Origin of the sequence: Thioalkalivibrio nitratireducens DSM 14787 (genome assembly GCF_000321415.2) — a bacterium.
Lineage (GTDB): Bacteria > Pseudomonadota > Gammaproteobacteria > Ectothiorhodospirales > Ectothiorhodospiraceae > Thioalkalivibrio > Thioalkalivibrio nitratireducens.
Genome location: NC_019902.2, coordinates 2728767 through 2839607, shown reverse-complemented (window position 1 = coordinate 2839607; position 110841 = coordinate 2728767). Strand labels below are relative to the sequence as shown.

The 110841-nt window shown below is 67.2% G+C and carries 109 protein-coding genes, 1 tRNA gene, 1 other RNA gene and 1 pseudogene (2 of these 112 running past the window's edge); 58 read left to right on the top strand and 54 right to left on the bottom strand.

Annotated elements, in window-relative coordinates:
- On the top strand, positions 1-1273 hold the 3' end of the coding sequence (locus TVNIR_RS13015) for an ATP-binding protein (RefSeq protein WP_015259502.1). It extends 1718 nt beyond the left edge of the window; the window shows 1273 of its 2991 coding nt (coding positions 1719-2991); the start codon falls outside the window, past its left edge; the stop codon is at positions 1271-1273.
- On the top strand, positions 1270-2655 hold the full coding sequence (locus TVNIR_RS13010; protein WP_015259501.1) for a sigma-54-dependent transcriptional regulator: 1386 nt from the start codon (positions 1270-1272) through the stop codon (positions 2653-2655). The genes TVNIR_RS13015 and TVNIR_RS13010 overlap by 4 nt, the downstream gene beginning before the upstream one ends.
- 49 nt (positions 2656-2704) lie before the next feature.
- Here TVNIR_RS13010 and TVNIR_RS13005 read toward each other — a convergent pair whose 3' ends face one another.
- From TVNIR_RS13005 to TVNIR_RS12995, 3 genes are read right to left on the bottom strand one after another with little or no spacing between them, the layout of a single operon-like run.
- Positions 2705-3208, bottom strand: coding sequence for a c-type cytochrome (locus tag TVNIR_RS13005; RefSeq protein WP_015259500.1), 504 nt, complete (start codon positions 3206-3208; stop codon positions 2705-2707).
- 10 nt (positions 3209-3218) lie between these two features.
- Entirely contained in the window at positions 3219-4508 is a 1290-nt protein-coding gene (locus TVNIR_RS13000) for an NAD(P)/FAD-dependent oxidoreductase (protein ID WP_015259499.1), read from the bottom strand.
- Between the two features lie 16 nt (positions 4509-4524).
- Positions 4525-4833, bottom strand: coding sequence for a c-type cytochrome (locus TVNIR_RS12995; RefSeq protein ID WP_015259498.1), 309 nt, complete (start codon positions 4831-4833; stop codon positions 4525-4527).
- A gap of 446 nt (positions 4834-5279) precedes the next feature.
- Between TVNIR_RS12995 and TVNIR_RS12990 the strand changes: the two genes are divergently transcribed.
- The 6 genes from TVNIR_RS12990 (at position 5280) to TVNIR_RS12965 (ending at position 11039) form a co-directional block, all read left to right on the top strand.
- The gene (locus TVNIR_RS12990) at positions 5280-7349 is read left to right on the top strand and encodes a TonB-dependent receptor (RefSeq protein WP_015259497.1); all 2070 of its coding nucleotides are present in this window, start codon (positions 5280-5282) and stop codon (positions 7347-7349) included.
- A gap of 11 nt (positions 7350-7360) precedes the next feature.
- Positions 7361-8608, top strand: a complete 1248-nt coding sequence (locus tag TVNIR_RS12985) for a sialidase family protein (protein ID WP_015259496.1) — start codon at positions 7361-7363, stop codon at positions 8606-8608.
- Complete coding sequence (locus tag TVNIR_RS12980) at positions 8605-9147, top strand: TlpA family protein disulfide reductase (RefSeq protein WP_043739740.1); 543 nt, start codon at positions 8605-8607, stop codon at positions 9145-9147. Before TVNIR_RS12985 ends, TVNIR_RS12980 begins: the two co-directional genes overlap by 4 nt.
- A gap of 449 nt (positions 9148-9596) precedes the next feature.
- Positions 9597-9881, top strand: a complete 285-nt coding sequence (locus TVNIR_RS20775; protein WP_015259494.1) for an energy transducer TonB — start codon at positions 9597-9599, stop codon at positions 9879-9881.
- A gap of 79 nt (positions 9882-9960) precedes the next feature.
- Positions 9961-10635 carry a MotA/TolQ/ExbB proton channel family protein gene (locus tag TVNIR_RS12970; RefSeq protein WP_015259493.1) on the top strand — a complete coding sequence of 225 codons (675 nt, stop codon included), beginning with the start codon at positions 9961-9963 and terminating at the stop codon, positions 10633-10635.
- Positions 10635-11039, top strand: coding sequence for an ExbD/TolR family protein (locus TVNIR_RS12965; RefSeq protein WP_015259492.1), 405 nt, complete (start codon positions 10635-10637; stop codon positions 11037-11039). The genes TVNIR_RS12970 and TVNIR_RS12965 overlap by 1 nt, the downstream gene beginning before the upstream one ends.
- An 83-nt stretch (positions 11040-11122) precedes the next feature.
- Here TVNIR_RS12965 and TVNIR_RS12960 read toward each other — a convergent pair whose 3' ends face one another.
- From TVNIR_RS12960 to TVNIR_RS12950, 3 genes are all read right to left on the bottom strand, one after another.
- On the bottom strand, positions 11123-12391 hold the full coding sequence (locus TVNIR_RS12960; protein ID WP_015259491.1) for a hypothetical protein: 1269 nt from the start codon (positions 12389-12391) through the stop codon (positions 11123-11125).
- Positions 12388-13680, bottom strand: a complete 1293-nt coding sequence (locus tag TVNIR_RS12955; RefSeq protein WP_157092279.1) for a methanobactin export MATE transporter MbnM — start codon at positions 13678-13680, stop codon at positions 12388-12390. Before TVNIR_RS12955 ends, TVNIR_RS12960 begins: the two co-directional genes overlap by 4 nt.
- Before the next feature lie 92 nt (positions 13681-13772).
- Positions 13773-14708, bottom strand: a complete 936-nt coding sequence (locus tag TVNIR_RS12950; RefSeq protein ID WP_015259489.1) for an MbnP family copper-binding protein — start codon at positions 14706-14708, stop codon at positions 13773-13775.
- A gap of 486 nt (positions 14709-15194) precedes the next feature.
- Here TVNIR_RS12950 and TVNIR_RS12945 point away from each other — a divergent pair, with 486 nt between their 5' ends.
- From TVNIR_RS12945 to TVNIR_RS12935, 3 genes are all read left to right on the top strand, one after another.
- Positions 15195-15905, top strand: a complete 711-nt coding sequence (locus TVNIR_RS12945) for a protein-L-isoaspartate(D-aspartate) O-methyltransferase (RefSeq protein ID WP_015259488.1) — start codon at positions 15195-15197, stop codon at positions 15903-15905.
- A 31-nt stretch (positions 15906-15936) separates the two neighbouring features.
- Positions 15937-18336 carry a spermidine synthase family protein gene (locus tag TVNIR_RS12940; RefSeq protein WP_083499460.1) on the top strand — a complete coding sequence of 800 codons (2400 nt, stop codon included), beginning with the start codon at positions 15937-15939 and terminating at the stop codon, positions 18334-18336.
- A gap of 247 nt (positions 18337-18583) precedes the next feature.
- On the top strand, positions 18584-19201 hold the full coding sequence (locus tag TVNIR_RS12935) for a class I SAM-dependent methyltransferase (RefSeq protein WP_211263201.1): 618 nt from the start codon (positions 18584-18586) through the stop codon (positions 19199-19201).
- A gap of 135 nt (positions 19202-19336) precedes the next feature.
- On the opposite strand, the gene fusA is transcribed toward TVNIR_RS12935, so the two are convergent.
- The 3 genes from fusA to TVNIR_RS12920 form a co-directional block, all read right to left on the bottom strand.
- Positions 19337-21433, bottom strand: a complete 2097-nt coding sequence (gene fusA, locus TVNIR_RS12930; protein ID WP_015259485.1) for an elongation factor G — start codon at positions 21431-21433, stop codon at positions 19337-19339.
- A gap of 256 nt (positions 21434-21689) precedes the next feature.
- Positions 21690-22397, bottom strand: coding sequence for a hypothetical protein (locus TVNIR_RS12925; RefSeq protein WP_015259483.1), 708 nt, complete (start codon positions 22395-22397; stop codon positions 21690-21692).
- 255 nt (positions 22398-22652) lie between these two features.
- Positions 22653-23072, bottom strand: coding sequence for a secondary thiamine-phosphate synthase enzyme YjbQ (locus TVNIR_RS12920; RefSeq protein ID WP_015259481.1), 420 nt, complete (start codon positions 23070-23072; stop codon positions 22653-22655).
- Between the two features lie 282 nt (positions 23073-23354).
- Between TVNIR_RS12920 and TVNIR_RS12915 the strand changes: the two genes are divergently transcribed.
- Positions 23355-25265, top strand: coding sequence for a SurA N-terminal domain-containing protein (locus tag TVNIR_RS12915; RefSeq protein WP_015259480.1), 1911 nt, complete (start codon positions 23355-23357; stop codon positions 25263-25265).
- A 57-nt stretch (positions 25266-25322) separates the two neighbouring features.
- Here the strand turns inward: TVNIR_RS12915 and TVNIR_RS12910 are convergent, their stop codons facing one another.
- The gene (locus TVNIR_RS12910) at positions 25323-26120 is read right to left on the bottom strand and encodes an enoyl-ACP reductase FabI (protein ID WP_015259478.1); all 798 of its coding nucleotides are present in this window, start codon (positions 26118-26120) and stop codon (positions 25323-25325) included.
- Positions 26121-26336: 216 nt separating this feature from the next.
- On the opposite strand from TVNIR_RS12910, the gene TVNIR_RS12905 reads away from it, so the two are divergent.
- Positions 26337-26561 carry a hypothetical protein gene (locus TVNIR_RS12905; RefSeq protein ID WP_015259477.1) on the top strand — a complete coding sequence of 75 codons (225 nt, stop codon included), beginning with the start codon at positions 26337-26339 and terminating at the stop codon, positions 26559-26561.
- Between the two features lie 39 nt (positions 26562-26600).
- Here TVNIR_RS12905 and TVNIR_RS12900 read toward each other — a convergent pair whose 3' ends face one another.
- Both TVNIR_RS12900 and TVNIR_RS12895 read right to left on the bottom strand, forming a co-directional pair.
- Positions 26601-26882 carry an anti-virulence regulator CigR family protein gene (locus tag TVNIR_RS12900; RefSeq protein WP_015259476.1) on the bottom strand — a complete coding sequence of 94 codons (282 nt, stop codon included), beginning with the start codon at positions 26880-26882 and terminating at the stop codon, positions 26601-26603.
- Positions 26883-27159: 277 nt separating this feature from the next.
- Entirely contained in the window at positions 27160-28737 is a 1578-nt protein-coding gene (locus tag TVNIR_RS12895; RefSeq protein WP_015259474.1) for a LysM peptidoglycan-binding domain-containing protein, read from the bottom strand.
- Between TVNIR_RS12895 and TVNIR_RS12890 the strand changes: the two genes are divergently transcribed.
- The 4 genes from TVNIR_RS12890 to TVNIR_RS12875 all read left to right on the top strand — a co-directional run bounded on the left by TVNIR_RS12890 (position 28736) and on the right by TVNIR_RS12875 (position 32749).
- The gene (locus TVNIR_RS12890) at positions 28736-29458 is read left to right on the top strand and encodes a methyltransferase domain-containing protein (protein WP_015259475.1); all 723 of its coding nucleotides are present in this window, start codon (positions 28736-28738) and stop codon (positions 29456-29458) included. The genes TVNIR_RS12895 and TVNIR_RS12890 overlap by 2 nt on opposite strands.
- Positions 29449-29916 carry a ribonuclease HI gene (rnhA, locus tag TVNIR_RS12885; protein ID WP_015259473.1) on the top strand — a complete coding sequence of 156 codons (468 nt, stop codon included), beginning with the start codon at positions 29449-29451 and terminating at the stop codon, positions 29914-29916. The genes TVNIR_RS12890 and rnhA overlap by 10 nt, the downstream gene beginning before the upstream one ends.
- Positions 29917-29955: 39 nt before the next feature.
- A complete protein-coding gene (dnaQ, locus tag TVNIR_RS12880; RefSeq protein WP_015259472.1) occupies positions 29956-30666 on the top strand; it encodes a DNA polymerase III subunit epsilon in 711 nt (236 codons plus the stop codon).
- A gap of 286 nt (positions 30667-30952) precedes the next feature.
- A complete protein-coding gene (locus tag TVNIR_RS12875; RefSeq protein WP_015259471.1) occupies positions 30953-32749 on the top strand; it encodes a single-stranded-DNA-specific exonuclease RecJ in 1797 nt (598 codons plus the stop codon).
- A 203-nt stretch (positions 32750-32952) separates the two neighbouring features.
- Here TVNIR_RS12875 and TVNIR_RS12870 read toward each other — a convergent pair whose 3' ends face one another.
- From TVNIR_RS12870 to TVNIR_RS12860, 3 genes are all read right to left on the bottom strand, one after another.
- On the bottom strand, positions 32953-33942 hold the full coding sequence (locus TVNIR_RS12870) for a sulfur oxygenase reductase family protein (protein ID WP_015259470.1): 990 nt from the start codon (positions 33940-33942) through the stop codon (positions 32953-32955).
- Positions 33943-34327: 385 nt separating this feature from the next.
- Positions 34328-34987 carry a peroxiredoxin gene (locus tag TVNIR_RS12865; RefSeq protein ID WP_015259469.1) on the bottom strand — a complete coding sequence of 220 codons (660 nt, stop codon included), beginning with the start codon at positions 34985-34987 and terminating at the stop codon, positions 34328-34330.
- A 370-nt stretch (positions 34988-35357) separates the two neighbouring features.
- On the bottom strand, positions 35358-35558 hold the full coding sequence (locus TVNIR_RS12860) for an Alvin_2107 family globule sulfur oxidation protein (protein WP_015259468.1): 201 nt from the start codon (positions 35556-35558) through the stop codon (positions 35358-35360).
- A 296-nt stretch (positions 35559-35854) separates the two neighbouring features.
- On the opposite strand from TVNIR_RS12860, the gene TVNIR_RS12855 reads away from it, so the two are divergent.
- The 4 genes from TVNIR_RS12855 to TVNIR_RS12840 are packed head-to-tail and all read left to right on the top strand — an operon-like array spanning position 35855 to position 38450.
- On the top strand, positions 35855-36316 hold the full coding sequence (locus TVNIR_RS12855) for a tetratricopeptide repeat protein (protein ID WP_043739732.1): 462 nt from the start codon (positions 35855-35857) through the stop codon (positions 36314-36316).
- Positions 36317-36354: 38 nt separating this feature from the next.
- Positions 36355-36627, top strand: a complete 273-nt coding sequence (gene grxC, locus TVNIR_RS12850; protein ID WP_043740648.1) for a glutaredoxin 3 — start codon at positions 36355-36357, stop codon at positions 36625-36627.
- A gap of 15 nt (positions 36628-36642) precedes the next feature.
- The gene (gene cysG, locus TVNIR_RS12845; protein WP_015259465.1) at positions 36643-38112 is read left to right on the top strand and encodes a siroheme synthase CysG; all 1470 of its coding nucleotides are present in this window, start codon (positions 36643-36645) and stop codon (positions 38110-38112) included.
- Positions 38109-38450, top strand: coding sequence for a S24 family peptidase (locus TVNIR_RS12840; protein ID WP_015259464.1), 342 nt, complete (start codon positions 38109-38111; stop codon positions 38448-38450). Before cysG ends, TVNIR_RS12840 begins: the two co-directional genes overlap by 4 nt.
- Before the next feature lie 253 nt (positions 38451-38703).
- Here the strand turns inward: TVNIR_RS12840 and TVNIR_RS12835 are convergent, their stop codons facing one another.
- The 8 genes from TVNIR_RS12835 to TVNIR_RS12800 all read right to left on the bottom strand — a co-directional run bounded on the left by TVNIR_RS12835 (position 38704) and on the right by TVNIR_RS12800 (position 47362).
- Positions 38704-39363, bottom strand: coding sequence for a response regulator (locus TVNIR_RS12835; RefSeq protein WP_015259463.1), 660 nt, complete (start codon positions 39361-39363; stop codon positions 38704-38706).
- Positions 39360-41003 carry an ATP-binding protein gene (locus tag TVNIR_RS12830; RefSeq protein WP_083499459.1) on the bottom strand — a complete coding sequence of 548 codons (1644 nt, stop codon included), beginning with the start codon at positions 41001-41003 and terminating at the stop codon, positions 39360-39362. Before TVNIR_RS12830 ends, TVNIR_RS12835 begins: the two co-directional genes overlap by 4 nt.
- A 422-nt stretch (positions 41004-41425) precedes the next feature.
- Positions 41426-42625 carry a tryptophan synthase subunit beta gene (trpB, locus tag TVNIR_RS12825; RefSeq protein ID WP_211263199.1) on the bottom strand — a complete coding sequence of 400 codons (1200 nt, stop codon included), beginning with the start codon at positions 42623-42625 and terminating at the stop codon, positions 41426-41428.
- Between the two features lie 157 nt (positions 42626-42782).
- On the bottom strand, positions 42783-43274 hold the full coding sequence (locus TVNIR_RS12820) for a DUF7931 domain-containing protein (protein WP_015259460.1): 492 nt from the start codon (positions 43272-43274) through the stop codon (positions 42783-42785).
- Positions 43275-43297: 23 nt separating this feature from the next.
- Positions 43298-43747, bottom strand: a complete 450-nt coding sequence (locus TVNIR_RS12815; RefSeq protein WP_015259459.1) for a GNAT family N-acetyltransferase — start codon at positions 43745-43747, stop codon at positions 43298-43300.
- 290 nt (positions 43748-44037) lie between these two features.
- Positions 44038-45267: an SAM-dependent methyltransferase gene (locus tag TVNIR_RS12810; RefSeq protein ID WP_015259458.1), complete on the bottom strand. Its 1230-nt coding sequence runs from the start codon at positions 45265-45267 to the stop codon at positions 44038-44040.
- Complete coding sequence (locus tag TVNIR_RS12805; RefSeq protein WP_015259457.1) at positions 45267-46031, bottom strand: DUF1365 domain-containing protein; 765 nt, start codon at positions 46029-46031, stop codon at positions 45267-45269. Before TVNIR_RS12805 ends, TVNIR_RS12810 begins: the two co-directional genes overlap by 1 nt.
- Positions 46031-47362 (bottom strand): NAD(P)/FAD-dependent oxidoreductase, encoded by a 1332-nt coding sequence (locus TVNIR_RS12800; RefSeq protein ID WP_015259456.1) that lies wholly within the window; start codon positions 47360-47362, stop codon positions 46031-46033. Before TVNIR_RS12800 ends, TVNIR_RS12805 begins: the two co-directional genes overlap by 1 nt.
- Positions 47363-47444: 82 nt before the next feature.
- Between TVNIR_RS12800 and TVNIR_RS20770 the strand changes: the two genes are divergently transcribed.
- Both TVNIR_RS20770 and TVNIR_RS12795 read left to right on the top strand, forming a co-directional pair.
- Positions 47445-47678: a hypothetical protein gene (locus TVNIR_RS20770; protein WP_015259455.1), complete on the top strand. Its 234-nt coding sequence runs from the start codon at positions 47445-47447 to the stop codon at positions 47676-47678.
- Positions 47675-48283 carry a DUF3429 domain-containing protein gene (locus tag TVNIR_RS12795; RefSeq protein WP_015259454.1) on the top strand — a complete coding sequence of 203 codons (609 nt, stop codon included), beginning with the start codon at positions 47675-47677 and terminating at the stop codon, positions 48281-48283. Before TVNIR_RS20770 ends, TVNIR_RS12795 begins: the two co-directional genes overlap by 4 nt.
- Before the next feature lie 187 nt (positions 48284-48470).
- On the opposite strand, the pseudogene TVNIR_RS12790 reads toward TVNIR_RS12795, so the two are convergent.
- The 4 genes and pseudogenes from TVNIR_RS12790 to TVNIR_RS12775 form a co-directional block, all read right to left on the bottom strand.
- Positions 48471-49690 (bottom strand): annotated as a pseudogene (locus TVNIR_RS12790) (IS110 family RNA-guided transposase).
- A 740-nt stretch (positions 49691-50430) separates the two neighbouring features.
- Positions 50431-51726 carry a 3-deoxy-D-manno-octulosonic acid transferase gene (locus tag TVNIR_RS12785; protein WP_015259452.1) on the bottom strand — a complete coding sequence of 432 codons (1296 nt, stop codon included), beginning with the start codon at positions 51724-51726 and terminating at the stop codon, positions 50431-50433.
- Positions 51727-51793: 67 nt separating this feature from the next.
- Entirely contained in the window at positions 51794-52354 is a 561-nt protein-coding gene (locus TVNIR_RS12780) for a D-glycero-alpha-D-manno-heptose-1,7-bisphosphate 7-phosphatase (protein ID WP_015259451.1), read from the bottom strand.
- On the bottom strand, positions 52351-52965 hold the full coding sequence (locus TVNIR_RS12775; RefSeq protein WP_015259450.1) for a D-sedoheptulose-7-phosphate isomerase: 615 nt from the start codon (positions 52963-52965) through the stop codon (positions 52351-52353). The genes TVNIR_RS12780 and TVNIR_RS12775 overlap by 4 nt, the downstream gene beginning before the upstream one ends.
- Positions 52966-53140: 175 nt before the next feature.
- Here TVNIR_RS12775 and hldE point away from each other — a divergent pair, with 175 nt between their 5' ends.
- From hldE to TVNIR_RS12755, 4 genes are read left to right on the top strand one after another with little or no spacing between them, the layout of a single operon-like run.
- Positions 53141-54580 carry a bifunctional D-glycero-beta-D-manno-heptose-7-phosphate kinase/D-glycero-beta-D-manno-heptose 1-phosphate adenylyltransferase HldE gene (hldE, locus tag TVNIR_RS12770; protein ID WP_015259449.1) on the top strand — a complete coding sequence of 480 codons (1440 nt, stop codon included), beginning with the start codon at positions 53141-53143 and terminating at the stop codon, positions 54578-54580.
- 59 nt (positions 54581-54639) lie between these two features.
- Positions 54640-55605, top strand: a complete 966-nt coding sequence (rfaD, locus tag TVNIR_RS12765) for an ADP-glyceromanno-heptose 6-epimerase (RefSeq protein ID WP_015259448.1) — start codon at positions 54640-54642, stop codon at positions 55603-55605.
- Between the two features lie 26 nt (positions 55606-55631).
- Entirely contained in the window at positions 55632-56393 is a 762-nt protein-coding gene (locus TVNIR_RS12760) for a 3-deoxy-D-manno-octulosonic acid kinase (protein WP_043739728.1), read from the top strand.
- Positions 56359-57444, top strand: coding sequence for a glycosyltransferase family 9 protein (locus TVNIR_RS12755; protein WP_043739725.1), 1086 nt, complete (start codon positions 56359-56361; stop codon positions 57442-57444). The genes TVNIR_RS12760 and TVNIR_RS12755 overlap by 35 nt, the downstream gene beginning before the upstream one ends.
- A gap of 404 nt (positions 57445-57848) precedes the next feature.
- Here TVNIR_RS12755 and waaF read toward each other — a convergent pair whose 3' ends face one another.
- Positions 57849-58871, bottom strand: a complete 1023-nt coding sequence (gene waaF, locus TVNIR_RS12750; protein WP_043740644.1) for a lipopolysaccharide heptosyltransferase II — start codon at positions 58869-58871, stop codon at positions 57849-57851.
- Between the two features lie 56 nt (positions 58872-58927).
- Complete coding sequence (locus TVNIR_RS12745) at positions 58928-59440, bottom strand: SprT family zinc-dependent metalloprotease (RefSeq protein WP_015259444.1); 513 nt, start codon at positions 59438-59440, stop codon at positions 58928-58930.
- Positions 59441-59561: 121 nt separating this feature from the next.
- On the opposite strand from TVNIR_RS12745, the gene TVNIR_RS12740 reads away from it, so the two are divergent.
- Entirely contained in the window at positions 59562-60005 is a 444-nt protein-coding gene (locus TVNIR_RS12740) for a hypothetical protein (RefSeq protein ID WP_015259443.1), read from the top strand.
- 107 nt (positions 60006-60112) lie between these two features.
- Here the strand turns inward: TVNIR_RS12740 and rnd are convergent, their stop codons facing one another.
- The 4 genes from rnd to TVNIR_RS12720 all read right to left on the bottom strand — a co-directional run bounded on the left by rnd (position 60113) and on the right by TVNIR_RS12720 (position 64306).
- Positions 60113-61261, bottom strand: coding sequence for a ribonuclease D (gene rnd / locus TVNIR_RS12735; protein ID WP_015259442.1), 1149 nt, complete (start codon positions 61259-61261; stop codon positions 60113-60115).
- Positions 61262-61869: 608 nt separating this feature from the next.
- On the bottom strand, positions 61870-62361 hold the full coding sequence (gene mreD / locus TVNIR_RS12730) for a rod shape-determining protein MreD (RefSeq protein WP_015259441.1): 492 nt from the start codon (positions 62359-62361) through the stop codon (positions 61870-61872).
- Positions 62358-63233, bottom strand: coding sequence for a rod shape-determining protein MreC (mreC, locus tag TVNIR_RS12725; protein ID WP_335338134.1), 876 nt, complete (start codon positions 63231-63233; stop codon positions 62358-62360). The genes mreD and mreC overlap by 4 nt, the downstream gene beginning before the upstream one ends.
- A 26-nt stretch (positions 63234-63259) precedes the next feature.
- On the bottom strand, positions 63260-64306 hold the full coding sequence (locus TVNIR_RS12720; protein WP_015259439.1) for a rod shape-determining protein: 1047 nt from the start codon (positions 64304-64306) through the stop codon (positions 63260-63262).
- A gap of 126 nt (positions 64307-64432) precedes the next feature.
- Here TVNIR_RS12720 and gatC point away from each other — a divergent pair, with 126 nt between their 5' ends.
- From gatC to hslO, 4 genes are all read left to right on the top strand, one after another.
- Positions 64433-64720 (top strand): Asp-tRNA(Asn)/Glu-tRNA(Gln) amidotransferase subunit GatC, encoded by a 288-nt coding sequence (gatC, locus tag TVNIR_RS12715; RefSeq protein ID WP_015259438.1) that lies wholly within the window; start codon positions 64433-64435, stop codon positions 64718-64720.
- 162 nt (positions 64721-64882) lie between these two features.
- Complete coding sequence (gene gatA, locus TVNIR_RS12710; RefSeq protein ID WP_015259436.1) at positions 64883-66337, top strand: Asp-tRNA(Asn)/Glu-tRNA(Gln) amidotransferase subunit GatA; 1455 nt, start codon at positions 64883-64885, stop codon at positions 66335-66337.
- 9 nt (positions 66338-66346) lie between these two features.
- Positions 66347-67795 (top strand): Asp-tRNA(Asn)/Glu-tRNA(Gln) amidotransferase subunit GatB, encoded by a 1449-nt coding sequence (gene gatB / locus TVNIR_RS12705; protein WP_335338133.1) that lies wholly within the window; start codon positions 66347-66349, stop codon positions 67793-67795.
- A gap of 135 nt (positions 67796-67930) precedes the next feature.
- The gene (gene hslO / locus TVNIR_RS12700; protein ID WP_015259434.1) at positions 67931-68914 is read left to right on the top strand and encodes an Hsp33 family molecular chaperone HslO; all 984 of its coding nucleotides are present in this window, start codon (positions 67931-67933) and stop codon (positions 68912-68914) included.
- Positions 68915-69048: 134 nt separating this feature from the next.
- Here the strand turns inward: hslO and TVNIR_RS12695 are convergent, their stop codons facing one another.
- The 5 genes from TVNIR_RS12695 to hemA are packed head-to-tail and all read right to left on the bottom strand — an operon-like array spanning position 69049 to position 73520.
- Positions 69049-69804: a HesA/MoeB/ThiF family protein gene (locus TVNIR_RS12695; protein WP_015259433.1), complete on the bottom strand. Its 756-nt coding sequence runs from the start codon at positions 69802-69804 to the stop codon at positions 69049-69051.
- A gap of 39 nt (positions 69805-69843) precedes the next feature.
- Positions 69844-70245: a hypothetical protein gene (locus TVNIR_RS12690; RefSeq protein WP_043739721.1), complete on the bottom strand. Its 402-nt coding sequence runs from the start codon at positions 70243-70245 to the stop codon at positions 69844-69846.
- 2 nt (positions 70246-70247) lie between these two features.
- Positions 70248-71198, bottom strand: a complete 951-nt coding sequence (gene prmC / locus TVNIR_RS12685) for a peptide chain release factor N(5)-glutamine methyltransferase (protein ID WP_043739718.1) — start codon at positions 71196-71198, stop codon at positions 70248-70250.
- Positions 71155-72240, bottom strand: a complete 1086-nt coding sequence (gene prfA, locus TVNIR_RS12680) for a peptide chain release factor 1 (protein ID WP_015259430.1) — start codon at positions 72238-72240, stop codon at positions 71155-71157. Before prfA ends, prmC begins: the two co-directional genes overlap by 44 nt.
- Positions 72237-73520, bottom strand: a complete 1284-nt coding sequence (gene hemA / locus TVNIR_RS12675) for a glutamyl-tRNA reductase (protein WP_015259429.1) — start codon at positions 73518-73520, stop codon at positions 72237-72239. Before hemA ends, prfA begins: the two co-directional genes overlap by 4 nt.
- 152 nt (positions 73521-73672) lie before the next feature.
- Between hemA and TVNIR_RS12670 the strand changes: the two genes are divergently transcribed.
- From TVNIR_RS12670 to grxD, 10 genes are all read left to right on the top strand, one after another.
- Positions 73673-75409, top strand: a complete 1737-nt coding sequence (locus tag TVNIR_RS12670) for a tetratricopeptide repeat protein (RefSeq protein ID WP_015259428.1) — start codon at positions 73673-73675, stop codon at positions 75407-75409.
- 38 nt (positions 75410-75447) lie between these two features.
- On the top strand, positions 75448-76062 hold the full coding sequence (gene lolB / locus TVNIR_RS12665; protein WP_043740640.1) for a lipoprotein insertase outer membrane protein LolB: 615 nt from the start codon (positions 75448-75450) through the stop codon (positions 76060-76062).
- Complete coding sequence (ispE, locus tag TVNIR_RS12660) at positions 76059-76931, top strand: 4-(cytidine 5'-diphospho)-2-C-methyl-D-erythritol kinase (protein ID WP_015259426.1); 873 nt, start codon at positions 76059-76061, stop codon at positions 76929-76931. Before lolB ends, ispE begins: the two co-directional genes overlap by 4 nt.
- A gap of 11 nt (positions 76932-76942) precedes the next feature.
- Positions 76943-77017 (top strand) — tRNA-Gln (locus TVNIR_RS12655).
- A 37-nt stretch (positions 77018-77054) separates the two neighbouring features.
- Positions 77055-77182, top strand: a non-coding RNA gene (locus TVNIR_RS19190) — RtT sRNA.
- Positions 77183-77472: 290 nt separating this feature from the next.
- Complete coding sequence (locus tag TVNIR_RS12650) at positions 77473-78411, top strand: ribose-phosphate diphosphokinase (RefSeq protein ID WP_211263198.1); 939 nt, start codon at positions 77473-77475, stop codon at positions 78409-78411.
- Positions 78412-78517: 106 nt separating this feature from the next.
- Positions 78518-79156, top strand: a complete 639-nt coding sequence (locus TVNIR_RS12645) for a 50S ribosomal protein L25/general stress protein Ctc (RefSeq protein ID WP_015259424.1) — start codon at positions 78518-78520, stop codon at positions 79154-79156.
- A 24-nt stretch (positions 79157-79180) separates the two neighbouring features.
- Positions 79181-79777, top strand: coding sequence for an aminoacyl-tRNA hydrolase (gene pth, locus TVNIR_RS12640; RefSeq protein ID WP_015259423.1), 597 nt, complete (start codon positions 79181-79183; stop codon positions 79775-79777).
- Positions 79774-80865 (top strand): redox-regulated ATPase YchF, encoded by a 1092-nt coding sequence (gene ychF, locus TVNIR_RS12635; protein WP_015259422.1) that lies wholly within the window; start codon positions 79774-79776, stop codon positions 80863-80865. Before pth ends, ychF begins: the two co-directional genes overlap by 4 nt.
- Positions 80866-80985: 120 nt before the next feature.
- Positions 80986-81312, top strand: a complete 327-nt coding sequence (gene grxD / locus TVNIR_RS12630; protein WP_015259421.1) for a Grx4 family monothiol glutaredoxin — start codon at positions 80986-80988, stop codon at positions 81310-81312.
- A 43-nt stretch (positions 81313-81355) separates the two neighbouring features.
- Here the strand turns inward: grxD and rnt are convergent, their stop codons facing one another.
- Complete coding sequence (gene rnt, locus TVNIR_RS12625) at positions 81356-82027, bottom strand: ribonuclease T (protein WP_015259420.1); 672 nt, start codon at positions 82025-82027, stop codon at positions 81356-81358.
- Between the two features lie 350 nt (positions 82028-82377).
- On the opposite strand from rnt, the gene aceE reads away from it, so the two are divergent.
- The 3 genes from aceE to lpdA are packed head-to-tail and all read left to right on the top strand — an operon-like array spanning position 82378 to position 88233.
- Complete coding sequence (gene aceE / locus TVNIR_RS12620) at positions 82378-85041, top strand: pyruvate dehydrogenase (acetyl-transferring), homodimeric type (RefSeq protein WP_015259419.1); 2664 nt, start codon at positions 82378-82380, stop codon at positions 85039-85041.
- A 36-nt stretch (positions 85042-85077) separates the two neighbouring features.
- Positions 85078-86406 (top strand): dihydrolipoyllysine-residue acetyltransferase, encoded by a 1329-nt coding sequence (gene aceF, locus TVNIR_RS12615; RefSeq protein WP_015259417.1) that lies wholly within the window; start codon positions 85078-85080, stop codon positions 86404-86406.
- 27 nt (positions 86407-86433) lie between these two features.
- Positions 86434-88233: a dihydrolipoyl dehydrogenase gene (lpdA, locus tag TVNIR_RS12610; protein WP_015259416.1), complete on the top strand. Its 1800-nt coding sequence runs from the start codon at positions 86434-86436 to the stop codon at positions 88231-88233.
- A gap of 354 nt (positions 88234-88587) precedes the next feature.
- On the opposite strand, the gene TVNIR_RS12605 is transcribed toward lpdA, so the two are convergent.
- Both TVNIR_RS12605 and TVNIR_RS12600 read right to left on the bottom strand, forming a co-directional pair.
- Positions 88588-88893, bottom strand: coding sequence for a helix-turn-helix transcriptional regulator (locus TVNIR_RS12605; RefSeq protein WP_015259415.1), 306 nt, complete (start codon positions 88891-88893; stop codon positions 88588-88590).
- Positions 88856-89614: a hypothetical protein gene (locus tag TVNIR_RS12600; RefSeq protein ID WP_015259414.1), complete on the bottom strand. Its 759-nt coding sequence runs from the start codon at positions 89612-89614 to the stop codon at positions 88856-88858. Before TVNIR_RS12600 ends, TVNIR_RS12605 begins: the two co-directional genes overlap by 38 nt.
- 5 nt (positions 89615-89619) lie before the next feature.
- Here TVNIR_RS12600 and TVNIR_RS12595 point away from each other — a divergent pair, with 5 nt between their 5' ends.
- From TVNIR_RS12595 to TVNIR_RS12535, 13 genes are all read left to right on the top strand, one after another.
- Positions 89620-91818 carry a TonB-dependent receptor domain-containing protein gene (locus TVNIR_RS12595; protein ID WP_157092277.1) on the top strand — a complete coding sequence of 733 codons (2199 nt, stop codon included), beginning with the start codon at positions 89620-89622 and terminating at the stop codon, positions 91816-91818.
- On the top strand, positions 91818-92927 hold the full coding sequence (locus TVNIR_RS12590; RefSeq protein WP_015259412.1) for an ABC transporter substrate-binding protein: 1110 nt from the start codon (positions 91818-91820) through the stop codon (positions 92925-92927). Before TVNIR_RS12595 ends, TVNIR_RS12590 begins: the two co-directional genes overlap by 1 nt.
- Positions 92924-94012: a FecCD family ABC transporter permease gene (locus tag TVNIR_RS12585; RefSeq protein ID WP_015259411.1), complete on the top strand. Its 1089-nt coding sequence runs from the start codon at positions 92924-92926 to the stop codon at positions 94010-94012. The genes TVNIR_RS12590 and TVNIR_RS12585 overlap by 4 nt, the downstream gene beginning before the upstream one ends.
- The gene (locus TVNIR_RS12580) at positions 94009-94806 is read left to right on the top strand and encodes an ABC transporter ATP-binding protein (protein WP_015259410.1); all 798 of its coding nucleotides are present in this window, start codon (positions 94009-94011) and stop codon (positions 94804-94806) included. The genes TVNIR_RS12585 and TVNIR_RS12580 overlap by 4 nt, the downstream gene beginning before the upstream one ends.
- Positions 94806-95132, top strand: a complete 327-nt coding sequence (locus tag TVNIR_RS12575; protein ID WP_015259409.1) for a DUF2218 domain-containing protein — start codon at positions 94806-94808, stop codon at positions 95130-95132. Before TVNIR_RS12580 ends, TVNIR_RS12575 begins: the two co-directional genes overlap by 1 nt.
- 402 nt (positions 95133-95534) lie before the next feature.
- Positions 95535-96761, top strand: a complete 1227-nt coding sequence (locus TVNIR_RS12570) for an argininosuccinate synthase (protein WP_015259408.1) — start codon at positions 95535-95537, stop codon at positions 96759-96761.
- 71 nt (positions 96762-96832) lie between these two features.
- Positions 96833-97627, top strand: a complete 795-nt coding sequence (locus TVNIR_RS12565; protein ID WP_043739711.1) for an MlaA family lipoprotein — start codon at positions 96833-96835, stop codon at positions 97625-97627.
- On the top strand, positions 97624-98148 hold the full coding sequence (locus TVNIR_RS12560) for a hypothetical protein (RefSeq protein ID WP_015259406.1): 525 nt from the start codon (positions 97624-97626) through the stop codon (positions 98146-98148). The genes TVNIR_RS12565 and TVNIR_RS12560 overlap by 4 nt, the downstream gene beginning before the upstream one ends.
- On the top strand, positions 98145-99524 hold the full coding sequence (gene mpl / locus TVNIR_RS12555; protein WP_015259405.1) for a UDP-N-acetylmuramate:L-alanyl-gamma-D-glutamyl-meso-diaminopimelate ligase: 1380 nt from the start codon (positions 98145-98147) through the stop codon (positions 99522-99524). Before TVNIR_RS12560 ends, mpl begins: the two co-directional genes overlap by 4 nt.
- On the top strand, positions 99511-100140 hold the full coding sequence (locus TVNIR_RS12550; RefSeq protein ID WP_015259404.1) for a flavin prenyltransferase UbiX: 630 nt from the start codon (positions 99511-99513) through the stop codon (positions 100138-100140). The genes mpl and TVNIR_RS12550 overlap by 14 nt, the downstream gene beginning before the upstream one ends.
- Positions 100137-100721, top strand: coding sequence for an LON peptidase substrate-binding domain-containing protein (locus TVNIR_RS12545; protein WP_015259403.1), 585 nt, complete (start codon positions 100137-100139; stop codon positions 100719-100721). Before TVNIR_RS12550 ends, TVNIR_RS12545 begins: the two co-directional genes overlap by 4 nt.
- A 52-nt stretch (positions 100722-100773) precedes the next feature.
- Entirely contained in the window at positions 100774-101157 is a 384-nt protein-coding gene (gene trxA, locus TVNIR_RS12540; RefSeq protein WP_015259402.1) for a thioredoxin, read from the top strand.
- A 45-nt stretch (positions 101158-101202) separates the two neighbouring features.
- On the top strand, positions 101203-102138 hold the full coding sequence (locus tag TVNIR_RS12535) for an AEC family transporter (RefSeq protein ID WP_015259401.1): 936 nt from the start codon (positions 101203-101205) through the stop codon (positions 102136-102138).
- Here TVNIR_RS12535 and TVNIR_RS12530 read toward each other — a convergent pair.
- The 13 genes from TVNIR_RS12530 to TVNIR_RS12470 all read right to left on the bottom strand — a co-directional run.
- Positions 102045-103169 (bottom strand): hypothetical protein, encoded by a 1125-nt coding sequence (locus tag TVNIR_RS12530; RefSeq protein ID WP_157092276.1) that lies wholly within the window; start codon positions 103167-103169, stop codon positions 102045-102047. The two genes, TVNIR_RS12535 and TVNIR_RS12530, sit on opposite strands and share 94 nt — an antisense overlap.
- A 57-nt stretch (positions 103170-103226) precedes the next feature.
- Positions 103227-103499, bottom strand: coding sequence for an HPr family phosphocarrier protein (locus TVNIR_RS12525; RefSeq protein ID WP_015259400.1), 273 nt, complete (start codon positions 103497-103499; stop codon positions 103227-103229).
- A complete protein-coding gene (locus tag TVNIR_RS12520; protein WP_015259399.1) occupies positions 103471-103896 on the bottom strand; it encodes a PTS sugar transporter subunit IIA in 426 nt (141 codons plus the stop codon). Before TVNIR_RS12520 ends, TVNIR_RS12525 begins: the two co-directional genes overlap by 29 nt.
- Positions 103897-103900: 4 nt before the next feature.
- Positions 103901-104782 (bottom strand): RNase adapter RapZ, encoded by an 882-nt coding sequence (gene rapZ, locus TVNIR_RS12515; RefSeq protein WP_043740635.1) that lies wholly within the window; start codon positions 104780-104782, stop codon positions 103901-103903.
- A 2-nt stretch (positions 104783-104784) separates the two neighbouring features.
- Positions 104785-105744: an HPr(Ser) kinase/phosphatase gene (gene hprK, locus TVNIR_RS12510; RefSeq protein WP_015259397.1), complete on the bottom strand. Its 960-nt coding sequence runs from the start codon at positions 105742-105744 to the stop codon at positions 104785-104787.
- A complete protein-coding gene (locus tag TVNIR_RS12505) occupies positions 105734-106207 on the bottom strand; it encodes a PTS sugar transporter subunit IIA (protein WP_015259396.1) in 474 nt (157 codons plus the stop codon). Before TVNIR_RS12505 ends, hprK begins: the two co-directional genes overlap by 11 nt.
- 3 nt (positions 106208-106210) lie before the next feature.
- Positions 106211-106540, bottom strand: a complete 330-nt coding sequence (hpf, locus tag TVNIR_RS12500; protein ID WP_015259395.1) for a ribosome hibernation-promoting factor, HPF/YfiA family — start codon at positions 106538-106540, stop codon at positions 106211-106213.
- A gap of 34 nt (positions 106541-106574) precedes the next feature.
- Positions 106575-107993 carry an RNA polymerase factor sigma-54 gene (locus TVNIR_RS12495; protein WP_015259394.1) on the bottom strand — a complete coding sequence of 473 codons (1419 nt, stop codon included), beginning with the start codon at positions 107991-107993 and terminating at the stop codon, positions 106575-106577.
- Between the two features lie 165 nt (positions 107994-108158).
- Positions 108159-108929 (bottom strand): LPS export ABC transporter ATP-binding protein, encoded by a 771-nt coding sequence (lptB, locus tag TVNIR_RS12490; protein WP_015259393.1) that lies wholly within the window; start codon positions 108927-108929, stop codon positions 108159-108161.
- Positions 108930-108937: 8 nt separating this feature from the next.
- The gene (gene lptA / locus TVNIR_RS12485) at positions 108938-109453 is read right to left on the bottom strand and encodes a lipopolysaccharide transport periplasmic protein LptA (protein WP_043739707.1); all 516 of its coding nucleotides are present in this window, start codon (positions 109451-109453) and stop codon (positions 108938-108940) included.
- A complete protein-coding gene (gene lptC, locus TVNIR_RS12480) occupies positions 109450-109914 on the bottom strand; it encodes an LPS export ABC transporter periplasmic protein LptC (RefSeq protein WP_237251637.1) in 465 nt (154 codons plus the stop codon). Before lptC ends, lptA begins: the two co-directional genes overlap by 4 nt.
- Positions 109915-110024: 110 nt before the next feature.
- Positions 110025-110564 carry a KdsC family phosphatase gene (locus tag TVNIR_RS12475; RefSeq protein ID WP_015259390.1) on the bottom strand — a complete coding sequence of 180 codons (540 nt, stop codon included), beginning with the start codon at positions 110562-110564 and terminating at the stop codon, positions 110025-110027.
- Positions 110564-110841 carry the 3' portion of a KpsF/GutQ family sugar-phosphate isomerase gene (locus TVNIR_RS12470; protein ID WP_015259389.1) on the bottom strand. Its footprint extends 703 nt past the window's final position, so 278 of the gene's 981 nt are visible here — the last part of the coding sequence; the start codon falls outside the window, past its right edge; the stop codon is at positions 110564-110566. The genes TVNIR_RS12475 and TVNIR_RS12470 overlap by 1 nt, the downstream gene beginning before the upstream one ends.

The window sequence follows — 110841 nt, the reverse complement described above, 5'->3', positions numbered from 1 at the left end:
GATTCATCATGGGCGCCTGTTCCGGGAGAGCCAGTGTTCGGCGCAGTTCCGCACCGGACTCAGCGAGACGATGCTGGCGATGGTCGCGGCTCGGGATCTCGACACGGTGCTCGCGGTGGTCTGCCGCGGGGCGATGAATCTGCTCAAGTGTTCGCCGGCATTGCTCTGTCTGTTCGAGCGCGAGTCGAGCAGGCTCCACGGTTGCCTGGTACGGGCCGAGTCGACCCACCAGCCGCAGCGCTTCCAGCGGAACCTGGCCGCAGGAGAGGATTCGATCCAGCGGCTGCTGCGCGACCGTGTGCCGCTGTGCCTGGCCGCCGGACAACTCGCGGAACTCGGCCTCGGTGGGCTCGAACCCGGGCTGGAGGCGATGCCGGTGCTGCTGTCCCCGTTCAGTGCCCGGGAGCGGCTGGTGGGCTTCATGATCCTGCCCGTGCCGAGGCAGGAGACGCTCGGGCGCGACTTCGTCGAACAGACGATGCTGTTCGCCCAGCAGGCCGCGCTGGCGATCGAGACCGCGGCGCTGATCCAGGATCTGAAGCAGGCCTATATCGCGCTGGAGAATGCCCAGGAAAGCCTGGTGGAGTCGGAGCGTCTGGCGTCGCTGGGCGAGATGGCGGCATCGCTGTCGCACGAGATTCGCAACCCGCTGGGTGCGATCACCAGTGCGCTGGGGCTGTTGCAGTCCGAGCGCATGGACGGCGCAGAGCAGCGGGAACTGCTGGAATTGATGGAGGCGGAAGTCAACCGCCTGAACCACCTGGTGTCCGACACCCTCGACTACGCGCGTCCGGCGCGTGTCCGCGAACAACATTTCGAGTTGGGCCCGCTGATCGACCAGATCGCGAGGATCGCGTTGGTGCGCTTTCCGGAGCTGGTCGTGCACAAGGAGATTCCTGACGACCTGCCGGTTCTGAACGGGGAGGCGGCCGAGGTCCAGCAGGTCCTCGCCAACTTGCTAGACAATGCTGCGGCTGCGACCGATGGTCAAGGGCCGGTGGCCCTGCGGGTGCGTCCGGAAGCGGACCGGTTGTGGTTGGAGGTGTCGGACTCGGGTCCGGGAGTCGCCTCGGAGATGCGCGACCGGATTTTCGAGCCGTTCCAGACGACCAAGCCGGACGGCGTGGGGCTGGGGCTGGTGATCGTGCGCCGGATCGTTTCGAACTGGGGCGGAACCGTGGAACTGGAGAGTGAACCCGGAAAGGGGACACGGGTGGCAGTCTGCCTGCCATTGACCGGCGGCCCCGAAACACCGAACGGAGTGGAGCGATGACGGCAAGGGTACTGATCGTGGACGATGAGCGGGGTCTTCGGCGCACATTGGAGTTCCTGCTCTCGAAGGAGGGTTTCGACGTGAGCCTCGCGCAGAGCGGCGAGGAGGCGGTCGCGCGATTCGACGAACAGCCCGCCGACCTCGTGCTGACGGATCTGCGCATGGAGGGTATGTCGGGTCTGGACGTGGTGCGCGAGATCAAGCGGCGGGTGCCCGAGACGGAGGTTCTCGTGATGACCGCGTACGGGAGTATCGACACCGCGGTCGAGGCGATGAAGCTCGGTGCAACGGACTACATCACCAAGCCGGCGAGGAACGACGAGATCCTGCTGAAGGTGCGCAAGGCGCTCGACGGGCGCTCGCTGCGCAGCGAGGTGGCGCAGCTCCGGACCGAGGTCAGCGGCGGCATCGGGCTGGGTGCGCTGGTCGCGAAGAGCCCTGCGATGCGCGAGGTGCTGGCAAGGATCCACAAGGTCGCGCCGACACACCTGACGATCCTGATTACCGGCGAGACCGGGACCGGAAAGAGCTGCATCGCCCGGGCCATCCACCATCACAGCCAACGGTCCGACGGGCAATTCGTGTCCGTGAACTGCGCGGCGCTTCCCGAGCCGTTGCTGGAAAGCGAACTGTTCGGCCACGCGAAAGGTGCTTTCACCGGGGCGACACAGGCGCGGCGAGGCCTGTTCGAGGAGGCCCACAACGGCACGCTGTTCCTGGACGAGATCGGCACACTGCCCGCGAACATGCAGGCGAAGCTGCTGGGTGCGTTGCAGGATCGCGAGGTCCGGCGCGTGGGTAGTAACACCACCCAGGCGGTGGACGTGCGCGTGATCGCGGCCACCAACGCGGATCTGGAAGAAGCGGTCGCACGCGAGGAGTTCCGCGAGGATCTGTTTTACCGGCTGAATGTCGCGCGGCTTCAGGTGCCGCCGCTGCGTGAGCGCAGGGAAGATATCCCGGTGCTGGTGCGGCGCATCCTGGAGCGCCTGCCGGCCGGTGACGGCTGCGATGGGTTCACGGTGGATGACGAGGCCATGTCGGCGCTGTGCAATGCCGAGTACCCGGGCAACGTGCGCGAACTGGAGAATGCGCTGGAATGGGCGGCGGCAGTCTGCCGGGGGCGCCGGATCACCGTCGCCGACATTCCCGAGACCCTCCAGCGGCCTGCGCGCACCGCGTCCGCACCGGCAGCGGTGCACGAGGAGGCAGCGCCGGCAGATGGCAGCCTGGCGCGTCACGAGCGTCAGATCATCGAGGAAAGCATCGTGCGCTGCCGATGGAACCTGACCGCTGCGGCCAAGTCGCTCGGCATCGGCCGGACAACGCTCTGGCGCAAGATGCGCCAGTACAACATCGGGCGGGATCCGGCCTCGTCCTGAGGGAATCGCTGCGATCCGGTCCCCCGGGGGGCCGGATCGCAGTCCATCGCTAGTGATGGTGATCGCCGTGATGGTGATCGCCGTCAGCGTGGTCATGGGAATGACCGTCGGTTTCGGCAAGCGCCGCACCCTGGGCTCGGTCCCGCATGAAGTTCACCAGATCCCAGATGTCACGCTCGTCGAGTGCGTCCCCGAAACCTGGCATCGGACCGCGCCCGATCCGCACGCGGTAGGCGAGATCGCCGTCGGTGTGATGGGGCGCGTGCTCGACCAGATCGGCGACCGGCGGGTCGAGATCGTGCGCGTCGGGTCCGTCGCCGCGCAGCGTTTCACCGTGGCAGCGCACGCAGTGTTCCGCGTACAGCACCCCGCCTTGGTCGAGTGAGCGCGCATCGGGGGGGATCGGGTTCTCGCGCTGGATCTCCGCCTCCGGAACTTTCCAGCCGCTGCCATGGCCATGGTGGTGGGGCGGATGAGCGAGCACTGCGCCGGCTGCGGCGAGACCCGCGGCCAGCGCAACGAGCATGCTGCCGGATTTCAGATCGCGTTGCATCGGGTACCTCCTAGCCGTACATCTCGGCGGTGATGTTGTCGTACCAGCCGCGCGCGTAAACGGCCTCCAGCTGGCGGAAGTTGTCGTCCGCCTGCCCGGGGCTGACCCCGGCACCCTCGGAGGCCACGATGCTGCCGCCGTCGAACCGATAGACTGCGGAGACCGAGATGCCGTATTCCGGGCCGACGAGGCTGTAGCAGGTCGAAGACCACGAAGGCTCGGCGGGATCGAAGCCGCGCAGTGCGGCGACCACGGCGGCCGCGCAGACCTTCGCCTGACTGTTCGCGGCGAAGCCGGCCTTCGGCATTGCGCCCGCGATGCTGGCGTCGCCGATCACATGGATATGCGGGATCTGTCGTGACTCGAACGTCTGCTGGTTCACGGGGCACCAGCCGCTCTCATCGGTCAGGCCGGTATTGCGCGCGATTGCACCTGCGTGCTGTGGCGGGATGAGGTTCACCACATCGCCGCGGTAGCGGCCGGAGGGGGTGAACACCTCCCGGGTGGCGGTATCCACGCGTTCCACGGTGCCGCCCTCGATGCCGGGTACCCACTCGATCATTCCGGGATAAAGCGTTTCCCAGCCGGCCTGGAACAGCCCCTGTTTCGCAAACGCGTTCTTCGCGTCGAGGATCAGGATCTTGGACCGGGGCTTGTGGTGCTTCAGGTAGTGCGCGATCAGCGATGCCCGCTCGTAGGGCCCCGGCGGGCAGCGGAAGGGGTTTGCCGGAGGTGCGATCACCACTACGCCACCGTCGGACATCGCCTCGAGCTGGCGGCGCAGCAGCAGGGTCTGCTCGCCCGGACGCCAGGCGTGGGGCATCGCCTCCTGTGCGGCCTGGTCGTAGCCCTCGACCGCGTCCCAGCGCAGATCGATTCCCGGTGACACGACCAGCCGGTCGTAACCGATCGCGCTGCCGTCGTCGAGCAACACACGATGGCCGTCGGGGTCGATCGCCTCGACCCAGCGCTGTACGAGCCGAACGCCGTGGTGGTGCTCCAGGTGGGAGAGGTCGTGCGTGATCGACGCGAGATCCCGTTCCCCTCCCAGCACGAGGTTGCTGAAGGGGCAGGTGGTGTAGGTGTCGGACGGGTTGATCAGCGTGACCTCGAGATCCGGGTCGAAGTGGCGCAGGTAGCGGGCGCAGGTGCTGCCTCCGAACCCGCCCCCGATCACGACGACACGATGCGCCTTGTTTCCGCTGTCGTGCATCGCATGGCCGTAGGCGAGGGACGAGGCGGCCGTGGCCGCGCCTGCACCGAAGAGTTGAAGAAAGCGTCGACGATTGATGGCATTCATGTCCGGGGCTCCGCGGTTAGTGGTGGGCGATGTGCTGGGCGATCGAGGCGATTTCGTCCTCGCTGTAGCCGCGCGCCTGGCGCTGCATTACCGTGCTCTCGCGGGCTCCCGAGCGAAATTCGAGCATCGTCTGCGCGATCTGGTCGGCATCGAGGCCGGAGAGCGACGGAATTCCCCCCTGGCTGTCACCGTTCGGACCGTGCCAGCCGTAGCAGTTGCCTGCGAGCAGCGACCCCCGCAGGTCGTTGGCGCCGGCACTGCCGGCGATGCCGACGACGACCAGCGCGAGGGCTGGCAGCAGCGCGTACCTGAAACGTCGATTCATCGTTCTTCCTCCTGGTTCGGTCGTGGACGGGGGAGCCAGCGATGTGGCTCGCGTTCGGTTCCCGCCGGGAACAGCAGCAAGGGCCAGGCCAGCGTACGCCAGGAAGGTCTCGCGACTCATGAAACATCAAATAAAACAAAAAGATCTGTCCGGAAGGCGTGGTCTGGCGAGGAACCCGGATGTTTCACGCTGGTTCGATCTGGAACGGGATGGTTCGCCTGGAAACGGCGCCTGCCGATGCGCCGCGACGGTCGGCTCGGCAACTGCGCGGCACCGGCTCGGCTGCCACTGTGTGATCTGCCCCTGCGGTTGGGGCATCTCACCCGGAAAATTCCGATTCCGACAGGGACGGCTGAGTGCAGGGCATTGAGACAAGGGGATATTCAGGTTCTGGCATAAGGGTTGCGTACGGGCCGGTCCCCGCACTTCCAAGGAGATGTCTGCTCATGCCACGCCATTGCAAGCGCATCCGGCCCGGCTGGATCATGCTCGGCCTGACGGTGCCCTGGATTCCCCAGGCGATCGCAGGTGAACGGCTCGACGAGGTTACCGTTACCGGCACGCGTGAGGCACAGGCGGTGGAGGAAACCCCGGCCGCGGTCTCGGTGATCGATGCCAGCGAAATCGCTGAAGCGCGCCCGACGCATCCATCCGAGCTGATGAGCCGTGTGCCGGGAGTCCACGTCAACGTGACCGGGGGCGAGGGGCACATGACCGCGATCCGGCAGCCCATCACTACCGCGCCGGTTTACCTGTTTCTCGAGGACGGGATCCCGACGCGTTCGACCGGGTTTTTCAACCACAATGCGCTGTACGAGGTCAACCTGCCGCAGGCCGGGGGCGTCGAAGTGCTTCGTGGGCCGGGAACCGCCCTCTACGGATCCGATGCGATTGGCGGGGTGGTGAACGTGCTGACCCGTCCGGCGCCGCTGCATCCAGAAGCGGAGGTTCAGCTGGATGTGGGCGAACACGGATACACGCGGCTGATGGGCAGTGCCGGCAATACCTGGGACAGCGACGGTCTGCGAGCGGACCTGAACCTGACCCGGACCGATGGCTGGCGCGACGGTACCGGATATGATCGCCAGAGCCTGAATCTGCGCTGGGACCGCTTTCTGGACAGCGGCGCAGTATTGAAGACGGTCATTGCAGGATCGAGGATCGACCAGGACACCGCCGGTTCTTCGCGCCTGTCCCGCGAGGACTACGAGCAGAGGCCGACCCGCAACTACACCCCGATCTCGTTCCGAAAGGTCGGGGCCTTGCGGGCCTCTACAGCCTACGAAAGGGAGACCGCCGACAGCCTGCTGAGCGTCACGTCCTATCTGCGCCAAAACACGATGGACCTGATGCCGAACTGGACGCTGAACTTCGATCCATACGTATCCGAGACGGAGAACCTGTCCGCAGGGCTCTTGCTGCGGCACCGGCGCGACTTCGAACCGATGCGGACTCGCGTGATCGTGGGTGCGGACTTCGACTATAGCCCCGGGAGTCGGGTCGAGCGGCGCATCGAGACGACCCGCGATGGCCGGGTGTTCACGGACTACACGGTGGGTGAGCGGATCTATGACTACGACGTGACGTTCATGAGCGCGTCGCCCTACGTCCACCTCGAGTCCTCGCCGAGCGAGCACCTGCGTCTGAGCGCCGGCCTGCGCTACGACCGCATGCGTTACGACTACAAGGACCGGCTCGACACACCACCGAGCGAACGGCATCGGAGGCCCGAGAGCACCCAGGTCGATTTCGAGAGCTGGAGCCCGAAGCTGGGCGCGACCTACGCGTTCCACCCGCGGCTGAGTGGTTTCGCCGCCTACCGCCATGCCTTCCGCGCCCCCTCCGAGGGCCAGTTGTTCCGGCCCGGGACAGCGGTCGGGAGCGTCGACCTCGATCCCGTCAAGGCCGACAGTTACGAACTGGGACTGCGTGGCCGCATCGGCGAGGGCATGGATTTCGAATTCACCCTGTACCAGCTCGATAAGCGCGACGACATCGTACGGTTTACCGACACGGCCACGGGGGTGCCAGAAACCACGAATGCGGGACGGACGCGGCACCGCGGCGTCGAGGTCGGCGTGGGTTCCGACCTCGGGCAGGCGCTGCGGCTGGACGTGGCTCTCAGCCATTCGCGCCATACCTTCGAGGAATGGAGTCCGCGGACCGGGCTCGATTTCGCCGGCAACGAGATGAGTTCTGCCCCCCGCCTGGTGGCCAGCACGCGGCTGGGGTACCGACCTGCCTGGCTGCAAGGCCTGCACGGCGAACTGGAATGGGAGCGCGTTGGGCGCTACTGGATGGACGACGAGAACACGACGCGTTACCGCGGGCACGACCTGGTGCACCTGCGCATGGCCTACCGGATCGGCGACGACCTCGAGGTCTTCGGGCGTGTGCACAACCTGACCGACGAACGGTACGCGACCGCCTCGGCCTTTACCCAGGCCCGTGGCGAAGAACTGGCCCCCGGGCTTCCCCGTACCGTCTATGCCGGCGTTCGGTACCGATTCCAGTGAGGGGGCGAGCGATGGTGCAGAATCCGATGAGGGTCGCCGTGCTGGCGGCAGTGGTCTGCGTGTTCACGCCACTGCCGGCCGATGCCACCGACGGCGGGACGACCGACACGTCTCGTCACCCCGACTGCCGCAACGACCCGGCCCCGCTCTCGGTACACTGCGGGCACACACCGACCCCGGTGATCGACGGAGAGGGGCGGCTACGGGTCGCCTGGGTACAGCGGGACCGGGTGCTGGTGGCCGCGTCCGACGATCGGGGCCAGACCTTCGACGCACCGGTCGCGATCAATCCGGAGCCCGAACCGATCGACCATAACGGCGAGAACCGTCCCAAGCTGGCGCTGGGTCCCGCCGGCGAATTGTATGTGTCGTACACGCGGCGGTTGGAGCGCCGTTTCAGCGGGGATATCCGCTTCAGTCGCTCCCTCGACGGCGGTACCCGTTTTTCCAACCCGGTTACGGTCAACGACAATCGCGAGCCGATCAGCCACCGGTTCGATGCCCTCGGTGTCGATGGCGAGGGCGCGGTGTTCCTCGCCTGGCTGGACGCGCGCGATGCCGCTGCTGCCGACCGTGTCGGCCATCGCTACCCGGGGTCGGCCCTCTACTACGCCCGGTCCACGGACGGCGGCCGGAGCTTCTCGGTCAACCGCAAGCTCGCAGACCACAGCTGTCAGTGTTGTCGAATTGCCCTGGACATGGATCCGGACGGTCTGCCCGTGCTGATCTGGCGCCACGTCTTCGGAACGAGTACCCGAGACCACGCGCTGCTGGCCTTTCGCGGCCACGGCAGGCCCGGGGAACTGCGCCGAGCCAGCGAGGACGGATGGGAAATCGACGCCTGTCCGCACCACGGTCCCGGCCTGTCGATACACGACGACGGTGTATACCACATGGTCTGGTTCACCAATGCCAGCGAGCAGCGGCGCGGACCGTATTATGCCCACTCGACGGATGCAGGCCGGGCTTTCTCGGACCCCTTGCCGGTGGGTCGACGTGACCGGTCGGCGAGCCATCCGGATGTACTGTCCCTCGGTGCACGCGTGGCGATCGCATGGACCGAGGTCGACGGTGACGACACGATCCTCAAGGTGATGCAATCGGCCGATGGCGGCCGGCGCTGGGGTGCCCCGTTTGAACAGGCGCGAATGCCAGGTCCGGCGGACCATCCGCTGTGGCTGGAGAGCAGGGGCGAGGCCCTGCTGTCCTGGCACGGGCCTGCGGCCGGATACCAGCTCTTCCAGGTTTCGGCGCCATGACCTGGCGACCGGCCTTCGTCCGGGCACAGGCTATGCTGACGGTCCCGGTGCTGTGCTCAGGGGCATGGGCGGCTGACGCCGGGTTACGCCCGTTCGTGCAGGACAGCATCGACGAGATCGAGGACAGCCATGCTGGCGGGCCATTCATCCTGAAACTGTGGTCCCTCGACTGCGGACCGTGCCGGGCCGAGTTGCCGCACTGGTCCGACCTGGCCCGCCGGTTCCCCGACCTTGCGCTCGTTCTCGTCTCCGTCGACCCCTATGAAGACCGGCACCAGGTCGAGACATTTCTGACTGACCACGGACTCGATGGCCAGGAGCGCTGGATCTTCGCCGATCCGTTCGTGCAACGCCTGCGAGTCGCGATCGACCCCGGCTGGTACGGCGAGCTGCCGCGAACGTATTTCTATCCACAAGGCCATGAGCGCCAAGCGGTCAGTGGGCGTCTGTCGCTGGATCGTGTCGAGCGGTGGATCTGCCTGAACGTGGCAACACACTCCGGTGCATCGAGTCCATCCTGGAATGGCGGCCCCTGCTGAACCGATTTCCGTCCCGTGCGTCGTGGGACAGGCCGCCGCGCTTGCGGTTGCGCTCGGGCTCCATGCCGCAATGGTGGCCATGCTCGGCTGGTCCGGAGAGGACCCCGAGCAGCCGCCAGCCGTGGTGACCGGGTTCGAAATGGTTCGTCTGGCCGCTCCCGCACCGGAGCTCCCGGCCGGGACGCCCGAGCCGGAACCCGAGCCGGAACCCGAGCCGGAACCCGAGCCGGAACCCGAGCCGGAACCCGAGCCGGAAACCCAAACCGGAACCCAAACCGGAACCCAAACCGGAACCCAAACCGGAACCCAAACCGGAACCCAAACCGGAACCCGAATCGGAACCCGAACCGGAACTCAGGCCGGAACCCAGGCCCGTTCGGGACGCCGAGCCGCCGGGGCGCACGGCCGCGGAGGACACCGATGCCGGGCCGCCCGAACCTCCGGCGTTCGTGCCGCCGTCGAGCCAGGCGGCCTACCTGAACAACCCAGAGCCCGTGTATCCGGCCGCTGCGCGCAGCCGCGGAATGGAAGGGCTGGTATTGCTCGAGGTCGAGGTGGGAGCCGATGGTCGGGTGCTCTCGGTGACCGTGCACTCGGGCTCGGGATTCCGGGTGCTGGATGCCGCTGCGCAGGATGCCGTCCGGCGCTGGCATTTCGAGCCGGCCCGACGCGAGGGCCGCCCGGTGGTGGCGACGGTGGAGGTGCCGATCCGTTTTCGGCTGGCGGACGGCTAGACGAGACCTGGCATCAGGCAATGCTGCGCGTCGCTGCAGCGGGGTGCCGTATCACGAGACCTTGAGCGAGGAGAGAACGATGGATGGTGACCTTTGGCTGGGTTGGTGGGGGCACGCCGACCTGGTGGTACGCGGCGTCTTCCTGCTGCTGGTGGCGCTGTCGGTGTTGAGTTGGACCGTGATCCTGTACAAGGGCGTGCAGTTGCGGCGCGTTTTCACGATCGAGCAGCGCGGCGCGGCAGCCTTGAGCGAGTGGTCTTCCGAGGGACTCGGAAACGTGTTGAGACCGGGTTCACCGTCGAGCCGGGTCTTCGCGGACTTAAGGTGGGCCCACCTCCGGGGAACGGACCGCGACGACCTACGGGACCTGGTGGCCCACCGGGTACGGTCCCAGCGTGCACGCCTCGAAACCGGGCTGGTCGCACTCGCGACGACCGGAAACACGGCTCCGTTCATTGGTCTGCTCGGGACGGTATGGGGCATCATGCATGCCCTGCAGGCTCTGGGCGGGGCCGGGGGGGCGATCTCGATGGATTTGATCGCCGGACCGGTGGCCGAGGCGCTGGTCGCGACCGCAGCCGGCCTGTTCACCGCGATCCCGGCGGTCGTCGGTTACAACCTGCTGCTGCGTCGGTTGCGGCGTATCATGGGAGTGCTGGAGGGCAACGCCCTGCAGATGCTGGCCTGCAGCGGGGTCCCAGGAGATGGCATGGCTGCACCGGCCGCGCCGCTGCGACCGGGGAGGGTCGTCTGATGGCCGGGGGGTTGCTGGGCGACGAGGATCAACCGCTGTCGGAAATCAATGTGGTTCCGCTGGTGGACGTGATGCTGGTCTTGCTGGTGATGTTCATCATCGCAGCCCCCGTGTTCGCCCAGGCCCTTGGCGTGGATCTGCCACGGGTGGAGGCGCCTGCAGACGCCGAGCCTACGGTGGTGACCTTGGTGCTGCATGGCGATGGCCGGTTACTGCTGGACGATGTGCCAGTGCAGCGTGAGGCACTTGCGGGCTTGTTGGAAGAGTACGTCGGCAAGGAGCCTCGTGTGGTGGTCCGGCTGGGTGCGGACGCGTCGGTCCCCTACCAGAAGGTCGCCGAGCTGGTAAGCGTGGTGCAACACAGCGGCGTTGAACGTCTCGCGTTCGCGACCCGCAATCCCTGACGTGGGGGTTCGAGGGATGGCGGCCGCGCTGACGCGGCCGCCATCCGGGCAGTGCTGAACTCCCGAAAGAACCGTCTTTCGGGTCAAAGACCACGGAGTGGACGTGTCTGCTGCCAGACCAGGCCGATTCCGAAGCGGTTGCTGCGGTCGGGGAGCGACTGGTCGCGGGTCCATTCGACCCGGACTGCGAGACCGTGGTCGAAGCGATAACGCCAGGCGATCCCGAGACGTTCTGGGTCGTCGTCATTGAGCAGGTTGGCATCCTCCGCGAGTCCCGGCGCGGCGGCCCCGTGCAATTCGTTCTTGAGCTCCAGTCGCTCATATCGAAGCCCCAGCGTGTGCCGGCCCCAGTGCAATTCGGGCTGGATCCAGCCGCCCCGGTAGTCACCGGTGTAGTCGGCCCGGCGCAGGGCATCCGACAGCGCTCCGTCGCTGCGGGCGTCCAGGAACTCGCCGCTGACGCCAATCGCCAGGTCCGGACGAACGAAGTGGCGGACGCTGCCGTGCAGTCCAGTCAGCCGGGTGTCGCCGGTGAAGCGGATGTCCGGCGGCATTTCCTCGTTCGGAAGCCCGTGGCTGTGGCCTTCCTGGTAACGCGCATCGGGGCGGAGCCGGGCATCGGCATGCAGGTGCCAGAGTCCGACGTCTGCCTGCTGACGGTGGCCGGACCAGCGGTAGGTAGCGAACAGATCCCAGGCGCCGCCGCCGGAGCCGCTGGTGGCGGGAAAGTTCGAACCCCGCCAGAGCTCGACACCGGCCGAGAGTCCGTCGGGGTCTGAACGCATCAGCAGGATCCCTTCGTCGTGGTAATGACGGCCCAGGAACACGTCCATCGCCAGTGGCGCTTCGCTGAACAGCCGGGTGGACGGGTGTTCGGCAACTGCCGGCGAGAAGCGCGGCGACATTCGCCCCGCCTCGAACAGTACGGGCTGGTGCGCGAGTTCGTGCGAGAAGCCCACAAACGCATGCTCGAGCTCGATGTCCACGTCCCCGCTGTCGCCCCCGTGGCCGTGGGCGGCGATCTTCGCACCTACGTGCAGCCGATCGCTCAAAGGGTGTCGGATCCCCAGGAAGGCATCATCGAGCTCCAGGCCTTCCTGGGCCGGCAGCGCGTGGCCGCCCATCAGGGCGCCAGGGATGCGCCAGGGCAGACCGTCGTCAACTACGCCCTGGGATCGCCAGGTCAGAGACAATCCGGCACTGACCTCGGTCTTCGCCGGTGCCGAGACCGGTGCATGGGCGTGGCCCGGACGCGCGGTCAGGGCCAGGGATGCGGCGACGGCGGCTGCGAGGAGGGCGATGGGAACGCCGGGAACCATGTTCCCGCGGTCGATGCATGCGGTCGGTTTCATTCCTGTTCTTCCCAGGGGTTGCTGAAGCGTGGATTGGTGGTTACGGATTCGTCGGTCAACGCGTGCAGGAAATCGAGCACCGCCTGGAGTTCGGCGTCCGAGAGCTGGAAGCCGACCACGAAACCGTCCTTCAACGGGTTCATCCGGCCATCGCCGACATGCGGGCCGGTGGTGACATTGCGACCGCCCGCGGCGTAGGTCTGGATCACCTCTTCCAGGGTTTCGATGGACCCGTCGTGCATGTAGGGTGCGGTCAGTGCCACGTTGCGCAGGCTGGGGGCCCGAAACCGGCCCATGTCGCCCGGCCGCCCGGTGATCTCGTGAACACCGGTGTTGGGTTCCGGGTAGCCGCCCAGCCCGTCGATGTTGAACAGGCCGGTGTTGTGGAACGGCATCTCGCGGAAGAAATGGCTGCGGTCGTAGACCGAATTCGTGAAGTTGTACCCGCCGTGGCAATGGAAGCATTCCATCCGCTCGCTGAAAAACAGTTCCATGCCCTGTCGCTCGCTGGCGGTCAGAGCGTCGCGGTCGCCTTCCTGGTAGCGGTCGAAGCGGGAACTGAACGCCGTGATGCCGCGTACGAAGCTGGCCAGTGCCTGCACCACCCGGTGGAAGGTGAAGGGCTGGTCGTCGTCGGGAAACGCGTCGGCGAACAGGCGCTGGTAGACCGGATCGGTCTCCAGTTCGTACAGGATCTGATCCCGGTTGCTGTCGTTGATGCCGTGTTCGACCGGTTCCTCGCCGAAGAGTGGGATCATGATCTGCTGCTCGATGGTCAGCAGGACCGGGTTGGCCCAGGTCAGCGATGGGAAGTAGGCGGCGTTGACCAGCCCCTGCGAATTGCGGGGGTGCACTTCGCCGGTCGCGCCGACCGGCAGGGCGCGACCGTCCGCGAAGGCCTTGTCCTGGTGGTGGCACGACGCGCAGGCGATCGTCCCATTGGCCGAAAGGCGCGTGTCGAAGAACAGGTGCCGGCCGAGCTGGAACTTCTCCTCGGTCATCGGATTGCCCTCGGGTTCGACGGGCAGCGGAATCCGTTCGGGCACGTCGTACTCGAAGGCGCTGAGTCGGGCGCCGTGGTCGTCGACGAAGGTCTCGCTGCCGCAGCCGGGCAACAGCAAGAGAAGCGCCAGTCCGGTCGCGGCCACCCCCCATGCGCCGGATTCTCGGATCCGGTGCAGCCTGCCGGGCTGAGGTAGCGGGCGCATGGGGCGCGAGACGCGGTGGTGGATGGAATCAGGCCATGCGCTACATGAAGGCCGATGCTGGGGAGCACGGGTGCGTGTCACGGGAGTTCTCCGGGAGATGCGGGCAGAACGAGGCCGTGACGCCGGCGGGGCGCGCCGGCGTCACGTTGTGCTCTGGGAGGGTCGGCTTCGGGTCAGTTCTGGCCGACGGTGAACACGGCTTGCGGCAGCGACGGCTCTGGGCCGTCCCCGAGCGCGATGCCGAGCTGCTGGAACACGGGGCCACACTCGGGGTCGCCCGTTCCGGACATGCAGCCGGCGGCGCCGCCGTCGTCGATGCCGAGGTTGCTCGACTCGACCAGCCGGGCGTAATCGATGTTCACGTGGCTTTGTTCCGGGTAGAAGCCGTCCAGCGCGACGTCCACGCGGTTCGGGTGCAGGCAGGACACCGTCTCGCCGACGGCCGGATCGCCAGTGCAGCCGGTGCTGCCGAGGTGGAAGTTCCAGCGAGAACCCGAGAACTCCGGATCCGACGGTCGCAGGATCCCGCCGACCGGTTCGACATCGAAGCGCATGAATTTGTAGCCGCCCTGCCAGTTCCAGAACATCGGGGTCCGGTTCAACGGGCTCGGCGCGGTCGACGCGTCGATGTGATTCAAGTCGTGCGGCACGCCGACGGTGAAACGCAGCCCGGCGATGGTCGTGGCGGCGGAGTCGTAGGCGGCGGTGCCGCGCACCTCGTGGTTCATCGGCTTGTCCGCGCCGAGGCAGAAGTCGCCACGGTTCTGGAAGTCCAGCAGCGCCACGTTCTCGAACTGCCACGGGCTCTGTTCGAGTTCCAGCTGGATCTCGGTGCCATCGTCTGCAACCAGGCGCACATCGTGCACGAACAGGGCGAAATCCGTAAGCCGTGCCTCGGTGCCCGAGAGGCCCAGACCATACAGGGGCTGGTCGCAGGCAATGGCCGTTCCGGCTGCGTGGGCCTGGAACGGGATGACCACCTCCTGCGAGGTCGGGTTCAGCCCCTCCTGGCCGGGATCCCCGGTCCCGGTGCTGGAGCCGGAACCTCCGCAGGCGGCGGTGAATGCGCTGGCGACGGCGAGCGTGAGCAAGCGATGGGTGTTATGCATGGATCTGTCCTCTCCTCTGGTATGTCCCCGCTGGTCGAGCGGTCCGCGGGTTCTCTGTCTTGTCCGGCCGCGCTGGCGCACGACGGCCGGGCAGGGCTTCGGTCAACCCCGCGTTCAGATAAAGGCAATCGTCATGCCAAAATATATTGTTCTGGAAAACAGCGGTTTGGGTACCGGGGAGGGAGAGAGATGGGGCATTTGCCCCACCCCTGGGGCAAATGCCCGCACGGCACGGTGCCGCGACCCACGGCGCAGGCTTGGGGAGGAGCCGGTCTATGGTTCCTTGCGGCCGATATCGGCCAGTGCGCGTTGCGCGCACGGAGGCATCGGTTTGCGCTGCTGCCGGTTGCGTGCCCCTGCGGGAACCAATACAACCCCACAATCGCCATAGGAGTAGGTTCTGAGTTCACGGCTGCCGCTGAATGCCATGGCCCCGGCGGTGGCGTCGGCCAGCGGAGCCAGGTACACCGACCGCGGAGGTCCGATATGACATCCGTCATCCGCATCCTGATCTGGGGGCTCCTGGCCGGGTCGCTGGCCGGTCCGGCGCTGGCACAGGACGGACGTTTCGAAAGCGAGCGCGAGCGCATGGTCGCCACCCAGGTCGAGGCGCGTGACATCCGGCATCCCGCGACTCTCGAGGCATTGCGCCGGGTGCCGCGTCACCTGTTCGTGCCGGAGGATCGGCGCCGCCATGCCTACCAGGATCGGCCGGTTCCGATCGGCTATGGCCAGACGATTTCGCAGCCCTTCCTGGTGGCCTACATGACGGCACTGCTCAAGCCGCAGCCAGGGATGCGTGTGCTGGAAATCGGGACGGGTTCCGGGTACCAGGCAGCGGTGCTCGCGGAGATCCTTGACGAGGTGTTTACCGTCGAGATCATCGGCGAACTGGCGCAATGGGGTGAAGCCAACCTGCGACGGGTGGGATACGGGCACGTCCGGGTGAAACACGGCGACGGCTACCACGGCTGGGACGAGCACGCACCGTTCGACGCGATCGTCGTCACCGCTGCGGCCGACCACGTTCCGCCGCCGCTGCTCGATCAGCTGCGTCAAGGTGGCCGCATGGTCATCCCGGTGGGCTCGCCGTTTCGTACCCAGACGTTGATGCTGATCACGCGCGACGGCGACCGCACCGTGAGCGAGAGCCTGCTGCCGGTGCGCTTCGTCCCGCTGACACGCCGACAGCCGTGACGGCGGAGGTGGGGCAGACTTGGCGCAGGTCATGAGCCCCGCTCCCCGCTTCGTGTCCTGGTCCGTCGCGCTGGCGTCGGCGGCCGTGATTGCGTTCCAGCTGGTGGTGATGCAGCTACTCGCGGTGTCGCAGTGGCATCACTTCGCCTACATGGTGATCTCCACCGCCCTGCTGGGCTTCGGCGCCGCGGGGACGACGCTGGTACTGCTGCGCGAGCCGTTGAAACGCCACTACGCCACAGCACTGCCGCTGCTGTATGTCGCCACCGCGGTGACGATGGCCGCGACCGTCTGGCTCTCGGGCGTGTTCGGCGACTTCGACACGTTTCTGCTGTTCTTCGAGCCCGGGCAGGTAGGCCTGTTGGTGTTCCTGTATCTGGTCTACGCGCTGCCCTTCTTCTTTGCCGGGCTGGCGATCACGCTGGTCTTCTATCGGGAAGTGGAACGCATCGGCTGGCTCTATTTCGCGAACATGGCGGGATCGGGTGCCGGCGCGGTACTGGTGCTGGGGCTGCTGTGGGCACTGCCGCCGGAACGGCTTTCGGCGGTGCTGGCTTTGGCGCCGCTGCTGGCCGCGTGGATCACGCGACCGCGGTCGGTCCCGAAGGCGGCGGCCGTGGCAGTCGCCTCGGCTGCGCTGCTGGTGCCGCTGATCGGCCTCGTGAACCCGGCAGGGCCGCAGCCCTCGGAGTACAAGCCGATCCACGCCGCGCTGCTGCTGCCCGGCGCCGAGGTCATCCACAGCGCATCGAGCCCCTACGGCCTGCTGCAGGTCGTGCGCGCCGACGCGCAGCGCTTCGCGCCTTCGCTGAGCCTGCAATACCGCGACGAGCCCCCGGTGCGCGACGTGATGTTCAACAACGGCGAGTACTACGGCACGCTGCTCGGCCGCGCCGGGACCGGCGGGGTGTATCTGCTCGACCACACCACCCGTGGGCTGTCCTACGCGGTGCGCGACCCGGAATCGGTGCTGGTGCTCGAGGCTGGCGCGGGCGAGGACGTGGCTCATGCCCTGGGTCACGGCGCGGCAACGATCACCGCGGTCGAGCCGCATCGCCAGGCGAACCGCCTGCTGCGTGATCGGTACCCGGAGTGGATCGATTCGATCTACCGTGACCCGGCGGTGACGCTGCAGGGGACCACCGTGCGCAGCTACCTCGCCCGGCGCGTGGCGCAGGACTACGACCTGATCGTGCTGCCCACGCTCGGCGCGTTTGGTGGTACCTCGGGTGTGTATGCGCTGCGCGAGCAGTACGGGCTGACGCTGGAGGCCTTTCTCGCCATGTGGGACGCACTGGGCGAGCGGGGCATGATCGCGGTCACGGTCTGGCAGGACGAGCCCCCACGCAAACCCCTGCGGCTGCTCGCGACCTGGCGCACGCTGCTGGAGCGGGAGGGCATCGGGCACGCGCCGGCGCACGTGGCGGCAGTGCGCAGTTGGGGTACGACCACCTATCTGCTGAGCCGGACCGCGTTCTCGGCCACCGAGCGCGGGCATATCCGCGAATTCGCACAAAACCTGGCATTCGACCTTCTGCTGCTGGAGGACGTGCAGTCCGGCGAGCGCGATCGATTCAACCGGCTGCCCGATCGCTCCTTTCTGGAACACGTCGATATCCTGCTGCACGGCGACCCGGCAGCGTTGTTCGACAACTACCTGTTCGACATCGGTCCGGCCACCGACGACCGCCCCTTCTTCGGCCAGTTCATCCGCCTGTCCGGCATTCTCGAACTGCAGGCGATCTACGGTACCCGGGAGCTGCCGTACATGGAACTCGGGCTGGTGCTGGCCGCGGTGACCCTTCTCCAGATCGTGCTCGCCGCGGTGATCCTGATCGTGCTCCCCCTGTTCCGGGTCGGCTGGCAGGGCACCCGCCGGCGGTGGACCTTGCTGTACTTCTCCGCCACCGGCATCGGCTTCATGTTCTTCGAGATCGTGCTGATCCAGAAGCTGGTGCTCTATCTGGGGCAGCCGGTCTACGCCACCGCCGCGGTGTTGGGCACGCTGCTCGTCTGCTCCGGGGTCGGCAGCCTGTTGTCGTCACGTATCGCGGCGACCCGGCGCAACCTCGTGGTCACCGGCGTAGCGATCGCCGGGCTGATCCTGGTCTACGCGCATGGGCTGATGCCGGTGCTCGAGCTGTCGATGAGCGCGCCGATGACGGCGAGGGCCGTTGTCGTGTTCCTGCTGCTCGCGCCGCCGGCCGTGCTGATGGGCATGATGTTTCCCTTTGGCCTGCGCCGCCTTGCGGGCAGCGACGAAACCCACATCCCCTGGGCCTGTGGCATCGACAGCTGCCTGTCGGTCTCCGCCACCGCGCTGGCCACGCTGATCGCGCTGGGCACGGGTTTGGCCTTCGTGATGCAGGGAGCGGCGGTCGCCTACCTGGTGGTCGCGCTGGCCAGTCTGCGCCTGGGCCGGGCGTTATGACCGCGGCAACGCGCGGCAGCAACGTGCCGCAATCCTGCGGATGACGACAGCCGGCGCATCCGCCGGATCTTCCTTGACTTCGAGGTCAAGCCGTTCGACTGTAAGCGATTGCTCCGGATCTCGCGGTGAAGCGGTCTGGCCGAACAGGACGCTTCACTCTACACCAGGGCCAGCGATCGACTGACACCACCACTCGCCGACGGGGAACTGTCGCCCGGCACATGCGGCCGTCTTGCAGCAGCCCATGATTCGAAGTCTGATCTACGACACGCTGATCCTCAGGCTCACCTCTTGCTGGTACGCCGAGGTGTTGAGGCGCGTTCCTGAGGGTGCCGCGCTGCTGGACGTCGGTATCGGCACGGCGGGTGCGCTGCTGGCGAATGCCGATCGGGTGAAGCGGAAATGCCTGCGCGTGACCGGTATCGACACCGATGGCGATTACATCGACCGTGCGCGGCGCAGGCTTCGGAAATCCCCGCTGGCCGATCGCGTCGGGGTTCGGCTCGAATCCGTCTACGATCACCAGGGCGGACCTTATGACGCTGTGTATTTCTCCGCAAGCTTCATGCTCCTGCCCGAACCCGAACGGGCGCTGCGGCATTGCCGTGCGCTGCTGAATCCGGGCGGACGCATCTTCTTCACCCAGACCATCCAGCAACAGCGTGTCCGCTGGATGGAAATCCTCAAGCCGATGCTGAAACGTGTCACGAGCATCGATTTCGGCCGTGTGACCTACGAAGACGAGTTCAAGGCGCAGGTCCGCGCCGCCGGCCTTGAAGTCGAGGAGTTCACCATCCTGGCACGCCACGGGAGTCGGGCCTCGTGCATTGCCGTGGCAATGCCTGCGAATCGGCATCGAGAGTAGGAATAGAGTCGCCCGAGCGTGAAAGCCACAACGTTCTTGCAGTTCGTATGGCTGGTGGAGCGGAGGAGCGCAGCGCCATCCGGCTTTCGGCACTTGCGCTGACCCGGCGCCCACCGCAACCCCGGGGCCAGGATGCTACGAGGGGGAACTGGCGCCGCCCGTGCCGAGCATTCGGTGTGCGAGTTCCGCGTCCACCGGGGCGTAGTGCAGTGGCTCCATCGTGAATAGGGCCCGCCCCTGGCTGGCCGAGCGCAGGGCGGAGGCGAAACCGAACATCTCGGCCAGCGGTACATGCCCGCGCACGGCCTCAGCGCCGCCGGGACCCGCTTCCAGTCCCACGACATCGCAGCGGCGCGCGGCGAGCAGTGCCATCACGTCGCCCAGATATTCCTCCGGCACCAGCACCTCGAGCTGTCCGATCGGCTCGAGCAGGACTGGTGCGCCCTGGCGCAGGCCCTCTTCGAAGGCCACGCGTGCCGCGGTGCGAAAGGCGAGATCGGTCGAGTCCACGTCATGATGGGAGCCATCGAGCAGCCGCACCTGCACGTCGGTGACCGGGTACCCTGCCAGCGCCCCCGCCTGGGCTGCATCGTGCACGCCGCGTTCGATCGCCGGCAGGAACTGCTTGGGTATCGCGCCGCCGCTGATCGCGCTCTCGAATACGATGCCCGAGCCGTGCGGCCCCGGCGCGAGGGCCAGGATCACGTGTCCGTACTGTCCGTGGCCGCCGGTCTGGTGGATGTGCCGACCCTCGACGTGCGGAACCTCGCGGCCGATCGTCTCCTTGTGCGCCACGCGCGGCCGGCCGACGTTGACACCGACATGGAACTCGCTGCGTACCCGCTCGAGCAGTACCTCCAGGTGCAGTTCGCCCATGCCCGCCACCAGCATCTGGGCGGTGGCCTCGTCGTGGCGCACGCGGAACGTGGGATCCTCTTCGGCCAGCGTGTGCAGGGCGGTCGCGAGTGCGTCCTGGTCGGCCGCGCCGCGCGGCTCGACCGCGACCCAGACGACCGGCTCGGGGAAGGCGATGGTCTCGAGCAGCACCGGGTGCTCGGGGGCGCAGAGCGTGTCGCCGGTCCGTGTTCCCTTGCTGCCGAGCATCGCGGCGATGTCGCCGGCACCGATTTCCTCGATGTCCTCGCGCTGGTCGGCGTACATTCGCACCAGTCTGCCCACACGCTCGCGGCGCGCGCTCCGGGCGTTGTGCACGGTCATGCCGGTGCGCAGGCAGCCCGAATAAACACGCACATACGTCAGCCGTCCGGAATAGGGGTCGGCCGCGACCTTGAACGCCAGCGCGGTCAGCGGTTCCTTCGCGTCGGGTTGGCGCTCGACCTTCTGGTCTGTGCGCGGGTCCACGCCGTGCACCGGGCCGATGTCCAGCGGCGAAGGCAAAAGGTCGACCACCGCATCGAGCAGGGGCTGAACGCCCTTGTTGCGCAGCGCCGACCCGCAGAGGACCGGAAACAGCCGCAGATCCAGCGTCGCCCGGCGCAGCGCCGCGAGCAGTTGCTCGGGTTCCGGTTCCACGCCATCGACATACGCAGCGAGCAGCGCGTCGTCGTTCTCGGCAATCCGCTCGATCAGCTCGGCGCGGGCGGTGGCCGCGGGTTCACGAAGCGCGGATGGGATCGCATCGTACTCGCGCCGGGCGCCCAGCTCGTCGGCCCAGCGCACGGCCCGCATGGACAGCAGGTCGACGACCCCCTCGAACGAGGATTCGGCACCGATTGGAAGCTGAAGCACGGCGGGCTCGGCACCCAGACGCTCGCGCAGGGAGGCGACGGCACGATCGAAGTCCGCGCCGATGCGGTCCATCTTGTTCACGAAGCAAATCCGCGGCACGCGGTACTGGTCGGCCTGGCGCCAGACCGTCTCGCTCTGCGGCTCGACGCCCTGGACCGCGTCCAGAACCACGATGCCGCCGTCCAGTACGCGCAGCGCACGCTGGACCTCGGCGGTGAAGTCGATATGCCCCGGGGTGTCGATCAGATTGATGCGGTGGTCGCGCCACTCCGACGAGACGGCGGCCGAGACGATGGTGATGCCGCGTGCCCGTTCCTGGTCCATCCAGTCGGTGATGGCGGTGCCGGCATCGACCGAGCCGAGCGCGCGCGTGCGCCCCGTGTAATACAGAACGCGCTCGGTCGTCGTCGTCTTGCCCGCATCGATGTGCGCGATGATGCCGATGTTGCGCAGCTGCGCGAGGATGGGTTCGTGGGCGCTCATGGATTCGCTGCCGGGTCCGGGTTGGAGTTGCGCACGCCGCTGCGCGCTTGCAAGAGAATATAGCGGGAATCCGGCCCGTGGATGCGACCGCAGGGATCCACGCCTCGCGTGGAACGATCGCCAGATGTGGCATTGCCGCAGGTGCAGGCCGGGACGCCGGTCGCGATCCCGTTCTTGATCCCGGCGTCACGATGCCCTGCAGGGGGATACGCATTGCGCCAGTTGTTGTGCCGACGCAACAGGTACGGTCAGCCGGCTACTCGTGATCCGCGTGACCGGTTTGGCGCATCGAGTGGTATGCGGCGCCGGAGCGGAAATAGTCGGGGGGGCCATGCCGGAAGTGGTTGACCCGGAGCGGTTCCTGTTCGTCGGCCCAGGCCGGGCGCAGGTGCACGGTGTAGCGGTCGGAGCGCGCGATCAGGTGCTCGTCGGGTTCGGCTTCCGGGCTCATGAACATCTCGCTGCGGAAGTGGGCGTGCAGGTAGCCTGGAAAGAGCTTGCGGTACTCGGCATCCGGCGGCACATCGAGCAAGTACTGCTGGGTGATGCGCAGGTGATCGCGCAGGTTGACTACCATCCCCGGCAGCAGCCCATCCGGGCCCGGGATGTGTTCCAGCGGCAGTTCGCGCCAGCGGTAACCGACTTGGATGTAGGCACTCACGTTGGGTACGAGCAGGTAGAGGTCGTTCTCGTCGGATACGTTTTCCATCCAGAGGGTCACTTCGTAGCGGCCGTCCGGGCGGAGCCGGATGTCTTCAACGTCGGCGCGCACCATCACGAAGGCCATGCGGTTCAGCCAGGCGATCCGGGCCTGCTGACGTTCGATCAGCACCTGCTGGTAATGACCGGCGCCATAATCCAGTGCGATCAGCGCGATGGTGATCCCGACGAGCCATACGAGGATCCGGCGCCCCGCTGCCCTGCCGCCCCGGCGCCGGGGAATGACCGCTTTGTTCTGCTGCATCGCGTTCTCCGTCGTTGGAAAAGGCGATCTCGCCGCCTTCGGGAGCGCGCGCATGCATATGCAGCGGCCACGGGTCAGGCAGGTTCGGGATCAGGCGGTTTCCAGCAATGCGTGTGCCAGCTTTGAGGAAGCCGTCACCGCGGGATCCCGAGGGTGGCAGGATCCGGACGGCGGGTTCGGCCCGATTCGAAACGGAACGGGCCAACCCGTCCGGGGAACGGCACGTGCCGTTCTGAAACGGTCCGGAACGCCGTGCTACGCGCCGATCAGGTGCAGGACGATACGGCGTTCGTTCGGCGCGCGACGGTGTTCGAACAGGAAGATGCCCTGCCAGGTGCCGAGCGCGGGAGCCCCCGAGGTGACGGGGAGGCTGAGCTGGGTCTGGGTCAGCGCGCCCCGGATGTGGGCCGGCATGTCGTCCGGCCCTTCGGAACGGTGCCGGAAGGCGATCCCGGACTCGGGTACCAGGCGCGCGAAAAAGTCCTCCAGATCGCTGCGGACGTCCGGATCTGCGTTCTCCTGGATCAGCAGGCTCGCGGAGGTGTGCTGCACGAACAGCGTCAGCAGTCCTTCCCGGATGCCCGTGGCGCGTACCCAGCGCCGCACCTCGTCGGTGCACTCGTACAACCCCTGGCCGGAGCTGCGGACCAGGAGGATGTGACTTTGCTGTCGCATGGCTGTCTCCACCGCGGTGCGCCGCGGGCCGACCACGATGCGGATACCGGTGCTGTCCCGGATCCGCCGCGATTGTTGCTCTGGCGGCGTGAGGGTAGCCGGAAAATGAGTGGCTGCCAACGCGACTCGGGTGAATCAGCCTTGATGCACCGGTGCCGCATCGTGGTCCGGGGGTGGATCAATCCGGCCTACAGAAACCAAAGCCGGCCCAGAATGTCTATCAGACGAAGCTCTTGGTATCATCGGACGCTTCGCACTGTTCTCACGCTTGGCGGAATCACAATGCTGCAATCCATTCGCGACAAGGCGACCGGCTGGCTCGCCTACGTCATCATTGGCCTGATCGCCATCCCGTTCGCCCTCTGGGGCCTTGGCGAGTATTTCGGTGGTGCCGGCCCGCTGGTCGCCGCGGAAGTAAACAAAACGGAAATCCCCGTGCGCCTTGTGCACCAGGAGGCGCGGGCCCAGCGCGACCAGATCGCGCGCATGTTCGGCGGCGACGTTCCCGCCGACCTGTTCGACGAGCGCGCGATCCGCAATGCCGCGCTGGAGGCGCTGATCCAGCGGGAACTGCTGCGGCAGGCGGCCGAGGAAGCAGGGTTCCGCGCCTCGGCAACCGGCGTGGTACGGGAGATCCAGGCGATCCCGCAATTCCGCGACAACGGCCGGTTCAGTCCGGAGCGCTACCAGGCCGTGCTCCAGGCACAGCGGATGTCGCCCGGTGAGTTCGAGCGTGACGTGGCGCACCAGATCGTGTTGGCCCAGGTGCAGCAGGCGGTCGAGGCGAGCGGAGACCTGCCGATGAGCACGGTCCGGGAGTTCGCGCAACTGCGCAACCAGGTGCGCGTCGCGAGCTGGCGCATCCTCGAGGCCGACGCGTTCGACCGGCCGGAGGTCGTCGACGACGCGGCGATCGAATCCTATTACCGGGAAAACCCGGAACGGTTCACGACCGAGGAGCAGTTGCAGGTGGCCTACCTGCGACTCGACCCCGTGGCACTGGAGGCGGGCATAGCCGTTACCGAACAGGAGATCCGCGATCACTACGAGGTGAATGCGCAGCGCTATGCCGAGCCGGAATTGCGCCGCGTTCGGCAGGTGCTGATCGAACGGGACACCGAGGATGCGGAGGCGCGGATTCGCGAACTGCGGGAACGGCTCGACCAGGGCGAGGATTTTTCCGACCTGGCCCGGGAGCATTCCCAGGACCGCCTGTCCGCCGATCGGGGCGGGGACATCGGCCAGGTTGCGCGCGGCGACCTCGATTCGGTGCTCGAGACGGTGATCTTCTCGCTGCCCGCCGGGCTGGTGAGCCAGCCGGTGCAGACCCGGCTGGGTTGGCACGTGGTGGAAGTGACGGAGATACAGCCGTCGCGGCCGCGTCCGTTCGGCGAGGTGCGCGACGAGGTCGAGCGCGACCTGCGTGACCGTCGCGCCGAGCAGCGTCAGATCCGTGTGCTGGATGACCTGCTCGCCCAGTCCTTCGAATATCCCGACAGCCTGGGGCCTGCTTCCCGCGCGACCGGCCTCGAGATGCGCACCACCGACTGGTTCACGCGCGGCGAAGGCGGCGGGGTCGCCCGGTTCCCTGGCGTGCGCGAAGCGGCGTTCAGTACCGCCGTGCGCGTCGATGGCCGCAACAGCGAGGCGGTAGATCTGCCGGATGGCAGCACGCTCGTGCTGCGATTGCAGGAGCGCCAGGAGCCGCGGGTGCTGTCGCTCGACGAGGTCGCCGGCGAGATTCGCGAGTTGTTGCGCCGGGACGCGGCTGCGCAGGCCGCGCGCGAAACCGGCGAGTCGATCCTCGCGACACTCGAGGCCGGTGATGCCACGGTCGCCTCGCTGGCCGAGGAAGCTCCGGGGGCCTGGGTCCGGTCCATTCCGGTGAATCGGACCACGGGTCCCGAGGTCGAGGACGTGGAGATGCCGCCGTCCTTGGCACGGCACCTGTTCCAGATGGCGGCGCCGGTAGAGGACAGCGCGCGGCACGAGGGCGTGCGGCTGCCCGACGGCGATTTCGCGGTGCTGGTGTTGGAGTCGGTCGAGACGCTGGAACTGGATGCGGTCGCCGAAGAACTCGCACGGGTCGCCGACGACTTGCAGATCGCCTACGCCGGCGCCGAGTTTCGGGCTTACCTCGATTGGCTCGAGTCCGAGGCGAAGGTGCGCCGCTACCTCGAGAACCTGGAGTGACAGAAGCGGCGCCCGGTGGCCCGGGCGCCGCCTGAACCCCGGGGCGTGTGGTGGCGCCTAGTCGAGGCCGGCCTCGCCCGGACCCAGCCCGAGGATGTTGTAACCGGAATCCACGTACATCACCTCGCCGGTGATTCCCGCGGCCAGGTCCGAACACAGGAACGCGCCCGCGTTGCCCACCTGCTCGATCGTCACATTGCGCCTGAGCGGGGCGTTGTTCTCCACGTGGTCCAGGATGCGCCGGAAATCACCGATGCCGGCGGCGGCCAGTGTGCGGATCGGGCCTGCCGACACCGCGTTGACCCGCGTCGATTCCGGCCCCAGCGTGTACGCGAGATAGCGGACATTGGCCTCGAGGCTGGCCTTGGCGAGACCCATCACGTTGTAGCTGGGCATCGCGCGCACGGCGCCCAGGTAGCTCAGGGTGAGGATCGACGCATTGCGGTCGTTCATCATGCCGCGTCCCGCCTTGGCGAGGGCCGCGAGGCTGTAGGAACTGACATCGTGCGCGATGCGGAAGCCGTCGCGCGTGATGTTGTCGAGGAAGTCGCCCTCGAGCTGTTCCTTGGGCGCGAACGCCACTGAATGCACCAGGATGTCGAGGCCGTCCCAGTAGTCGTCCAGGCGTTCGAAGACCTGCTCGATCTCCTGGTCGCTCTCGACATTGCAGGGCACCAGGATGTCCGAGTCGAAGGTGGCGACCAGCTTCTCGACGCGCTCGCGCAGGCGTTCGTTCTGGTAGGTGAAGGCCAGTTCCGCGCCTTCGCGGCGCATGGCCTCGGCGATGCCGTAGGCAATGGAACGATTGCTCGCGACACCGACGATCAGCGCGCGCTTACCCTTCAGGAACCCCATCTAACCCTCCTCGTTTGTCTGGTCGGCGTTGTACCCGGGTGACCACGCCGCGCGGTGGTTGCAGCGGGAACCGGCAACGCGGCACGATTCGCCGCGCAGCCGGAACGCTGAAGGCCGACAGCGATCATACCGATGTGGCCGTTGTGCGACCACCGGTGTGCGGCGCAGTGATACGGATGCTGATGGCACCCGGGATCATGCGACACGGAGAACCGAGTGAGCCGTCATCTCGGATGGATCATCCGTCTGATCGTCCTCGCTGTACTGCTGCTCCTGGTGATGGAGCAGGTCGACCGGCAGTGGGAACGCCTGACCGTGCTGATGCGTGAGCAGTCGCAGGACATGCGCGCACTGCGGACCGGCATGCAGCGCCTGGAACACGAGCTCAACGTCGCGGGGTTGACCGTACCCGGTCCGTGGATTCGACCGCCACCCCCATAAGGCTTGCGGCGGTGGGCGTGTCGCGGTTCCCGCGCCGGATCAGCGGAGCACGCGGTCGATGACGTCCACGATGACCCGCGTGTAGGCGTCGACCAGCACCGCGTCGGTGCCCGCCAGGTACCAATCGTATCCCGGGTAGTACGGCAGGTCACGGGCCAGCGGGCCCCCGACGCGGTGCGCAAGCCCCGGTGGCAGCGGCTTGCCGCGCGCGAGGTTCTTGCGAATGCCGGGCGGCAGCGCGGCGCCCCGGACCGCCTGGTGATGCCCGAAGATCTGCCGGATCGCATCGTGGTAGATGTCCGGCCCCGGTTGCTGCTGCATCGGGCCGCCACCTCCCCGCACCCCGTGGGCCGGGGCATGCGCGGGAGGTTGTGCGAGCACGGACGCCGAGACCAGAAGAAGGGCGGGAAGCAAATACAGGCTGCGCATCGTGGCTCTCCCTGTGTTTCGGTTCCGGACAGAATACGCGCCGTGTTTGAACGGTGACCGAACTCTGCCCACGGTACGGGAATGGAATGCCGATGGCTGCGCCGGAACCGGCGTGCCTGCGTCGGTCGCCCGAACGCCGGGGCCGGACCGGCCCGGCCCGGATGCCGCCTCAGCCGTCGGTCAAGAGGTTCGCGGCGACATACAGAGTCAGGGTGTCGCCGGCGCGGATCTGGTAGCCGTTCAGCGAGTTCCAGCGCTGCACGTCGCTGATCTCGACCTGGAAACGGCGCGAGATCGCGTTCAGCGAGTCGCCGGGCCGGATGCGGTATTGCATGCGCTGCGTGCTGGCACTGCTGACGGTCTCGGCCACCGCAGGCAGGCGCAGTACCTGGCCAGGCTGCAGGACCGCATCGGCGCCCAGCCCGTTGTGCTCGCGCAGTGCGACGACGCTGACCGCATGCCCCCGGGCGATGCCCCAGAGGCTGTCACCGGCCTGGACGGTGTACTTGCGGGGGGCGGAGATTGCGCGCGCGGGAACGGTGACCGAGTTCGTGGCGTGGCCGGAGGCCGGAATACGCAGCGTCTGGCCGACGCGGATCAGATCGCCGTTCAGCCGGTTCTGGCCGCGCAACTCGGCCACCGAGAGGCCGTGGCGCTGCGCGATCTGCCCGAGCGTGTCGCCCGGGCGAACCTGGTAGTCGGTGTAGCGCACCAGCGGATGATCGGCACCGCGCTGGCGCAGCGCCGTCTGCAGCCGTTGCGCGGCGGGTGCCGGCAGCAGGAGATGCTGCGCGGCATGGGGGTGGGTGATGCTGCGGCGGTAACCCGGATTCAGCGTAAGCACCTCGCGCGCCTCGATCCGTGCAAGCTCGGCAACGTACTCCAGGTCTGCCTGCCGGCCGAGCTCCACGGGTTCCAGGTAGGGGCGGTTGGCGATCACCGGCAGCGTCACGTTGTGGCGGGACGGCTGCTCGAACAGCGCTCGCAGCGCGAGCAGCCGCGGCACGTAGGACATCGCCTCGCTCGACAGCCGAAGGCTCCAGTAATCCGTCGGCTGGCCGGCCGCGGTGTTTGCCGCGATGGCACGGGCAACATTACCCTGACCGAAGTTGTACGCCGCCAGCGCCAGGTACCAGTCGCCGAAGCGCGCATGCAGGCGTTCCAGGTAATCCAGTGCCGCATGGGTCGACTGGTACACGTCCCGGCGGCCGTCGTACCAGTCGTCCTGGATGAGTCCGAAATGCTCGCCGGTGCTGGGAATGAACTGCCAGATTCCGGCCGCGCGTCCGCTGGAGGTGGCCTCGGCTGCGTAGCCGCTCTCGACGATTGGCAGCAACAGCAGCTCGCCGGGGAGTCCTCGGCGTTCGATTTCGGTCAGGATGAAATGAGCGAAGGGTTTGGCGCGTGCCGAAGAGACGGCGATGATGTTCGGATTGCTGCGGTAGTGTTCGACGTAGTGCAGGACCCGCGGATCGTCCAGGTGCTCGGTGAACTCGAACGAGATCCGGGCCCGGGACCAGATGTCGGGAGCGTCCTCGGGGCGCAGTGCGGTTCGGCGCAGCGCGCGGCTGGCGTCGCGTGACAGGCTCGGTCCCCGGCGCGCCGAAGCCGCGGGCTCCCCGCCGACGGTTTCGCCCGCGGTCTCGGTGGCCGCGCCGGCTTTGGCGGAATCGTGTAGGCTGCAGCCGGTCGCGAACAGCACGGCGCCGGCAACGACGATGGAGACAGGAAGAAGTCGAGTTATCATGGACCTGAAGCATAGTCCAGAGAAGAGATTTCACCAAGCTTCTTGTGCCGATTGTCTGCGCGGCTGGTACGCTGGGCCACAGGGGCGCCGGGTACGGGAGGCGCTCGGCCGCGAGATTCGGCAGCGGCGCCCGCTGCACTTCGGCGATTCGCTGCTGGAACTGGCCCCGGTCGAGCTGGTGCACGGCGAGTGGGCGCGCATGGCCTGGATCCTGCGGATTGGATCGGAGCAGGCGCCGCTACGTACGGAGATCGACCGCCTGCCACTTTCCGGCAAGTCCTTCGAATGCGTGGTGCTGGCACATGCGGGCCATTTGACCGAAGACGTCGAGCCGTTGGTGATGGAGGCGGCTCGGGTACTGGCGCCGGAGGGCTACCTGTTCCTGCTCGACACCACCGCCTGCGCAGACTCCGGGCAGTCCCGCTGGTCGCCGGCGCTACCGGCGGGTCTGTGGCGCCGGCAGTACCTCCGGCGGCTCGAGAGCGCGGGTCTTCGGGTACGTCGGCAACAGGCGCTGAGCGTATTGCCGGCGGGCCTGCCCGGCAGCTGGCTGCGTCTGCTCGGGAGGGGCGACGTACTGGCCGCGCCTTGGCTGCCGCTGCTGGGCAGCTGCGTGCTGACGATCGCGCAACGCCGTGAAACCATCCCCCTGACGCCACGTGCGCGCTGGCGCCGGGCGCGCATGCCGGTCCGTGCCGCGGGAAGCTCGCAATGGGCGTGAACGGCGACATTGTGTACGTCTTCACCGATGGCGCCTGCCGCGGAAACCCGGGTCCGGGTGGTTGGGGTGCGGTGCTTCGTTACCGTGGTCAGGAGCGCGAGCTGCGCGGCGCCGAGCCCGAGACGACGAACAACCGGATGGAAATGACCGCCGCGATCGAAGCGCTCGAGACGCTGACCCGCACCTGCCGGGTCGAACTGCTGACCGATTCGCAATACCTGAAGCAGGGGATCACCACCTGGCTTCCGGGCTGGAAACGCCGGGGCTGGCGTGCGGCCAGCGGGAAACCGGTCAAGAACCAGGACCTCTGGCTTCGGCTCGATGCGCTGGCCGCGCGGCACGAGATCGACTGGTTCTGGGTGCGCGGCCATACCGGGCACCCGGAGAACGAGCGTGCGGACCAGCTGGCAAACCAGGCCATCGACGAGATGCTGGCGGCGCAGCGGCTGCGTGGCTGACCCGGCCGATACCAGCGGCAGCGAACGAGGAAGAGACTGATGCGGCAGATCGTACTCGACACCGAGACCACGGGGCTTGATCCCGCGAGCGGACACCGGATCATCGAGATCGGGTGCCTGGAGGTCGTGAACCGGCGCGTGACCGGTGAACGGCTGCACGAATACCTGCAGCCGGACCGCGAGATTGACCCGGGTGCGGTCGAAGTGCACGGAATCACCAACGAGTTCCTGCGCGATAAGCCGCGATTCGGCGATGTGGTGGACCGTTTCCTGGAGTTCGTCGACGGCGCGGAACTGGTGATCCACAACGCGCCGTTCGACCTGGGCTTCATCAACCACGAGCTGAAGCTGGCCGGAGCGGGGGTACCGCGCATCGAACAGATCTGCACGGTACTGGACACGCTGGTGCTTGCCCGGCAGATGCACCCCGGAACCCGTAATTCCCTGGACGCACTGTGCCGGCGCTACCAGGTCGATGCGTCGGGCCGGGTACTGCACGGGGCGGTGCTCGACGCGGAACTGCTCGCCGAGGTCTATCTCGCGATGACCGGGGGGCAGGTGGCGCTGGGGCTGGATCAGGCGGGTCCGGACACGGCCGCGGCATCGACACCGCAGCGCGCCCGCCGGTCGCAGGCACGGTTGCCGGTAATCGAACCGGGTCCGGAGGAACTCGCGGCCCACGCGGAACTGGTCGCTCTGCTGGAGAAATCGTCGGGGGAGGCCTCAACCTGGCGGCAGATCAGCGACTGAGGGTGCCGGAAACCGCCTGCTGGTTGCCACGGCGCGCGGCCAATTCCGGTCCTCCAGAATGCGTGGGCCAGAGGCGGCCGAAGGTTGTCATCCGCCGTTCCCACGGCCGGGGTTGCCTCTGGCGACAGGAGTGCCGAGCAGCGGATGACGCTGCACTGTTGTGTGTACAGCCTCTTTTCGCCGGGAACTCGGGCCCTTTCAGTTTCCGATGCCTGCGGCAGCGCGCCTGGCCATGTCCCGGTGGAGTTCATGCCCACTGCGCCGGCATCTTGGGTAGCATGCGCGCATGGAACCCCTGATCGAAGTCTTTGCGCCCGACCCCGGCGCGCTGCGGGACGCCGGGCGGCTCGGTCTGCACCCGCTGGCGGCCCGCGTGCTGGCCAATCGCGCGAGCCGCGCCGGGGTCGCGCCCGACTGGCTGTTGGATCTCTCCCTGCGTTCGCTGGATCCCCCCGACGGGCTACCCGACATCGAGGTGGCCGCGAGACGGGTTGCGCGCGCGGTGACGGACCGGGAGGTCGTCGCGCTGGTGACCGACGCCGATTCCGATGGGGTCAACGCCAGCGCGGTGCTCACCCGCGCCCTGGTCCATCATTTCGGTCATCCGGCCGACCGGGTGCGGCACTACATCGGCCTGAAGCTGACCGAGGGCTACGGGCTGTCCGATTCAGTCTGCGACCGCATCCTGGAATCCACTTCCCGCCCGGGGCTGGTAATCACCGCGGATATCGGGTCGTCGGACGGCCCCCGGATTGCCCGCCTGGCCGCGGCAGGGATCGACGTGGTCGTCACCGATCATCACGGCATCCCCCCGCAGGGCGGTCCGGACGCGGCGCTGGCGTTCGTCAATCCCCAGCGCCCGGACTCGCGCTACCCGGATCCGCTGATCGCCGGGGTCATGGTGGCCTGGCTGCTGCTCTGGGCGACGCGCCGGCAGCTGATCGCCGGCGGTCAACTGCGCGCCGACAGTCCGAGTCTGCGCGAGCTTTTCGGCTGGGTGGCCACCGGCACCGTGGCGGACGTGGTCTCACTGGCCCGCAGCCGCAACAACCGCATCGTGGTGCGCGCGGGTATCGATCAGATCGAGGCCGGAACCTACCCCTGCTGGCGAGCGCTGCGCCCGCATCTGGGTGACGCGAGCAAGCCGCTCGACGCTTCGGACCTTGCGTTCGGAATCGGCCCGCGGCTGAATGCGGCCGGGCGCCTGCACGACGCGATGGCCGGAGTGCGGTTCCTGCTCGCTCCGGACGACGCGAGCGCGGCGGATGGTGTGGCGGTGCTGAACCGGACCAACGAGGCCCGCAGGGAGATCGAGAAACGCCTGACCGCCGAGGCAATGGAAGTGGCGCGGGAACAGGCTCTGCAGGGGCGGTGCGCACTGGTGGTCTTTCTCACCGACGGCCATGCGGGCGTGCAGGGCATCGTGGCTTCGCGGATCATGCAGGCTTTCGGGCGCCCCGGCGTGTGCCTGTCGGCTCGCAGCGATGCGCCCGCGGTGCTGGCCGGATCCTGCAGGAGCATCGAAGGCCTGCCGATGCTCGAGACGTTGCAGGCCCTCGCGCACACCGATCCGGAGCTGTTCCTGGGCTACGGGGGGCATGCCGGAGCCGCGGGTCTGACCCTTCGGCACGAACGGCTCGCGGACTTCGAGGCGGCGTTCGAGGGCGAGGTGTCGCGGCGGCTGCGTGGCCAGGTGCTGCGGCCACGGATCCTGGTCGATGCCGACGTACCCCCCGATGGCCTCGACTGGGAACTGCTGGACGGGCTGGCTGCGATCGGCCCCTACGGCCGGGAGTTTTCCGAGCCGGTGTTCCGGTCGCGATTCAACGTGCTCGAGGCCCGGGAGGTGGGGGCTTCCGGCGGGCATTGGCGGTTGGCCCTGCGGCACGGCGGTGCGCGTGTAGATGGCATCTGGTTCGGTGCCGGCCGGGACGCTCCGGTTCGGCCTGGGGAGGACGTGCAGCTCGTGTTCACGCCCGAAGCAAACTGGTGGCGAGGGCAGCGCCGGATCCAAGTCCGTGCCCTCGCGTGCGACCCGGCGCCGTCCTATGTTGCGCCATCTTTATTATGCGCACCGGCGTAATAAAGCCCGGGCCATCGCCAACGCCCGCGGCGGGCCGCCCTGGGCACAACGACCGCGTGCGGTAGGGCGGAAGAGGCCGAAGGCCGTCATCCGCCATCCGGCGCAGGGGGGGCGCCGCCAGCGCCTGGGCGGTACCAACGCCATGTCGTGGAAGACGCCGCGCTCTTCCGCCCTACGGGCCGCCGGGATGCGCGGCTTTCACCCTAGTGGAAGAAGATCATGTCTTCCATCGCCGGTGCGAACACGCGGTAATACGGCGGCAGCTTCGCGAGGTGCGCCAGCACGCCCTCGTCGTGGATCCGGCGCAGTTTCGGGTTCACGCCCGTCAGCGCCAGGCCGAAGGTCAGCGCGTCCGGGCTCTCCCACTCCATGTGCACCTGGTACTCCTTTGGGCCGCCGATCGGGATCGGCGGGGACGTGTAGTCCTTGCCGAATTCGCCGAAGTTGGTGCGGCGGGATTTCGGCGGGTTGGCACCCAGCGTCTGCAGCGATTCCCAGAACGCGGGCGGTTCCAGCTGGAAGGTGCTCAGGGCGGCCTCGCCCTGTTTCTCCAGGATCATCCAGCCGATCATGCCGGGTGCGTGTTCCTGCAGCAGTTCCAGCGTCTTTACCGCGCCTTCCAGGAAGGCTTGCTCGTGGCCCTCCCGCACGTGATGCTCGCCAAGGGCGACCAGGCGGCGCATCGCGAGCCGCACCTTCGGCGGTTCCTGCTGGCGGGCAAAGGCCTGGCCCATCACGCGGGGCACGTCGGTCATCCCGATGATCGGGGGCATGTTGGCCTCGGCGATGGTGTAGACCGGTTCCCAGGGCCCGTCGACGACCATGTCGAGGCAGCCTGCGCAGAGCTCGAAGATGCGGTCGTACTGCTCGTAGTGCATGCGCTCGTGGGATTCGGCGTCCTCCCAGAGCGTGTACTGCCACAGGTTCAGCGGGTTGAGGCGCAGGTTGTGGGGTGATTCGATCACCGCCTCCAGGCTGTCGGCAGTCACCACCTGCGCGGCGCCGAAGCGCCCGCCCAGGGGGTGGGTGCCGGTCTGCAGGAACGCGTGGAAGCCCAGGAACCCGGGTTCATTGGCGGTGGTCAGGCAGACCTTGGGCCCGATGTGGCCCATCTTTTCGAAGGTCTGCGGGTCGTTGGCAACCGCGGCCTGGTTGATGGCCAGCGCTGCGCCTTTCTTCACTCCCTGGATCATCGTCGCACCTCCTTTTCCTGGTTGAGGGTAAGGTTGCGCGCCCGCGTTCCCGCGCGTGCGGGGCCATCGCCACGGGGAGGGGTTACCGGGGGTTCCGCCGTGGTGGCGGCCGCTTGAATCGGCCGGCAGATTGCGGTGACCCTGAATGTACGGAGTTTCGCGGGCCTTCCCTGTTTGCGACAGTCTCCGTCGTCGAAGTTCAGATGACCGGGCAGGGCGTCGAGATTCTCCGGACAGGATAAGCCCGCCCCGGGAGATTCCCCGGGGCGGGCTTGGTTGCTCTGGCGTGAAGGTGAAAGTCGCGCGTCGGTCGTGCAGAGACTCCCCTCCCCCGCAAGCGGGGGAGGGGATTTCCATCGTCAGGGGTGGTGCAGCGCCATGACCGTTAGAGCGACTTGGTGCAGAAATACCAGTCCTTGCACTCGTAGCCTTCCTGCATGCGAGCCTCGGCGCCTTCGGCCGTGGCCGGCGGCGGCACGATCACCTTGTCGCCGGGCTGCCAGCTTTCCGGCGTCGCGACGCCGTGGCTATCGGAGGTCTGCAGGGCTTTGACCAGGCGCAGGAACTCGGGAATCGAGCGCCCGTTGGTCATCGGGTAGTAGACCATCGCCCGCAGTACCCCGCGGTCGTCGATGATGAACGTCGCCCGCACCGCCGAGGTATCCGAGGCCCCGGGCTGGATCATCCCGTAGGCATTCGCCACCTTCATCGAGAGGTCCTCGATGATCGGGAACGGGATGTCCACCCCGAACTTTTCCTTGATGTTCCGGACCCAGGCCAGGTGGGCGTAATTGCTGTCGATCGACAGGCCCACCAGTTCGGCATTGAGTTCCTGGAACTCCGGATACGCGTTGGCGAAGGCCATGAACTCGGTGGTGCACACCGGGGTGAAGTCGGCCGGATGGGAGAACAGCACCACCCACTTGCCGCGGTAATCGGACAGCTTCTTCACGCCGTGCGTGGTCTTGGCCTCGAATTCCGGCGCGGGCTCGTTCAGGCGCGGCATGCCGGGGGCGGGGTTCTGGACTGCATTGATGTTTTCCATGGATCGGTATTCCTCTCGAGCATTCAGGGTGTCGTGGCTGCCTGCCGGGGCGGTGGCCCGCTGCAAGCATGAGCATAGTATTGAATGCTTATGAGAATAGATCCATTCGAAAGTGAGAATTCAGTTTATAGCTCATATCTATTGAGCTTCGGCGGCGGACCCAGTGCCCGGGTCGCGCGCTGCAGTCGAGTTCCCTGCCTTCGGAGCGCGGAAAAAAGGCTCGCCCCCGGGCGGTGGGGTAGTCGTGTCGGGGCCGGCACGACGGAATCGGGTCGATCGCGGAAAGATATCGGGGGTGCGGAGGCCAAAAAAAAAACCGCCCCGTGGGGCGGTTGTCTGTTCGGCATGTGGCCTTGCCGGTCTTCTGGTGCTACTGCTGCAACCAGGCGGTGTAGCCATCGGTCTTGCCTTCGAGGCCGTCGTTGTAACCGGCATCGTAGGCATCGTCGACACGCTGTTCTTCCAGCTTCGGGTTGTGCAGAACACCGCTCTGCCAGCCCAGCACGTAGGCGGGATTGACGCCGGCGCTTTCCATCTTGGTGGAAGTCTCGTAATAGGTTTTCTTGTCCATGCCGTTCTCCTCCAGAAAGTGAATAGGGTCCAGGGTCTGCGGACATCGAATGTCCGATGCCGGGAACCTTTTCCCGGCAGCGCGGCCCGATAGGGCACGATCCGCCGCTGGCTGTGCCGCCTCCGTCCGCAACTCCGCGGGGCGCAGTATAGGCTGGTGGTCCGGGGCGACGTATATCCCGATCGAGAGGGTTAACGTGCCGTCCCGGTTGCGGCACCATGCACCGTCCCGGATCAGGGGCTTCGGTTGCGTGCGCCCCGGATCTGCCGACCCATTCACGACCTCCCGGACGGACGATGCAACTTTCTGAAGACGACCAGATGACCTTCGAGAGCGGTCTCGCGGCATTCGAGGCCAAGCACTTCGCGCGAGCCATGCAGCTGCTGTCGCCGCTGGCAGAGGCGGGTCATGCCGACGCCCAGTACCGCGTGGCGATCATGTGCCAGAACGGCCTCGGGGTCGTTCGCCAGCCCGATCCCGCGGTGACCTGGATGCGAGCGGCCGCCGAACAGGGGCACGCGATGGCCCAGCATGGCCTCGGATTCATGTTTTTCGAGGGCGACTGCGTGGACAAGGATCCGGCGCAGGCCGTGCACTGGTTCGAGAAGGCGGCGGAGCAGGGTCTTGCAGGTTCCAAGACCACCCTGGCGATGATGTATGCGCAGGGCACCGGTGTGGAACGCGATCCCGAGGCCGCCCGGCGCTGGTACCTTTCCGCCGGTTTCGACCCCGACGAACTGGATTCGCTGCGCAGCTGATGCAGCCGGACGTTTCCGCCGGAAACGCAGCCACCACGATGACCCGGATTCGACTGTACCGTATCGAGACCTGTCCCTACTGTGACCGGGCCGAGCGCCTGCTGCAGCGCAAGGGGGTGGGGGACCGGCTGGACGTGATCCGCATCGACGATTCGCGCAAGGCGTTTGCCGAGATGGCGAAACTCACCGGTCAGCGCACCGTTCCGCAGGTGTTCATCGGCGAGCGGCACGTGGGCGGGTTCGATGATCTGGTCGAGCTCGACATGGATGGCGACCTCGATGAACTGCTCGACGCGCTGCGGAACCCCTGACCACGGAATTCGAACATGGATTACTACCCTCTTTTCATGAAGCTGACCGGCCGTCCCTGCCTCGTGGTCGGTGGTGGCAATGTCGCGATGCGCAAGGTCACGCTGCTGCGCAAGGCGGGGGCGCAGGTGACCGTGGTGGCGCCGGAGCTGTGTCCGGAACTGGCCGCATTGCGTGCCGCGGGCGACATCGAGTACCTGCAGCGACCCTTCGAGGATGGCGACATCGACGGGCGGGTGCTGGTCATTGCGGCCACCAGCGACGAGGCCGTCAACCGGCACGTATCGGAGCTGGCGACGGCACGGTTCGTGCCGGTGAACGTGGTCGACCGCCCGGAACTCTGCACCTTCATCACGCCGTCGATGATCGACCGTTCGCCGTTGCAGGTGGCGATCTCGACCGGTGGGGCCTCGCCGGTGCTGGCCCGGCTGATGCGTTCCCGCATCGAGAGTTTCATCCCGGCCACCTATGGCCGGCTGGCCGCGCTGGTCGAAGGGTTCCGCGACCGGGTCAAGGCGCGCCTGCCGGACACCGAACTGCGCCGGCGTTTCTGGGAACGGCAGCTCGAGGGTTCGGTGACCGAGCTGGTGCTCTCCGGGCGCGAGGACGCCGCCCGGGACATCCTTGAGAAAGCCGTAGACGAAGGACTCGATCGGCGCGACGATGGCGGCGAAGTGTTCCTGGTCGGCGCGGGCCCGGGTGACCCGGATCTGCTGACCTTCCGGGCGCTGCGCCTGATGCAGTTGGCCGACGTCGTGGTGCACGACAACCTCGTGTCGCCGGCGATCCTGGAGCTCGTGCGCCGCGATGCCGAAATGATCTACGCGGGCAAACGCCGCAACCAGCATACGCTGCCGCAGGAGGATATCAACCGCCTGCTGGTGAAGCTGGCGAAGGAAGGCAAACGGGTGCTGCGTCTGAAAGGCGGCGATCCGTTCATCTTCGGTCGGGGCGGCGAGGAGATCGATACGCTGATGCAGGAAGGCATTCCGTTCCAGGTGGTGCCGGGTATCACCGCGGCCGCGGGTTGTGCCTCGTTTGCAGGGATTCCGCTGACCCACCGTGACTACGCGCAGTCGCTCGTGTTCGCAACCGGGCATCTGAAGGACGGCACCATCGACCTGAACTGGAACATGTTGGCGCAGCCCGCGCAGACCGTGGTGTTCTACATGGGGCTGCTCGGCCTTCCGATCATCTGCCGCGAACTCAAGGCACATGGTCGGCCGGGGTCGACGCCGGCGGCGCTGGTCGAACAGGGCACGACCCAGAACCAGCGCGTGCTGGTGGGCACGCTCGACACGCTGCCCGAGCTGGTCGCGCAGCAAGACGTGCAGCCGCCAACGCTGATCATCGTCGGAGAAGTGGTCGCGCTGCACGACCGCTTGAAGTGGTTCCAGCCGGAATCCGACCACACGGCCCACAGCCTGTTCAGCAGCCACGGGCATGCGGCTCCGGTCGGCCAGGCGCAGGCAAGGGAGTCGGCATGAGCCCGGAAATGGACCTGGATCTGTCGGGCGGGGGCGGTTGCTCCGACAGCGAGCCGTTTGCGCTGCGCGTGCTCGGAGACAGCATGGCGCCCGAGTTCGAACACGGGATGGTAATCCTCATCGACCCGTCCGCCGCCGCCACGCACGGCAGCTACGTGGTCGCGCAGGTCGATGGCGAGTACCTGTTCCGCCAACTCGTGATCGAGGACGGCGGCTATTTCCTGGTGGCGCTGAAGGAAGACCATCGCCGCCTGGCCATTCCCGGGCGCGAGGCTATCGTTGGCGTGGTCACCCAGCGGGCGGGCACGCGGCGTTCGCAGCACAAGCGCTACGCCTGACGGCTGCGCCAGCAGCCCTAGTCCGACAGGCTGCACGGGAAGCGCTGATTAATTCGTCATCGCGAGGCGCGAAGCCTTAAGCCGCGAGCGCAGCGTGGCGGGACGTGGCGATCCAAACGGCGTGAGTCCTTTCGACGCCGGATGGATGATTCGCTGCGCTCACCCTGCGGGCCAGCCTTCGGCTGTTCAATGCGCTACGCGCATTAGTGCCGCGCTACGCTCGCAATCACAGGGCCCTTTGTTCAGCGTTTCTCTAGTGGGCCGTGCCGCCGATCCCGTGCTGTACCGCCAGCACCGCGGCCTCGACCCGCGAGTGCACGCCGAGCTTGCGCAGGATCGCCTTCACGTGCAGCTTCACGGTGCCGTCCGAGATGCCCAGGTTGCGCGCGATCACCTTGTTGCTCTGCCCTTCGGCCAGCAGACTCAGGATCTCGCCCTCGCGCGGGGTGAGCGCGTCGAATGGCCCGGGTTCGTCGTCCTCCACCGCGTCCGGCTGTCCTTGTAGCGCGCGCACCAGCAACTGGGCGAGCCGGGGTGCCACCACGGTTTCACCCTGAATGATCTGTTCCAGCGCCTCCACCAACTCGCTGGGTTCCATTTCCTTCAGCAGGTAGCCCTGTGCGCCGTTGCGCAGGCATTCGACCAAGTCGCTTTCGTCGGTGCTGGTGGTCAGCATCACGATCGGCATCTGCAGGCCACCCTGGCGCAGGCGCCGCAGCACCTCGAGGCCGCTCATCGTGGGCATGCGCATGTCCAGCAGGATCACGTCGGGCAGCAGCTCGCGCGCGAGGCGGATGCCGGTCTCGCCATCGCCGACTGCGCCAACGGTCTCGATCCCGTGCCGGCTCAGGAGTTCCTGCAATCCCTCCCGGAACAACGTGTGGTCGTCGATCAGCAGGACGCGCTGGGTCATTGGACTGCCCGCAGTCTGGGCTGGAACTCGACCGACTGCGGTTTCGGGTACTGGAAGTTCAGCATCACCCGTGTCCCCTCGCCGGGTTCGGTTTCGATCCGGAAGTCCCCATCCAGGCGCGCCGACCGTTCCTGCATCACGCTCAGGCCGATGTGCTCGCCCGGACTGCCGCTTGCGACCTCCTCGATCCCGCGTCCGTCGTCCTCGATCATCACGAAGCAATCGCCCCGGGTATCGCCCCGCAGGATCACGCGCACGTGCTGGGCGTCGGCGTGTTTGCGCACGTTGCACAGCGCTTCCTGTACGATCCGGAGCACCTCGGTCTCCAGCTCGATCGGGAGCTTCCTGCAGTTCCATTCCTGTTGCAGGTAAATGCTGATGCCGGTGTCGGAGCGGAACTCGTTTACCGCCTTCTCCACTGCGGATACCAGACCCTCCCGGTCCACCGGTGCCCGGAACTGGCTGATCAGTTCGCGCAACTCGGTATTGGCCCGGGACAGGTTTTCCTTGACCAGTTCCATCTCGCGGTGCGGGCCGCCACGGTCGTCCCCGAGGGACTCATCGAGCGCGCTGACCCTGAAGCCGAGGCTGGCCAGCGTCTGTGCCAGCGAGTCGTGCAGTTCGTGGGCGAGGTGGGTGCGCTCCTCCATGATGGTGAGCCGCTGCGCCTCCTCGTCGAGTCGGGCCTTCTCGATCGCCATGCCGAGGTGCCGGCCGATGCTGGTCAGCAGGTTGTCCATGTCTTCGTTCAGGTTCTGCGGCCACTCATCCAGGAACAGGCTGTAGACGCCCAGAGTCCGTCCCTGGTGCTGCAGCGGAACGGCGAGCATCGCCGGCTCGTCGTCGCTTTGGTCGTCGCAGACGCGGCCGCATTCGTACACGTCGGCCTTCCAGAGCATCTCGCTGCCGGCCACGACCTTCCCGCAGACGCACTGCCCGATCGGAAGCGTGTCGCGGCAGTGACCGCTCTGCATATCGAACCCGAGGTTGGCCACCAGTCGCATCTGCCCGTCGGAGGTCAGCAGCCGCGCCGTGGCGGCCCGGGCACCGAGGGTGCGCTTCAGACTGGACAGGAACCGCGTCAGCAGATCGTCGAGATCGCGGGACATGTTGATGCTCGCGGCCACGTCGTAGAGCACTTCGAGGGTGTGCGACTTGTCTTCCATGCGCCGGGTCTGTACCCGGACCTCGTCCTGCATCTCGTGGGTCAGGCGTTGCAACTGCTCGGTCAGTGCGTTCACGTCCCGCGCCAGTTCCCCGAACTCCCCGGTGCGAGGGACGGGAATGCGCGCCGCTAGGTTGCCGCCGCGCACGCGTTGCGCCCAGTGGCGCAGGTGGAACAGCGGGGCGACCAGGTGGTGGTAGATCACCACTGGAACGGTGAGCATCGCCAGAAAACCCACCCAGAGCACGAACGACTGGACGACGAGATGGGGAATCGCCGACCAGGTGGTGAACAGAATCCAAGCGTTCATCGCCAGCGCGATCAGCAGTGCACCGGCGATCACCGCCAGCGGCAGGAACATGCGGTTCTGCATCATGCCGCGGGCCTTGTGGTGCCATCCCTTCGCTGGCCGGATCAGCCAGTTGGCCACACCCGAGGGGCCGTTCTCGCGTTGTGTCATGGAGTGGAGTTTCATCTGGGATCGTCTCCTCCGGCCCGTCAAGGTGCCGGCTGCCGGTCCGACGGTCGTTGCCCCGGAACCGGCCCCGCGCCGGTTCGCGTTGCGTCAGGCGCGGTGTGAGCTGCGGGCCGCCTGCGTCGCTTCGGAACCCATCCCGCAAACAGTTTTCGAAGCCGGTTTCGGCAAGTCAAAGCAATTCCGTGTACGGAGCCCCTTTTTACACCATTTCCCCGCCAGGCGGCGGGATCCCGCGCCGTTCGAAGGCACTCCCGGGGGCGTGTGGCGGCACCGCACCCGTTCCTTGCCGCCTTCCTCCTGCGGCACATGAGCCTTCGCCTCGGTCTTGCCGGACGGCGGAATCCGGAGCAACGGCGCCGTCGACGTTCAAGCCCGGTGTGCCAGACTGTGGGGCCTGCCGGGGCGAGTCCGACAGGCTGCTAGAGCCCGAGGGTCTCCGCGACGAAGTCGGCATCCTTGTCGCCCCGGCCCGAAAGGTTGATCAGGTAGCGCAACCGGCGGTCGGCCTTCCGGGCCTGCTGCAGCACCCAGGCGAGCGCATGCGCGGATTCCAGTGCCGGGATGATGCCCTCGAAGCGAGAGAGATCCATGAAAGCGTCGAGACAGGCCCGGTCGTCCACGGCATGGTATTCGGCGCGTCCGGTGTCCTTGAGGTAGGCATGCTCGGGTCCGACCGACGGATAATCGAGCCCGGAGGCGATCGAATGCACGGGCTGGGGCTGTCCCTGGTCATCCTGCAGCATGTAGGAATGGAACCCGTGCATCGTACCCGGCTTGCCAAGGCTGAGCGTCGCCGCGTGGTCGCCAATCGCCAGGCTCCGACCAGAGGGCTCGACGCCGACCAGACGTACCGAGGGTGCGTCCATGAAGCCCGAGAAAATGCCCATTGCGTTCGAGCCACCCCCAACGCAGGCCACGACGTAATCCGGGAGCGCTCCGGTCATCGCCGCGAACTGCTGGCGCGCTTCGCGGCCCACGATCGCCTGGAAATCGCGGACCATCATCGGGAACGGGTGAGGGCCGACCACCGATCCGATCGCGTAGAAATAGTTCTCGGGATCCTTCAGGTAGGCCTCGAAAGCGCTGTCCACTGCATCCTTCAGGGTCCGGGTTCCGCTGTCCACGTTGACGATCCGGGCGCCCAGGATCTTCATCTTGGTGACGTTCGGGTGTTCCTTGGCGATGTCGATCGCGCCCATGTGGATCTCGCAGGGAATGCCCGCCAGCGCGCAGGCCGTGGCCATCGCGACGCCATGCTGACCGGCCCCGGTCTCCGCGATCACCCGGGTCTTGCCCATGTGCTTGGCCAACAGTGCCTCGCCGAGCGCATGGTTAATCTTGTGCGCCCCGGTGTGATTCAGGTCTTCGCGTTTCAGGTAGATCTCGGCCTGGCCACCGGCGTGCGCGCTCAGGCGGCGGGCGTGGTAGATCGGGCTCGGCCGGCCGACGTAGTGGGTGTGCAACTCGGCCAGTTCCTGCTGGTAGGCGTCGGTCTCGCGGATCGCCAGGTAGGCGTCCGCGATGGAGTCCATGATCGCCTTCAGGTGCGGCGGGACGGCCTGTCCGCCGTAGGGTCCGAAGAAACCGCCGGTATCGGGCAGTGCCTGGACCGCCCCGATGGGCGAGACGCGTTCGGGTGTCGTGGTCATCTGTTCAACCTGTGCGGGCCAGTTACGAGGGCGCGGCCCGGCATCCTTCGGGAGCATGGATGCCAGGTTTCCCCGGATCGGGCCGATGGGATGGCGGGTCGCGCCGAGATTGTAGCCCAGCCGGTCGTCAGATCGTCAGATTGCGCAGTTCCAGCGCCTCGGTGCTGAAGTCCCATACCTCGGCAAACCGTTCCGCCGCAAGCAGCGCGCCCGGCGGATCATCGCGATACGATTTCAGCCCGACATGGCCCTTGTGCTGGACCAGGTACAGCCACCCTCCCTGGTCCACGATCAGCAGCAGGCTGGCCGGCGTGTCCTCGTCGGGTTGAAAGCAGCGAACGTCCACCGCCGAAGTCAGGCGCATCACGGCGCGCGCCAGTTGTGGCTGTCCCTCCTTCAGCGCGAGTGCATCGTCGATCAGCAACCGGAGATCCGCATACCGGGTGCACCGGGCGATCCGGGACAGGGCCCCGGCGAAGTCGATCGGTGGAAGGGCGCACAGCAACTGGGACCGGGTCTGCAGCCAGATCCGCCTGCGCGCGGATTCCAGCAGTTCACGGATCTCGCTGGCGGCCCGTTCGAGGTCGTTTTCCCGGTCTTGGCTGGCTTCCCCGGTCAATGGAACGCCGGCTCCCGCGGGTTCTAGCTCGCCATGGCCATGCTGCGGTGCAACCGCCTGAGCATGCGTTGGTGCGGGATACCGGCGTCTTCGAACACATCGCTGATCACGATGAACCCGTGGGGTGCATAGAAACTGCGCCGCGTATGCTGGGCGTTCAGCCAGACCTCGTGCCAGCCGTGTGCCTCGGCGGCCGCGATCGCGTGATGGAGCAGACGCGATCCGATCTTCCGCCCCCGGTAGGCGGGCAGCACGGCCATGCGCCCGATCTGGCCGCTGGGCAGTAGGCGCAGGGTGCCCACCGGCTCGTGGTCCTCCGCGAGGGCCAGCCAATGCAGGGCGGTTGCGTCCAGCCCGTCGAATTCGAGTGTGCGCGGAACGTTCTGTTCCTTGATGAAGACCTCGCAGCGGACGGCCTCCAGGGCCTCTCTGTCAGCGGGCCAGCTGGCCTCGCGGATCCGGATTCGGCTCATTACCTGTCTTTCCTTGGCGGGGCGGCAGTCGTGCGCGTCGCTGCCGCGGGGTTCTCGGGACCGTTGGATGACCAAAGACTCCTTTTCGGTTGGATCTTGCCACGAGTGTAGTGCCTGCCGCTGCATGCTGCAGGTTTTCGTGTCCGACGCGGCGCAGCTGGACGTCCAGCCGAGGGTGCCAGTCTGGGAGGCGAGTGCTACGAGCTGATGACGTCCGCCCTGCGGGTTCCGCAACGCGTTACCGGCGCTGTCTCAGCTCCGTTGGCCGTTGCGCGCCGAACCGGGGCGTGTCAGTACCGCCGTTGTAGGATGACCTGCATCAGGTCCACGCGACCTGACCGGAAGCCGGTCTCGCAGTAGGCGAGGTAGTAGCGCCACATGCGCAGGAAGCGGTCGTCGTACCCGAGGGCGCGGATGACATCGCCGGAACGCCGGACCTCCTCGAACCAGCGGCGCAGCGTCAGCGCGTAGTCCGGGCCGAAGAAGTCCTGTTCCCGCCGGACGAGCCCGGCCGCACCGGCGAGGGCGTTGAACCGCCGGACCGGGGGCAGCATGCCCCCGGGAAAGACGTAGAGCTGGATGAAGTCCGCGCTGACGCGGTAGCGGGCAAATGCCTGCTCGTCGATGGTGATCACCTGGAGCGCGGCGCGGCCCCCGGGGCGCAGGCATTGGCACAGGCGGTCGAAATATGTGGCCCACCATTCTTCGCCCACCGCCTCGAACATCTCGATGGATACGACGTGGTCGTACTGCCCCGAGAGATCGCGGTAGTCCTGCAGGCGCAGTTCGACGCGCTCGGACAGGCCGGCACGCGCGATGCGTTCCCGGGCGTATTCGAGCTGCTCCTGCGACAGGGTGACGCCGGTCACCCGGTAGCCCCGGCGTGCCGCTGCCTCGGCGAAGCCGCCCCAGCCGCAGCCGATCTCCAGGATGTGCGCGCCGGGTTCCGCGTCGAGTCGATCGAGCAGTCGCTGGTACTTGCGCTGCTGTGCGGTCTCGAGGGCCTCATCGCCCTTGCTGAACAACGCCGACGAGTAGGACATCGTCGAGTCGAGCCATTGCCGGTAGAACTCGTTGCCGAGGTCGTAGTGAAAACGGATAATGGCGCGGCTCCCGCGCCGGCTGTTGCGGCGCAGCCGGTGGCGGAAGCGATCCAGTTGCCGCTGCCACGCGGGGCGGTCGGCCAGGTCGGTCAGCGCGTGCTCGTTGTCCATCGTGAACTGTAGCAGCGACTGCAGGTCTGGTGTGCCCCAGTCCCCCGCGATGTAGCCCTCGGCGAAGCCGATCTCGCCGCGGTGCAGGAGCCGGAACAGCGCGCGCCACGGGCGGCGCAAACGCCAGACGGCCGCAACGCCCTTCGCCTGCCCGCGCAGGCTCACCCGGTTTCCGGCGGCGTCGATCAGCGTGAGCTCGCCGTGGTCGATGCCGGCCAGTGCTCGGGCCAGCCAGCGTAGCGGCAGCGCCGGGGATCGCTGCTCGGCGGATTGTGCTGCGGTGGTGGAGACGGGATCGGGGGGCATCAGCTGACCTCCTGTGTGGGGGGCTCGGGTTTGCGGTGGAAACGGCCGCCGCGCAGCCAGATCTTCAGGGCCTGCCAGTGGATCAGGAACAGGATCCTGGTGGTCGCCCAGGGCATCGTGAACAGGATCCTGAGCAGGGCTGGGTCGGTGAATTCGCGTCGCCGGCCGGTCTGGGTGGCGATGAGCAGCAGGTCACGGTCCTCGTACTCCAGGATCGCGATGCCGAGGGTCTCGGCCGGCGCCTGCAGCCGGAAGGCATAGCGCGCCTCCATGCCGATAAACGGGGAGACATGGAACCGCTTCGACTTCTCACCCCGTACTGGCCAATCGAGTGGGGCTCCGCCGTTGTGCAGCAGGTAGTGATGGTGTTCGCCGAAGGTGTTGCGAACCTCGAGCAGCACGGCGCGTGTTGTGCCATCGCGATGATCGCAGTACCAGACACTCAGCGGGTTGAACGCGTGGCCCAGGATCCGCGGCATCGCCAGCAGCCGGATGCGGCCTCCCTCGAGCCGGATCGCGTGCCTGGCGAGGACAGCGTCGATCCAGGGCCGCCACGGACTCCCGTCGCGGCGTCCGTGGTCGCGCGTGTACAGGCTGAACAGGTTGAACCGATCCAGCGAGAACCAGCGATGGTCTTGCGCCAGCGCTTCCACTTGGTCGACGTCGAACAGCATCGTGAACAGTCGGTAGCGGAAGCGGTAGGCGACCGGGAAGAAGCGCCGGTGCATCACCTGGCAGACGTAGATCTGTGCGGGTGTAGGCATCAGGCGGCCCGGGCAGCCTCGGTGATCGGGTCGGCAGCTCGCTCCGGGACCGGTTCCTGCCCGGACTCCCACGGTGGTGTCACGCCCAGGTGCCGCGCGACCGCAACGGCCGACCGCATGCCGTCCTCGTGAAAGCCGTAGCCGGTCCAAGCGCCGGCAAGGTATACCCCGTCGAGGCCCTGCATGGCCGCGATGCGGCTCTGGGCAGCGATGGCCGCTGAATCCATGATCGGGTGGCGCCAGCGAAATTCTCCGAGCACGCTGGCAGGGTGGGGTTCGCGCCAGGGGTTGAGGCTGACGATGTAATCCCGCGGCCGGTCCAGTCGGTGCAGCCGGTTCATGTAATAGGATACCGACACCCGCTGGCCGTCGACGCCCTGCCGGCAGGTCAGGTAGTTCCAGGACGACCAGACCCGCTTCGAGCGCGGCATCAGGCGGGCATCGGTGTGCAGGATCGCCCGGTTGTCCTGGAAGCGGCAGGCTGAGAGGGCGGCAGCCTGCTCCGGTGTCGGGTGGGTCAGCAGGGACAGTGCATCGTCTGCGTGGCAGGCGAAGACCACGGCATCGAAGTGTTCGTTGCCGGCGTCGGTGCTCGTTTGCCAGCGGCCTGCCACGCGCTGTACAGCCGTAACACCCTGGTGCCGTATCGTGCCCGGCTGCAACCGTTCGACGAGTCGGTTCACGTAGCTGCGGCTGCCACCCACCACGGTACGCCATTGCGGCCGTCGGTCGATGTCGAGGAGCCCGTGGTTGCGGAAGAACTCGAGGAAACCGCGTGCCGGGAAAGCGCCCATCGTGGTGGTGGGGCAGGACCAGATCGCCGCCGCCATCGGGAGCAGGTAATCGTCGGTGAAGCCGGCGCTGAAGCGGTGCCGGTACAGGAACTGCCCGAGGGTGATCCCGCTCACGCTGTCCTGCGCGAGCAATCGCCTGCCGAGCCGGTTGAAGCGCAGGATATCCGTGATCATGCGCAGAAAGCGCGGCCGCATGAGGTTCCGCCGCTGGGCGAACAGGGTGTTCAGGTCAGTACCGGCGTACTCGATGCCCCCCGGCTGCAGCGAATAGGCGAAGGACATGTCGGTGCACTGTGTGGGCACCTCCAGGTGCGCGAACAGCCGCGTGAGCAACGGGTAGTTGCACTCGTTGTACACGACGAACCCGGTATCGATCGCGAGCGGGCCGCCTGGGTCCGGCACGCTGACGGTATGCGCGTGGCCGCCTGGTACCGCCTCCTTTTCGAACAGCCGGACTTCGAATCGGGTCTGCAGCAGCCAAGCGGTGGCCAGGCCGGAAATACCGGCTCCGATGATGGCGATGCGTTGCCTGCTCATGTGATGCCTCGTTGCGGTCGGGTTGTGGACATAGTTATACAGGACTTTTACAATACTTGTAAATCTCATCCGGAGTCGTGCCGTGACATTGTTTCCGTTCCTGCTTCCCGTCCTTGCCACCGTGCTCGCGAGAACGTCCCCGACCCGGGCTCACCCGTGCCCGGATACCTTCGACTCCGGGTTGCGCCTGCCGGTGGGCCAGGCACCCGTGCGGCGCTGCGATCGGCGTTGGGGGCAGGTACTGGCGTCGTCCGGTACCCGGGTGCGACCGGAGGATCGCTGCCTGCGGGGCGCGATCCATGCGGTGCTGCAGTGACGCGCTGGCCCGAAGACGTCGCCGCCGCGCTGGAGCGGTACGAAGTCATCGCAATCACCTCGGGGATCACCGATCTGCGCGAGGCCGCCGGGTTGCTCGATCGTCTGCGTCCGGGGCGCTGGCAGCGGATCGAGTGGGGGATGGGTTCTGCCGCCAATCGTGCCCGCTTTCACTCGCTGCAACAGGCCTCCGGATTTCACATGCTGCCGATGTTCGTTGCCCGGGACGGTGTCATCGGTGGTCTGCCCGAGCTGCGTCGCTACCTGGATACGGGCCGCCTGCCCTTGGATCCAGGGGCGCCACCATCGCTGCTGGTATCTCTCGGCTACGCTGGCCTGGTCCCGTTCCTGTTCTTCGGCGCCGCCTCCTGGTTCGGGTCACCCGCGTGGCAGGATTTCGCGCTGAATGCGCTGGGTCTGTACGGGGCGGTGATCCTCGCCTTCCTCGGAGGAGTGCACTGGGGTCTGTATCTGGTGGACCGGAACTATCGCGTGGCGGGCCTTGCGGCCCCGGCCTGGGCGGTGTTGCCGGCCATCGCCGGCTGGGCGGCCCTGCTGCTGCCGGCGCCGCTCTCCCTGGTCGCACTGGTGCCGATGTTAGCGTGAAAATACGCCGCCCTAGAATCGTATGTCTCTGATTTATAATCGTAGTTTCATCCTTCGGGGTGCCTCGCGGCCGAGGGCATGACAGTTAGCGTGAAAGAACCTGACGTTGGGGCGAGCGAGATTCTGGCGTGACGCATGCCGGTGCGCAAATGCCTGCTTGCGGGACTCGAAGAGCCTGTGTGGCGGCTCAGGTGGCGGTGAGATAGCCGTGCTTTTCCAGCATCTTCAGCCAGCGCGGCGCGTTGCGCTGCACGACGAGAGCCTCGTAATCGACGGTGCGATCCTGGTAGGGGGCCGCATGATTGAGCATGGCGTAGACGATGCGCAGGAGCTTGTGCGCCAGGGCCACGATGGAGCGCTTGTGTCCCTTGCGGATGGACAAGGCCGAAAACTTGTCCTTGAGCGCACAGCGGGTGCGGGAGGCGGCTTGCGCGAACTCGCACAGCAGGCGACGGACCCAGGCGTTGCCCTTGCGCGTGCGTCCGCTTTTGCGTTTGCCGGCGCTCTCGTGGTTGCCGGGGCAGATGCCGACCCAGGACGCGAGGCGTTCGGCGCTGCCGAAGCTCGCCATGTCGGTACCGATTTCGACGAGCAGCATGGCGGCGCCAATGCGGTCGATGCCGGGCACGGTTTCCAGCAGGCACACCTGCGGCTCCCAGGGGGCCAGACCCGCAAGCAGTTCCTGTTCGAAGCGGGCGATCATGGCCTCGAGGTACTCGATGTGCGCCAGAACCTCGTTGAGCACGAAGCGGTGCCTGGTGCTCAGTTCCTCCGGTTGCAGGGCTTCGAACAGTTCTTCGCGGGGAAGCCCGCAGGCGGCCGGCGAGGTCGAGGATTGCGTGCATGGGGGGCATCGGCGAGCAGGGCCTTGATCATGGCCCGTGCCGACGCGCCGTGTACGTCGGAGACCAGCACGTTCAGGCGAATCCCGGCATCGGTCAGCACCTTGTGCAGCCGGTTCTTCTCCGCGGCCAGCATCCCGACCAGCTTCTGGCGCTGCCGGGCGATCAGGCGCAGATGGCGGATCTCGGCCGGAGGAATGAACGAAGCCCGCAGCAGACCGGCACGGGCCAGCGTGGCCAGCCACTGGGCATCGGAGAGGTCGGTCTTGCGGCCAGGCACGTTTCGGGCGTGACGGGCATTGACCGACCCAGGCCATGACGCCCACACGCTCAAGGGCCGCATAGGGGCTCTTCCAGTAGATCCCGGTGCTCTCCATCACCACGACCTCGGGGTCGAATCCGCGAACCCACTCGGCCAACGCCCGCCGATCGCGCTTGAACCACCAAACTCCCGGTGCTCCACCGCCACACTGCCATCGGGCTGCTCGATCAGCGCACAGGCCGTGATCTTGCTCTGGTGCACATCCAGACCGACAACGCGCCGGTGAATCGGGGTAATGTCCATGCTGACCTCCTCGGGCAAACGCACTATCCTTCACGATGTGCTGTCGCCAAGGGCGCCGTCCTTCAACGGCCTGTCGGGACTCGACGGCTCTTTTTAGCGTGCGCTGTCCATGACCCTTCCAGGCCATGCCAGGCAATCCGGGGTACGAGTGAAGGGCAGCGGGTCGAGTTAGCGTGCGCGGTCAGGCGCCATCAAGAATTATCGCGACCTCAGCCCGACGCGACAGCACGCCCATTATCTTTCATCATCGGGGGTGCCGCGCGCCCGGCGGCATGACAGTTAGCGTGAAAATACGCCGCCCTAGAATCGTATGTCTCTGATTTATAATCGTAGTTTCATCCTTCGGGGTGCCTCGCGGCCGAGGGCATGACAGTTAGCGTGAAAATACGCCGCCCTAGAATCGTATGTCTATGATTTATCATCGTATTTTCATCTTTCGGGGTGCCTCGCGGCCGAGGGCATGACAGTTAGCGTGAAAGTCACGGTCATGGCCCCGCTCCCCGTAGGAGCGTGCCTTGCACGCGAACGCGCCGCAGGCGCGCCGGCCGCTGGCGGTCCACCCAACGCCGTTTCGCGAGCGAGGCTCGCTCCTACACGGTGGATTCCAACGTCGCGGGCCACCCTAAACAGCACTGCGCCCCCCGGAGGCCAGCCCTCTGGCCGATCGCCTTTCATGGTCGGGGGTGGCCTATGGTCATGATCGTTAGCGTACATGGTGCAGGATCCGGTCCGGTGGCGCCTCAATCGGGCCGGAGCTGCGGGCTGAGCAGCGCGAGCGTGCGCTCGGTCGCGCCCCGGTGGATGTCGAGCGTCTCCTGCGCGTGACGCGCGAGTTCACGGGCGCGTTCGCGGTCCACCAGCAGCCCGTTCAGCGCCTCGAACAGCGCGTCGACGTCCGCCACCTGCAAAACCGCCCCGGCCTCGACCAGCAGGGCGACCATGTCGGCGAAATTGCGGGTGTCCGGACCCAGAATCACCGGGCACCCGCCCGCGATCGGTTCCAGCGGGTTCTGGCCGCCGTGGGCGACCAGACTTCCCCCGACGAAAGCTGCGTCGCCGAGCGCATAGAGTGCCGCGAGTTCGCCCAGGGTATCGACCACGATGACGTCCGCGGCAGTGCCCGAGGGGTCCATCTGCGAGCGGGCGACAGCGCTCAGCCCGGCCTCCCGCACCTCGGCGACGATGGACTCCGCGCGGGCCGGGTGCCGGGGTGCCAGCAACAGCTGGATCAGGCTGTGCGGGTAGCGCTCGCAGAGGCGGTGGTGGATTTCGATCAGCCGGCTCTCCTCGCCGGGATGGGTGGAGCCGGCCACCCACAGGCGTTCCCCGAGGAAATGGCCCCGGATCAGGTCGGTCCGGGCTCGGCCCGGTGCCACGTCGAACTTCAGGTTTCCGGCCACCTCGACCCGTGTCGCCCCGAGCGCCCGGAAGTGTGCGGCATCCGCCGGGCTCTGCGCGGCAACCCAGTCCAGTCCCGCCAGCAGCGGCCCGTACAGCGTGCGGAATCGGCGGTAAGTGTCGCGCAGCCGCGGGCTCAGGCGAGCGTTCGCCAGAACCGCGGGCAGGTCTGCCCGGCGGCACTGCCAGAGCAGGTTGGGCCACAGCTCGGTCTCGATCAGCACCAGCGCGCCGGGTCGAAGTTCGCGGATGAAACGGCGTACCAGCGGCGGCGAATCCAGCGGCAGATAGCGCACCTCGACGGGCAGTCCGCTGGCCTGCAGGCGTTCCCCCTCCGCGCGGCCGGCCGGGGTGACCGTGGTCAGCTGGATGCGCAGGTTAGGCCGCTTCCGTGCCAGAGCTTCCACCAGCGTGCCGGCGACCCGCATCTCGCCCAGCGAAACCGCGTGGATCCAGAGATCCGGGGCCGGTGTCGGTGCCGGTCCGCGGCACAGGCGCTCGCCGACATGCTGGCCATAGGCGGCTTCGCGGCGTGCACGCCAGAAGAAGTGCAGCAGCGCTACTGGGATCAGCAGGTGGATGACGACGTTGTAGACCTGCCGCGCGAGATGAAACAGCAGCCGGCGCGCGAGATTCATCGCGGGCTCAGCCGTGGCCGGCTGCTGTTTCGCGACCGGAACCGGTCGGTTGCCACTTCGGGGGCGGTCATGCACTGCCCGTCCTCGATCCGGCCGCGACGGGCCGGTCGGTGATCCGGCGCACGGCCTGCACGATGTCTTCCCAGTCGCGGCAGACGAAATCGGCCTGCGTACCTCCCGCGCCGGTGGGGTCGAGCAGGATGGTGCGGCATCCGGCCCGCCGGCCGGCCTCGATGTCCGAGGCCTTATCGCCAATCATGAAGCTCTGCGCGGGATCGACGCCGAGCCGGTCCGCGGAACGCCGGATCATCAGCGGCGAGGGCTTGCGGCAGTCGCACCCGTCCTCCGGTGCATGCAGGCAGTACTCGGCATCGTCGATCGGCACGCCGTGCACCGCCAGCAGGTCCAGCAGGCGCTGATGCACGGCCTCGACCGCCGCTGCGTCGAAATAGCCCCGGCCGACGCCGGACTGGTTGCTGATGATCGACAGCCGATACCCGGCCTCGCGCAGCGCGGCAAGGGCTTCGGCAGCGCCAGGCAGCAGTTCCACCTGCTCCGGTAGGCTGGGGTAGCCGACGTCCACCATCAGCGTGCCATCCCGGTCCAGAAACAGCGCGCGGACACTCATGCGCGCGGGTTTCCGTTGCCGGCCTCCTGCGGGATGCGCCCCTCCGCGACCGCCTCGTCGACCCCCTGGCAGACCAGGTGGCCGATGGTGATGTGGCTCTCCTGGATACGCGCGGTATCGGTGGCGGGCACGCGCAGGCAGAAGTGGGCACGGTCCGCGAGCCGGCCGCCGCCCTCGCCGGTCATCGCGACCGTGATCAGTCCGTTCGCGCGGGCCGCTTCGACCGCCTTGAGCACGTTCGGCGAGTTGCCGCTGGTGCTCAGGCCCACGGCAACGTCGCCGGGGCGCCCCAGACCCTGGATCTGGCGCAGGAAGATCTGGTCGAAGCCGTAGTCGTTGCCGATGCTGGTCAGGATCGAGGTGTCCGTGGTAAGTGCCAGCGCCGGCAGCGGGCGGCGCTCGAGGGTGAACCGGCCGATGAGTTCGGCGGCCAGGTGCTGGGCGTCCGCCGCACTGCCGCCGTTGCCGAAAAAGAACACGGTGTTGCCCCGGGCCAGAGCCGCGATCACCGCCTCGATCACCTCCAGGATAGCGCCGGCTTGCTCGTCCGCGAGCTGCGTCTTGATCCGTGCGCTCTCGCGCAATACCTCGCTGAGGGTCTCGGGGGTCATGGCCGCACCGTCCGGGATGAATGACCTAGCGTACCAAGGGCGCCCGCGCAATGGCCACCGGTCGGAGCGGCGAGCCAGGCTGCACCGCCTGGGGTTCTTGGGCACCGCCGCGGCAGGTGTTCTGTATACTTCTATTATACTCCCGTGAGTTCACTCATCCCGCAACCCGGTGGTTATGAAGATCACCCTCCCTGACTTCGACGATGTGCGGATCCTGGTCGCCGGGGATCTGATGCTGGACCGGTACTGGCACGGCGCCACCGACCGGATCTCGCCCGAGGCGCCGGTGCCGGTGGTGCACGTGCGCGGCATCGAGCAGCGCCCCGGCGGCGCGGGCAACGTTGCGCTCAACCTGGCCGCGCTGGGCGCATCGCCGGCGCTGATCGGGGTCATCGGCGAGGACGAAGCGGGCGCCGAGCTGGAACACCGGCTCGCGAACGCGGGGATCCACTGCCACCTTCATCGCCAGGCGGATGCGGCAACGGTCACCAAGCTGCGCGTGATCAGCCGTCACCAGCAGCTGATCCGGCTGGATTTCGAGGACGGTTTTCGTGGCCTGCAGGCGCGCGACCTGCTGCCGCTGTACCGGCCCCTGCTCGCAGATGCGTCGGTGGTGGTGCTGTCCGACTACGGAAAGGGTGCGCTGCGCGCGCCGCACGTGCTGATCGAGACTGCCCGGCAGGCCGGCCGGCCGGTGCTGGTGGATCCGAAGGGGCGCGACTTCGCGATCTACCGCGGCGCCACGCTGATCACTCCCAATCTGGCCGAGTTCGAGGCGGTGGTGGGCCACTGTGGGGATACCGGTGAGATCGTCCGGCGCGCCGAGGCGCTGATCGCCGATTGCGGGATCGACGCCCTGCTGATCACCCGCGGCGAGGACGGTATGAGCCTAGTGCATCCAGGCGATCCTCCGGTACACCTGCCGGCACGGGCACGCGAGGTGTTCGACGTGACCGGTGCCGGTGACACGGTGATTGCGACGCTGGCCGCCGGCCTGGCTGCGGGTCTGGAACTGCCTCAGGCGACCGCGCTGGCCAACCTGGCCGCCGGCATCGTCGTCGGCAAGCTCGGTACCGCGACCGCGACCGTGGCGGAGCTGCGCCGGGTGCTGCGCGAGCAGGACGATGCCAGTCACGGCGTGGTCAGCGAGGATGAACTGCTCGCGGCGGTAGCCGATGCGCGCGCGCACGGCGAGCGGATCGTGATGACCAACGGTTGTTTCGATCTGCTGCACGCCGGCCACGTGGGCTACCTGGAGCAGGCGCGGGCACGTGGCGACCGGCTGATCGTGGCGGTGAACGACGACGATTCGGTCCAGCGTCTGAAGGGGGAAGGCCGGCCGGTGAATGCGCTCGCGCAGCGGATGGCGGTGCTCGCCGGACTGGCCTCGGTGGACTGGGTCGTACCGTTCGCCGAGGACACTCCGGCCCGGCTGATCGGACGGGTGCTGCCGGACGTGCTGGTGAAGGGCGGCGACTACCGTCCGGAACAGATCGCGGGGCACGACGCGGTGGTGGCCAATGGCGGCTCGGTCGAAATCCTGGATTTCCTCGACGGCTGCTCCACGACCGCGATGATCGAACGCATGCATGGCGGCAGCGGCTCGGCGCGCTGAACCGAACCCAATCCGGGACCCGAGGGCTTCCCGGACAAGAACCAAGGAGTCTCAATCTGATGATCATCGTCACCGGTGGCGCCGGTTTCATCGGCAGCAACTTGGTTCACGAGCTGAACCTCCGTGGCCAGACCGACATCGTCGTGGTCGACAATCTGACGCGCGGCGAAAAGGCGCTGAACCTCGCCGACTGCACGATCGCCGACTACCTGGATAAGGACGACTTCGGGGCGCGGGTGCTGGAAGGCCGGGCGCTGGGCCGCGCGGAGGCGGTGTTCCACCTCGGCGCCTGTTCGGCGACCACGGAATGGGACGGCCGCTACATGATGCGCAACAATTTCGACTACACCCGGGCGCTGTTCCACGCCTGCCAGGATCTGCGGATCCCGTTCATCTACGCCTCGTCGGCGTCGGTCTACGGTGGGGGCCGCGTGTTTGCCGAGAATCCCGCGAACGAACGCCCGTTGAACGTGTACGGCTACTCCAAGCTGCTGTTCGACCAGTACCTGCGCCGGCATATGCGCGAGCTGGCCGCCCCGGTCGTGGGTCTGCGCTATTTCAACGTCTATGGTCCCCGCGAGCAGCACAAGGGGTCGATGGCGAGCGTCGCGCACCATTTCCAGAACCAGCTGGCCGGGACGGGGCGCGTGCGTCTGTTCGAGGGCTGCGACGGCTATGCCGACGGTGAGCAGCAGCGCGACTTCGTCGACGTGCAGGACTGCGTGAACGTGAAGCTCTGGCTGCTGGAACACCCCGAGGTGAGCGGGATCTTCAACCTCGGAACCGGGCGCGCCCGCAGCTTCAACGACATGGCGCGGGCGGTCATCGAGGCCTGGGGCTCCGGTGAGATCGAGTACATCCCGTTCCCCGACCACCTGAAGGGACGCTACCAGAGCTACACCCAGGCTGACCTGACCGCGCTGCGCGCCGCCGGCTGCGACCTCGAGTTCCGTGACGTCGAGGCGGGCGCGGCGCGCTACGTTGCCGATACCCGCGCCCGTCAGGGCACGATGCAGCCGCACTAGGCGGCTTCGGACGGGGCACGGCGACGATGGAATGGCGGGTGCAGCAGACCGACGAGGGCTACCTGATCCACGACGCCGCGCTGGATGTGGTCCCGGCCCGATGGATGTTCGATCCCGCGGCCCTGGTGGAACAGGGGTGGGTCGCGGCCCGCGGGGCGGCGGGTCGCGGGCAGGTTCTGTTCTTCGATCCGCCGATCCCGGGGAACGACGGGCAGTGGGTCCTGCGCCACTACCTGCGCGGCGGCTCGGTGGCCCGCGTGCTCGGCGACCGTTATCTCTGGACTGGGCTGCGCCGTAGCCGTCCCTGGCGTGAGTTCCTGCTGACCGCGGAAATGCGCGACCTGGGACTGCCGGTCCCGCGGCCGGTGGCGGCTCGGATCGTGCGCGCGGGCCCGTATTACCGCGCCGACCTGGTCACGCAGCGGATCCCGGACGCCCGCCCGCTGGATTCCCGGCTGCGCACGGAGGCCGTGAGCGCGTTGACCTGGCACCGGGTCGGCGTCTGCATCCGCCAGTTCCACGACGCCGGCTACTGTCATGCGGACCTGAACAGCCGCAATATTCTGCTCGATGTCTGCGGCCGGGTCTGGCTGCTCGACTGGGATCGCGGGCGCCAGCGCGCCGCCGGCGCCTGGCGCGAGGGCAACCTGGCGCGACTGCGCCGAGACCTGGAGAAGCGTCTGCATCTGCTCGACCGCTGGCATTTCTCGGAACGGGATTTCGCCGCGCTGCTCTCCGGCTACCGGAACCCGAATGCCGCTCCGCCGGCAGATCCCACGGGTGGCTGAGCCCGCCGGGGCGGGTGTGCCCGCCAGTCTGTGCATCTTCCGGCTGTCCGCGATCGGCGACACCACGCATGTGCTGCCGATCCTGCGCACGGTGCAGCGGCGCTGGCCAGATACCGCGATCACCTGGGTGGTGGGCCGTACCGAGGCCGGGCTGGTCGGCGATATTCCCGATGTGACTTTCCGGGTGTTGGACAAGCGTGAGGGAATTCGTCGCTGCCGTGCGCGGCTGCGCGCCGAGGAGACCGGGCGCGTCCATGACGTGATCCTGCAGATGCAGTCGTCGCTGCGCGCCAGCCTGATCGCGACCAGCCTGCGGGGGCACCGGCGCATCGGCTTCGACCGCGCCCGGGCGGTAAACGGCCAGTGGCTGTTCACCTCCGAGCGTATCGCCGCGCGCTCCCGCGAGCACGTGCTGGACGCTTACTTCGGCTTCCTGGAACGGGCTGGACTGGCCGCGCGGGAGCTCGCCTGGGGGATCCCGCTGCCGGACGACGCGCTGGCCTTCGCGGCGCGCGAACTGCCCGCGGACCGTCCCCTGCTGGCGATCAGCGCGTGCTCCAGCCTGCGGCTGCATAACTACCGGGACTGGCCGGCAGAGCGCTATGTGGCGGTGGCGGACCACGCCGCCGCGCGCGGTTTCCGCGTGGTGTTGACCGGTGGCCCGTCGGCACGCGAGCGCGCCTACGCGGACGCGATCGTGGCCGGGGCGCGCGTGCGCCCCGTGGACCTGGTGGGGCAGACCAGCCTGAAGCAGCTGGCTGCGGTGCTGGCGCGCTGCGCGGGCCTGATCGGGCCAGACTCCGGGCCGGTGCACATCGCGAGCGCACTCGATGTGCCGGTGATCGGCCTGTACGCCACCTCGAACCCGCAACGCACCGGGCCCTATCGCCATCGCGAGTTCGTCGTCGACCGCTATCCGGACGCGGTGCGCCGGTTCCTCGGCCGCGAGCCGGATACGCTGCGCTGGGGCACGCGGGTCCGGCATCCGCGGGCGATGGAGTTGATCACGGTCGCTGACGTCTGCGAGCGGATCGACCGTCTCGCCGTCTGACCCGTGTGGCCCGCAACGTGAAAGACCCCGCCGTTCGCGCCCCGGCGACCGGTAGACGCCATGGTAGGTCCTGATTATCACGAAACCTCCGCAGCGAGCACGACACCGTTCTGCGTCGGTCGTCATTGCGAGCGTAGTGCGTAGTGCGTAGTGCGTAGTGCGTAGCGCGGCACTAATGCGCGCAGCGCATTGAACAGCCGAAGGCTGGCCCGCAGCGTGAGCGCAGCGAATAATCCAGGCGGCGTGGGGAGGGCTCACGCCGTTTGGATCGCCACGTCCCGCCACGCTGCGCTCGCGGCTAAAGGCTTCGCTCCTCGCGATGACGGTGGTTTCGATGGCGGCCCGTTCCAGTTTGCAGAGCTTCCGTGATAATCAGGTGGTAGGTTGTGTCGAGGGCGCTTCCTTCAGGTCTCGTCGAGCAGCGTGATCACGCGTTCGGGCGCCAACTGGCGCAGGCAGTTCAGGTGCCCGAGCGGGCATTCACGCCGGAAGCACGGGCTGCAGTCGAGGCCCAGGCTCAGAATCCGCGCCTTGCCGCTCAGCGGCGGCGTGTAGTTCGGGTCCGACGATCCGTACAGCGCGATCACCGGCGCAGCGACCGCCGCGGCTACGTGCATCAGCCCCGAGTCGTTGCTGACCACGGCGCGGGCGAGCGAGAGCAGGTCGACCGCCTGCGCCAGCGTGGTGCGTCCGGCGAGATCGACCGCCCCGGGAGCAGCCGCCGCGATCGCGTGGGTCACCGCGCGGTCGCGGTCCGATCCGAGTAGCCAGACCTGCCAACCGGCGGCGAGGCGGTCGCGGGCGACGCGGGCGAAGTGTTCCTCCGGCCAGCGCTTGGCGGGGCCGTATTCGGCGCCCGGGCACAGTGCGAGTGCCGGCGCGGTGTCGGCGTTCAGGCCCAGCGCAGCGGCTGTTCTGGCCGCGGCTGCCGGGGCGATCCGCAGCCGCGGTTCGGGAAGCGGCGCGGGCGGGGCGGAATCGGGTTCCAGGCCGAGGTTCACGAAGCGATCTACGGTGCGGTAGAGGCGTGCGCGCTCCAGCGGTCGGATGTCGTTCAGCAGCCCGTACCGGAACTCCCCCCGGTAGCCGGTGCGGCGCGCGATGCCCGCGGCGAACACCGGCAGGGCCGCCTTCGCCGAGCGTGGCAGCACGATCGCCTGCGCGTAGCCCTCGGCCCGCAGGCGGCGGCCGAGCTGCCAGCGTCTGCGCAGCGCGAGTTCGCCGTGCGCCACGGGCAGGGGGATGGCGCGACGCACCTCAGGCATGCGCTCCAGGATCGGCAGGCTCCACGGCGGGGCGATCACGTCGATCGCGACCCCCGGCCGGGTGCGGCTCAACGTGATGAACAGGCTTTGGGCCATGATCATGTCGCCTACCCAGGCAGGGCCCACGACCAGTACCGGCGTATCGGTCTCGCGTGCGCTCATGCGGTATACCGCGGAAGGATCGAAGTGCTGTACTGGGTCTGGTCCATGCGCGAAGGTCAGGCCTGGCGCCACTCCAGCTGGTTTCCGTAATGCAGCGTAGCGCCGCATTGAGAACAGGCACACCGGTAACCCCGTCGAGTCACCAGATAATGCCGGCGCGGGCCGAGGCGGTGCGTGCGGCATCGGCATCGATATAGGTAGAAGCGGCTGCGACGCCCGCTGAGCGGGGTCCGATGTGTGACCTCCGGAGGAAATCCCAGTTGGGTCATGATGGCACGCCATTGCGGCCCATGCGGGCGCAGCTGCGCGTGTGTGAAGCGTCGGTAGACCAGCGAATGGGCGACCTCATGTGCGATGGTGGCGGGAAAGTGTGCATTCCAGTCGCGCAGGAAGGCCTCGGGATTGAATCGCAATGTTTCAATCCCGCCGCGCAGGCGCCATTGTCCGGCGGAGCGGCCACGAAGATCGAACCGGATCGCCGGTGCCGGCAGCGCGGCCATGCGGTAGTAAAACTGCGCGGCCGCCTCGCGGATCGCGGCCTCTTGTGTTGCATTCAGGCGGGGGTGCACGAGAACGTTTGGCCTCCCAACGGGATTATTGTTTGTTCGTGAAATTTCCATTAACTTGTATGGAACAAAATCTGTTGCTCAAGAGTCTTGACCCTAGCAATTGAACGAGAGAGGAAATTTGATGAACGCTGAAACGAAGAAAATCTCTGACCTGACCGCTGAGGAATTGTATGCCCTGGCTCGCGAGCGCGAGCAGCAGGAGGCCGAACGGCGCGAGGCCAGCCGGAAGAAGAAACTCGAAGCGCTGCGGAAAAAACGAAAGGAAATTGTAGCGCGGCAGCGGGCAGAACTCGCGGAACTCGATCGCGAAATCCGGGATCTCGGGGGGCGAACCCCGAAGGCGCGCGCCGCGGGTGGACGCCGCAGCGGAACGGCGGCGGGTGGCACCATCAGCCAGAAGCTGTGCGACATCGTCGCGACCAAGCCCGAGATGATGGTGAGCGAGATTCGGGAGCAGGCCGAGGCGGCTGGTATCGACACCAAGAACATCAGCCAGACGCTGGCGTACCTGAAGCGCCAGGGCCGACTGGCCTCGCCGCGCCGGGGTGTATACAGCGCCCCTTGATGGCGCTGGGGACCTCCTCTTTCCACGAACGGAACCGCAGGCTGGACGGGTCCGATGGAATGGGTCCGCCCGGCGCCCGCCGGTTACAGGCCGGGCAGGGATACGCCTCATCGGTCCAGTTCGATTCCCGATGAACTGCGGCGCAGTGCGCTGGCGCCGTCCAGCCAGCGCTGCAGCTGGGCCCCGGCGACGCGTGCCCGCCATCCCTGCGCCAGCGTGGCGCCGTCTTCCCTGCGCATCAGTGCCATTACGTCCTTGCGGCTCGCGATGGCTTGGGGGCTGATCTTCTGCCGGCGCGCGAGTTCGCGCAGCAGCGCCATGCAGACGTCGGCCACGACTTCCTCGGCCTCGCTCAACGGTTGCCTTCGTGAGACCGCAGGCCAGCTCTCCTTCGGTGCCGCGCAGCCCTGCTGAACGGCCTCCAGGATCTGCCGGGCCCGCTGCTCGTCCAGATTCCTCGGCAGCCCGCGCTGGGCGTGCAGGGTCTGAAGATCCGCGGGGCGTGTGCGCGCGATGGTCAGCAGAGCGTCGTCGCTGATCACCCAGCGGCGGGGGCGGTCCAGGTCCCGCGCTTCGGTTTCGCGCCAGGCCGCGAGTTCGCGCAGCACCGCCAGATCCCGCGGCTTGAGTCGCTTGTGCCCGCTGACCCGGAGCCAGGCCCGGGCCGGATCGGGCCGGTACTGTTCGGGCCGGGTCAATGCCTCCATTTCCGGCTGCAGCCAGTCCAGTCGGCCAAGCGCGTCGAGTTCCTTTTGCAACTGCACGAACAATTCCGTGAGGAAACGCACATCATCACGCGCATATTCGAGTTGCGCGGGCTGCAGCGGGCGCCGCGCCCAGTCCGTGCGTGACTGGGTCTTGTCGAGTTCGCGGTGCAGCACGGCCTCCACCAGATTGGCATAGCCTACCTGTTCCCCGTGCCCCAGCAGGCTCGCGGCCACCTGGGTATCGAAGACCGGGGATGCCACCTTGCCGGTGACGAGGTAAAGGACTTCGAGATCCTGGCTGGCTGCGTGAAAAACCTTGAGTACCGCCGAGTCTTGCAGCAGTTGGTCCAGCTGCCCGATACCGCCGAGTGCGAGCGGATCGACGCAGGCGATGTGATCGGGGGTCGCGAGCTGGATCAGGCAGAGTTTCGGAAAGTACGTTTTTTCGCGGATGAACTCGGTGTCCATCGCCACCCACTCGCTCCCGGCAATGGCATCGAGCAGTGCGCGCAAGCCGGTCTCCGTGGTGATCAGCCCATGATCATGCATTGGCGGGTCCGCAGGTGTCGAGGCGGCTCGCGACCAAGGGCGCCCGCCGTTCGTTGTTGGTATTCGGCAGGTATCGCCGTTGCCACTTGGAATAAGGCATTTCGTAGCCCCCTTCTTGCCTGCTCAAGATTCAGTTCGGTTCCCTGCCCGGCGGCGGCGGCGATAGGCCAGCTGGCGAGGCAGTTGCTGTGTAAAGATACCCCTCGGCGATCTGTGGCCGGAGGAGCGCAGCGTTATCTGTCACGTGGCATTCGTGTCTCCCCGGCGCCAGATGGCGGATGACGGCCTTTCCCGCCTCTTTCCTCAACGGGGGCGCCGCCCACGCCATCGCCGTTCGCGCGAGATCTTGCATCATTCCGAGCCTTGGGTGGAAGGAGACGGGAGCATTACCGGATTGTTCTGGCTCATCCAGGCAGACCGATAAGCGCTGCCTTGGACCGCGTAGGAGCGAGCCTGCTCGCGAACGCGCCGCAGGCGCGCCGGGACCAGGGGTCGCCGAGCAGGTTCGTCACCCATTGGAACAAATCCGTAATGCTCCCAAGGAGACAGGCGATGCTGACGCGGCGTGCTCCCTCCTCGCGATGGCCGGGATTCATTCTCACATCGCCTCAGGTCAGGTGCAGCAGCCAGCGGCGGCGGGCCTCGCGCAGTACGTGATAGAGGAGCGGCCAGACCAGAGCGCTGCTGAGCACCGGGGCCCAGTACATCATGCTGCCCGGTGGCAGGCCCGTCGCGCCGCGCACCCAAAGATTGAGCACGCTGACCAGCGTGACCAGAAAGGCCACGGCGACGGATTGTTGCCAGACCGGAAATACCCGCATGCGCGGATAGATCTGCAGTACGATGAACATGGCCACCGCAAGCGAAAGCGCGTTCTGCCCGAGCAATTGGTTCTGCAGCACGTCGAGGAACAGGCCGGCAATGAAGGCGGTGACGATTCCGACCCGGCGGGGAAAGGCCATGCCCCAGTAAATCAGCACGAGCAAGACCCACTCGGGCCGGGTCGCCGCGATGGCATCGGGCAGTGGCACGATGGTCAGCGCCAGCGCGACCAGCAGCGAGACCGCGACCGGTGCGGGCATGCCCAGCGCGGTCGTCATTTCGGGGTATCCGCCGCTCCGTCTTCGTGCCCTGCCTCGTCGGGCTCGGGCGGTTCCGTCCACAGCAGAAGCACCTCGCGGGAACGGTCCAGTGCCGCCAGCGGCTCGGCCGCAATCAGCAGGAACGACTGCCCCGGCCGGTGCTCGACGGACACGATGCGGGCGACCGGGTAGTCGGCCGGAAACCGGCCTCCGAGGCCGGAGGTCAGTAGCAGATCGCCCTCCTCGATGTCTTCCTGCGGGGGTACGTGGCGCAGGCTCAGCCGCCGCGGGTTCCCGGTGCCGACCGCCAGTGCACGCAGCCCGGTTCGCGCAACGATGACCGGCAACGCATGGCCGGGGTCGGAGATCAGCAACGCGGTCGAGCTGGTCCAGTGTGCCGTCAGGATCTGGCCGACGACCCCGTCGGCGTTGATCAGCGGCTGTCCCGGGTAGGCGCCGTCCAGGCGCCCCTTGTTGATCACGATCTGCTGGCGGAAGGGATCGAGATCGACCGCCAGCAGTTTCGCGATCTGTACCCGTTCGGCGGCCTGCGTCGAGGTGTGCAGCAGCGCGCGGAGCCGGTCGTTCTCCATCTGCAACGCGTCGAAACGCAGCTGCCGCGCCCGCAGCTCCATCAGCTCGGACCGCAGCAGCCGGTTTTCGAGTACCAGTTGCTCGTGGCTGGAGAAGGACTCGAGCATCCGGCTGCCGATCCGGATTGGGGCATCGACCGCCAGCTGCACCGGGTAGGCTACGGTCGCGAACAGGTTGCGCAGCGTCTGCAGCTGGTTGAGGCGGTGGTCGAGTACCATCAGGGCCAGGGCGATCAGTACCACCGCCAGCAGGCGCAGGGTCGGCGAGACCCCCAGGCTGAACAGCGGTTTGTCGATGACACGTCCTCCAGCGGGCGGGACGACTACTCGCTGGCCAGGAAGTCGACCCGTTTTTCGTCGAGCATCTCCAGCACGCGGCCGCCACCGCGTGCCACGCAGGTCAGGGGATCCTCGGCGATCACCACCGGGATACCCGTTTCCTCCATGATCAGCCGGTCGATGTGCTGGAGCAAGGCGCCGCCGCCGGTGAGCACGATCCCGCGTTCAGCGACGTCCGCACCGAGTTCGGGTGGAGTTTGCTCCAGCGCGGTGCGCACGGCCGACACAATGCCGTGCAGCGGATCCTGCAGCGCTTCGAGAATCTCGTTGCTGTTCAAGGTGAACGAGCGAGGTACCCCCTCGGCAAGGTTGCGGCCCTTGACCTCGATCTCGAGCAGATCCTTGCCCGGGTACGCGGAGCCGATCGCGTGCTTGATGCGTTCCGCAGTGGCCTCGCCGATCAGCACGCCGTAATTGCGACGCACGTAGGACATGACCGCCTCGTCGAAGGTGTCGCCGCCGATGCGCACCGACTCCGAGTATACGATGCCGTTCATCGACAGCACTGCGACCTCGGAGGTGCCGCCGCCGATATCAAGGACCATCGAGCCGACCGCCTCGTCGAGCGGAATGCCGGCGCCGATCGCGGCCGCCACCGGTTCCTGCAGCAGGTAGACCTTGCGCGCGCCGGCTCCGAAGGCCGATTCCCGGATCGCCCGGCGCTCGACCTGGGTCGCGCCGCAGGGCACGCAGACCAGCACCCGCGGGCTGGGCCGGAACACCCGCCGTTCGTGCACTTTCTTGATGAAGTGCTGCAGCATTTTCTCGGTGGTGGTGAAATCGGCGATCACGCCGTCTTTCATCGGCCGTATGGTGGTCACGTTCTCCGGCGTGCGCCCCAGCATCTTCTTGGCCTCGGTCCCCACGGCCTCAAGCGAACGCGGGCCGCCGGGGCCGCGGTCCTGGCGGATCGCGACCACCGAGGGCTCGTTTAATACGATGCCCTGACCGCGCATGTAGATCAGCGTGTTGGCTGTACCCAGATCGATCGAGATGTCGTTGGAGAACAACCCCAAAACGCGTTTGAACATAGCTGAACCTGACGGGAAGCGGGCGGGAAAGAACGCGAAAGACTAGCAAGCGGCCATGGCTTTGGGCAAGGTATGCTTTATGGTAACTTTCGCGCTTTGTGATCCAGCAGGAAAATGGCCTGAACCATGTCTCTGAACAGCGACCAAGTGCACCGCATCGCCGACCTGGCCAGGCTGGCGATGGACGACCGGGAGGCGGAGGGATTCGCGGCCGGGCTCAGCGACATCTTCGATTTCGTCGAGGCCCTGAACGCGGCCGAGATCGAGGGCATCGAGCCGATGGCTCACCCGCTCGATGCCGAGCAGCGCCTGCGGCCCGACGCGGTCACCGAAAGCGACCAGCGGGACGTGTTCCAGGCCATCGCACCCGCGGTCGAGGGCGGGCTCTATCTCGTGCCGCGCGTGATCGAATGACGGCCACAGCCGTGGCCCTGCCGGGCGTGGACCGGGCACCGCGCCGGCTTGCGGATCACCACGACGGGATTTGCCAGCGCCCGGGAACCGCCTTGCGCTGGCAGGCCCGCTGACTCTCTCGCCCCCCGACTCTTCCAGGTACCACCGACGGACCCTGACGCGATGACACTCGATACCCTTGCCGGCTGGGCCCGGCGACTGCGCGCGCGGGACATCAGCAGCCGCGAACTGACCGAACTCTATCTCCAGCGTGTCGATCGGCTGGATGCGCAGATCAACAGCTTTATCACCGTCACCCCGGAGGCGGCGCTGGCAGCGGCCGATGCGGCCGATCGGCGGCTGGCCAGGGGCGAACAGGCGGCGCTGCTCGGCCTTCCGGTGGCCCAGAAGGACATTTTCTGCACCCGCGGCGTGCGCACCAGCTGCGGTTCCAAGATGCTGGACCCGTTCGTCGCCCCCTTTGATGCGACCGTGGTCGAGCGCATGAACGCCGCCGGCGCGGTCACGCTGGGCAAGACCAACATGGACGAGTTCGCGATGGGGTCGTCGAACGAGACCAGCTTCTACGGCGCGGTGCGCAATCCCTGGGATGCCGACCGGGTGCCCGGCGGTTCGTCCGGCGGTTCCGCGGCCGCGGTCGCGGCGCGGCTGGTGCCGGGCGCGACCGGCACCGACACCGGCGGCTCGATTCGCCAGCCGGCGGCGTTCTGTGGCATCACCGGTGTCAAGCCGACCTACGGCCGGGTGTCGCGCTACGGGATGATCGCGTTCGCCTCCAGTCTCGACCAGGGCGGGCCGATGGCCGCGACCGCCGAGGACTGCGCGATGATGCTGAACGCGATGGCGGGCTTCGATCCGCGCGATTCGACCAGCGTCGAGCGCCCGGACGAGGATTTCACCGCCGGGCTGGACGCGAACCTGAAGGGTCTGCGTATCGGCCTGCCGAACGAGTTCTTCGGCGATGGCCTGGATCCGTCGGTGCGCGCGGCGACCGACGCCGCGCTAGCGGTGCTGAAGGACCGCGGCGCGGAACTCGTCGAGATCAGCCTGCCGAACAGCGGCCTGTCGGTGCCCGCCTACTACGTGGTGGCCCCGGCCGAGTGCTCGTCGAACCTAGCCCGCTACGATGGCGTGCGTTACGGGCATCGCTGCGCGGAGCCGCGCGACCTGACCGATCTCTATACCCGCTCGCGCGCCGAGGGCTTCGGGGCAGAGGTGAAGCGGCGCATCATGATCGGCACCTACGTGCTTTCGGCCGGGTACTACGACGCTTATTACCTGAAGGCCCAGAAGGTTCGCAGGCTGATCGCGGACGATTTCCGGCGTGCGTTCGAACGGGTCGACGTGATCGCCGGCCCGACGACTCCGGAGCTGCCGTTTTGCCTCGGCGAGAAGAGTGCGGACCCGGTCAGGATGTACCTTTCCGACATCTACACCATCGCGGTGAACCTGGCCGGTCTGCCGGGCCTGTCGATGCCGGCGGGCACGGTCGGCTGCCTGCCGGTGGGTCTGCAGTTGATCGGCAACTACTTCGACGAATCGCGGCTGCTGGGGGTCGCCCACCAGTTCCAGCGGGATACCGACTGGCATGCGCGTATGCCGGCGTCGTTCGTCTAGAACAGGACCCTGGGAGCGCAACAGATGGAATGGGAAACCGTGATCGGGCTGGAGATCCACGCCCAGCTCAACACCGTCTCGAAGATCTTCTCCGGCGCCGCGACTGCCTACGGTGCCGAGCCGAACCGGCAGGCCTGCGCGGTCGACCTGGGGCTGCCCGGCGTGCTGCCGGTGCTGAATGCCGGGGTGGTCGAGAAGGCGGTGATGCTGGGGCTCGCGATCGATGCGCGCATCGCGCCGCGGTCGGTGTTTGCGCGCAAGAACTACTTCTACCCGGACCTGCCGAAGGGCTACCAGATCTCGCAGTACGAGCTGCCGATCGTCGCCGAGGGGCATCTGGACATCGACCGGGAAGACGGTGGCCGCAAACGCATCGGGGTGACCCGCGCACATCTCGAGGAGGACGCCGGCAAGAGCCTGCACGAGGGCTTTGCCGCGATGACCGGCATCGACCTCAACCGCGCGGGAACACCGTTGGTCGAGATCGTCTCCGAGCCGGACCTGCGCTCGGCGAAGGAAGCGGTCGCGTACATGAAGAAGCTGCACGCGCTGGTGCGCTATCTCGGCATCAGCGACGGCAACATGCAGGAGGGCAGTTTCCGCTGCGACGCCAACGTGTCGGTGCGCCCGAAGGGCCAGCAGGCGTTCGGCACCCGCACCGAGATCAAGAACCTGAACTCGTTCCGTTTCGTCGAGCGCGCGATCAATTTCGAGGTGGAACGCCAGATCGACCTGCTCGAGGCTGGCGGAACGGTGGTGCAGGAGACGCGCCTGTACGACCCGGACCGCGACGAGACGCGCTCGATGCGCTCGAAGGAAGAGGCCAACGACTACCGCTACTTCCCGGATCCCGACCTGTTGCCGGTGGTGATCCACCCGGAGTTCGTCGACGCGATCCGTGGCCGGCTGCCGGAGCTTCCCGATGCGAAGCGTGACCGCTTCATCAGCGAATACGGCCTGTCGGCCTATGATGCCGGATCGTTGACTGCGAGCCGGGAAATGGCCGACTACTTCGAGGCGGTGGCAGCCGGCTGTGACGCGCCGAAGCTGGCCGCGAACTGGGTCATGGGCGAGTTCACGGCTGCGTTGAACCGCTCCGAGCTGGTAGTGGAACACAGCCCGGTGCCGGCGGGGGCACTCGCGCAGTTGCTGGTCCGGATCCAGGACGAGACCATCTCCGGCAAGATCGCGAAAGAGGTGTTCGAGGCGATGTGGGCCGGCGAGGGCGATGCCGATGCGATCATCGACGCGCGCGGGCTGAAGCAGATCACCGATACCGGTGCGATCGACGCGATCATCGACGAGGTGATCGCCGCGAACCCGGCCCAGGTCGAGCAGTTCCGCTCCGGCAAGGACAAGGTCTTCGGGTTTTTCGTCGGTCAGGTGATGAAGAAGACCCGGGGCAAGGCCAATCCGGCGCAGGTCAACGAGCGGCTGCGCACGCGGTTGCAAGGGTGATTGAGCGCCCGTGAACGTGTTCCTGCGCCCGCTCCCGGTGCCTGGAAACGCATGTCGTGGCGTCGCGATCGGCCCGCGTCGCCGGAACGGGCCCGGCCCTGCGCGCGGGTCGTTGTATCCCGCGCCTTGTCGGGCATGTTCGAGGTTTTCGTCGGCGCCGCAGCGCGCACTCCGGCACGCGCGCTACGCAGCGATGCGGGACAACCGAATCCGGGACGGCCGGTGAGCGACGAGCGGGACACCCTGCACCGTTTCCTGCTGGAGCGCACGGCGGTGCGTGGCGAGTGGGTGCATCTCGACGATTCCTGGAAGGCACTTTTGGAACGCCACGACTACCCGCCGGGGGTGCGTGCCCGCCTCGGTGAGGCCTATGCGGCGGTGGCGCTGATCGCAGCGACGCTGAAGTTCGATGGCGCGCTGATCCTGCAGGTCACCGGTTCCGGGCCGTTGCACATGCTGGTGGTGCAGGCCACCGGCAGCCGCGCGCTGCGCGGTCTGGCGCGCTACCGCGGCGAGGTGCCCGACGGCGATCTGTCGGAGATCTTCGGGGACGACGCCCGGCTGGTGATCACGCTGGATCCGGGGGCAGGCCGCGAACGCCACCAGGGCGTGGTCGAGCTCGGCGGCGGCTCGCTGTCTGTCGCGCTGGACCGGTATTTCGAGCGCTCCGAACAACTGCCCACGCGGGTCTGGCTGGCGGCGGGGCCCGAACGGGCTGCGGGTCTGCTGTTGCAGGGCATGCCGGCGGCCGATGATACTCCCACGCGCACGGACTCCGAGGACTGGATGCGGGCCACGCTGCTGGCCGACACGGTCTCGCCGCAGGAACTGCTGGCACTTCCGGTTGAGAAGCTGTTGCTGCGTCTCTTCCACGAGGAAAGGGTGCGGCTGCTGGAGGGACACGCGATGCGTTTCGCCTGCGGCTGCTCGCGGCAGAAGGTCGAGGAGATGCTGCGCGGCCTCGGCGCGGACGAGGTCCGGGCGACACTGGCGCAGGAAGGCAGGGTCGAGGTCACCTGCGAGTTCTGCAATGCCCGCTATCGCCTCGATGCGGTCGATGCCGAGGCGCTGTTTGCCAGTGCCGATCCGCAGCCGGACGTCGGTTCGACTCGCCACTGACCCCGCGCCCATCGCCGTACCACGGCCGGGTAGGCCGCTTGGGTCGTGTTTCGAGGCACAACAGGATCGAGGACCGTGCGCCGCAGCACTGCCGGGGTTGTGCGGGCGCCGTGTTGCGCCCTCGGCGTACTGTACTAGTGCGGCCGGGCGGTCGGGCCGCAGACGGGACATTGCGGGTCGCGGGCGAGCGCCAGGCTGCGAAAGCTCATGGTGAGGCCGTCGACCAGCAGCAGCCGCCCGGCGAGCGTCGGCAGACCGATCAGCAGTTTCAGGGCCTCGGTGGCCTGCAGGCTTCCAATCACGCCGGGCAGGCTGGCGAACACGCCAGATTCGCTGCAGGTCTCGCCGAGTTCTCCGCCGTCGCCGTACAGGCAGTGGTAGCAGGGGGCGTCGGGATCCCGGAAGTCGAAGGTGGCGAGTTGACCCTCGAAGCGGATCACCGCGCCCGAGATCAGCGGCGTGCGGCTGGCGACCGCCGCACGGTTGATCAGGGCCCGGCTGGCGAAGTTGTCGGTGCCGTCCAGGATCAGGTCCGCGCCCGCACAAAGCGTTTCCAGTTCGGGCTGTTCGAGTCCGCGGGGGATCTTGTCGATCCGGCAGCCCGGATTCAGTCTACGCAGACTTTCCTCGGCGGAATCGACCTTCGGCCTGCCGATGTCGGCTTGACCGTGCAGGATCTGGCGCTGGAGATTCGTCAGGTCGACCTCGTCGAAGTCGACCAGCGTGAGCCGTCCGACGCCGGCGGCGGCGAGGTAGGCAGCGATCGGGGATCCCAGCCCGCCGAGCCCCATCACGATCGCATGGGCGGCTTCCAGCCTTTCCTGCCCCTCGGCCCCGACTTCGGGCATCAGGATCTGCCGGCTGTAGCGAAGCAGCACATCGTCGTTCATCGGCGAGTGGCGGGCGCGATCCGGCGTGGACGGGGGCGGTCACCAGTACGCGCGCCAGTGTTCCGGGCGCTGATCACGGCACCCGTGCTCGTGTTTCTGGTATTCGCGCACGAAGATGCGCCGCGCGCAATGGCCGAAGCAGTTCGACCGGACTTTCAGATTGGCGCGCCGGGTGTCCTCGCAGTACTCATAGTAGGCGCGGCGCAGCCGGGTGAGCACGCTGTTGTCGAGATGGAAGCCGAGTTCTTCCAGTGCCGATTCGATCTCGGCGAAGGTCACTTCGCGCAGGTCATAGCGCACCAGCACCCGGTTCGGCCCGGTGACCGCGACTTCCTGGACCACCGGGGAATTCGACAGCAACAGCGCCGCCGCGGGAGCCTGATCAGCTTCCCGATGTGGGCCACGAAAGGCCAGTTCCCGGGCGCACACGGTGGTGTCCATCCCTACATGGTAGTTGGCCCCGACGGCTTTGCCCAGTCATGCGCCTGGCCGTCGGTGACGGGGTTTCCGTTCGGGCGGCGACCCTCGGTGACGCGGTCGAGTCGTGCGGGATCCCGGTAGGTCGTGATTTCCTGGAAGCCGCGATTCTGCAGCAGGGTTCGTACGGCCGGCCCCTGTGTGTAACCGTGCTCCAGCAGCAGCCAGCCGCCGGGGCGCAGGTGCTCGCGGGCCTCGGCGGCGATCACCGCGAGGTCCGCCAGGCCCCGGTCCGCCGCCACCAGCGCGGCGCGGGGTTCGAAGCGCAGGTCGCCCTGCTCCAGGTGCGGATCCAAGGGGTCGATATACGGCGGATTGCTGATGATCGCGTCGAACAGCGGTGCGGGTGCGAAAGCCTCGAGCCAGTGCGCCTGCAGCCAGTGCACGCTGAGCCCGAGGGCCGAGGCATTCGCCGCGGCGACCGCGAGCGCGGCTGCACTGAGCTCGGTGGCCCAGGCCTCGAGATCGGGCCGTTCCGACTTCAGGGCCAGGACGATGGCGCCCGAGCCGGTTCCGAGATCGATCACACGGCGCGCCCCCGACGGGATCCGGTACAGTGCGCGTTCGACCAGCAGTTCGGTCTCTGGTCTGGGGATCAGGCAGCCTTCGTCGACCCGCAGCGGCAGCGACCAGAACTCGCGCTGGCCCAGCAGGTAGGCGATCGGTCGCCCCGCCTCGCGTGCCGCGGCGAGCGTCAGCACGGCCTTCCGGTCTGCCCCGGAGACCGGGCGCTCACCGTGCGCGAACAGCGCGGCGTCATCAAGGCCGAGCGCATGTCCTACCAGCCTGCGGGATTCCAGCCCCGGCGCGTCGATCCCCGCCGCCTGCAGGCGCTGGCGGACTTCGGTCAGCAGCGCGGCCAGTGTTCCCGGTTCAGTCGTCCGCGAGGAGGGCAAGTTGCTCGGCCTGGTACTCATGGGTCAGCGGGTCGATCAGCGGGTCGAGGTCTCCGGTCAGGACCGCGTCGAGCTTGTACAACGTCAGGTTGATCCGGTGGTCGGTGACCCGCCCCTGCGGGAAGTTGTAGGTGCGGATGCGCTCGGAGCGGTCGCCGCTGCCCACCAGGCTTTTGCGCGCGGCGCTCTGTTCCGCTGCCTGGCGGCTGCGCTCGGCTTCGTGCAGGCGCGCTGCCAGCAGGTTCATCGCGCGGGCCTTGTTCTTGTGCTGGGAGCGTTCGTCCTGGCACTCGACGACCATGCCCGTGGGCAGGTGGGTCAGGCGTACCGCGGAGTCGGTCCGGTTCACGTGCTGGCCTCCGGCCCCGCTCGCACGATACGTATCGATGCGCAGGTCGGCCGGGTTGATCTCCGGCCTCTCCACCTCGTCGAGTTCGGGCAGGATCGCGACCGTGGCGGCCGAGGTGTGGATGCGGCCCTGCGACTCCGTCTCCGGCACGCGCTGCACCCGGTGTGCCCCGGATTCGAATTTCAGGCGCGCATAGGCGCCGCGTCCGATCACGCGCACGATCACCTCGCGGTAGCCCCCGTGCTCGCCCTCGCTGGCGTTCAGGATCTCCATCTGCCATCCGCGCTGCTCGGCATAACGGCTGTACATACGCAGCAGGTCGCCGGCAAAGATGGCCGCCTCGTCGCCGCCGGTGCCCGCCCGGATTTCGAGGAAGAGGTTCGCGTCGTCATGTGGGTCGGCCGGTACCAGGTGCCGCTGCAGCTCCTGTTCGAGCCGTTCGTCCTGCGTCTCGAGGCGCTGGATTTCGTCTTCCGCCAGCGCCCGTACCTCGGGTTCCGGGTCGTTCAGCAGTGCCCGGGCGGATGCGAGGGCTTCCTGGTTTTCGACGAAGGCCTGCCAGGCGGAGGCCACCGGCTCGAGCTGGCTGTATTCCATCGACAGCCGACGGAAACGCTCGGCATCGGCGGCCGCGTCGGGGGCCGCAAGGAGCCGGGCGATCTCCGTGTGGCGTTCGGACAACCCTTCCAGCTTGCGGCGGAACGATTCCTTCACTGGTCGTCCGGCGGCAGTCGGCCATCGGCGCCCGGCAGCAGGAACAGCCGGTGAGCGGCCCGGAACAGATCCGCGTCGCCGTCATGGGCGGCGGCGTTCAGCGTCTTGCAGGGGGCGTGCATCAGTTTGTTGGTCAGGGTATGTGCTAGTTGCTGCATCACCTCGTTGGGGTCGCGTCCCGCGCGCAGCTGGGACTCGGCCCGTGCCAGCGATTCCTGGCGGATCGCCAGGGCCTGGTCGCGCAACTGGCGGATGCTCTCCACGGAATCGCGGGCGCGAAGCCAGCGCATGAACTCGTGGGCGCGGGTCGCGATGATCTGCTCCGCCTGTTCCGCGGCGGCCTGGCGGGACGCCATGTTCTCGTTGATCACTTCGTGCAGGTCGTCGACCGTGTACAGGTAGACGTCCTCGAGCTCGGAGACCTCCGGCTCGATGTCCCGGGGAACCGCGATATCGACCATGAAGACCGGACGGTGCCGGCGCTTGCGGATCGCCCGTTCGACCGCGCCCTTGCCCAGGATCGGCAGCGGCGCGGCGGTGGAACTGATCACGATGTCGGCGCGGTGCAGGTAGTCCGGCAGTGCCGTGAGGGCGATGGGCTCGGCGCCGAAGCGGTCCCCTAGGGTATGGGCCCGCTCGACGGTGCGGTTCGCGACGATCACATGCCCGATTCCGTGGCCTGCCAGGTGGCGCAGTGCCAGTTCGATGGTTTCCCCGGCGCCGATCATCATGGCCGTGAGCGGCTTGAGGTCACCGAAGATCTGGCGTGCGAGCGATACCGCGGCGAAAGCCACCGACACGGCGCTGGCGCCGATCGCGGTGGAAGTGCGCACGTCCTTGGCCGTGGCGAAAGCGTGCTGGAACAGCCGCTCCAGCGACAGCCCGAGCGTCCCGGCGGCGTGGGCCTGCTGGTAGGCCGTTTTCATTTGCCCGAGGATCTGCGGTTCACCAAGTACCATGGAATCGAGCCCGCAGGCCACCCGCAGCGCGTGGAGTACCGCCTCGCTGTCGTGGTGGCGATAGAGGTAGTTCTCGAGTTCGCCGCGGCGGATGCCGTGGAAACCCCCGAGCCAGTCGAGTACCCGCTCCTCGCCGTCGCGCCCGTTCTCCCGGAAATAGATCTCCGTGCGGTTGCAGGTGGACAGGATCGCGGCCTCGGGAATTTTCACTCCGGAATGCAGGGAATCCAGCGCCTCCCCGAGCTGTACGTCGTTGACCGCCAGCCGTTCGCGTACCTCGACCGGGGCGGTTTTGTGATTGATTCCAAGGGCGAACAGCATGTCGGGAATGGTTTTCGCGCTAAGATGGGCTCGATAACCGCTTAGTGTACTGCGTGACGGCGCGCGTTACATTGGGGGTAGCCATTGCCGGCGGAACCGACCAGGCCCATCATTCGTCCAACCCACCCGAAAACATGTGGAACCCATCTGCCATGTCGCGAGCGTTTTTCGCCGCACTGTCCGCGCTGCTCGTTGCCGGCTGTGCGCAGACTCACCTGAATGCCTCCTCGGGTGACCAGTACACGACGGGTGATGCGTACGCGACGGATGTTCCGATGATCCTGTCGCCGCCGCCATCCCTGGTGGCGGATCCGGAGGCGGATACCCTGTTCAGCCTGCTAGCGGCGGAACTGGCCGCGCAGGCGGGCGACTATTCGCAGGCCAGCCGCTATTACCTGGATGCGGCCCGTCTCAGCGACGACGCTCGGGTCGCCGAGCGTGCCACGCGGGTAGCCCTGTTCGCGCGGCATCAGGAACGTGCCCTTTCCGCCGCGAATCGCTGGCTCGCGCTGGAGCCGGACAGCCTCGAGGCCATGCAGATCGCCGCGGTGCTGCAGGCGAACGCGGGGCGGGGTCGCGAGGCGGCCGCTCTGCTGCAGCGTGTCCGTGACAAGGTCGGGGGCGAGGAAGGCTATCGCGTGGTGGTGTCCCTGCTGGTGCAGGCCGAGGACCGTGAGGCGGCGCTCCTGGCGCTGGAGAACCTGGTCGCGGCCGATCCGGATGAGCCCACCGCTTGGCAGGCACACGCGGAACTGGCGCTGCGTTTCGACGAATTCAAGCGTGCGCGGACCGTGGCGCGCGCCGGCTTGGAACGTTTCCCCGACGCGGTGCAGCTGCGCCTGGTACTGGCCCGTGCGCTGAGCGAACTGGAGGATCCGAATGCGGCGCTCGAGGCGCTGGCCGCAGCGGTAGATGCGCATCCGGACCGGCGCGACGTGCGTCTGGCGTACGCCCGGGCGCTGGTCGAGGTCGACGACTTCGAGCGGGTTCGCCCCGAGTTCGATCGCCTGATCGCGCTCGCACCGGAGGATTCCGAACTGCTGTTGACGACGGCCCTGCTGGCACTGGAGGCAGGGCGTTTCAGCCTGGCCCAGGATTACCTGGAACGTCTGCTCGACAGTGGCCAGCGCACCGACGATGCGCGCTACTACCTGGGACGCCTGCACGAGCAGGCCGGGGACCTGCGGGCCGCGGTCCGTGCCTATGACCGGATCACCGAGGGCGAACACGCCCAGGACGCGGATCTGCGGCGGGCGCGGTTGATCGCACGGCTGGATGGGCCGGACGCGGCCCGGTCGCTGTTTGCACGATTGCAGGAGGACTCCGACGAGCAGTACGCGCAGAGCGCCTATGTGGCCGAGGCGAATGCGCTGCGCGAGAGCGGGGCGCTCGACGCCGCAGTGCGGCGGCTGGCACAAGGGCTGATCCAGTTTCCGGGCGCGCCTGACCTGCTCTACATGCGCGGGCTGGTGCACGAACGCGCCGGCAATGTGCCGGCGGCCGAGGCCGACTTTCGCGCGATCCTGGAGCAGGATCCGGACAATGCCACGGCGCTGAACGCACTCGGGTACACATTGGCCGACCGCACCGACCGCTACGACGAGGCCTACGACCTGATCGTCCGCGCCTACGAGCAGCGACCGGACGACGCCGCAGTCATCGACAGCTATGGCTGGGTGCTGTACCGGCTGGGGCGTCTGGACGAGGCCCTCGTCAAGCTGCGCAGGGCCTACCGGCTGATGCAGGACGGCGAGATCGCGAGCAACCTTGCGGTCGTGCTCTGGGAGCTGGGCGAACGCGACGAGTCGATGGCCGTGATCGAGGAGGCCCTGGAGCGCGATCCCTGGCACGAGCGGTTGCTGCGGGTGCAGCGCGAGCTGCTGGATTGATGTGCATGATCACCCATGTGTTGGGCCGATGGTCTTTGATGCCTCGGGCTTTGCCGGGGTGGGCGCTGCTGCTGTTGCTCTCCGGCTGCGCGGGGTTCCCCGGCCAGCCCGGGGAGCGGGTGGAGGCGCGCGAGGCGTTCATGGACCGGGCCGAACGGGTGGCCGCGGTCTCGGACTGGCGCCTCGCCGGACGCTTGGTGCTGGAGATGCCCGGCGAGAGCTGGAGCGGTCAGCTCAGCTGGCGCGCTGCGGACGACAGCCAGATCATCGACCTGGCCGGGCCGATGGGACGCGGTGGGGGGCGCCTGGTGCTAGGCGGCGAACGGGCGGTGCTGCTCACGCGCGACGGCGAGCGTTTCGAGGCCCGCGATCCCGACGCGCTGATGGTCGTGATGACCGGGCGCGAGATCCCGGTCAGCGGGCTGGATCACTGGGTGCGGGGAATCGCCCGTCCGGGGATCCCGTTCGACCTGCGCGCCGATCGGTCCGGGCAGCCGGTGCGCCTGTTCCAGGATGGCTGGGAGATTGTCTACGGCGCGTTCGAGGACGCCGGGCCCGCCCGCCTGCCGACGTCGATGGCGTTGACTCGAGGCGACATGAACCTGCGGCTGACCGTGCAACGCTGGCAACTCGGCGTGCCGTCGGGGTCGTGAGCGATCCGTTTGCAACCGTCTTCCCGGCGCCGGCCAAGATCAACCGTTTCCTGCAGATCACCGGCCGCCGGCCGGACGGATACCACGAGCTGCAGACGGTGTTCCAGTTCGTCGGCCTGCAGGATGAACTCAGGTTTTCGCCGCTGCCGGGCGGGGTGTTCGAGCTGGATGCGCCGGCAGAGCTGCAGGCCGCGGACAACCTGTGTCTGCAGGCCGCCCGGATCGTGTCGGGGGCCAGCGGTCGCGACTTCGGTGTCCGTATCGAGCTGACCAAGCGGATCCCGGTCGGCGGAGGCCTCGGCGGTGGCAGCTCCGATGCGGCCACCACGCTGGTCGCTTTGAATCACCTGTTCGGGCTTGGCCTGGAACTCGGGGAACTGGTCGAACTGGCACTGAAGCTGGGAGCCGACGTGCCGGTCTTCGTGCACGGCCGGGCGGCCTGGGCCGAGGGTGTTGGAGATCGCCTGGTTCCGGTCGAGCCGGAGACCCCCTGGGCCCTGCTGATCGATCCCGGGGTCGCGGTGTCGACGGCAACCATGTTCCGGTCGGGTGAATTGACAAGGGATTGCCCCGCCGAGAGAATCGCGCACTCGGGATACGCGGCGCTGAAAAACGTCTTCGAACCGCTGGCCCGCCGAAGCCATCCGCGTATCGATGCTGCGCTGCACTGGCTCGAGGGGTTGGGTGTCGAGGCCCGGCTGAGCGGCACAGGCGGTTGTCTGTTCGGGCTTTTCGCGACGGAGGCGGAGGCGCAGCAGGCACGTTCGCAGCAGCCGGACGCGTGGCGCAGCTGGGTGGTGCGCCTGTGCAACAGGTCGCCGTTGTGCGCGTGGCACCCCGGGGTGGCGCAGGATGGCGCCGTGTCGTAACGCAGTACCGATGGGCCGTCGCCAAGCGGTAAGGCACCGGGTTTTGATCCCGGCATTCGCAGGTTCGAATCCTGCCGGCCCAGCCATATAGAAGCCGCGGTGTGTGGGGTAACCGCATCGCGGATCGAAGGAGGGGCCGGCAGGGTTCGAACCTCAAGGTTCGACTGCCCCGCCTGCGGGGCAGAACGTCGCCGAAGGCGACGGCCCGAAGGGCGGCGCGCTTGCGCGCCGTAATCCTGCCGGCCCAGCCATATAGAAGCCGCGGTGTGTGGGGTAACCGCATCGCGGATCGAAGGAGGGGCCGGCAGGGTTCGAACCTCAAGGTTCGACTGCCCCGCTTGCGCGCCGTAATCCTGCCGGCCCAGCCATATTCCAGCCATATTGGATGATGTGGCGCGTGGGATGGGCGCGTCACGGATTCCGCAGGCCCGCGATACAATCATGCCGGGGCGACGTGCCGATGCCGCCCTGGTCGCGCTCGTTCCGGGCGTGCCGACTCAATCCTTTCAGACCGGGAAGAGCCGTGGTCGACAAGAACCGTATGATGATCTTCACGGGTAATGCCAACCCGCATCTCGCCCACAAGGTGGCCGGCTACCTGGATCTGCGCATGGGCAAGGCCACCGTCGGTCGGTTCAGCGACGGCGAGGTGCAGATCGAGATCCTGGAGAACGTTCGCGGGCGCGACGTGTTCGTAATCCAGCCCACCGGGCAGCCCACGAACGACAATATCATGGAGCTGCTGATCATGGTGGATGCACTGCGCCGGGCCTCGGCCGGACGCATCACCACCGTGATCCCGTACTTCGGGTACGCGCGCCAGGATCGCCGTGTGCGCTCGGCGCGGGTGCCGATTTCGGCCAAGGTGGTAGCCAACATGATCGAGGCGGTTGGTGCCGACCGCGTGCTGACCATCGACGTGCATGCGGACCAGGTACAGGGTTTTTTCAACGTGCCGGTGGACAATATCTACGCTTCGCCGGTACTGCTCGGTGATATATGGCGGCGCGAGGCCGGCGATGTGACCGTGGTGTCACCCGACGTCGGCGGCGTGGTCCGCGCCCGGGCGATCGCCAAGCGCCTGGACGATGCGGATCTCGCGATCATCGACAAGCGCAGGCCGCGCACGAACGAGGCCCAGGTGATGCACATCATCGGCGACGTCGAGGACCGCTGCTGCGTGATCATCGACGACATGGTCGATACCGCGGGAACGCTGTGTCAGGCCGCGCGGGCGCTGAAGGAGCACGGCGCGGCGAAGGTGTACGCCTATGCCACGCATGCCGTGCTTTCCGGGCCAGCAGTTGCTAATATAGAGAGTTCCATGCTGGATGAGCTGGTGGTGACCGATACGCTGATGCTGCAGCCGAACGCCCAGGCCTGCAGTCGGGTTCGCCAGCTGTCCGTCGCGGAGATGCTGGCCGAGACCATCCGGCGCATCAACACGGAAGAGTCCGTGAGTTCGCTGTTCGTGGACTGATACTCGCTGAAGGGTGCCGGGGCGGCACCGGGTCGGGCTCTCCGGAGCCCTTGTAGCGCCTCATCTGGTCGCGGATGGGGCGCGTTCATTTTGGAGAACGTCACTGATGAGTCTGGATTTCGTCATCGAAGCCGAACCGCGCCTGGAGCAGGGATCGAGTGCGAGCCGCCGCCTGCGCCGCGCCGGCAAGCTGCCGGGGATCCTCTATGGGGGTCACGAGGATCCGGTAACGATTACACTGGATCACAACGCGATCCTGCAGAACCTTAAGCACGACGCGTTTTATTCTCACATCCTCACCGTGAACCTGAGCGGCAAGACCGAGCGCGCGATCCTGCGCGACGTCCAGCGCCACCCGTTCAAGCCCACACTGGTCCACGTGGATCTGCTTCGGGTCAGCGCCGACGAGGCGATTCGCGTGCACGTGCCGCTGCACTTCGTAAACGAGGAGATCTGCAAGGGCGTGAAGACCGGCGGTGGCATGATCAACCGCCAGTTGACGGAAGTGGAGGTCGAGTGCCTTCCGGCGAATCTCCCCGAGAGTATCGTCGTGGACGTCGCCGAGCTGGGGGTCGGCGAGACCCTGCACCTGTCGGACCTCGCGCTTCCGGAGCGGGTCAGCGTGGTTGCGCTCGTCCAGGGCGGCGATCACGACACCGCCGTGGTCAGCGTGCTGATGCCGCGTGGTGAGAAGGCGGCGTCCGATGAAGGCGAGGAGCCGGAGCCTGGCGCCGAGAGCGTCTGAGGGCGGTGAACCGGCGCGCCGACAATGCCAATCCGTCTGATCGCCGGGCTGGGCAACCCGGGCCCGCGTTATGCCGACACCCGGCATAACGCGGGCTTCTGGTTCGTCGATCACCTAGTGCGCCGGCACGGCGGCGTGTTCCGCGCCGAATCGCGATTCGAGGGCGAAGTCTCGCGCGTACAGCTTGGCTCGGCGGGATGCCTGTTGCTGAAGCCGCTGACGTTCATGAATCGCAGCGGTGGTTCGTTGCAGAAGCTCGCCGCGTTCTACCGCATTCCGCCCGAGGAGATCCTGGTGGTCCACGACGACCTCGATCTTCCGGTGGGGACCGCGCGCCTGAAAATGGGCGGCGGCCATGGTGGACACAATGGGCTGCGCGACATCCATCGCCACCTGGGAGCGGAGTTCGCGCGTCTGCGCATCGGGATCGGTCACCCCGGGCATCGCGAGGCCGTGATCGGCTACGTGCTCGAGCGTCCGACCCGCGACGAGGAGGCGGCGATGCGGGAGTCGATCGATGCAGCGCTGGAATCGGCCGATGATCTGATCGTCGGCGACTGGGACAAGGCCGTGCGCCGGCTGCATGCACGGCCGGCCGCCGAGAACGGGAAGGCGTCATGAGTCTGAAGTGCGGGATCGTCGGTCTGCCCAACGTGGGCAAGTCCACGCTGTTCAATGCCCTGACACGCGCAGAGATCGCGGCGGAGAACTACCCTTTCTGCACCATCGACCCGAATGTCGGGGTGGTCGAGGTGCCGGATCCGCGTCTGGCGGTGCTGGCGGAGATCGTGCAGCCTCAGCGCGTGCTGCCGACCACGGTGGAATTCGTCGACATCGCGGGGTTGGTCGCGGGCGCGGCACAGGGTGAAGGGCTGGGCAACCAGTTTCTCGCCCACGTCCGGGAGACCGACGCGATCGCACAGGTCGTGCGCTGTTTCGAGGACGAGGACGTCGTCCATGTCGCCGGCCGTATCGATCCGCTCGCCGACATCGAGACGATCGCGACCGAGCTGGCGTTGGCGGACCTAGACACGCTGTCGAAGGCGATCACCCGCCTGACGCGCGCGGCGAAGTCGCAGGACAAGGAAGCGATCGCGCGGCTGGAGGTGGCCGAACGGGTTGCCGCGGGGCTGGACAAGGGTACGCCGGTGCGGGCGCAGGCGCTGTCCCCCGAGACGCTGTCGCTGCTCCGGGATCTGCACTTGCTGACGGCCAAGCCGCTGATCTACATCGCCAACGTCGCCGAGGATGGTTTCCGCGACAACCCGCTGCTGGCCCAGGTCGAGGCTCATGCCAGTACCGAAAGGGCCGAGGTGGTGCCGGTTTGCGCGGCGATCGAGGCCGAGATCGCGCAGCTCGAGGCCGGCGAGCGGTCCGAATTCCTGGCGGAACTGGGGCTCGCGGAACCCGGGCTCGACCGCGTGATTCGGGCAACGTACCGGCTCCTCGACCTGCAGACCTTTTTCACCTGCGGGCCGAAGGAGGTGCGCGCCTGGACCGTGCGCCGCGGTTCGACCGCGCCGCAGGCGGCCGGTGTGATTCACACGGATTTCGAGAAGGGCTTCATCCGTGCCGAGGTCATTGCATACGAGGATTTCGTCGCCCACGGTGGTGAGCTGGGCGCGAAGGACGCTGGGAAATGGCGCCTGGAAGGAAAGGAATACGTCATGAAGGAAGGGGACGTTGTACATTTCCGCTTCAACGTCTGATTCTTCGCGGCGCACCGGTACCTCCCGTGCCGGGTCCGCTGCAGGCGGTTAACCACTACGTTCGCGCGGCACGGCCAATCGCGCCGTGCCGCCGGCAAATCGAGTCATCAGGAGGCTCCCATGGATGTCATGGATCGGATTCGTCAGCAGGTCGAAGAGAACCCCGTGGTGATCTTCATGAAGGGCACGCCGCAGTTCCCCATGTGTGGCTTTTCCAGTAGGGCCGCAGAGGCGCTGAAGCGCTGCGAGCGCGAATTCGCCTATGTGAACGTGCTGGCCGACCAGGAGGTCTTTCAGAATCTGCCGCGCTTCGCGGACTGGCCGACCTTTCCGCAAGTCTATATCGACGGCGAACTGGTCGGCGGTTGCGACATCACGCTGGAACTGTTCGAGAACGGCGAACTGAAGAAGATGGTCGACGAGGCGCACACCCGGCGCGCCTCCTGAACCGCCGCGCCGGCGAGGCAATCGCGGCCCCGCAGCGGTTGGCTCAGGTCGGTGCGGTGGGAGGCAGTGCCGCCGCTTCCGGAATCCCGGCGCTGTCCTGCCAGCGGTTGGTGATCGTGCAGAACAGGTCGGCGGTCATCTCGGCGTCGTAGGCCGCGCTGTGCGCGGCCTCGCTGTCCCAGCCGAACCCAGCGGCCTCCGCCGCTTTGGCCAGCACCGTCTGGCCGTACGCCAGTGCGGCCAGTGAGACGGTATCCAGGCTGCTGAACGGGTGGAATGGGTTGCGCCGGATGCCGCAGCGTTCCGCAGCCGTGTGGACGAATCCCAGGTCGAAATGTGCGTTGTGCCCGACCAGGATCGCCCGCTTGCACTGGTTGATTTTCACCTCGCGCCGCACCTCGCTGAACAGGCGGCCGAGGGCCTGATCCTCCGGATGCGCGATGCGCAGCGGGTGAAACGGATCGATCCCGTTGACCTCGAGCGATTTCGGGTCGAGCAGCGCCCCCTCGAACGGGCGTACGTGCAGGCTCAGCGTCCGGTCCCTGCGCAGGTGGTTGTCCGGACTCCGGCGCAGGAACACAGCGGCGACCTGCAGCAGGGCATGCCGGCGGCAATCGAACCCTCCGGTCTCGACGTCGACCACGACCGGCAGAAAGCCGCGGAAGCGGTTGGCCATTGGCCGGGCGTCTGGGGGCAGTGTCTGGGCTTCGGTCATCGGTCCTGATCGCTGTGGTTTCGGTGCTGTGTGCCCGGGCTCGTCGGCCACGGATAGTCCCCGCGCCGGTCCCTGGCGCCGCCCGCTTGCGGGGCGGCGCGGCACCATGGTGCCACAGCTGCAGTTTGTTCGGGCCGATCAGCGACGAACGGCCGAAATTTTCCTGTTTTCGCGGACGTTGCCGGCAAGAACGCGTCCTTGCTTGACCTCTGCGGGCATCAGTCCGGATACTTGCACACTTCTTTAGCGCCCGCATCGCATGTTTGCCGATGGTAGCAGAAAGGGCGATCGGCCCTGGCCCGGAGACTCCCGGCCCGGGCGCCGCCGGGCTGCCTCTGAAAGGGATCACTATGAACCGCAATGCCAACTCGCACGACATCGATCCGCAGGAGACCCAGGAGTGGATCGATGCCCTGGAAGCCGTTCTCGAGGCCGATGGCGCCGAGCGGGCCCACCAGCTGCTGGAATCCCTGATCGACAAGGCGCGGCGCAGCGGTGCGTATCTGCCGTATTCGGCCAATACCGCGTACGTGAACACGATCCCGCCGCACCTGGAGCCCGTGTTCCCGGGTGACAGTGCGTTGGAACACCGGATCCGCTCGTACATCCGATGGAATGCGATGGCGATGGTGGTCAAGGCGAACCGAGTTTCGGCCGAACTCGGCGGTCACATTGCCAGCTTCGCTTCGGCAGCCACGCTGTATGATGTCGGGTTCAATCACTTCTGGCGCGCGCCGTCGCACGAGCATGGCGGCGACCTGCTGTTCGTGCAGGGGCACTCGGCGCCGGGGATGTATGCACGCTCGTTCCTGGAGGGGCGGCTGAGCGAGGAACAGCTCGACCACTTCCGCCGCGAGGTGGACGGCAAGGGCCTGGCATCGTATCCGCACCCCTGGCTGATGCCCGACTACTGGCAGTTCCCGACGGTGTCGATGGGCCTCGGGCCGATCATGAGCATTTTCCAGGCCCGGTACATGAAGTACCTGCAGGACCGCGGTCTGGCCAAGACCGATGACCGGCGGGTCTGGAGCTTCGTCGGCGACGGCGAGGTCGACGAGCCCGAGACCCTGGGCGCGATTACGCTGGCCTCGCGCGAACGCCTGGATAACCTGACCTGGGTCGTCAACTGCAACCTGCAGCGGCTCGACGGGCCGGTGCGCGGCAACGGCAAGATCGTCCAGGAACTCGAGGCGATCTTCCGCGGCGCGGGCTGGAACGTGATCAAGGTTCTCTGGGGCCGGTACTGGGACCCGCTGCTGGCGCGCGACAAGGACGGCCTGCTGCAGCGGCGGATGATGGAGGCGGTCGACGGCGATTACCAGAACTACAAGTCGCGCGACGGTGCCTACGTGCGCGAACACTTCTTCGGCAAGTACCCCGAGCTGAAGGCGATGGTCGCGAACATGTCCGATGAGGACATCTGGCGCCTGAACCGTGGCGGCCACGATCCCGTGAAAGTCTATGCCGCGTACAAGGCCGCGGTGGAGCACGGCGGGCAGCCGACCGTGATCCTGGCCCACACCGTGAAAGGGTACGGGATGGGTGCCGCCGGCGAGGCACAGAACCGGACCCATAGCCAGAAGAAGCTGGATCTCGAGGACATGAAGGCGTTCCGCAACCGCTTCGACATTCCGCTCACCGATGAGCAGGTCGAGGCCGCCGAATATATCCGGCCGAAGGCGGACGCTCCGGAGATGAAGTACATGCTCGAGCGCCGGCAGGCGTTGGGCGGATTCCTGCCGGTACGCCGGCCGCTGGCCGCGCCGCTGGAGGTGCCCGGGATCGACGTGTTCGGTTCGCTGCTCGAATCCAGCGGTGAACGCGAGATGTCGACCACGATGGCCTTCGTGCGCCTGCTGACGCTGCTGGCGCGCGACAAGAAGATCGGCCGTTACGTGGTGCCGATCGTGCCCGACGAGGCGCGCACCTTCGGCATGGAGGGCCTGTTCCGCCAGCTCGGCATCTACTCCTCGGTCGGCCAGCTCTACGAGCCGCAGGATCGCGACCAGGTGATGTATTACAAGGAGGACAAGAAAGGCCAGATCCTCGAAGAGGGCATCAACGAGGCCGGCGCGATGTCGTCGTGGATCGCGGCCGCTACTTCGTATTCGACGCATGGTGTGGCCACAGTCCCGTTCTACATCTATTACTCGATGTTCGGATTCCAGCGGGTCGGCGACCTGATCTGGGCTGCGGGGGACATGCAGGCGCGCGGTTTCCTGATCGGCGGCACCGCCGGGCGCACCACGCTGGCCGGCGAAGGCCTGCAGCACCAGGACGGCCACAGCCTGATGATGGCCGCGAACGTGCCCAATTGCATCTCCTACGACCCGACCTATGCCTTTGAACTTGCGGTGATCATCCACAGCGGGTTGCAGCGGATGTTCGTCGAGCAGCAGAGCGTGTTCTATTACGTCACCGCGATGAACGAGAACTACCCGCAGCCGGCGATGCCGAAGGGCGCGGAGAAGGGGATCGTGCGCGGCATGTATAAGTTCGCCGCCGCGGGCAAGCGCAAGAAGCAGGTCCGGCTGCTCGGGTCCGGCTCGATCCTGCGCGAGGTGATTGCGGCGGCGGAACTGCTGGACCAGGACTTCGGCGTATCTTCCGAGATCTGGAGCGCGACCAGTTTCAACGAACTGGCGCGGGACGGCCGCGCCTGTGACCGCGAGGCATTGCTGAAGCCGAAGGCGAAGCCGCCGGTGCCCTGGGTCATGCAATGCCTCTCCGGTTCCACGGCCCCGGTGGTTGCTGCGACCGACTACGTGAAGGCCTATGCCGACCAGATCCGTGCCTGGGTGCCGGCACCTTACCGGGTGCTCGGCACCGACGGCTTCGGGCGTTCCGATACCCGCGCGGCGCTGCGCCGGCACTTCGAGGTGGACCGCCATTACATCGCCGTCGCCGCGCTGCGGTCGCTGGCGGAGGCGGGCGAGATCGACGCGTCCGTGGTCACCGACGCAATCGCCCGGTACGGGATTGATACCGGTCGACTTAACCCGCTGCAGGCCTGACGCAGCTGCCGCCGTTTTTCCGTCCCAGGAGCCGAAATGAGCGAGATCATTACCGTGGATGTCCCGGACATCGGTGATTTCAAGGACGTCGAGATCATCGAAGTGCTGGTCGGGGTCGGCGACCGGATAGCGCCCGAGGACCCGTTGATCGCGCTGGAATCGGACAAGGCCTCAATGGAGATCCCATCCCCGCAGGGTGGTGTGGTCAAGGCGCTGAAGGTGAATGTGGGCGACCGCGTCTCGGAAGGCGACACGATCCTCGACCTGGAGGCGGAGACGGCCGGGAAGGATGCTGCGGGTGGCGGTGACGAGCCGAAAGCGGAAGCTCCGCGCGAACCGGCTCCGCGAACGGAAAAGGCTGAGTCGGAACCGGAACCGGAACCGGAACCGAAGGCCGGGGCCGCAGGTCCGGCGCGGGGCGCCAGCCCACGCCCTTCGCCCACCGCACACATTGCCGATGAAGAGGCCTTCCGCAAGGCCCACGCGTCGCCGGCGGTGCGCCGCTTTGCCCGGGAACTGGGCGTGGACCTGGGCAAGGTCGAAGGCAGCGGGCGCAAGAAGCGGATCCTGCGCGAGGATGTGCAGGGGTTCGTGAAGCGTGCGCTGAGCCAGGGCGCGGGGCCGGGGCTGGGGGTCGAACCGATGCCCGATATCGACTTCAGCCAGTTCGGCCCGATCGAGACCCAGCCGCTGACCAAGATCAACAAGCTGACCGGCAAGAACCTGCACCGCAACTGGGTGAGCGTTCCGCATGTCACCCAGTTCGACGAGGCGGACATCACCGAGCTGGAGGATTTCCGCAAGTCGCTGAAGACCGAGTACGAGAAAAAGGGGCTGAAGGTCACCTTCCTGCCGTTCCTGATGAAGGCCGTGGTCTCCGCGTTGAAGCAGTACCCGCGTTTCAACGCCTCGCTGGATGCGACCGGCGAGAACCTGATCATCAAGCAGTACTACCACCTTGGGGTCGCGGTCGATACGCCGGAAGGCCTGGTCGTGCCGGTGGTGCGCGATGTCGATCGCAAGAGCCTGGTCGACCTCGCGCGGGAGCTGATGGAACTGTCCGAGCGCGCGCGTGACCGCAAGCTGAAAACCAAGGACTTGCAGGGCGGCTGCCTGACGATCTCCAGCCTCGGCGGCATCGGTGGTACGCAGTTCACGCCGATCGTGAACGCCCCGGAGGTCGCGATCCTCGGCATCTCGCGTTCGTCGATCCGGCCGGTCTGGAATGGCGAGGCCTTCGAGCCGCGCCTGATCCTGCCGATTGCGCTGTCCTACGATCACCGGGTGATCGACGGTGCTCTGGGCGCGCGCTTCACAACGACACTGGCGGGCCTGTTGTCCGACATGCGCCGCATGCTGCTGTAGCACCCATTCAAATCGGGGAATCCGCGGATGAGCAACACGACGACCATCAAGGTCCCGGACATCGGTGAATTCGACGACGTCGAGATCATCGAGATCCTGGTGCACCCGGGGGACACGATCGCCCCGGAAGACCCGATGATCACGCTGGAATCCGACAAGGCCAGCATGGACATCCCGGCGCCGCAGGCGGGCACCGTGAAATCGATGCAGGTGAAGGTGGGTGATCGGGTGTCGGAAGGCGACCCCATCCTCGAGCTGGAGGTCTCCGGCGAGACCTCCGCGGATGACGGCGAGGCGGCCCCGGGAGAAGACGACGGGCGTGTAGGTGCGGCCCAGGCGGCATCGTCGGAGAAGTCCCGCGCATCGGGAAGTAAGCCGGCGTCCGCCGCGAAGGCCGATTCCGGCAACACCGATCTGCAGTGCCAGGTGCTGGTGCTGGGCTCCGGCCCCGGCGGCTACACCGCGGCTTTCCGCGCGGCGGATCTCGGGCTCGACGCGATCATGGTCGAGCGCTACCCGGAGATCGGCGGCGTCTGTCTGAACGTCGGCTGCATCCCGTCGAAGGCATTGCTGCACGCGGCGGAAGTGATCGACGAGGCCGAGCGCTTCGCGCAATTCGGCATCGCGTTCGGCAAGCCGAAGATCGACCTCGAAGGGCTGCGCAAGTACAAGTCCGGCACGGTGGGCAAGCTGACGCAGGGGCTGAAGGGTCTGGCGAAGCAGCGCAAGGTCCGGGTGGTGCAGGGCGTTGGGCAGTTCGCGTCGGCCCATGAACTCGCGGTCGAAGGCCCCGATGGCCGGCAGGTGATCGGCTTCGAACACGCGATCATCGCGGCCGGCTCGCGTGCGGTGCGCCTTTCCGGCTTCCCCTGGGACGACCCGCGGGTGATGGATTCGACCGGGGCGCTGGAGTTGGCCGACATCCCGAAGCGCCTGCTGGTCGTTGGCGGCGGCATCATCGGGCTCGAGATGGCCTGCGTCTACGACGCGCTCGGCAGCAAGGTCACCGTGGTCGAATTGGCCGACACCCTGATGCTCGGTGCCGACCGCGACCTGGTGCGGCCGCTCGAGAAGCGCATTCGCAAGCGCTACGAGAACATCCTCCTGAAGAGCAAGGTCGCCGAGGCGAAGGCCGTCAAGGCCGGAATCGAGGTGCGTTTCGAGGGCGAGGCGAAGGATCTTCCGGAGAAGGACGTCTTCGACCGGGTGCTGGTTGCGGTCGGGCGCAGCCCGAACGGCCAGCAGATCGGCGCCGAGGCCGCGGGCGTGCAGGTGACCGACCGCGGCTTCATCGAGGTCGACAGCCAGCAGCGAACGAACGTCGAGCACATTTTCGCGATCGGCGACATCGTCGGCCAGCCGATGCTCGCGCACAAGGCGACCCACGAGGGCAAGGTGGCCGCCGAGGTGATCGCCGGGCACAACAAGGTGCACTTCGACGCCCGCGCGATCCCGTCGGTGGCCTACACGCACCCCGAAGTCGCCTGGATGGGCGTGACCGAGGACGACGCGAAGCGCGACGGCATCGAGTACACCAAGGGCGTGTTCCCCTGGGCCGCTTCAGGCCGTGCGCTGGCGCTGGGTGCCGACGACGGCATGACCAAGCTGCTGTTCGACGCCGATGGCCGGGTGATCGGCGCCGGCATCGTCGGGCCGAACGCCGGCGACCTGATCGGCGAGGCGATGCTCGCACTGGAGATGGGCGCCGACATGGAGGACATCGGCCTGACCGTGCACCCGCATCCGACGCTGTCCGAGACGGTCGCCTTCGCCGCCGAGGTCGCGCACGGCTCGATCACCGACATCATGCCGCCGCGCAAGCGCTGAGTCCGGCGCGTCGTGCTAGGCCCGGAGCGGGATGGACGTGACCGGGCACGCTCGAGCCGTCCCTGGGCAACCTGCGGCGGCCATCCATGGCCGCCGACGGTCCGTATCACGTCCATCCCGCTCCCGGCTGGAGCCCATGCGGCCCGGTAGGGCGTAAGAGGCCGAAAGCCGTCATCCGCCACACCGCGCCTCCCCGGGACAGCTCAGGGTGCAGGTGGCCTTTGCAAGCCCATGGTGACTCGCCGGGTCAGGCGGTGGACGAACGCCTGGCGGCGATTCCAGCGCTCGGACCGCTTTTCGGGCGCGTCCGGAGCTGCGGGAACCGCGGGTGAGCAATCACCCGCGGTCACCCGACTAGATCCAGGATTTCGACTGCTTCGGCGTGATGCCAAAGCGCCGGCGATAGGCAGTGGCGAAGTTGGCAGCGCTGCTGTAGCCGGCGATATCGGCCGCTATGCTCACGGACACGCCGTCCTGTTCCAGCGCTCTGCGTGCCCGGTGGAGATTGCGTTCCCGCAGGTACTCGAACACCGTCATGCCGAAGGCCGCGCGGAAGTGTTTCTGCAGCGTGCTGGGGTTGCTGCCTGCCCGCGAGGCAACCGCGTCGAGCGAAAGGGGCAGGTCAGGGTTCTGGTCGAGGAAGTCCCGCAACTCCCGCATCCGCAACTGATCCCTCGGCCGCAGCCGCCTCTCGGGCTCGCGGCGCCACGCCCGTGGCCGGCAGCAATGCCTCGGTGAGGATGTCGATGGCCCGGCTTTCCAGGTACAGGTTGCGCAAGGGTGGGGCGTAGGGCGGCGGGTTGTGTATCTGCTCCGCCAGCGCGATGGCCTTTGCCGAGGGGCGCCAGCGTGCGATCGCGAGCCGACCGTCGGCAAAGGCGTCGAGCAGCGACCCAGTCGCGTGGAACGGTTCCAGACCGCTGTCTGCAAGCCAGGCCAGGTCCACCGAGATGCTGATCTTGCGTTCGCGCCGACCCTCGTGGAACGTGCGTGAGAACAGTGTCTGTTCCGGCATCGCGATCAGGGCCCCTTCCGCACCACGGCCTCGCCGGGCTTGGGCGGCAGCGAGTCGCAGCTGCCGGGCATCGAACGACACGTCGATCTCTCCGTTGAGCACCAGCACGACATTCAGCTGCCGGGCCAGGGAAACCTGGACCGCCATCGTGCGCAGATCGAGCACGTCGGTGCTGTGCAGGTACAGGCCCGGCCGCATCCGCACATGGCTCACGCGGCCGCGCAGGGCCGGCTGTTCCGGGGTCGGGCGGGGAGCGACGATTCGGTAATCCGGTCCGATGTCGTTCGACATCGCCAGCAGATCGCGATTGCGAATGAGTTGCTGCGGCGCCGTCCGGTCGCCCGATAAGTCGGTTCGCTCAAACATCTTTCTTGCCCTGGCAAACGGTTGTGCGGTGGCGGGATGCAATACTAGCCGCCAGAAATCGCAAATACAAACCGTTCTCATTCACATCTGGTATGATCGCCACTCGCCTTTTCGGTCGCGGCTGGATCGGGTCATGCCGTGCGAGGTTCACATCCATGCTCAGGGCCAACTCCCATGCTTTTCGACCGAAGCTCGTCGCTGCCGCCGTGGCTGCCATGCTGCCCGGCGGGGCGCTGGCACAGGAAACCGTGCTCGACACCGTCGTTGTCAGCGGGCAGGCTTTTAGCGATGCCACTGTCGTTGTCACCGGCGATGAACTCCGCGCGCGCGCTGTTCGGGATGTCCGTGAAGCCCTGCAGAACGAGGTCGGCGTCAGCGTCGGCGGCGGTGGCAATGCCATCGCCCAGAAAATCTACGTCCGCGGGATCGAGGACATGCTGTTGACCTTTACCCTCGACGGCGTTCCGCAGGGGGGCAACATCTACCATCACCAGGGACGCGTGATGATGGATCCAAGCCTGCTCAAGCGGATCGAAATCGACAAGGGCGGCACGGTCGCGAGCGTGGGCCCGGGCGGACTGGCCGGATCGGTACGCATGACGACCAGGGATGCGCGCGACCTGCTACGCCCTGGTCAGAGCTTCGGTGGCCTCCTGACTGGAGGGCTGTCGTCCAACAAAGGCGATCGTGTTGGCGCCGCGGTCTACGGTGAGTTGGCCGGCGATCTGGATTTCCTTGTGTCCCGCAACCGCAACGAAACGCGCGACTACAGGGATGGTGACGGCAATACGCAGCCGCAGACCGCGTCGGAACAGAACAGCACCCTCGCGAAATTCAACTGGCACCCGGCGCCGGCCCACGCGCTGTCGCTCGGCTACCATGGGATCAGCGACGAGGGTACCCGCTTTCTGCGTCCGCACATGGTCGGTTTCGCGCACCCGGTCGCCAGCAACGTCGCGATGCCGCAGAAACTCGAACAGGATACGGTCACCGTTGGATATCGGTTCGACGGTGCCGATCGGCTGCCGGCGGTCGAACTCACCGGCTTCCTCGATGAAACCTCCAACGCTCGCACGAATGTCGCTCCCATTTTCGCGAAACCGGCAGGTTACCGATACGGTGAGGAGCTCACGGTCGAAGGGGTGAATGCGTTGCTGACCTCCGACCTCGGGAGCGCGCGCTTGCGTTACGGCCTGAATCACCACGACCGCAAGGCCAGGGCGGTCAACCCGGTGATGACCGGAGTCGTGAAGGAGAACATCGGGCGCGCCAACACCTCGGAAGAAAGCGCGCGTGTCAGCGGAATTCTTGTCGAGACGGACATGCCGCTCGGCTCGATGTTCCTGCTGGACCTCGGCGCGCGTTATGACTGGTACGACTATACCGATCCCTATGGCCAGGATTTTTCGAGCAGCGGACTGAGCCCGAATGCCGCGGTGACCTGGCTGGCCACCGACGCGCTGAGCTTCCGTCTCGGCGCCTCGCGGACGAAACGCGGTGTCGGACTGGGCGAGGCCTTCTTCATCGACAACGGCGGTGGTGTGGATAACGCGAGCATGTACGCCGCCCATCCCAGCCTGGGGCCGGAAACGGCGACAAACGTCGAGCTGGGAGCGAACTACCGCAGCGGACCCTGGGATCTGAAGGTCGCCGTTTTTCGCATGACGATCGACGACTTCATCGACTATCGGCGAACGTTCGAGTCGCCCAACGATCATTTCCGCGGCAACGTAGGCCAGGTCAAATCCGATGGCTACGAAGTCGGCGGCGAGTACCGCGCGGGCCATCTCCGCGTTGGCGCATCGGTGGCGCAGGCCCGGCCCAAGCTCAACGGGGTCGATCTCGACGACACCAACTTCAGCCTCGGCGTATCGACCGGCCGGACTTGGCTACTTAATCTCGGCTACGTGGTTCCTGCCTGGAACCTGGACCTCGGGTGGAATGCGCGCGTGGTGGAGAAGCACGAACACAGGAACGCTGCAGGCGTGGTCACGCTCGTGAAGGACTCCTACACCGTTCACGACGTGCACGCCAACTGGCAACCCCTGGGACATGACAGGCTGCGCGTGACCCTGGCGGTGAACAATCTGTTCGACGAGTTCTATTTCGATCAGTCCACGTACGGGCTCAGCAGCGGGGACTCCGTTCTCGGTTACCCGGAACCGGGGCGCGATGTCCGTCTCAACCTGACCTGGCAGTTCTGATGCATCCCCTGCTGCGGTTCCTGCTGCTCTTTCTCATCGCCGGAGCGGCGCTCGGGTCCGAGCGGACCGTTGTCGATCTGGCGGGCCGGGAGGTGGTGCTGCCCGACCCAGTGGAGCGCATCCTGCTCGGCGAAGGGCGTTTCGTGCCGGCGCTGGCGATCCTCGAACGCGAGGACCCGCTGGCTCGGGTGGTCGGCATGCTCGGCGAGTTCGAGCGCTTCGATCCGGCCAGCTACGCGCAGTACCGCGAGCGCTTTCCGGAGATCGACGACATCGTGCGGACCGGCCGCAGCACCGGCGAGAGTTTCAGCATCGAACAGGCGCTTGCGCTTCGCGCCGATCTCGCGATTTTCGGACTCGAAGGGCACGGCCCGTCGCCGCACGACCGAGAAACGCTGCGGCGCCTGGAGGCTGCCGGCGTTGCGGTGCTGTTCATCGATTTTCGCAGCGAGCCGATCCTCAACACTCCGCCGAGCATTGCGCTGCTTGGCGAGGCGCTTGGTCGGCGGGCCGAGGCGCAGGAATTCCTCCATCTGTACCGGTGGGAGCTGGAGCGCGTCACGGCGCGCCTCGCCGATGCGACGACGGGGCGTCCGAGCGTGTTCATCGAAAACCACGTGGGACTGTCCCAGGAGTGCTGCTCGACCATGGGCGACGGCATGATGGGGCGCTTCGTTGAACTGGCCGGCGGTCGCAACATCGCACGGGAACTGATCCCCGGCACCCACGGCACGCTGAGTCTGGAGTTCCTGCTCACCGAGCAGCCGGAGGTGTACATTGGCACCGCCATCGGTCGCGACGCGGATGACGGCGCACGCAACATCGTGCTCGGCGCCGGCGTGACGCAGAAGGTTGCGCGGGACTCGCTGCGGCGTGCGACCCAACGGCGCGGCATATCGGGCCTGAAGGCCATCGGCGACGGCCGCGCATTCGGCATCTGGCACCACTTCTATACCTCGCCGTTGAACGTTGCCGCGGTCCAGGTTTTCGCAAAGTGGCTGCATCCGGACCTGTTTCACGACCTCGACCCCGACGCGACGCTGCGGATGCTCCACGAGCGCTTCCAGCCGGTGCCGTTAGACGGGACCTACTGGGTTGGCCTGCAATGAGCGAGGCGTTGGCCCCGGTGGGCGAGCGGCAGGCGGAAACAGCGGTGAACGAGCCGCTGGGTCGACGCTACCGGCGTTTCGTGTTCACGCGCTGGGCCACGTTGCTGGGCTTCGGGCTGGCGCTCATGCTTTCCTTCATCTGGGACGTCGCGACCGGACCGTCGTTGTTTCCACTGGCCGACATCTGGACTGGCCTTTTTGATCGTGGCGCACTCGATCCCGCGCGCGAGGTCATCCTGTGGGACGTGCGTCTGCCTTATGCAGTGATGGCGGTGATCGTCGGCGCCGCGCTCGGGCTCGCGGGCGCGGAGATGCAGACCGTGCTCAACAACCCCCTCGCCAGTCCGTTCACGCTCGGCGTGGCGGCCGCCGCCACTTTCGGTGCCGCGGTCGCGATCGTGCTCGGCCTGCACCTGCCGCTGCTCGGCGAGAATCTCGCCGTTCCCGCGATGGCTTTTCTTGCTGCCGCCGGGGCCACGCTGCTGATCCTGATGCTGGTCCGGGCATGGGGCGCTTCCACCGACAGCATCGTGCTGTTCGGGATCGCGCTGCTGTTCACCTTCGAGGCGCTGGTGTGGTTGATGCAGTACGTCGCCGACGGCGACACGCTGCAACAGATCGTGTTCTGGACCATGGGCAGTCTGGGCCGCGCCAACTGGAACAACATCACCATCGTTGCGATCGTGCTCGCCATCTGCCTGGTCTTTTCCCTGCGTGGCGTGTGGGCGATGACGGCGCTGCGCAGTGGGGAAGGGCAGGCGCAGAGTTTCGGCATCCATGTCGAGCGCCTGCGTCTGGTGGTCCTGCTGCGGGTCAGCCTGCTGGCCGGCACCGCGCTGGCGTTCGTCGGTACCATCGGATTCGTGGGCCTGGTCGGGCCGCACATCGCGCGCCTGGCGCTGGGCGAGGATCACCGTTTCTACCTTCCCGGCAGTGCGCTCGCCGGCGCGTTGATGCTGTCGTTGGCATCGGTCGCCAGCAAGTCGTTGATACCGGGTGTGATTATTCCGATCGGAATCGTGACCGCGCTGGTTGGGGTGCCCTTGTTCATGCTGCTGATCGTCGCGCGCGGAAGACTCCGATGATCGAGCTTCGCGCGGTCAGTACGGGCTATCGGGGCCGTCCCGTGCTGGCCAACGTCCACCTGGCACCGGTTCCGTCGGGTGCGCTGGTCGCAGTGGTCGGTCCGAACGCGGTGGGAAAGTCGACACTGCTCCGGGCCGTCGCGGGGCTGCGGCGCTACCGGGGCGAGATCCTGCTCGATGGGCACGACCTTGCCTGGCTGTCTCTGACCGAACGCCTGCGCCGGGTTGGATATCTTCCGCAGTCGTTGCCACAGCCATCGGCGCTTGTCGCCTACGAAGTCGTGCTGAGCGCCTTGCGCGCAGGATGCAGCGATTTCGGCGCCCGCGAAGCCGAGGCCGCCGTGGACGAAGTGTTCGGCCTCCTCGGTCTGCGCGAACTCGCGCTGCGCCGGCTCGGGGAGCTGTCCGGCGGACAGCGCCAGATGATCGGGCTTGCCCAGGTCATCGCCCGGCGGCCACGGCTGCTACTGCTCGACGAGCCGACCAGCGCACTCGACCTGCGCTGGCAGATCCAGGTGCTGGAGGCCGTGCGTGGCCTGGCCTTGCGCGAGGCTGCGACCTGCGTGCTGGCGATCCATGACCTCAACCTCGCGCTGCGTTTCTGCGATCACGTCGTCGTGCTCGGACGCGGCGGTGTGCTTGCGGCGGGCGACCCCGCCTCAACCTTCGATGCCGAGCTGCTGCAGACGGCCTACGGCGTCAGCGGGCGGGTGGAACGCTGTTCGCTCGGCCATCAAATCGTCATCGTGGACGGCGCCGGCCAGCCTCACCACCAGGACCAGGAGATGCACTGATGATCCAGAGCCACGGTCGCGTACAGACACCGATCGCCGAAGCGATGCGGGAGCGGCTGTGCCGGCACTTTGCCAAGAAGATTCCTGTCAGGAACGGCGAGCGGGAGGGTGTTGCGCAGTTCCCGCAGGGGGAGTGCCGGATCGGGGCCGAGGGCGACATCCTGCGGTTCTTCTGCGTTGCCGCCGACGAAACGGCACTGTTGCAGGTGCAGGGCGTCATCGACCAGCACGTCGCGATGTTCAGTCGCCGTGCTCGGCTCGCGGTGCACTGGGAGCGGCGCGCCAGACCGAGCACACGATGCACGCTTTCGCCTGACCCTGGGTAAGACACTCGCCGGGCGCAAGGTTCGCCACCCACCCGGACCGGAGCACTGCGCCGGTTCTGCCGTGAATCCAACGTCGCCCTGCTTCCATTCCGCTGACTGCGTCATTGCGCGCGGCCTGCCGGCCCTGCCGCTGGCAGTGGCTGTGTAGCGGCCGCGGGGTTGCTGCTGCCGCGCCGATTCCGTGCGCCGGGGCCGGCGGAGTCCGGGCGGGATCACCGACTTCGAGCAACAGGGATTTGCATGGGACCGTGCGTGGTGGGAAAGTACTCGGCGCGCCGGATGCGCTGAGCGTCATGGTCCGGCGGGCGGGCAAAGGCCGGAACGGGCCTGGCGTTCGTCGCAGTCGGATCCGGCGACAAACACGGCGCACCAGAACGCGACTACAGAGGGCAGAGTCAACAGATGAGCACGAACGTTTCCCGGGTGGTGTTGGCCTACTCGGGTGGATTGGATACCTCGGTGATCCTGAAGTGGCTGCAGGAGACCTACGGCTGCGAGGTGATCACTTTCACCGCCGACCTGGGGCAGGGCGAGGAGGTAGAACCGGCACGGGCCAAGGCCGAGGCGATGGGGGTGAAGGAGATCTACATCGAGGACCTGCGCGAGGAGTTCGTGCGCGACTACGTGTTCCCGATGTTCCGGGCGAACACGCTGTACGAGGGCGAATACCTGCTCGGCACCTCGATCGCCCGGCCGCTGATCGCGCGCCGGATGGTCGAGATCGCAAACGAGACCGGGGCCGATGCAATCGCACACGGCGCGACCGGCAAGGGCAACGACCAGGTCCGTTTCGAACTCGGCGCCTACGCGTTGAAGCCGGGAATCCAGGTGATCGCACCGTGGCGCGAGTGGGATCTGACTTCGCGCGAGCGCTTGATGGCGTACGCCGAGCAGCACGCCATTCCGGTGGACTTCGCGAAGCAGGGCAAAAAGTCGCCGTACTCGATGGACGCGAACCTGCTGCACATTTCCTACGAGGGCGGTCCGCTGGAAGACCCCTGGACCGAAGCCGAGGAGGACATGTGGCGCTGGACGGTATCGCCCGAAAACGCCCCGGACGTGTCCACATCGCTGGAGATCGGGTTCGAGCGCGGCGATCCGGTCACGCTCAACGGCATGCCGGTGACCCCGGCGCAGATGCTGGCGGAACTGAACCGGATCGGCGGCGAGAACGGTGTCGGGCGTCTGGACCTAGTCGAGAACCGCTACGTGGGCATGAAATCGCGCGGCTGCTATGAAACCCCGGGTGGAACGATTCTGCTGAAAGCGCGCCGGGCACTGGAGTCGCTGACGCTGGACCGCGAAGTCGCGCACCTGAAGGACGAGCTGATGCCCCGCTACGCGAGCCTGATCTACAACGGCTACTGGTGGAGCCCGGAGCGCCGGATGCTGCAGGCGGCGATCGACCAGACCCAAGCGGTCGTGAACGGCAGCGTGCGCCTGCGCCTGTACAAGGGTAACGTGATCGTGGCGGGTCGTCGTTCACAGAGCGACAGCCTGTTCGACGACGCGATCGCGACGTTCGAGGACGACGCTGGCGCGTTCGACCAAAAGGATGCTGCGGGCTTCATCAAGCTCAACGCGCTACGGTTACGCATTGCCGCCGGCCGGAACCGCAGCCCGCTGTGACCCACTGACGAACGAGGGTTTCCGGCGCTGCCGTCTTTCCGGCGGGGGGCCGGAATCCATTGAAGGCGCCCATGAAGCCAGCATTGCACCGTTTTCTCGTTCCCCCTGCGGCGGTGCTGCTCCTGTCGGTCGTGGCCGGGTGTGCCAGCGTGCCGGCCGAGGATCGGCATCCTTCCGATCCGTTCGAACGCTATAACCGGGCAGTGTTCGCGTTCAACGACGGCCTGGACCGGGCCGTGCTCAAGCCGGCGGCGGAGGCCTATCAGGAACTTCCCCAGCCGGTACGCACCGGTGTGGGCAACTTCTTCTCGAATCTCGACGACGTGGTGGTGTTGTTCAACAACGTGCTTCAGGCCAAGTTCCACAACGCTGCCTCCGACGTTTCGCGCCTGATGTTCAACACCACGTTCGGGGTGTTCGGGCTGTTCGACGTCGCCAGCCCGATGGGTCTGGCCAAGAACAACGAGGATTTCGGGCAGACACTGGGATACTGGGGGGTGCCGGCCGGGCCGTACTTGCAGGTTCCGTTCCTGGGGCCCAGCACCGTGCGTGATGCGCCGGCGCGGGTGGTCGATGTGTATACCCATCCGGGGCGTTTGGTGTACTCCGATCATCCGGACACGGTGCTCGCGTTGGCCGCACTCGACCTGGTGCACGTGCGGGCGGGGCTGCTGTCCACCGAAGATGTGCTGGCGACGATCTCCGACGACCGCTATGTGGCGCTGCGGGACTTCTGGCTGCAGCGCCGGGAGTTCCTGGTCCGCGACGGCGAGATGGCGAACGACGACGCCTGGCTGGACGAACTCGACGCGCTCGAGGAACTCGAGGCGCTCGAGGCGATGGAACGGGAGGATCCGCCGGAATGAGCCTGGCAACCGTGGTGCCGATGCTGAATGTCCTGCGCCTGCGCGGTGGTCCGCAGGAACTGCCCGCGGACCACGGAGTGCTGGTGTTCTGGATGGGGGCCTCGATGGTCTCCGGCATCCTGGTCGCGGCGCCGCTGCACGGGCTCACCGCCAGCGTGTTTCTGAGCGCGCTGGATCTCGCGCTGCTCTACCTGTTCGTGCTGACATTGCTGGGGCTCCAGGGACTCACCGGGCGCTGGCTGCAGACCTATACCGCGATGGTGGGCGTCAGCGCGTTGCTGGGGCTGGTGATGAGCGGCCTGCTCTGGCTGTTTCCCCCCGATTTCGAGGCCGAGCAGGTATCCACCGGGGGGGGGGTCGCCTACCTGGGGCTGGTGGTCTGGCTGCTGCTGGTGTTCGGGCATATCCTGCAGCAGGCGCTGAACCTGGGGTCGCGAATGACCGGGGTCGTGATCGCGCTCGGATTCCTGATCGTCTCCAGCGTGGTCACCCAGTTTGCCCTGGGGATCGCGACCGTATGAGCGGCCCGATTCACGTGCTGGGTATCGGGGGCACGTTCATGGGCGGGGTCGCGCAGCTGGCGGCCGCTGCCGGGATCCGGGTATCCGGCGTCGACGAGAACCTGTACCCGCCGATGGACGGACAGTTGCGCCAGGCCGGCATCCCGTTCCGCGAGGGGTATCGGCCCGAGGATCTCCCCGGCGATGCCCGGATCGTCGTGGGTAACGTGATGCGGCGCGGGATGCCGGTGGTCGAGGCCATGCTGGACCGCGGCCTGGAGTACAGCTCGGGGCCGCAGTGGCTGGCCGAACGGATCCTGCACGGGCGCTGGGTGCTGGCCGTGGCGGGCACGCACGGGAAGACGACGACCTCGAGCATGCTCGCCTTCCTGCTCGACCGGGCAGGGCTCGATCCAGGCTTCCTGATCGGCGGGGTGCCCCGGGATTTCGGCGTTTCCGCGCGGCTGGGCTCCGGCCCGTTCTTCGTGATCGAGGCCGACGAGTACGACTGCGCGTTTTTCGACAAGCGAGCGAAGTTCGTGCACTATCGGCCGCGTACGCTGGTGCTGAACAACCTGGAGTACGACCACGCGGATATCTATCCCGATCTGGCGTCGATCCAGCGCCAGTTCCACCATCTGCTGAGAACGGTACCGGGCCAGGGCCTGATCCTGACCAACGCCGACAGTCCCGCGCTCGACCAGGTGCTGGAGCAGGGCTGCTGGACGCCGGTGCAACGTTTCGGCGGCGGAACCGCTCCAGACATGGCCGCACGGGCGCTCGATGCACAGGCGTCGCGGTTCGAGGTTCTGGCGGACGGCCGTGCAGTGGGCCAGGTGCATTGGGCGCTTTCCGGTGAGCACAACATGGCCAATGCGCTGGCGGCACTGGGCGCGGCCCGGCATGCGGGGGTGGCGCTGGAGCAGGGGATCGAGATCCTGGCCCGGTTCACCGGGGTGCGGCGCCGGCAGGAACTGCGCGGCGAAGTGGGCGGGATCCGGGTGATCGACGACTTCGCCCATCACCCCACCGCGATCCGGCTGACGCTGGCGGGGCTGCGTGCGTCGGGCGACGCCGGGCGGCTGCTGGTCGCGCTGGAACCCCGATCCAATACCATGCGGATGGGCGTGCACGCGGATACGCTGGGGGCGTCGCTGGCGCAGGCCGATGGAGTGTACCTGCTGTGGCCGGGTACGCTCGACTGGTCGCCGCAGGGGCTTCGCAGCGAGCTGGGCGATCGCCTGACCATCGGTGCACAGGTTCCGGAACTCGTGGCGGCGGTGGCGGCTGCGGCCCGCCCGGGTGATTCAGTGGTGATCATGAGCAACGGGGGTTTCGGCGGGTTCCACGACGCCCTGCTCCAGCGCCTGCGGGAGAAATGGGATGGCGGCCGATGACCTCGCGCTGGCCCTGACCGGAGCGTCGGGTGCCCAGTACGGGATCCGCCTGCTGGAGTGCCTGGTGCAGTCGGGAGCGGCTATCCACCTGATGCTGTCGCGGCCTGCGCAGGTGGTGCTGGGTCTGGAGACCGACCTGTCCGTACCGGGGCGGCCGGCGGAGATTGCGCGCTTCTTCGCGGACCGTTTCGGCGCCTCGGAAGGGCAGATCCGCTGTTACGGTCCGGAACAGTGGACGGCCCCGGTGGCCAGCGGCTCGGCCGTACCGCGGGCAATGGTCATCTGCCCGTGTTCCACCGCGACGCTTTCGGCGGTGGCGACTGGCGCGTCGCGCAGCCTGATCGAGCGGGCCGCCGACGTGGTGCTGAAGGAACGGCGGCCACTCGTTTTGGTCGTGCGGGAAACGCCCTTTTCCGAGGTGCATCTGCGCAACATGCTGCAGCTGGCGCGCATGGGTGCGGTGATCATGCCCGCCAATCCCGCCTTTTACCATCGCCCGCAGACGCTGGGCGACCTCGTGGACTTCATGGTGGCCCGGATCCTGGATCATCTGGACGTCGCGCACGATCTCGTACCGCGCTGGGGTGGCCCGACCCCGGCCGGGGAGGACACATGAAGACCCTGCCCGTGTTTCCGCTCAATACCGTGCTGTTCCCGGATGGCCTGCTGCCGCTCCGGATCTTCGAGACGCGTTACATCGACATGGTGCGGGAATGCATGCGCGGCGGTGGTGACGGCTTCGTGGTGGTCAGGATCGGGCAGGGCAGCGAGACATCTCCGGCCGCGGAGTTCGCGGCCCTGGGCACCCGGGCCGAGATCATCGACTGGGAACAGCGGCCGGACGGGCTGCTCGGCATCCTGGCGTGCGGTCGCGAGCGGGTGCGGATCCTGGGCCACCGGCAACGACCCGACGGGCTGATCCTCGGCGACACCGAATCGGTGCCGGAGTGGCCGGCACTGGACCTTCCGCTCGAATACGCGTCGCTGGCCGGTCTGCTGGAGCGCCTGCTCGATCAGCTCGGAACGCCCTGGTCCCATCTCGAACGCCGGTTGCAGGATTCGGCGTGGGTGGCCGGACGCCTGATCGAGCTGTTGCCGCTGGAGCTGGACATCAAGCAGTCGCTGCTGGAAGAAGACGACCCGCTGGAGCGCCTGCGGCGGCTGCGCGCAGCCATGCTCAGGACACCGGATCCCTGACATCGCCGGTGTCTGCTGGTATCGTCCGCACTAACTTCAACAGGAGCTTCGCATGGCCGTCCAGGAACTCACTCAGGAAAACTTCGAATCCACCGTGACCGGGAACGACATCGTCATCGTCGATTTCTGGGCGCCGTGGTGTGCCCCCTGCCGGTCGTTCGCCCCGATCTTCGAGGCGGCCTCGGAAAACTATCAGGACGTGGTATTCGCCAAGGTCAATACCGAGGAGCAGCAGGCGCTCGCCGCCGCGTTTCAGATCCGCTCGATCCCGACACTGATGATCTTCCGCGAACAGGTGATCATCTTCTCGCAGCCCGGCATGCTCAGCGCGAGCCAGCTCGAGGACGTGCTGGGCAAGGCACGGGAACTGGACATGGCGCAGGTGCACGAGGACATCCGGCGGCAGCAGCAGGCAGCCGGCAACGGGGGTGCCTGACGCCCGGTAGCTCACCGGCAGGCGCAAGAACGCGTCCCCATCATCATGCTCGGCGTGATGACGCAGATGGGGGCGCTGATCGCCTGTGGGGTTGCCTGGGGCCGCCTGCGGCCGGGAGGCCTCCGGGCGGACGAGACCCGGCGTGTTCTCACCACGCTGGTCTACTACCTGCTGCTTCCCGCGCTGGTTCTGAAGGTGCTCTGGACCGCGCCACTCGGACTCGTTTCACTGAAGATTGCCGCAGTCGCGGGCCTGACGGTGATCGCCGCGCTCGCGCTGACCGCACTCGCCTGCCGGCTCTGTGCCCCGGGCCGGGCGACGCTCGGTGCGATGATGCTCGCGGCCGCTTGGCCGAATGCCGTCTATCTCGGCCTGCCGATCCTGGACCGCCTGTTCGGCGATGCCGGCAGGGCGGTTGCGATCCAGTACGACCTGTTCGGTGCACTGCCCCTGCTGCTGACCGTCGGTGTGCTGATCGCGCGCCACTTCGGAACCCATGACGAACCGGTGACCGGTCCGCTCCGCGGGCTATTTGCTGTGCCCTCGATCTGGGCCGCGTTCGTGGCGGTGGTGTTCAACGTCGGCGGGGTTCCGATGCCCGGATGGCTCGATGGCTGGCTCGGTTTCCTCGGCCATGCGGTGACCCCCCTGATGCTGTTCTCGCTCGGGCTAGCGCTGATGTTCGATCGTTTTCGGGCGCGCGCTGGTCGGGCGCTGGCCGTGGTCGCGGTGGTTCAGTTGCTGGCGGCGCCGCTGGTGGCGCTCGGCCTGGCCCTGGCGCTGGGCCTGCAGGGCGTCCCGGGGATTGGCACGGTGCTCGAGGCGGCGATGCCGGCGATGGTGCTGGGCATCGTGTTCTGCGACCGGTTCGGCCTCGATACCGGGCTCTATGCGGCCGCCGTCACCCTGACCACCGCGCTGTCGCTCGTCACCCTGCCGCTGTGGTACGCGCTGCTGCAGCTGCTGCCTGCGCTGCAGTAGGCGGCATGCGTCCGCCCCTTGGGGCGGCGATGCCGGCGGCATGGTGGCCGCCGCGGCCGCCCCGACCCGATGCGCCCCCGTCGCCATCGCTGGGGCAGTACCGGGGTATCCCCGTGAGGGGTCGAATCAGCAGCACCCCGGACTTCGTCGGGCGGGGGAAGATCCCGCGGCTCCAGCGCTGCGCCGGGCCAGGGAATGTCCCGCAGTTCCCGTCCTTCGGGCAACCCGGGGGTCTGCCCGGCCTCCCCGGTGACTTCCCGGGCCGGCGACGGTGCCGCCGCCTCGGCGCCTGAGACGCCGTCGCCGGGGGCGATCACGCGCAGGTCGTCGAAGTACAGCGTACCGCCGCGACTGGTGCCGGCCTCGTCACGGGTGACCAGGATGCTGTCGAAGTGGAAACTCCGGCCGTCGAGTACCCCGTCGCCGTTGACCCAGCCGATCACCGGCCCGCGGTCGAGATCCCAGATGATCCTGCGCCAGCCGGTCCAGTGCACCGTGATCCAGGGCGAGCCCTCGAGCTGGTTCCTGCCGTCGCGTACCACGAAGCGAAAGCGGTTGCCCGAGCCGTCGCCGTGCACGAGTATCTCGAGGGCCTGGCCGGGTCCGAAGCGGCGGGCCGGGGTGTCGGCCGTCTCCGGCGGCAGGTGCAGCCGCACCAGATGGCTGGCCGCGCCGCCCGGGGCCGGTTCCGTGAACCGAATCGCCGGATCCCACTGGAAGGACAGGCGTAGTGCCCCGCTGCGGCCGCTGCGCGGATTCTCCTGCGAGCGGTCGTAATCACGCCAGGCCGCGGGCCGGCCCTCGGCGTCGCGCAGCACTCCGGCGAGGTTGCCGCTGTGCGCCGGTGGCCACCAGTGGTTTACCCCAGCATCGAAATCGTCGATCACGGCGCGGACGGGGGCCGTTCCGGCAGCCGGGCGTTCGAGCACCTGCGCCACCGCCGTCGGTGCCAACACCAGTGCGAGGCATAACGCGACGATACCCGACAGCGTTCGCGGACGGATTGTCATAGCGGCGAAGCGCTTCTTCACGCCGGACCTCCGGTCTGCTCGGGTCATGGGACGGGAACGGCGGGGCCGCGAGCGCGGCTAGCTCTCCTCGCCGAAACGGTTGGCGACGAGTTCGCTGAGCGCATCCAGGGCTTCCTCTGCGTCGGACGCGCCGCCGGTGCGGATTTCGATCTCGCTGCCCTGCGCGGCCGCCAGCATCATCACTCCCATGATGCTCTTGCCATTCACCTCGCGGCCATTGCGGGACACGAACACGTCGGCGTCGTAGCGGCTGGCGAGGCCAACGAACTTCGCCGCGGCGCGCGCGTGCATGCCCAGACGGTTAACGATGGGAACCGCGCGCTGCGGCATCGGAGCATTCCTGGTCGCAGAGTAGGATGCCGTCGTGGCCTCCGCTGATCGCCTTGTTCACCAGCTCGGTCAGCGGCAGGCTGCGGTAGTTGAGTACCCGCACCAGCATCGGCAGGTTCACGCCCGCGATCACCCGCCGCTTGGGTTCGCGGGCGAGCCGGCCGGCGATGTTCGCGGGGGTCGAGCCGAACATGTCGGTCAGGATCAGCACTCCGTCGCCGTGATCGAGGCTGCGCAGGCGCGCACGGGCGCGTTCCTCGATCGTGTCCGGGTCGTCGTTCTGGGACATCGCGAGCGCCTCGCAGGCCCGGGGCAACTCTCCGAGCATGCTGCGTGCCGTCTGCAGCAGGGTGTCTCCGAGGTGCTGGTGCGTGATCAACATCAGGCCGACGGCCATCGTGTTACTCCGCGTCCGTGAGGGGGGTATCGAGTTCCCGGTGGCGGGTACTCACCGTGACATTGTCGGCGCTTTGCCACGCCTTGGCCAGTCGGTCGACCAGATAGACCGACCGATGCCGGCCGCCGGTACACCCGATCGACACCGTCAGGTAGTTTCGGTGATCTTCCAGGAAATGTGGAAGCCATTGCTGCAGGTGCGAGTGGATGCTGTCGAACATCGCGGCGACCTCCGCGTGCGTCTGCAGAAACCCGGCCACCGGAGCCTCGAGCCCGGTGTACTCGCGCAGGCCCGGCTCGTAGTAGGGATTCGGCAGGCAGCGCACGTCGAACACGAAATCGGAATCCACCGGCGATCCGTTCTTGAAGCCGAAGGACTGAAACAGCAGCGACAGCCGCTTCTGGCGCTTGGCAGCGAGCCGGTTGCGCACGGTCCGGGCGAGGTCGTGCATGGACATCCGGCTGCTGTCGATCGTTACGTCCGCCAGGGCCGCGATGTGCCCCAGCCAGTTCCGCTCCATCGCGATCGCCTCGACCAGCGGCAGGCCCTTGCGTGCCAGCGGGTGCCGCCGGCGGGTATGATGATAGCGGCGCAGCAGCACCTCGTCCGAGGACTGCAGGAAAACGACCTCGACCTGCACGTCGTTGGCGCGCAAGCGGGCGAGGGTCGCGGCCAGAGCGCCCAGGGCGTGTAGCCCGCTGCGCACGTCCACGCCCACGGCAATGCAGCCTTCGTTGCGGTGGGTGCTGTCACGCAGCTCCTGGATCAATGCGTCCAGCAATGCCAGGGGCAGGTTGTCGACGCAGAAGAAGCCAGCGTCCTCGAGCGTGTTCAGCGCGACGGTCTTGCCGGAGCCCGAGAGTCCACTGACGAGCAACAGGCGCATGTTCATGGCGCCTGCTCCGATCGCGCGCTCTGCATCTGCAGCCGCTGCCGGGTGCGCAGGTCGTCGCCCGCGACGTAGCCTTGCAGGTGCAACAGGTGAGCGCGTACCGCGGCCTCGATCATCACCGCGATGTTGCGCCCGGGCGCGACCGGGAGGCTGACCAGCGGAATCCGCAGGCCCAGGATCTCGATCTCGCCGCGGCAGCCAGTCAGGCGGTCGTCGGGCACCGGCGGGGGGCGGTCACGATCGCGCAGGTCGATGATCAGGCGCAGGTACTTGCCGCGCTTGATCGCCGAGTCGCCGTACATCGCGCGGATGTTCAGCACTCCCAGCCCGCGGACCTCGAGCAGATCCCGCAACAGGGGAGGGCAGGTGCCCCGGATGATGTCGGGGGCGATGCGGGCGAACTCAGGCGCATCGTCGGCGATCAGGCGGTGCCCGCGGCTGACCAGTTCCAGCGCGACCTCGCTCTTGCCTACGCTGGAATCCCCGGAGATCAGCACCCCGGCTCCCAGGATCTCCATGAACACGCCGTGGCGCACCGCGGTGTGGGCCAGGCGCTGTTGCAGGAAGTAACGCAGCAGCGCAATCACCTCGTGACTGCTTGAACTCGTGCACAGGATCACTGGCAGCGGGTGCGGACAGTGCGCGGGCAGTTGTTCGAACGGACAGGTTCCCTCGGCGAAGATGACCGCGGCGGTGCCGGTGGCCGCGAGGTCATGGATCAGCTTCTCGTGCTCGGTGGGCCCGAGGCTCTCGATGTAGGCGGCCTCGCGGTCGCCGATCACCTGGATCCGGTTGGGCCGGATCAGGTTCAGGTGGCCAGCCAGCGGCAGGTCGCTGTCGGTCGTGCCGGGCAGGATGCGATCTGCCGCGACCTTCTGCCCGTGCACGTAGGTCAGCCCCATCCGTGGCCCGAGGGTCGCGACCAGGTCGGCCAGGGTGAGCTTGTCAGGCATCATGGAACGCAGCGGTGGCGGCCTGCTGCAGTCCCGGTGGGTCGACCGCGCGGCGCATTGCGGCGATGTTGTCGGGCCGGGACAGTGCCCGCGCAAGCTGGGCCAGCAGTTCCAGGTGGTCGCCGGTGGACGCTTCCGGGACAACCAGCGCGATCAGGATGTCGACGGGTTCGTGATCGAGTGCGTCAAAATCCACGCCCTGATCGACCCGTAGGATCGCGACCCGGGGCGCGTCGAGTTCAGCCATCCGGCCATGGGGGATCGCCACCCCATGGCCGAGGCCGGTGGAGCCCAGCCGTTCCCTCGCCGATAGAGCATCGAACACGAGGTGAGTGGGCGGCCCGGCGGCCGACTCGTCGGCCCCCCCGGCCAGCAGTTCGCCCAAGGTCTCCAGCGCCCGCTTCTTGCTCGAAACCGTCGGCTCGATCTGGACGCGTTCCAGCGTGAGGAGGTCGGCGAGCCGCATGGCTCAGGCGGTTTGCTGTCGGTTGCGCATCGCGCCTTCGGCGCGGTGGTGGTCCTTCATTTTCTCCTTGTGCTTGATCAGCTGCCGGTCCGTCTTGTCGATCAGGCCATCGATCGCCGCGTACATGTCGTCATGCGTGGTGTCGGCGTGGATCTGGTTGCCGCTGACCTGCAGGTTCGCCTCGGCCTTGTTGTGGTTCTTCTCCACCGTGAGCACGACATGGATATCGATCACCTGATCGAAGTGGCGCTCGAGGCGCTGGAACTTGTCCTCGACATAGTCACGCAGGGCGCTCGTGATGTCGACGTGATGACCGGTCAGGTTGATTTGCATACTCACACTCCTTTCATGGGTGGGAACGCGAGCGCTAGACGAGCTGCCGTCGTTCGCTCGATGGCGGCAGGTTCATTGCCTCGCGGTACTTGGCCACGGTACGCCGGGCCACGTTGATGCCCCGGTCCGACAGGACCTGGGCGAGTCTGGAATCGCTCATTGGGCGATCGGGAGGTTCTTCGCTGATCAATTGGCGGATCATCGCACGGATCGCGGTCGCGGAGCATTCGCCGCCGTCGCGGGTGCCCACGTGGCTCGAGAAGAAATACTTGAACTCGAACACGCCGCGCGGGGTATGCATGTACTTCTGTGTGGTGACCCGGGAGATCGTCGACTCATGCATCCCCAGTGCCTCAGCGATATCGCGCAGGATCAGCGGCTGCATCGCCACCTCGCCCTGTTCCAGGAATCCGGTCTGGCGCTCGACGATCGCACGCGCGACCCGCAGCAGCGTTTCATTGCGGCTGTGTAGGCTTTTCAGAAACCAGCGCGCCTCCTGCAACTGGTTACGCATGAAGGCGCTGTCGCGGGCGTCGCTGACCCGACGCACCATGCCGGCGTACAGGCTGTTGATGCGGATCCGTGGCGCGATCTCGGGGTTCAGGTCCACGCGCCAGCCGGTGCCGTCCCGGCGCACGTAGACGTCCGGAGTCACGTATTCCGGGGGCTGGTTGCTGATCTGGCTGCCGGGCCGGGGGTTCAGCGTGCGGATCAGTTCCAAGGACCGGGCCAGTTCTGCTTCGCTCAGGCCGAGTGCGCGTTGCAAGCCCTTGAAATCGTGCCGTGCCAAGTGGTCCATCCCATCTGCGACCACCCTCAGCGCGGCGTCGCGCTCGGGCGTCGCCGGAGGGAGGCTGCGCAACTGGATGGACAGGCACTCGCGCAGGTTGCGTGCGCCTACGCCGACCGGGTCGCATTGCTGGATCCAGTGCAGTACGGCCTCGATTTCGTCGATGCCGACTTCGGTTTCGCCGCCCAGCGTGTCCTGCAGGCTGTCCAGGTCGGTCTCGAGGTAGCCGTCGGCGTTGATGCTGTCGATCAGCGCCGCGCCGATCCTGCGGTCGGCATCGTTCAACGGGCTCAGGTGCAGCTGCCACAGCAGGTGTTCGTGCAGGCCGCCACCCGCCCCCGCCTGGTTCTCGAACGGATCCCGGTCGTCCGATTCGCTCCGCTGTCCGGTGCTGCTGCCGTAGTCGGTGGTGTCCCAGGACTCACCGTCTCCGGGCTGGTCCGGCGCGGATGCCTCGGTCTCGGGGCCGGTCTCGGTCTCCGGCGTGCCGTCGCTCGTGTTGGCATCCTCTGCAAGCTCCAGCATCGGATTGCTCTCCAGCGCCTGTTGCACCTCCAGTTGCAGTTCCAGCGTCGACAGTTGCAGCAGCCGGATCGCCTGTTGCAGCTGGGGCGTCATGGTCAGCGTCTGACCCAGCTGGAGGTTCAGGGATGACTTCAACATGCGGCGGCACTACAGGGGGCATTGGTGTTCATGGCTTCATGGTACTGCCTGTGCACGCGCTTTTGCAGTCTCCTGCAGCCAGGGCGGGTTCGCGGCTGGTCTTGCGCAGATCCGGCGCGCCAGTCGCAGGCCGGGAATCCTGCTGGCGTAGACGCCCCGGGACTGCTACAGGCGGAAGTGTTCGCCCAGGTAGACGGTACGTACCCGGTGGTCGGCGAGCAGTTCCGCGGGGGTGCCCTCGCTGAGCAGCCGTCCCTCGCTTAGGATGTAGGCGCGGTCGCAGATTCCCAGCGTCTCGCGCACGTTGTGATCCGAGATCAGCACCCCGATGCCGCGCTGTTTCAGATGTCCGATCACGTCCTGGATCTCGACCACGGAGATCGGATCCACGCCGGCGAACGGCTCGTCGAGGCAGACGAACTGCGGGTTGCCGGCCAGCGCCCTGGCAATTTCGGCGCGTCGGCGCTCGCCGCCCGACAGCGCGATACCGGGGCTGTCGCGGACCGTTTCGAGCTGGAATTCCTCGATCAGCGCATCGCCGGTCTCGCGCCGGCCGGCCGCATCCAGGTCGCGGCGCAGTTCCAGCACGGCCTGCAGGTTCTGCCACACCGTCAGCCGCCGGAAGATCGACGCCTCCTGGGGCAGGTAGCCGAGACCCAGCCGGGCGCGCAGGTGTACCGGGGCCCGGGTCACGTCGCGCTTGGCCAGTTCGATCCGGCCGGCATCCGGCTGGATCAGGCCGACCAGGATATAGAAGCAGGTCGTCTTGCCGGCACCGTTCGGCCCCAGCAGCCCGACCACCTCGCCGTGACGCAGGTGGACGTCCACCTGGGACAGGACCGTCCGCTTGCCGTAACGCTTGGTCAGGCCGGTTCCAGTCAGGCAGGCGTCGGCAGCGCTCGCCGGACAGGGGGTTTCTGGCCCAGCGGCCCCCATCGCCAAACTCATTCCGGGCGCGGGAGGATCGTGATGTGTACCCTCCGCGTTTCGCTGCCCTCGATCCCGATGATGTCCTGTGCGAGGTCGTAGGTGATGCGCTCACCGCTGGCATCTTCGGTTGCGGTCTGCACCCGCGCATCCTGCAACAGCACCAGGATCTGGTCGTCGAAGGTGTATTCCATCCGGTCGGCGGTGGCCACGCGCGGCTGCCCGGCGGGGTCGGGCGATTCGGCCCGGACCGGGTTACCCTCGGCTTCCATTCGTACCGGGCGCCGTTCCGGGGCGTGGATCACGATGCGGTCGGCATGCAGCGTGAGGTTGCCCCGGGTGACCTCGACGCTGCCGCTGTAGGTTCCGACGCCGCGCCGGTCATCCATCTCCGCGCGGTCGGCACTGATATGGACCGGCAGTTCTTCCAGAGTCTGGGCGGCCAGGATCGCCGGAGCGGCAAACAGCGCCAGGCCCAGCAAGGCGGTCGCGGCACCGACAGGTGACTGGGGGGCAGGGCGGGTCTCGTTCATCGTCGCATGTCCCGTGGGTTTTCCGGAGCATAGACCGTTTCGACCTCGCTTCGCAGTTCGATGAGGTCGGCCGCCACGTCGGCGTGCATCCCGATGCCGGTCATGAACAGGCCCGGACGGACCAGCGTGGCCCGGGCATCGGTGAACACCTCGCGGGTGTCGGTCACGATGGTCACGTCGGCACTCGTGATCTCGGTCTGCGGCTGCTCCGGGCTCGGCAGGCGCAAACCCTCCGTGGTGCCCAGCAGCACCAGCCGGTGCGCTGCCGGGTAGTGTACCGCGGCGGGCGCGGTCCAGACCCAGTCGATATGGCCGTCGGTCAGGAATTCCAGACGCGGATCCTCGGCGCGCTGCAGGCCCAGTTCGTCGAACTGCTGGAGGCTCTCGCCTTCTAGTACATGGGTGATCTCGCCGCGTTCGTCGGTGACCCGCAGCACGAATCCGGTGATGTCGAGCTGCACGCCGGGTTCCAGCGCCACAGACGCGGACGGGGCAGCCAGGGCTGCAGCCAGGGTCGCCGCCGCGGCGCGCCCGCGTCCGGCGCCAGGAGCCTCGGCAGGGAGCGCGCCGCTTAGTGTCGGAGATAGGCATCGAGGATCTTCTCCAGGCTGCCCCGGGCGGCCAGCAGCTGCTCGCAGATCTCGCGTACTGCGCCGCGTCCGCCCGGTGCGGCGGTGACCCAGTGGGCGTTTTCCAGCACCAGCGGATGGGCGTCGGCAACGGCGATGCCCAGTGACACTCGCCGCATCGCCGGCAGGTCGACGACGTCGTCGCCCACGAAGGCGGCATGTTCCGGCTGGTACCCGCTTTGTGCGAGCAGTTCGGTTACCGCATCCCCTTTTTCCCGACGTCCCTGCAGGATGTGCTCCACCCCGAGATCCCGCATCCGGTGCAATACGACCTCCGAGCTTCGTCCCGTCAGGATCGCGAGTTCGAGACCGCCTTGCTGTGCCATGCGGATGCCATGGCCGTCACGGCTGTTGAAGGCTTTGTATTCCTCGCCCGCATCACCTAGGAACAGGCTGCCGTCGGTCAGCACGCCGTCCACGTCGAGGATCAGCAGGCGGATCCGGCGTTGATGCTCCTTCAGGGTTTCGGGAGGCAGCGGCATCAGGCCACCCCCGCACGCAGCAGGTCGTGCATGTTGATCGCTCCTACCAGGCGTTGTCGTTCGTCGTCGATCACCGGCAGGGCATTGATCCGGCGGCTCTCCATGATCTGCAGGGCCTCCGCCGCCAGCCAGTCGGGGCGCGCGGTGCAGCCGTTGCGCGTCATCACCTCGCCGACGGTCAGGCGGTGCAGGTCGAGGCCGCGGTCCAGCGTCCGGCGCAGGTCTCCGTCGGTGAACACGCCCTCGATGGCGCCGTCGTCGTTGCAAATCACGACCA

Excerpts from the sequence above, each read along its gene's own strand:
- TVNIR_RS13010 (WP_015259501.1), top strand. The coding sequence starts at position 1,270 with ATGACGGCAAGGGTACTGATCGTGGACGATGAGCGGGGTCTTCGGCGC.
- TVNIR_RS13005 (WP_015259500.1), bottom strand. The coding sequence starts at position 3,208 with ATGCAACGCGATCTGAAATCCGGCAGCATGCTCGTTGCGCTGGCCGCG.
- TVNIR_RS13000 (WP_015259499.1), bottom strand. The coding sequence starts at position 4,508 with ATGAATGCCATCAATCGTCGACGCTTTCTTCAACTCTTCGGTGCAGGC.
- TVNIR_RS12995 (WP_015259498.1), bottom strand. The coding sequence starts at position 4,833 with ATGAATCGACGTTTCAGGTACGCGCTGCTGCCAGCCCTCGCGCTGGTC.
- TVNIR_RS12990 (WP_015259497.1), top strand. The coding sequence starts at position 5,280 with ATGCCACGCCATTGCAAGCGCATCCGGCCCGGCTGGATCATGCTCGGC.
- TVNIR_RS12985 (WP_015259496.1), top strand. The coding sequence starts at position 7,361 with ATGGTGCAGAATCCGATGAGGGTCGCCGTGCTGGCGGCAGTGGTCTGC.
- TVNIR_RS12980 (WP_043739740.1), top strand. The coding sequence starts at position 8,605 with ATGACCTGGCGACCGGCCTTCGTCCGGGCACAGGCTATGCTGACGGTC.
- TVNIR_RS12970 (WP_015259493.1), top strand. The coding sequence starts at position 9,961 with ATGGATGGTGACCTTTGGCTGGGTTGGTGGGGGCACGCCGACCTGGTG.
- TVNIR_RS12965 (WP_015259492.1), top strand. The coding sequence starts at position 10,635 with ATGGCCGGGGGGTTGCTGGGCGACGAGGATCAACCGCTGTCGGAAATC.
- TVNIR_RS12960 (WP_015259491.1), bottom strand. The coding sequence starts at position 12,391 with ATGAAACCGACCGCATGCATCGACCGCGGGAACATGGTTCCCGGCGTT.
- TVNIR_RS12950 (WP_015259489.1), bottom strand. The coding sequence starts at position 14,708 with ATGCATAACACCCATCGCTTGCTCACGCTCGCCGTCGCCAGCGCATTC.
- TVNIR_RS12945 (WP_015259488.1), top strand. The coding sequence starts at position 15,195 with ATGACATCCGTCATCCGCATCCTGATCTGGGGGCTCCTGGCCGGGTCG.
- TVNIR_RS12940 (WP_083499460.1), top strand. The coding sequence starts at position 15,937 with ATGAGCCCCGCTCCCCGCTTCGTGTCCTGGTCCGTCGCGCTGGCGTCG.
- fusA (WP_015259485.1), bottom strand. The coding sequence starts at position 21,433 with ATGAGCGCCCACGAACCCATCCTCGCGCAGCTGCGCAACATCGGCATC.
- TVNIR_RS12925 (WP_015259483.1), bottom strand. The coding sequence starts at position 22,397 with ATGCAGCAGAACAAAGCGGTCATTCCCCGGCGCCGGGGCGGCAGGGCA.
- TVNIR_RS12920 (WP_015259481.1), bottom strand. The coding sequence starts at position 23,072 with ATGCGACAGCAAAGTCACATCCTCCTGGTCCGCAGCTCCGGCCAGGGG.
- TVNIR_RS12915 (WP_015259480.1), top strand. The coding sequence starts at position 23,355 with ATGCTGCAATCCATTCGCGACAAGGCGACCGGCTGGCTCGCCTACGTC.
- TVNIR_RS12910 (WP_015259478.1), bottom strand. The coding sequence starts at position 26,120 with ATGGGGTTCCTGAAGGGTAAGCGCGCGCTGATCGTCGGTGTCGCGAGC.
- TVNIR_RS12900 (WP_015259476.1), bottom strand. The coding sequence starts at position 26,882 with ATGCAGCAGCAACCGGGGCCGGACATCTACCACGATGCGATCCGGCAG.
- TVNIR_RS12890 (WP_015259475.1), top strand. The coding sequence starts at position 28,736 with ATGGACCTGAAGCATAGTCCAGAGAAGAGATTTCACCAAGCTTCTTGT.
- TVNIR_RS12895 (WP_015259474.1), bottom strand. The coding sequence starts at position 28,737 with ATGATAACTCGACTTCTTCCTGTCTCCATCGTCGTTGCCGGCGCCGTG.
- rnhA (WP_015259473.1), top strand. The coding sequence starts at position 29,449 with ATGGGCGTGAACGGCGACATTGTGTACGTCTTCACCGATGGCGCCTGC.
- dnaQ (WP_015259472.1), top strand. The coding sequence starts at position 29,956 with ATGCGGCAGATCGTACTCGACACCGAGACCACGGGGCTTGATCCCGCG.
- TVNIR_RS12875 (WP_015259471.1), top strand. The coding sequence starts at position 30,953 with ATGGAACCCCTGATCGAAGTCTTTGCGCCCGACCCCGGCGCGCTGCGG.
- TVNIR_RS12870 (WP_015259470.1), bottom strand. The coding sequence starts at position 33,942 with ATGATCCAGGGAGTGAAGAAAGGCGCAGCGCTGGCCATCAACCAGGCC.
- TVNIR_RS12865 (WP_015259469.1), bottom strand. The coding sequence starts at position 34,987 with ATGGAAAACATCAATGCAGTCCAGAACCCCGCCCCCGGCATGCCGCGC.
- TVNIR_RS12860 (WP_015259468.1), bottom strand. The coding sequence starts at position 35,558 with ATGGACAAGAAAACCTATTACGAGACTTCCACCAAGATGGAAAGCGCC.
- TVNIR_RS12855 (WP_043739732.1), top strand. The coding sequence starts at position 35,855 with ATGCAACTTTCTGAAGACGACCAGATGACCTTCGAGAGCGGTCTCGCG.
- grxC (WP_043740648.1), top strand. The coding sequence starts at position 36,355 with ATGACCCGGATTCGACTGTACCGTATCGAGACCTGTCCCTACTGTGAC.
- cysG (WP_015259465.1), top strand. The coding sequence starts at position 36,643 with ATGGATTACTACCCTCTTTTCATGAAGCTGACCGGCCGTCCCTGCCTC.
- TVNIR_RS12840 (WP_015259464.1), top strand. The coding sequence starts at position 38,109 with ATGAGCCCGGAAATGGACCTGGATCTGTCGGGCGGGGGCGGTTGCTCC.
- TVNIR_RS12835 (WP_015259463.1), bottom strand. The coding sequence starts at position 39,363 with ATGACCCAGCGCGTCCTGCTGATCGACGACCACACGTTGTTCCGGGAG.
- TVNIR_RS12830 (WP_083499459.1), bottom strand. The coding sequence starts at position 41,003 with ATGAAACTCCACTCCATGACACAACGCGAGAACGGCCCCTCGGGTGTG.
- TVNIR_RS12815 (WP_015259459.1), bottom strand. The coding sequence starts at position 43,747 with ATGAGCCGAATCCGGATCCGCGAGGCCAGCTGGCCCGCTGACAGAGAG.
- TVNIR_RS12810 (WP_015259458.1), bottom strand. The coding sequence starts at position 45,267 with ATGCCCCCCGATCCCGTCTCCACCACCGCAGCACAATCCGCCGAGCAG.
- TVNIR_RS12805 (WP_015259457.1), bottom strand. The coding sequence starts at position 46,031 with ATGCCTACACCCGCACAGATCTACGTCTGCCAGGTGATGCACCGGCGC.
- TVNIR_RS12800 (WP_015259456.1), bottom strand. The coding sequence starts at position 47,362 with ATGAGCAGGCAACGCATCGCCATCATCGGAGCCGGTATTTCCGGCCTG.
- TVNIR_RS12785 (WP_015259452.1), bottom strand. The coding sequence starts at position 51,726 with ATGAATCTCGCGCGCCGGCTGCTGTTTCATCTCGCGCGGCAGGTCTAC.
- TVNIR_RS12780 (WP_015259451.1), bottom strand. The coding sequence starts at position 52,354 with ATGAGTGTCCGCGCGCTGTTTCTGGACCGGGATGGCACGCTGATGGTG.
- TVNIR_RS12775 (WP_015259450.1), bottom strand. The coding sequence starts at position 52,965 with ATGACCCCCGAGACCCTCAGCGAGGTATTGCGCGAGAGCGCACGGATC.
- hldE (WP_015259449.1), top strand. The coding sequence starts at position 53,141 with ATGAAGATCACCCTCCCTGACTTCGACGATGTGCGGATCCTGGTCGCC.
- rfaD (WP_015259448.1), top strand. The coding sequence starts at position 54,640 with ATGATCATCGTCACCGGTGGCGCCGGTTTCATCGGCAGCAACTTGGTT.
- TVNIR_RS12760 (WP_043739728.1), top strand. The coding sequence starts at position 55,632 with ATGGAATGGCGGGTGCAGCAGACCGACGAGGGCTACCTGATCCACGAC.
- TVNIR_RS12755 (WP_043739725.1), top strand. The coding sequence starts at position 56,359 with ATGCCGCTCCGCCGGCAGATCCCACGGGTGGCTGAGCCCGCCGGGGCG.
- waaF (WP_043740644.1), bottom strand. The coding sequence starts at position 58,871 with ATGAGCGCACGCGAGACCGATACGCCGGTACTGGTCGTGGGCCCTGCC.
- TVNIR_RS12740 (WP_015259443.1), top strand. The coding sequence starts at position 59,562 with ATGAACGCTGAAACGAAGAAAATCTCTGACCTGACCGCTGAGGAATTG.
- rnd (WP_015259442.1), bottom strand. The coding sequence starts at position 61,261 with ATGCATGATCATGGGCTGATCACCACGGAGACCGGCTTGCGCGCACTG.
- mreD (WP_015259441.1), bottom strand. The coding sequence starts at position 62,361 with ATGACGACCGCGCTGGGCATGCCCGCACCGGTCGCGGTCTCGCTGCTG.
- TVNIR_RS12720 (WP_015259439.1), bottom strand. The coding sequence starts at position 64,306 with ATGTTCAAACGCGTTTTGGGGTTGTTCTCCAACGACATCTCGATCGAT.
- gatC (WP_015259438.1), top strand. The coding sequence starts at position 64,433 with ATGTCTCTGAACAGCGACCAAGTGCACCGCATCGCCGACCTGGCCAGG.
- gatA (WP_015259436.1), top strand. The coding sequence starts at position 64,883 with ATGACACTCGATACCCTTGCCGGCTGGGCCCGGCGACTGCGCGCGCGG.
- hslO (WP_015259434.1), top strand. The coding sequence starts at position 67,931 with ATGTTCGAGGTTTTCGTCGGCGCCGCAGCGCGCACTCCGGCACGCGCG.
- TVNIR_RS12695 (WP_015259433.1), bottom strand. The coding sequence starts at position 69,804 with ATGAACGACGATGTGCTGCTTCGCTACAGCCGGCAGATCCTGATGCCC.
- TVNIR_RS12690 (WP_043739721.1), bottom strand. The coding sequence starts at position 70,245 with ATGGACACCACCGTGTGCGCCCGGGAACTGGCCTTTCGTGGCCCACAT.
- prmC (WP_043739718.1), bottom strand. The coding sequence starts at position 71,198 with ATGAGTACCAGGCCGAGCAACTTGCCCTCCTCGCGGACGACTGAACCG.
- hemA (WP_015259429.1), bottom strand. The coding sequence starts at position 73,520 with ATGCTGTTCGCCCTTGGAATCAATCACAAAACCGCCCCGGTCGAGGTA.
- TVNIR_RS12670 (WP_015259428.1), top strand. The coding sequence starts at position 73,673 with ATGTCGCGAGCGTTTTTCGCCGCACTGTCCGCGCTGCTCGTTGCCGGC.
- lolB (WP_043740640.1), top strand. The coding sequence starts at position 75,448 with ATGCCTCGGGCTTTGCCGGGGTGGGCGCTGCTGCTGTTGCTCTCCGGC.
- TVNIR_RS12650 (WP_211263198.1), top strand. The coding sequence starts at position 77,473 with ATGATGATCTTCACGGGTAATGCCAACCCGCATCTCGCCCACAAGGTG.
- TVNIR_RS12645 (WP_015259424.1), top strand. The coding sequence starts at position 78,518 with ATGAGTCTGGATTTCGTCATCGAAGCCGAACCGCGCCTGGAGCAGGGA.
- pth (WP_015259423.1), top strand. The coding sequence starts at position 79,181 with ATGCCAATCCGTCTGATCGCCGGGCTGGGCAACCCGGGCCCGCGTTAT.
- ychF (WP_015259422.1), top strand. The coding sequence starts at position 79,774 with ATGAGTCTGAAGTGCGGGATCGTCGGTCTGCCCAACGTGGGCAAGTCC.
- grxD (WP_015259421.1), top strand. The coding sequence starts at position 80,986 with ATGGATGTCATGGATCGGATTCGTCAGCAGGTCGAAGAGAACCCCGTG.
- rnt (WP_015259420.1), bottom strand. The coding sequence starts at position 82,027 with ATGACCGAAGCCCAGACACTGCCCCCAGACGCCCGGCCAATGGCCAAC.
- aceE (WP_015259419.1), top strand. The coding sequence starts at position 82,378 with ATGAACCGCAATGCCAACTCGCACGACATCGATCCGCAGGAGACCCAG.
- aceF (WP_015259417.1), top strand. The coding sequence starts at position 85,078 with ATGAGCGAGATCATTACCGTGGATGTCCCGGACATCGGTGATTTCAAG.
- lpdA (WP_015259416.1), top strand. The coding sequence starts at position 86,434 with ATGAGCAACACGACGACCATCAAGGTCCCGGACATCGGTGAATTCGAC.
- TVNIR_RS12605 (WP_015259415.1), bottom strand. The coding sequence starts at position 88,893 with ATGCGGGAGTTGCGGGACTTCCTCGACCAGAACCCTGACCTGCCCCTT.
- TVNIR_RS12600 (WP_015259414.1), bottom strand. The coding sequence starts at position 89,614 with ATGTTTGAGCGAACCGACTTATCGGGCGACCGGACGGCGCCGCAGCAA.
- TVNIR_RS12590 (WP_015259412.1), top strand. The coding sequence starts at position 91,818 with ATGCATCCCCTGCTGCGGTTCCTGCTGCTCTTTCTCATCGCCGGAGCG.
- TVNIR_RS12585 (WP_015259411.1), top strand. The coding sequence starts at position 92,924 with ATGAGCGAGGCGTTGGCCCCGGTGGGCGAGCGGCAGGCGGAAACAGCG.
- TVNIR_RS12580 (WP_015259410.1), top strand. The coding sequence starts at position 94,009 with ATGATCGAGCTTCGCGCGGTCAGTACGGGCTATCGGGGCCGTCCCGTG.
- TVNIR_RS12575 (WP_015259409.1), top strand. The coding sequence starts at position 94,806 with ATGATCCAGAGCCACGGTCGCGTACAGACACCGATCGCCGAAGCGATG.
- TVNIR_RS12570 (WP_015259408.1), top strand. The coding sequence starts at position 95,535 with ATGAGCACGAACGTTTCCCGGGTGGTGTTGGCCTACTCGGGTGGATTG.
- TVNIR_RS12565 (WP_043739711.1), top strand. The coding sequence starts at position 96,833 with ATGAAGCCAGCATTGCACCGTTTTCTCGTTCCCCCTGCGGCGGTGCTG.
- TVNIR_RS12560 (WP_015259406.1), top strand. The coding sequence starts at position 97,624 with ATGAGCCTGGCAACCGTGGTGCCGATGCTGAATGTCCTGCGCCTGCGC.
- mpl (WP_015259405.1), top strand. The coding sequence starts at position 98,145 with ATGAGCGGCCCGATTCACGTGCTGGGTATCGGGGGCACGTTCATGGGC.
- TVNIR_RS12550 (WP_015259404.1), top strand. The coding sequence starts at position 99,511 with ATGGCGGCCGATGACCTCGCGCTGGCCCTGACCGGAGCGTCGGGTGCC.
- TVNIR_RS12545 (WP_015259403.1), top strand. The coding sequence starts at position 100,137 with ATGAAGACCCTGCCCGTGTTTCCGCTCAATACCGTGCTGTTCCCGGAT.
- trxA (WP_015259402.1), top strand. The coding sequence starts at position 100,774 with ATGGCCGTCCAGGAACTCACTCAGGAAAACTTCGAATCCACCGTGACC.
- TVNIR_RS12535 (WP_015259401.1), top strand. The coding sequence starts at position 101,203 with ATGCTCGGCGTGATGACGCAGATGGGGGCGCTGATCGCCTGTGGGGTT.
- TVNIR_RS12525 (WP_015259400.1), bottom strand. The coding sequence starts at position 103,499 with ATGCCGCAGCGCGCGGTTCCCATCGTTAACCGTCTGGGCATGCACGCG.
- TVNIR_RS12520 (WP_015259399.1), bottom strand. The coding sequence starts at position 103,896 with ATGGCCGTCGGCCTGATGTTGATCACGCACCAGCACCTCGGAGACACC.
- rapZ (WP_043740635.1), bottom strand. The coding sequence starts at position 104,782 with ATGCGCCTGTTGCTCGTCAGTGGACTCTCGGGCTCCGGCAAGACCGTC.
- hprK (WP_015259397.1), bottom strand. The coding sequence starts at position 105,744 with ATGATGCCTGACAAGCTCACCCTGGCCGACCTGGTCGCGACCCTCGGG.
- TVNIR_RS12505 (WP_015259396.1), bottom strand. The coding sequence starts at position 106,207 with ATGCGGCTCGCCGACCTCCTCACGCTGGAACGCGTCCAGATCGAGCCG.
- hpf (WP_015259395.1), bottom strand. The coding sequence starts at position 106,540 with ATGCAAATCAACCTGACCGGTCATCACGTCGACATCACGAGCGCCCTG.
- TVNIR_RS12495 (WP_015259394.1), bottom strand. The coding sequence starts at position 107,993 with ATGTTGAAGTCATCCCTGAACCTCCAGCTGGGTCAGACGCTGACCATG.
- lptB (WP_015259393.1), bottom strand. The coding sequence starts at position 108,929 with ATGGGGGCCGCTGGGCCAGAAACCCCCTGTCCGGCGAGCGCTGCCGAC.
- lptA (WP_043739707.1), bottom strand. The coding sequence starts at position 109,453 with ATGAACGAGACCCGCCCTGCCCCCCAGTCACCTGTCGGTGCCGCGACC.
- TVNIR_RS12475 (WP_015259390.1), bottom strand. The coding sequence starts at position 110,564 with ATGCCGCTGCCTCCCGAAACCCTGAAGGAGCATCAACGCCGGATCCGC.